The organism is Paenibacillus sp. J31R34, assembly GCF_059383715.1.
Genome location: NZ_JBXENU010000007.1, coordinates 288,357 through 403,699, shown reverse-complemented (window position 1 = coordinate 403,699; position 115,343 = coordinate 288,357). Strand labels below are relative to the sequence as shown.

Annotated in this window: 113 protein-coding genes and 1 pseudogene (1 of these 114 only partly in view); 85 read left to right on the top strand and 29 right to left on the bottom strand. The window is 49.0% G+C overall.

The window, feature by feature from the left end:
• The first annotated feature begins 154 nt into the window (after positions 1-154).
• A complete protein-coding gene (locus AC50YG_RS21165) occupies positions 155-577 on the top strand; it encodes a pyridoxamine 5'-phosphate oxidase family protein (protein WP_046228838.1) in 423 nt (140 codons plus the stop codon).
• 175 nt (positions 578-752) lie between these two features.
• On the opposite strand, the gene AC50YG_RS21160 is transcribed toward AC50YG_RS21165, so the two are convergent.
• The 4 genes and pseudogenes from AC50YG_RS21160 to AC50YG_RS21145 form a co-directional block, all read right to left on the bottom strand.
• Positions 753-1,307, bottom strand: coding sequence for a YecA family protein (locus tag AC50YG_RS21160; protein WP_494829317.1), 555 nt, complete (start codon positions 1,305-1,307; stop codon positions 753-755).
• Between the two features lie 137 nt (positions 1,308-1,444).
• Complete coding sequence (locus tag AC50YG_RS21155) at positions 1,445-2,737, bottom strand: right-handed parallel beta-helix repeat-containing protein (RefSeq protein WP_494829392.1); 1,293 nt, start codon at positions 2,735-2,737, stop codon at positions 1,445-1,447.
• Positions 2,738-3,262: pseudogene (locus AC50YG_RS21150) on the bottom strand (LamG-like jellyroll fold domain-containing protein); the annotation flags it as partial.
• A gap of 201 nt (positions 3,263-3,463) precedes the next feature.
• Positions 3,464-4,366, bottom strand: coding sequence for an AraC family transcriptional regulator (locus AC50YG_RS21145; protein ID WP_494829315.1), 903 nt, complete (start codon positions 4,364-4,366; stop codon positions 3,464-3,466).
• A 180-nt stretch (positions 4,367-4,546) separates the two neighbouring features.
• Between AC50YG_RS21145 and AC50YG_RS21140 the strand changes: the two genes are divergently transcribed.
• The 22 genes from AC50YG_RS21140 (at position 4,547) to AC50YG_RS21035 (ending at position 27,527) form a co-directional block, all read left to right on the top strand.
• Positions 4,547-5,629, top strand: a complete 1,083-nt coding sequence (locus AC50YG_RS21140) for an AI-2E family transporter (protein ID WP_494829314.1) — start codon at positions 4,547-4,549, stop codon at positions 5,627-5,629.
• A 73-nt stretch (positions 5,630-5,702) separates the two neighbouring features.
• Positions 5,703-6,737, top strand: coding sequence for an FtsH protease activity modulator HflK (gene hflK / locus AC50YG_RS21135; protein WP_473762348.1), 1,035 nt, complete (start codon positions 5,703-5,705; stop codon positions 6,735-6,737).
• Positions 6,734-7,600, top strand: a complete 867-nt coding sequence (gene hflC, locus AC50YG_RS21130; RefSeq protein ID WP_473762346.1) for a protease modulator HflC — start codon at positions 6,734-6,736, stop codon at positions 7,598-7,600. Before hflK ends, hflC begins: the two co-directional genes overlap by 4 nt.
• Before the next feature lie 166 nt (positions 7,601-7,766).
• The gene (locus AC50YG_RS21125) at positions 7,767-8,531 is read left to right on the top strand and encodes a peptidoglycan recognition protein family protein (RefSeq protein WP_494829305.1); all 765 of its coding nucleotides are present in this window, start codon (positions 7,767-7,769) and stop codon (positions 8,529-8,531) included.
• A gap of 149 nt (positions 8,532-8,680) precedes the next feature.
• Positions 8,681-10,426, top strand: coding sequence for an ABC transporter ATP-binding protein (locus tag AC50YG_RS21120; protein WP_494829303.1), 1,746 nt, complete (start codon positions 8,681-8,683; stop codon positions 10,424-10,426).
• Positions 10,419-12,248 carry an ABC transporter ATP-binding protein gene (locus AC50YG_RS21115; RefSeq protein WP_494829301.1) on the top strand — a complete coding sequence of 610 codons (1,830 nt, stop codon included), beginning with the start codon at positions 10,419-10,421 and terminating at the stop codon, positions 12,246-12,248. Before AC50YG_RS21120 ends, AC50YG_RS21115 begins: the two co-directional genes overlap by 8 nt.
• 148 nt (positions 12,249-12,396) lie before the next feature.
• Positions 12,397-13,164 carry a VWA domain-containing protein gene (locus AC50YG_RS21110; RefSeq protein ID WP_341281459.1) on the top strand — a complete coding sequence of 256 codons (768 nt, stop codon included), beginning with the start codon at positions 12,397-12,399 and terminating at the stop codon, positions 13,162-13,164.
• Between the two features lie 171 nt (positions 13,165-13,335).
• Positions 13,336-13,938, top strand: a complete 603-nt coding sequence (locus tag AC50YG_RS21105; protein ID WP_341281460.1) for a TerD family protein — start codon at positions 13,336-13,338, stop codon at positions 13,936-13,938.
• 36 nt (positions 13,939-13,974) lie between these two features.
• Complete coding sequence (locus AC50YG_RS21100) at positions 13,975-14,550, top strand: TerD family protein (protein WP_341281461.1); 576 nt, start codon at positions 13,975-13,977, stop codon at positions 14,548-14,550.
• Between the two features lie 139 nt (positions 14,551-14,689).
• Positions 14,690-15,268, top strand: coding sequence for a TerD family protein (locus tag AC50YG_RS21095; RefSeq protein ID WP_046228830.1), 579 nt, complete (start codon positions 14,690-14,692; stop codon positions 15,266-15,268).
• On the top strand, positions 15,265-16,635 hold the full coding sequence (locus AC50YG_RS21090) for a TerD family protein (RefSeq protein ID WP_494829298.1): 1,371 nt from the start codon (positions 15,265-15,267) through the stop codon (positions 16,633-16,635). The genes AC50YG_RS21095 and AC50YG_RS21090 overlap by 4 nt, the downstream gene beginning before the upstream one ends.
• 18 nt (positions 16,636-16,653) lie before the next feature.
• Positions 16,654-17,394 carry a TerC family protein gene (locus AC50YG_RS21085; protein WP_473762339.1) on the top strand — a complete coding sequence of 247 codons (741 nt, stop codon included), beginning with the start codon at positions 16,654-16,656 and terminating at the stop codon, positions 17,392-17,394.
• Positions 17,395-17,551: 157 nt separating this feature from the next.
• On the top strand, positions 17,552-18,757 hold the full coding sequence (locus AC50YG_RS21080) for an HpcH/HpaI aldolase/citrate lyase family protein (RefSeq protein ID WP_494829296.1): 1,206 nt from the start codon (positions 17,552-17,554) through the stop codon (positions 18,755-18,757).
• Positions 18,702-20,135: a phosphoribosyltransferase family protein gene (locus tag AC50YG_RS21075; protein ID WP_494829294.1), complete on the top strand. Its 1,434-nt coding sequence runs from the start codon at positions 18,702-18,704 to the stop codon at positions 20,133-20,135. Before AC50YG_RS21080 ends, AC50YG_RS21075 begins: the two co-directional genes overlap by 56 nt.
• Positions 20,132-21,313, top strand: coding sequence for a cysteine protease StiP family protein (locus AC50YG_RS21070; protein WP_494829292.1), 1,182 nt, complete (start codon positions 20,132-20,134; stop codon positions 21,311-21,313). The genes AC50YG_RS21075 and AC50YG_RS21070 overlap by 4 nt, the downstream gene beginning before the upstream one ends.
• Positions 21,310-22,161 (top strand): HAD family hydrolase, encoded by an 852-nt coding sequence (locus AC50YG_RS21065; RefSeq protein WP_494829290.1) that lies wholly within the window; start codon positions 21,310-21,312, stop codon positions 22,159-22,161. The genes AC50YG_RS21070 and AC50YG_RS21065 overlap by 4 nt, the downstream gene beginning before the upstream one ends.
• The gene (locus AC50YG_RS21060; RefSeq protein ID WP_494829288.1) at positions 22,158-23,189 is read left to right on the top strand and encodes an ATP-grasp domain-containing protein; all 1,032 of its coding nucleotides are present in this window, start codon (positions 22,158-22,160) and stop codon (positions 23,187-23,189) included. Before AC50YG_RS21065 ends, AC50YG_RS21060 begins: the two co-directional genes overlap by 4 nt.
• 37 nt (positions 23,190-23,226) lie before the next feature.
• Positions 23,227-23,898: a hypothetical protein gene (locus AC50YG_RS21055; RefSeq protein WP_494829390.1), complete on the top strand. Its 672-nt coding sequence runs from the start codon at positions 23,227-23,229 to the stop codon at positions 23,896-23,898.
• A gap of 39 nt (positions 23,899-23,937) precedes the next feature.
• On the top strand, positions 23,938-25,044 hold the full coding sequence (locus AC50YG_RS21050) for a toxic anion resistance protein (RefSeq protein WP_494829286.1): 1,107 nt from the start codon (positions 23,938-23,940) through the stop codon (positions 25,042-25,044).
• A 511-nt stretch (positions 25,045-25,555) separates the two neighbouring features.
• The gene (locus AC50YG_RS21045) at positions 25,556-26,116 is read left to right on the top strand and encodes a hypothetical protein (protein ID WP_341281472.1); all 561 of its coding nucleotides are present in this window, start codon (positions 25,556-25,558) and stop codon (positions 26,114-26,116) included.
• 46 nt (positions 26,117-26,162) lie between these two features.
• Entirely contained in the window at positions 26,163-26,789 is a 627-nt protein-coding gene (locus AC50YG_RS21040; RefSeq protein ID WP_473762330.1) for an RNA polymerase sigma factor, read from the top strand.
• A 63-nt stretch (positions 26,790-26,852) separates the two neighbouring features.
• Entirely contained in the window at positions 26,853-27,527 is a 675-nt protein-coding gene (locus AC50YG_RS21035; RefSeq protein WP_099516712.1) for a TIGR00266 family protein, read from the top strand.
• Between the two features lie 97 nt (positions 27,528-27,624).
• On the opposite strand, the gene AC50YG_RS21030 is transcribed toward AC50YG_RS21035, so the two are convergent.
• Positions 27,625-28,170, bottom strand: a complete 546-nt coding sequence (locus AC50YG_RS21030) for a glutathione peroxidase (RefSeq protein ID WP_473762329.1) — start codon at positions 28,168-28,170, stop codon at positions 27,625-27,627.
• A gap of 102 nt (positions 28,171-28,272) precedes the next feature.
• Positions 28,273-30,549 (bottom strand): helix-turn-helix domain-containing protein, encoded by a 2,277-nt coding sequence (locus AC50YG_RS21025; protein WP_494829283.1) that lies wholly within the window; start codon positions 30,547-30,549, stop codon positions 28,273-28,275.
• 328 nt (positions 30,550-30,877) lie between these two features.
• Here AC50YG_RS21025 and AC50YG_RS21020 point away from each other — a divergent pair, with 328 nt between their 5' ends.
• The 15 genes from AC50YG_RS21020 (at position 30,878) to AC50YG_RS20950 (ending at position 47,843) form a co-directional block, all read left to right on the top strand.
• Positions 30,878-32,899, top strand: coding sequence for a beta-galactosidase (locus AC50YG_RS21020; RefSeq protein ID WP_494829281.1), 2,022 nt, complete (start codon positions 30,878-30,880; stop codon positions 32,897-32,899).
• Positions 32,900-33,246: 347 nt separating this feature from the next.
• Complete coding sequence (locus AC50YG_RS21015; protein ID WP_338554937.1) at positions 33,247-34,170, top strand: ABC transporter permease; 924 nt, start codon at positions 33,247-33,249, stop codon at positions 34,168-34,170.
• A gap of 673 nt (positions 34,171-34,843) precedes the next feature.
• Positions 34,844-35,737, top strand: a complete 894-nt coding sequence (locus tag AC50YG_RS21010; protein ID WP_341281477.1) for a carbohydrate ABC transporter permease — start codon at positions 34,844-34,846, stop codon at positions 35,735-35,737.
• An 84-nt stretch (positions 35,738-35,821) separates the two neighbouring features.
• Positions 35,822-37,417 (top strand): extracellular solute-binding protein, encoded by a 1,596-nt coding sequence (locus AC50YG_RS21005; RefSeq protein WP_473762325.1) that lies wholly within the window; start codon positions 35,822-35,824, stop codon positions 37,415-37,417.
• Between the two features lie 274 nt (positions 37,418-37,691).
• A complete protein-coding gene (locus AC50YG_RS21000) occupies positions 37,692-38,852 on the top strand; it encodes a Gfo/Idh/MocA family protein (protein ID WP_473762323.1) in 1,161 nt (386 codons plus the stop codon).
• Between the two features lie 35 nt (positions 38,853-38,887).
• Positions 38,888-39,958, top strand: coding sequence for a Gfo/Idh/MocA family protein (locus tag AC50YG_RS20995; RefSeq protein ID WP_473762322.1), 1,071 nt, complete (start codon positions 38,888-38,890; stop codon positions 39,956-39,958).
• A 62-nt stretch (positions 39,959-40,020) separates the two neighbouring features.
• The gene (locus tag AC50YG_RS20990) at positions 40,021-40,884 is read left to right on the top strand and encodes a sugar phosphate isomerase/epimerase family protein (RefSeq protein WP_494829388.1); all 864 of its coding nucleotides are present in this window, start codon (positions 40,021-40,023) and stop codon (positions 40,882-40,884) included.
• Between the two features lies 1 nt (position 40,885).
• On the top strand, positions 40,886-41,704 hold the full coding sequence (locus AC50YG_RS20985) for an AraC family transcriptional regulator (protein ID WP_494829277.1): 819 nt from the start codon (positions 40,886-40,888) through the stop codon (positions 41,702-41,704).
• 26 nt (positions 41,705-41,730) lie between these two features.
• On the top strand, positions 41,731-42,387 hold the full coding sequence (locus AC50YG_RS20980) for an SGNH/GDSL hydrolase family protein (protein WP_494829275.1): 657 nt from the start codon (positions 41,731-41,733) through the stop codon (positions 42,385-42,387).
• Between the two features lie 209 nt (positions 42,388-42,596).
• Entirely contained in the window at positions 42,597-43,319 is a 723-nt protein-coding gene (locus AC50YG_RS20975; protein WP_494829273.1) for an MBL fold metallo-hydrolase, read from the top strand.
• A gap of 58 nt (positions 43,320-43,377) precedes the next feature.
• On the top strand, positions 43,378-43,953 hold the full coding sequence (locus tag AC50YG_RS20970; protein WP_473762315.1) for a TetR/AcrR family transcriptional regulator: 576 nt from the start codon (positions 43,378-43,380) through the stop codon (positions 43,951-43,953).
• Between the two features lie 123 nt (positions 43,954-44,076).
• Positions 44,077-44,376, top strand: coding sequence for a hypothetical protein (locus AC50YG_RS20965; protein WP_494829270.1), 300 nt, complete (start codon positions 44,077-44,079; stop codon positions 44,374-44,376).
• Positions 44,377-44,537: 161 nt separating this feature from the next.
• Entirely contained in the window at positions 44,538-45,794 is a 1,257-nt protein-coding gene (locus tag AC50YG_RS20960; RefSeq protein ID WP_473762312.1) for an MFS transporter, read from the top strand.
• 98 nt (positions 45,795-45,892) lie between these two features.
• Positions 45,893-46,999, top strand: coding sequence for a rhamnogalacturonan acetylesterase (locus AC50YG_RS20955; RefSeq protein WP_494829268.1), 1,107 nt, complete (start codon positions 45,893-45,895; stop codon positions 46,997-46,999).
• A gap of 130 nt (positions 47,000-47,129) precedes the next feature.
• Positions 47,130-47,843 carry a hypothetical protein gene (locus AC50YG_RS20950; protein WP_494829266.1) on the top strand — a complete coding sequence of 238 codons (714 nt, stop codon included), beginning with the start codon at positions 47,130-47,132 and terminating at the stop codon, positions 47,841-47,843.
• 436 nt (positions 47,844-48,279) lie between these two features.
• Here AC50YG_RS20950 and cobA read toward each other — a convergent pair whose 3' ends face one another.
• The 4 genes from cobA to nirB form a co-directional block, all read right to left on the bottom strand.
• A complete protein-coding gene (gene cobA, locus AC50YG_RS20945; RefSeq protein WP_341282886.1) occupies positions 48,280-49,065 on the bottom strand; it encodes a uroporphyrinogen-III C-methyltransferase in 786 nt (261 codons plus the stop codon).
• Positions 49,065-49,934: a formate/nitrite transporter family protein gene (locus AC50YG_RS20940; RefSeq protein WP_494829264.1), complete on the bottom strand. Its 870-nt coding sequence runs from the start codon at positions 49,932-49,934 to the stop codon at positions 49,065-49,067. The genes cobA and AC50YG_RS20940 overlap by 1 nt, the downstream gene beginning before the upstream one ends.
• 100 nt (positions 49,935-50,034) lie before the next feature.
• Complete coding sequence (gene nirD, locus AC50YG_RS20935; protein ID WP_473762304.1) at positions 50,035-50,346, bottom strand: nitrite reductase small subunit NirD; 312 nt, start codon at positions 50,344-50,346, stop codon at positions 50,035-50,037.
• Positions 50,347-50,364: 18 nt separating this feature from the next.
• Positions 50,365-52,800, bottom strand: coding sequence for a nitrite reductase large subunit NirB (nirB, locus tag AC50YG_RS20930; protein ID WP_341281497.1), 2,436 nt, complete (start codon positions 52,798-52,800; stop codon positions 50,365-50,367).
• A gap of 303 nt (positions 52,801-53,103) precedes the next feature.
• Between nirB and AC50YG_RS20925 the strand changes: the two genes are divergently transcribed.
• Together AC50YG_RS20925 and AC50YG_RS20920 are read left to right on the top strand one after the other, a co-directional pair.
• Positions 53,104-53,724, top strand: a complete 621-nt coding sequence (locus tag AC50YG_RS20925; protein ID WP_473762298.1) for an ANTAR domain-containing response regulator — start codon at positions 53,104-53,106, stop codon at positions 53,722-53,724.
• A 12-nt stretch (positions 53,725-53,736) separates the two neighbouring features.
• A complete protein-coding gene (locus tag AC50YG_RS20920) occupies positions 53,737-54,804 on the top strand; it encodes an anthranilate phosphoribosyltransferase (protein WP_494829261.1) in 1,068 nt (355 codons plus the stop codon).
• A gap of 99 nt (positions 54,805-54,903) precedes the next feature.
• Here the strand turns inward: AC50YG_RS20920 and AC50YG_RS20915 are convergent, their stop codons facing one another.
• The 3 genes from AC50YG_RS20915 to AC50YG_RS20905 all read right to left on the bottom strand — a co-directional run bounded on the left by AC50YG_RS20915 (position 54,904) and on the right by AC50YG_RS20905 (position 56,962).
• The gene (locus AC50YG_RS20915) at positions 54,904-55,314 is read right to left on the bottom strand and encodes a hypothetical protein (RefSeq protein WP_494829259.1); all 411 of its coding nucleotides are present in this window, start codon (positions 55,312-55,314) and stop codon (positions 54,904-54,906) included.
• Positions 55,315-55,513: 199 nt separating this feature from the next.
• The gene (locus AC50YG_RS20910) at positions 55,514-55,741 is read right to left on the bottom strand and encodes a hypothetical protein (protein WP_046228538.1); all 228 of its coding nucleotides are present in this window, start codon (positions 55,739-55,741) and stop codon (positions 55,514-55,516) included.
• 237 nt (positions 55,742-55,978) lie between these two features.
• Complete coding sequence (locus tag AC50YG_RS20905) at positions 55,979-56,962, bottom strand: helix-turn-helix domain-containing protein (protein WP_473762292.1); 984 nt, start codon at positions 56,960-56,962, stop codon at positions 55,979-55,981.
• Positions 56,963-57,112: 150 nt separating this feature from the next.
• On the opposite strand from AC50YG_RS20905, the gene yicI reads away from it, so the two are divergent.
• The 8 genes from yicI to AC50YG_RS20865 all read left to right on the top strand — a co-directional run bounded on the left by yicI (position 57,113) and on the right by AC50YG_RS20865 (position 65,799).
• Positions 57,113-59,434: an alpha-xylosidase gene (gene yicI / locus AC50YG_RS20900; RefSeq protein WP_494829256.1), complete on the top strand. Its 2,322-nt coding sequence runs from the start codon at positions 57,113-57,115 to the stop codon at positions 59,432-59,434.
• Between the two features lie 254 nt (positions 59,435-59,688).
• On the top strand, positions 59,689-60,459 hold the full coding sequence (locus AC50YG_RS20895) for a sugar phosphate isomerase/epimerase family protein (protein WP_494829252.1): 771 nt from the start codon (positions 59,689-59,691) through the stop codon (positions 60,457-60,459).
• Positions 60,460-60,516: 57 nt separating this feature from the next.
• On the top strand, positions 60,517-61,536 hold the full coding sequence (locus AC50YG_RS20890) for a Gfo/Idh/MocA family protein (RefSeq protein WP_494829247.1): 1,020 nt from the start codon (positions 60,517-60,519) through the stop codon (positions 61,534-61,536).
• Positions 61,537-62,009: 473 nt separating this feature from the next.
• On the top strand, positions 62,010-62,330 hold the full coding sequence (locus AC50YG_RS20885) for a PadR family transcriptional regulator (RefSeq protein WP_338554964.1): 321 nt from the start codon (positions 62,010-62,012) through the stop codon (positions 62,328-62,330).
• Entirely contained in the window at positions 62,330-62,887 is a 558-nt protein-coding gene (locus tag AC50YG_RS20880; RefSeq protein WP_494829244.1) for an HAAS signaling domain-containing protein, read from the top strand. The genes AC50YG_RS20885 and AC50YG_RS20880 overlap by 1 nt, the downstream gene beginning before the upstream one ends.
• Positions 62,884-63,831: a DUF4097 family beta strand repeat-containing protein gene (locus AC50YG_RS20875; RefSeq protein ID WP_494829242.1), complete on the top strand. Its 948-nt coding sequence runs from the start codon at positions 62,884-62,886 to the stop codon at positions 63,829-63,831. The genes AC50YG_RS20880 and AC50YG_RS20875 overlap by 4 nt, the downstream gene beginning before the upstream one ends.
• Before the next feature lie 366 nt (positions 63,832-64,197).
• Complete coding sequence (locus AC50YG_RS20870) at positions 64,198-64,995, top strand: CAP domain-containing protein (protein WP_494829240.1); 798 nt, start codon at positions 64,198-64,200, stop codon at positions 64,993-64,995.
• 108 nt (positions 64,996-65,103) lie between these two features.
• Positions 65,104-65,799 carry a 3D domain-containing protein gene (locus tag AC50YG_RS20865; protein WP_494829238.1) on the top strand — a complete coding sequence of 232 codons (696 nt, stop codon included), beginning with the start codon at positions 65,104-65,106 and terminating at the stop codon, positions 65,797-65,799.
• Positions 65,800-65,923: 124 nt separating this feature from the next.
• Here the strand turns inward: AC50YG_RS20865 and AC50YG_RS20860 are convergent, their stop codons facing one another.
• Entirely contained in the window at positions 65,924-66,775 is an 852-nt protein-coding gene (locus AC50YG_RS20860) for a polysaccharide deacetylase family protein (protein WP_494829236.1), read from the bottom strand.
• Positions 66,776-66,917: 142 nt separating this feature from the next.
• Here AC50YG_RS20860 and AC50YG_RS20855 point away from each other — a divergent pair, with 142 nt between their 5' ends.
• The 3 genes from AC50YG_RS20855 to AC50YG_RS20845 all read left to right on the top strand — a co-directional run bounded on the left by AC50YG_RS20855 (position 66,918) and on the right by AC50YG_RS20845 (position 69,444).
• Positions 66,918-67,892: an alpha/beta fold hydrolase gene (locus AC50YG_RS20855; RefSeq protein ID WP_494829234.1), complete on the top strand. Its 975-nt coding sequence runs from the start codon at positions 66,918-66,920 to the stop codon at positions 67,890-67,892.
• Positions 67,885-68,679 carry a (2Fe-2S)-binding protein gene (locus tag AC50YG_RS20850; protein ID WP_494829232.1) on the top strand — a complete coding sequence of 265 codons (795 nt, stop codon included), beginning with the start codon at positions 67,885-67,887 and terminating at the stop codon, positions 68,677-68,679. The genes AC50YG_RS20855 and AC50YG_RS20850 overlap by 8 nt, the downstream gene beginning before the upstream one ends.
• A 345-nt stretch (positions 68,680-69,024) precedes the next feature.
• On the top strand, positions 69,025-69,444 hold the full coding sequence (locus tag AC50YG_RS20845) for an O-methyltransferase (RefSeq protein ID WP_341281511.1): 420 nt from the start codon (positions 69,025-69,027) through the stop codon (positions 69,442-69,444).
• Between the two features lie 97 nt (positions 69,445-69,541).
• Here the strand turns inward: AC50YG_RS20845 and AC50YG_RS20840 are convergent, their stop codons facing one another.
• Positions 69,542-70,444 (bottom strand): TIGR03943 family putative permease subunit, encoded by a 903-nt coding sequence (locus tag AC50YG_RS20840; protein WP_494829230.1) that lies wholly within the window; start codon positions 70,442-70,444, stop codon positions 69,542-69,544.
• Positions 70,441-71,499 carry a permease gene (locus tag AC50YG_RS20835; RefSeq protein ID WP_473762265.1) on the bottom strand — a complete coding sequence of 353 codons (1,059 nt, stop codon included), beginning with the start codon at positions 71,497-71,499 and terminating at the stop codon, positions 70,441-70,443. The genes AC50YG_RS20840 and AC50YG_RS20835 overlap by 4 nt, the downstream gene beginning before the upstream one ends.
• A 446-nt stretch (positions 71,500-71,945) precedes the next feature.
• On the opposite strand from AC50YG_RS20835, the gene trpS reads away from it, so the two are divergent.
• On the top strand, positions 71,946-72,935 hold the full coding sequence (gene trpS, locus AC50YG_RS20830) for a tryptophan--tRNA ligase (protein ID WP_494829228.1): 990 nt from the start codon (positions 71,946-71,948) through the stop codon (positions 72,933-72,935).
• On the opposite strand, the gene AC50YG_RS20825 is transcribed toward trpS, so the two are convergent.
• Complete coding sequence (locus AC50YG_RS20825) at positions 72,932-73,114, bottom strand: DUF5325 family protein (RefSeq protein WP_046228554.1); 183 nt, start codon at positions 73,112-73,114, stop codon at positions 72,932-72,934. The two genes, trpS and AC50YG_RS20825, sit on opposite strands and share 4 nt — an antisense overlap.
• A gap of 137 nt (positions 73,115-73,251) precedes the next feature.
• On the opposite strand from AC50YG_RS20825, the gene AC50YG_RS20820 reads away from it, so the two are divergent.
• Positions 73,252-73,458, top strand: coding sequence for an alpha/beta-type small acid-soluble spore protein (locus AC50YG_RS20820; protein ID WP_473762263.1), 207 nt, complete (start codon positions 73,252-73,254; stop codon positions 73,456-73,458).
• A 160-nt stretch (positions 73,459-73,618) separates the two neighbouring features.
• Here AC50YG_RS20820 and AC50YG_RS20815 read toward each other — a convergent pair whose 3' ends face one another.
• Positions 73,619-74,605, bottom strand: coding sequence for a metal-dependent hydrolase (locus AC50YG_RS20815; protein WP_494829225.1), 987 nt, complete (start codon positions 74,603-74,605; stop codon positions 73,619-73,621).
• A 106-nt stretch (positions 74,606-74,711) separates the two neighbouring features.
• Here AC50YG_RS20815 and AC50YG_RS20810 point away from each other — a divergent pair, with 106 nt between their 5' ends.
• Entirely contained in the window at positions 74,712-74,999 is a 288-nt protein-coding gene (locus AC50YG_RS20810; RefSeq protein WP_494829223.1) for a hypothetical protein, read from the top strand.
• Positions 75,000-75,047: 48 nt separating this feature from the next.
• On the opposite strand, the gene gerQ is transcribed toward AC50YG_RS20810, so the two are convergent.
• Both gerQ and AC50YG_RS20800 read right to left on the bottom strand, forming a co-directional pair.
• Positions 75,048-75,599 (bottom strand): spore coat protein GerQ, encoded by a 552-nt coding sequence (gerQ, locus tag AC50YG_RS20805; RefSeq protein WP_494829221.1) that lies wholly within the window; start codon positions 75,597-75,599, stop codon positions 75,048-75,050.
• 53 nt (positions 75,600-75,652) lie between these two features.
• The gene (locus AC50YG_RS20800; RefSeq protein WP_473762254.1) at positions 75,653-76,075 is read right to left on the bottom strand and encodes a cell wall hydrolase; all 423 of its coding nucleotides are present in this window, start codon (positions 76,073-76,075) and stop codon (positions 75,653-75,655) included.
• A 313-nt stretch (positions 76,076-76,388) separates the two neighbouring features.
• Here AC50YG_RS20800 and cyoE point away from each other — a divergent pair, with 313 nt between their 5' ends.
• Genes cyoE through AC50YG_RS20785 form a run of 3 tightly spaced genes read left to right on the top strand, consistent with a single transcriptional unit; the run spans position 76,389 to position 78,894 of the window.
• Positions 76,389-77,288 carry a heme o synthase gene (gene cyoE / locus AC50YG_RS20795; RefSeq protein ID WP_473762388.1) on the top strand — a complete coding sequence of 300 codons (900 nt, stop codon included), beginning with the start codon at positions 76,389-76,391 and terminating at the stop codon, positions 77,286-77,288.
• Positions 77,289-77,329: 41 nt separating this feature from the next.
• The gene (locus AC50YG_RS20790) at positions 77,330-77,947 is read left to right on the top strand and encodes an SCO family protein (protein WP_494829218.1); all 618 of its coding nucleotides are present in this window, start codon (positions 77,330-77,332) and stop codon (positions 77,945-77,947) included.
• A gap of 2 nt (positions 77,948-77,949) precedes the next feature.
• Entirely contained in the window at positions 77,950-78,894 is a 945-nt protein-coding gene (locus AC50YG_RS20785) for an AEC family transporter (RefSeq protein WP_494829216.1), read from the top strand.
• Here the strand turns inward: AC50YG_RS20785 and AC50YG_RS20780 are convergent.
• Positions 78,891-79,247, bottom strand: coding sequence for a ribonuclease M5 (locus AC50YG_RS20780; RefSeq protein ID WP_494829385.1), 357 nt, complete (start codon positions 79,245-79,247; stop codon positions 78,891-78,893). The two genes, AC50YG_RS20785 and AC50YG_RS20780, sit on opposite strands and share 4 nt — an antisense overlap.
• A gap of 65 nt (positions 79,248-79,312) precedes the next feature.
• Entirely contained in the window at positions 79,313-80,479 is a 1,167-nt protein-coding gene (locus tag AC50YG_RS20775; protein ID WP_494829214.1) for an MFS transporter, read from the bottom strand.
• Between the two features lie 227 nt (positions 80,480-80,706).
• Between AC50YG_RS20775 and AC50YG_RS20770 the strand changes: the two genes are divergently transcribed.
• The 16 genes from AC50YG_RS20770 to AC50YG_RS20695 all read left to right on the top strand — a co-directional run bounded on the left by AC50YG_RS20770 (position 80,707) and on the right by AC50YG_RS20695 (position 97,268).
• A complete protein-coding gene (locus AC50YG_RS20770; protein ID WP_473762248.1) occupies positions 80,707-81,168 on the top strand; it encodes a hypothetical protein in 462 nt (153 codons plus the stop codon).
• 53 nt (positions 81,169-81,221) lie between these two features.
• Positions 81,222-82,400, top strand: coding sequence for a transglutaminase domain-containing protein (locus tag AC50YG_RS20765; RefSeq protein WP_494829211.1), 1,179 nt, complete (start codon positions 81,222-81,224; stop codon positions 82,398-82,400).
• Between the two features lie 132 nt (positions 82,401-82,532).
• Complete coding sequence (locus AC50YG_RS20760; RefSeq protein WP_494829209.1) at positions 82,533-84,593, top strand: peptidoglycan D,D-transpeptidase FtsI family protein; 2,061 nt, start codon at positions 82,533-82,535, stop codon at positions 84,591-84,593.
• 195 nt (positions 84,594-84,788) lie between these two features.
• A complete protein-coding gene (locus AC50YG_RS20755; RefSeq protein WP_494829207.1) occupies positions 84,789-85,757 on the top strand; it encodes a metal ABC transporter solute-binding protein, Zn/Mn family in 969 nt (322 codons plus the stop codon).
• A 28-nt stretch (positions 85,758-85,785) separates the two neighbouring features.
• A complete protein-coding gene (locus tag AC50YG_RS20750) occupies positions 85,786-86,565 on the top strand; it encodes a metal ABC transporter ATP-binding protein (protein WP_341281528.1) in 780 nt (259 codons plus the stop codon).
• Positions 86,566-86,572: 7 nt separating this feature from the next.
• Complete coding sequence (locus tag AC50YG_RS20745; RefSeq protein ID WP_341281529.1) at positions 86,573-87,511, top strand: metal ABC transporter permease; 939 nt, start codon at positions 86,573-86,575, stop codon at positions 87,509-87,511.
• Positions 87,508-88,380 (top strand): metal ABC transporter permease, encoded by an 873-nt coding sequence (locus AC50YG_RS20740; protein WP_494829205.1) that lies wholly within the window; start codon positions 87,508-87,510, stop codon positions 88,378-88,380. Before AC50YG_RS20745 ends, AC50YG_RS20740 begins: the two co-directional genes overlap by 4 nt.
• Before the next feature lie 188 nt (positions 88,381-88,568).
• Positions 88,569-89,321 (top strand): Cof-type HAD-IIB family hydrolase, encoded by a 753-nt coding sequence (locus tag AC50YG_RS20735; protein ID WP_341281531.1) that lies wholly within the window; start codon positions 88,569-88,571, stop codon positions 89,319-89,321.
• Between the two features lie 7 nt (positions 89,322-89,328).
• Entirely contained in the window at positions 89,329-89,811 is a 483-nt protein-coding gene (locus AC50YG_RS20730; protein ID WP_338554993.1) for a DUF456 domain-containing protein, read from the top strand.
• A 300-nt stretch (positions 89,812-90,111) separates the two neighbouring features.
• Positions 90,112-90,834: a ThuA domain-containing protein gene (locus tag AC50YG_RS20725; RefSeq protein ID WP_494829202.1), complete on the top strand. Its 723-nt coding sequence runs from the start codon at positions 90,112-90,114 to the stop codon at positions 90,832-90,834.
• 29 nt (positions 90,835-90,863) lie between these two features.
• Positions 90,864-92,525, top strand: coding sequence for a putative polysaccharide biosynthesis protein (locus AC50YG_RS20720; protein ID WP_494829200.1), 1,662 nt, complete (start codon positions 90,864-90,866; stop codon positions 92,523-92,525).
• 139 nt (positions 92,526-92,664) lie between these two features.
• Complete coding sequence (locus AC50YG_RS20715; protein ID WP_473762226.1) at positions 92,665-94,263, top strand: copper amine oxidase N-terminal domain-containing protein; 1,599 nt, start codon at positions 92,665-92,667, stop codon at positions 94,261-94,263.
• Positions 94,264-94,280: 17 nt separating this feature from the next.
• Positions 94,281-94,631 carry a thioredoxin family protein gene (locus AC50YG_RS20710; RefSeq protein WP_494829198.1) on the top strand — a complete coding sequence of 117 codons (351 nt, stop codon included), beginning with the start codon at positions 94,281-94,283 and terminating at the stop codon, positions 94,629-94,631.
• Positions 94,632-94,798: 167 nt separating this feature from the next.
• Complete coding sequence (locus tag AC50YG_RS20705) at positions 94,799-95,725, top strand: COX15/CtaA family protein (RefSeq protein ID WP_473762221.1); 927 nt, start codon at positions 94,799-94,801, stop codon at positions 95,723-95,725.
• A gap of 25 nt (positions 95,726-95,750) precedes the next feature.
• The gene (locus AC50YG_RS20700) at positions 95,751-96,458 is read left to right on the top strand and encodes a Cthe_2314 family HEPN domain-containing protein (protein WP_473762220.1); all 708 of its coding nucleotides are present in this window, start codon (positions 95,751-95,753) and stop codon (positions 96,456-96,458) included.
• Between the two features lie 36 nt (positions 96,459-96,494).
• The gene (locus AC50YG_RS20695) at positions 96,495-97,268 is read left to right on the top strand and encodes an SDR family oxidoreductase (protein ID WP_494829383.1); all 774 of its coding nucleotides are present in this window, start codon (positions 96,495-96,497) and stop codon (positions 97,266-97,268) included.
• A 111-nt stretch (positions 97,269-97,379) separates the two neighbouring features.
• Here AC50YG_RS20695 and AC50YG_RS20690 read toward each other — a convergent pair whose 3' ends face one another.
• Complete coding sequence (locus AC50YG_RS20690; RefSeq protein ID WP_338555000.1) at positions 97,380-97,625, bottom strand: NifU family protein; 246 nt, start codon at positions 97,623-97,625, stop codon at positions 97,380-97,382.
• An 85-nt stretch (positions 97,626-97,710) separates the two neighbouring features.
• Between AC50YG_RS20690 and AC50YG_RS20685 the strand changes: the two genes are divergently transcribed.
• Positions 97,711-97,983 carry a YuzB family protein gene (locus AC50YG_RS20685; protein WP_494829195.1) on the top strand — a complete coding sequence of 91 codons (273 nt, stop codon included), beginning with the start codon at positions 97,711-97,713 and terminating at the stop codon, positions 97,981-97,983.
• On the opposite strand, the gene AC50YG_RS20680 is transcribed toward AC50YG_RS20685, so the two are convergent.
• On the bottom strand, positions 97,980-99,047 hold the full coding sequence (locus tag AC50YG_RS20680; RefSeq protein WP_341281539.1) for an NAD(P)/FAD-dependent oxidoreductase: 1,068 nt from the start codon (positions 99,045-99,047) through the stop codon (positions 97,980-97,982). The two genes, AC50YG_RS20685 and AC50YG_RS20680, sit on opposite strands and share 4 nt — an antisense overlap.
• Before the next feature lie 131 nt (positions 99,048-99,178).
• Positions 99,179-100,282 (bottom strand): aminofutalosine synthase MqnE, encoded by a 1,104-nt coding sequence (mqnE, locus tag AC50YG_RS20675; protein ID WP_473762217.1) that lies wholly within the window; start codon positions 100,280-100,282, stop codon positions 99,179-99,181.
• Positions 100,283-100,628: 346 nt separating this feature from the next.
• On the opposite strand from mqnE, the gene AC50YG_RS20670 reads away from it, so the two are divergent.
• Positions 100,629-100,991, top strand: coding sequence for a HesB/IscA family protein (locus AC50YG_RS20670; RefSeq protein WP_341282890.1), 363 nt, complete (start codon positions 100,629-100,631; stop codon positions 100,989-100,991).
• Positions 100,992-101,118: 127 nt separating this feature from the next.
• Here the strand turns inward: AC50YG_RS20670 and AC50YG_RS20665 are convergent, their stop codons facing one another.
• A complete protein-coding gene (locus AC50YG_RS20665) occupies positions 101,119-101,745 on the bottom strand; it encodes a hypothetical protein (RefSeq protein ID WP_494829193.1) in 627 nt (208 codons plus the stop codon).
• Positions 101,746-101,967: 222 nt separating this feature from the next.
• Between AC50YG_RS20665 and AC50YG_RS20660 the strand changes: the two genes are divergently transcribed.
• The 3 genes from AC50YG_RS20660 (at position 101,968) to AC50YG_RS20650 (ending at position 104,403) form a co-directional block, all read left to right on the top strand.
• Positions 101,968-102,882, top strand: coding sequence for a serine/threonine protein kinase (locus AC50YG_RS20660; RefSeq protein ID WP_494829191.1), 915 nt, complete (start codon positions 101,968-101,970; stop codon positions 102,880-102,882).
• A 218-nt stretch (positions 102,883-103,100) separates the two neighbouring features.
• Positions 103,101-103,424, top strand: coding sequence for a hypothetical protein (locus tag AC50YG_RS20655; protein ID WP_494829189.1), 324 nt, complete (start codon positions 103,101-103,103; stop codon positions 103,422-103,424).
• A 490-nt stretch (positions 103,425-103,914) separates the two neighbouring features.
• The gene (locus AC50YG_RS20650) at positions 103,915-104,403 is read left to right on the top strand and encodes a hypothetical protein (protein ID WP_494829187.1); all 489 of its coding nucleotides are present in this window, start codon (positions 103,915-103,917) and stop codon (positions 104,401-104,403) included.
• 42 nt (positions 104,404-104,445) lie between these two features.
• Here AC50YG_RS20650 and AC50YG_RS20645 read toward each other — a convergent pair whose 3' ends face one another.
• Positions 104,446-105,513 (bottom strand): outer membrane protein assembly factor BamB family protein, encoded by a 1,068-nt coding sequence (locus tag AC50YG_RS20645; protein ID WP_494829185.1) that lies wholly within the window; start codon positions 105,511-105,513, stop codon positions 104,446-104,448.
• Between the two features lie 51 nt (positions 105,514-105,564).
• Positions 105,565-106,416: a helix-turn-helix transcriptional regulator gene (locus AC50YG_RS20640; RefSeq protein ID WP_494829183.1), complete on the bottom strand. Its 852-nt coding sequence runs from the start codon at positions 106,414-106,416 to the stop codon at positions 105,565-105,567.
• A 149-nt stretch (positions 106,417-106,565) separates the two neighbouring features.
• Here AC50YG_RS20640 and fabF point away from each other — a divergent pair, with 149 nt between their 5' ends.
• Positions 106,566-107,810 (top strand): beta-ketoacyl-ACP synthase II, encoded by a 1,245-nt coding sequence (gene fabF, locus AC50YG_RS20635; protein WP_494829381.1) that lies wholly within the window; start codon positions 106,566-106,568, stop codon positions 107,808-107,810.
• A gap of 137 nt (positions 107,811-107,947) precedes the next feature.
• Here fabF and AC50YG_RS20630 read toward each other — a convergent pair whose 3' ends face one another.
• Complete coding sequence (locus AC50YG_RS20630; protein WP_473762206.1) at positions 107,948-108,838, bottom strand: LysR family transcriptional regulator; 891 nt, start codon at positions 108,836-108,838, stop codon at positions 107,948-107,950.
• Positions 108,839-109,058: 220 nt separating this feature from the next.
• Between AC50YG_RS20630 and AC50YG_RS20625 the strand changes: the two genes are divergently transcribed.
• The 6 genes from AC50YG_RS20625 to AC50YG_RS20600 form a co-directional block, all read left to right on the top strand.
• Positions 109,059-110,279, top strand: a complete 1,221-nt coding sequence (locus AC50YG_RS20625) for an aminotransferase-like domain-containing protein (RefSeq protein WP_494829181.1) — start codon at positions 109,059-109,061, stop codon at positions 110,277-110,279.
• A gap of 57 nt (positions 110,280-110,336) precedes the next feature.
• Complete coding sequence (locus AC50YG_RS20620) at positions 110,337-111,446, top strand: aliphatic sulfonate ABC transporter substrate-binding protein (protein ID WP_494829178.1); 1,110 nt, start codon at positions 110,337-110,339, stop codon at positions 111,444-111,446.
• A gap of 23 nt (positions 111,447-111,469) precedes the next feature.
• The gene (locus tag AC50YG_RS20615; protein ID WP_494829175.1) at positions 111,470-112,825 is read left to right on the top strand and encodes an LLM class flavin-dependent oxidoreductase; all 1,356 of its coding nucleotides are present in this window, start codon (positions 111,470-111,472) and stop codon (positions 112,823-112,825) included.
• A gap of 6 nt (positions 112,826-112,831) precedes the next feature.
• Complete coding sequence (locus AC50YG_RS20610) at positions 112,832-114,181, top strand: LLM class flavin-dependent oxidoreductase (protein WP_494829171.1); 1,350 nt, start codon at positions 112,832-112,834, stop codon at positions 114,179-114,181.
• A complete protein-coding gene (locus AC50YG_RS20605) occupies positions 114,178-114,948 on the top strand; it encodes an ABC transporter ATP-binding protein (RefSeq protein WP_473762196.1) in 771 nt (256 codons plus the stop codon). The genes AC50YG_RS20610 and AC50YG_RS20605 overlap by 4 nt, the downstream gene beginning before the upstream one ends.
• A 248-nt stretch (positions 114,949-115,196) precedes the next feature.
• Positions 115,197-115,343 carry the start of an ABC transporter permease gene (locus tag AC50YG_RS20600; RefSeq protein ID WP_046228617.1) on the top strand. It continues 618 nt past the right edge of the window, so the window shows 147 of its 765 coding nt (coding positions 1-147); it begins with the start codon at positions 115,197-115,199; the stop codon falls past the right edge of the window.

The window sequence follows — 115,343 nt, the reverse complement described above, 5'->3', positions numbered from 1 at the left end:
TCATGCTTTTCTAACGGTGCCTGGCTGTCTATTACATAATAGAAACAAACATCAAAACCATGCTCCGATTAAAAAAACGGCAAAAGGGGTAATCTATGGCAGGCGCGATGCTGGGAAGACTGGCAAAAAGATGAACCTTTAAGGAGAGATACCGATGCCGAATACAACAAAACAATTGGAGCAGGAAATTATTGATGTGCTGCAAGCAAACCATGTATGCTCGTTTGCTACCGTAAATGGCGATAAGCCGATGGTGCGTTATATGGCGCTCTTCCATGATGGGCTTAACTTATATTTAGCGACAAATCGCGATACGAGCAAGGTTGATGAGCTGAGGGCTAACCCGAATGTTCATATTCTCGTTGGTTACGATGGCAAGCCGTCTTCCGATATTGTCCAAATTCAGGCACGTGCGGAATTGTGCGCGGACGACAAGCTGCGTGAGAAGCTGTGGAATGAAAATTTCAAGCAGTGGTTTGAAGGACCTCATGATCCGGAATACATTATTATAGAAGCGGTACCGGAGTATATTGAATATTCCAGCGACGGTGGAGAAACCAAGGTGTGGCTGCAATAACCACCCAGTAGCACTAGCGGTTAACTAGAGTTTTCCATAAAAACAACCGAAAAGAGCCCGCTGCTTTCACGTTCATGTGAAGGCGCCGGGCTCTTTTGCTGCTATTGGCAACCATGTAATTGTAATAGATTGAAGTGAAAAAGCTTGCTGCTTCAGCCCGAAGACCAGCTCTAGCTTACACCTTCACAAGCTCCTCTTGCTGGAGCTGCTCCGCATTCTCAGCATCGCCAGTGACTGCGGCCTCGGGCTGCTCCGCTTGAAGCTCTGCATATTGCTCCATAAAGAAGCTGGTCAGCTCGGTGCATTTTTTCGATAGAGTAGATACGGATACGCTGTACTTCTCGGCAAGCTCGGCTTTCGAGCTTGGAATGCTCTGAATTTCGCAGATCAAATATTCCAAAGCCGCGCAGTAGACGCCGGATTTACGGAAAGAAGGTTTATTCGCATCTGTATACTCCTTCCACATAAACAGGGCAAGGCTAATTTGGGCAGGCGTGTAGCCCTCCTTCATTTGCTTGGCCAGTTCACGGGCCAGCTCACCATAGGATGGAGCTTCCCAGACAAGCTCATGATCCAGCAGGCGTTCGATATCCGCGTAAGACTGCAGTCCGCCGGAAGCTTGGGCCGCTGCCAAACGGCGCTCTTCCTCACGGTCCAGCTCGATACAGCATTTTTTATATTTACGGCCGCTGCCGCAGTGGCATACATCATTTCTTCCTAGCTTTAACATGTTAAGTCTCCTTAGGCAAAAAAGTTAATCGCACATAAGGAGCTGCTAAGCAGATTTCCTTTATGCACCCTTACCATGGTAGCGGTTTTGACGCATTCAGGCAAGGGGCGGCCGCAAATTCCTATTCTTATTTGAGCCTAGCGTGCGCCAACATTCGTGCCAGATGGCGTGCCGGAGCCGATTAAATCGCTGCCAGTCGCCAGCTTAAGGAAATTGCCAAGATTCGGCGAGCCGTCTGCATTGCGGGTAACGGAAGGAGTCAAGCTCACGAAATCAGCCGAGCTTGCAAGCAAGCCTTTGCCGTTTACGCTGGCATTGCTTTTCCACCAAACATTGGTATTTGAAACATCGGTGCCGCTTGTTTTGTCACTGGAGCCGCCGCTGAGGCTCAGGTTATTGGTGAATATATGTGTGCCTAAATCAAAAGCGAAGTTGCTTTGTCCATTGCTCCACGAGGTATTGTTTTTCATAGAAATGGAGCCTGGGTTGCTGTTATAAGTGAAGCCATGCTTTTTGTTTTGGAAAGCGATGCTGTTCTCGACAATATGATTTACGGCAATTTTTTCGCCGCCCAGCTTGAAGCCATTGCCATCGCTATCGGTTGTCGTTGTACCGTCGGACGTATGGCCATTTTGATAGGCGATGCTGTTGCGAATCGTTACAATTCCAATAGCTCCCGTATCGGTTTTTGAATACAGATCCCAGCCGTCATCTACGTTATACGCCGCAATACAGCCGTCGAAAACATTGCCTGGGCCAACCGTCAGCTTCGCCGCAAAGCCGTCTGCATCCTCCCCATTATCCGGATCGTAGTTGTCGTGGGAATAAGAATTAATAATTTCATTGTAAGCTGGCCACTCGCTGTAGCCGGCAGTGGATACATAACGTCCAAGCTGCAGGCCGGTGTCGCGGTTATGATGCGTTTCAACATTTTCAATCCGGTTGTAATTTCCGCCGATGAAGATGCCGTTATCTCCAGCACCCTTCACTTCAAGACCTTTCACAAACCAGTAGTGGCCGTTAATTTGCAGACCTCGGTTTGTGGAGGCAAAAGCTTGTGCGGAGAAATCCAGCACAGGCTTCTCGCTGCCATAGGCGACAAGTCCTTTGCGTGCACTAACCGAGCTTCCGCTGTTCGTCCGTTCAATCGTTACCGTTTCAGAAAAAGCATAGGTGCCGCCGCGCAAATAGATCGTTTTGCCCGGTTGAATTTGCGTCAGTGCTGCTGCAAGTGTAAGCGGGCTGCTGATAGTGCCGCTGTTGCTCGCAGAACCATTGGCTGCTACGAACAGATCGCCTGTAGCTGGTGTTGGTGTAGCGGTGGGTGCTGGTGTAGCTGTAGGAGCCGGAGTTGCTGTCGCTGTCGGTGCTGGAGTTGCTGTTGCCGAAGGCGTTGGCGTTGGAGTCGATGCCGAATCCGACACGATCACATTGTCATATTTAGCGGCCGTCTTAAAGCTTACGAGACCAACTGCGCCTGAAGTGAGGCTGGAGTCCGTAGCCGTCAGCACCTGCGTGCCATTCAAATGCATAGAAATTGCAGAGCCAGACATCGTGAGCTTTACCGTGTACCAAGTACCGGCAGCAACAGGGTAGTCAACGGTTGCCAGAGTAGTAGTGGAACCGCTTACTTTTTTGCGTATTTCAAGCTTGCCGCTGCCGCTGTTATAAAGCGACGCTGCATAAAAATTATTGCCATCCTGGTAGCGTCCGGCTACATAAGTCCGGTTCGTTCCATTGAAATTATCAATTTTCACCTTGGCTTCAACGCTGTAATTCGTCCAAGCCTGATTGCCTGCGGAGGTGCGGCCTTCTGAGGAGCTAGTCTGGGTATATACATTTGAGCCGCTATCCTGTACGACTGACCAGATGCCGCTTGTGGCGGTCCAGCCCGAAGCGCCGCCACTTTCAAAATCGGCGCTGTAGAGCGTAGCCGCCTGAACTTTTCCGAGCATAGATGTAAAAGGAAGGGCTAGACAAAAGCAGAGCAGGAAGGCGAGCGGTTTAATCCCCTTTTTCTTAAATAACATGGTGGACATTACGTTTATTTCCTCCTTTGTAATCGCTTTAATTGTATTTTATTCCAGTTAACCTCCTTGGACACATCGTAAGGAATGAAAGCGATTCCAGCAATAATCATTACCTCACATGTTCATTTACCCGCGAAAAATGGGGCTTTTTCGATAGGCTGTTGCTGTCAGGCCATATTGTTTTTTGAAAATCGTACAGAAATACTCCAGCGTAGCAAACCCGGTCTGTTCGGCAATGGCTGCGATCGGCAGCGTCGTAGATTTGAGCAAGCGTGCTGCGACACTCATGCGCGCCTGATTTTTTTTATTCGTGAACGACATGCCGTACAACTGCCGAATCGAGCGCTCCGTTTGACGGACGCTTAAGCCGAGCTTCCCAGCGAGCTCCTGAATCGTTAGATCGATGGGGCTGGATAGAAATTGCTGCTCTATAATGGCGATACGGCTGTCATCAAGCGTTTTGGTCGGGGCGCTTAGGCGCGAGGGCTCGCCCTGCTTATAGTTGCGGATCAGCCTAATGAGTATTTGCTCCATAATGCTGTGAATAGCTGCATAGTAGCCAACCGACTGCTGCTCAGCCTCTTCGAACAATTGCTGGAACAGGGGCAGCATTTGCTGGGTGTCCTCGCCGAACCAGAACGATTTTTCCAAAAAAGCTTCCGCAATACCGGTCAAATCCTCCTCGCGGCCGCTTGCGGGAGCGGTGTTTTTGCCCGCTGCTGGCGGCTGCTCCTCAAAGCAGATGCAAAATTCAGCCATCGGGTCAAGCAGATCGGTAATTTGCTCATGGGCGATATCCGGGCCGGTCATAAACAGACAGCCAGGCTTAATCTCGTATTGCTGTCCTTCGGCAATCAATGTCCCTTTGCCCGTAGGAATATAATGAAGCTCATAGCTGCGGTTGCTATGGCGATGCTCAATGATCGATTCGTAGAAATAGCCGCAATTGACGTATTGGACGCTAAGCATTTTATGGCCTAACGCCAGCTTGATATTTAAATGATTGAAGCGCACTGTTGGATAAAACATCTTTTTCCCTGTCCCCTTATCGTTATATAACGATAGGATACCATAAATAATGCCAAGCTAACGCTTGGACAAGAAACGTTCATCCGAAATGTTGAGTATCCGGGCTTTGGTTTCAGGAGCAGGGCAATGGGTAAGCATAGATGATAGGCATGACTAAGGAACAGAGGGGGAAGCTTCAGTATGCGTTTAACCCGATTGAATCAAATTTTTGTCAGCATCGTATTGGTGCTGCTTATCTTGTATTTGTTTGCGCGCAACTCCGCGTTTTTTGACCCGATTATGCTCGCGCTGAAAATCATCTTTGTACCGATTGTGCTGTCGGTATTTTTGTATTATTTGCTCCGCCCATTGGTCGCACGCCTGCATCGCTTGAAGCTGCCGAAGCCGCTCTGCATTCTGCTCATTTATGTGCTTGCGGCTGCGCTCATTATGCTGCTCGGCATCGTCGTATGGCCGATATTGCAGCGCCAGCTGACGGGTTTGCTGGAGCAGCTTCCGAAGCTGGCGGATGACTTTCGAAGGCAGCTGGAGCAGCTGCAGAAAAATCAAATTTTGTTTGGTGTCGATCTGTCGAAATTCGATTTTGCAGGCTTTAATTTAATGGATAAAGCGGAGCCCTATTTGACGAAAAGCATTGCATCGGCAACCGACTATGTGAAAAATGCCTTTTCCGTGCTCTCCAATTTTATAATCGTCGTTTCTACGGCGCCGCTGCTGCTTTATTACATGCTGATGGATGACCGAGCTGCGGTCCGCAAGCTGCTGGAGCGGGTTCCCGGGCGTTACAAAAGCGGTTTAAAAGAAACGCTGCAGGAGATGGACAAAGCGCTAAGCGGCTTTATTGTCGGACGGGTTACCCTTTGCCTGCTGCTGGGCGGGATGGTGCTCATCGGCTTTCTTCTCATTGGCTTGCCGTATCCGCTGGTGCTGGCTCTCGTCATTGCTTTCATGAATATGATCCCGTATATTGGTCAAATTTTGGGGCTCATTCCTTGTGTGATCGTGGCGTTTATCGATGAGCCTACGTCCGTCATCTGGGTTGTGGTCATCATTATGCTGGCTCAGCAGATTGAAGGAAATATTTTATCCCCGTATATTTATGGGCGAAAGCTGGACGTTCATCCCATTACAACGCTGCTGCTTATTCTCGTTTCTGGGGCGCTGGGCGGCATTGTTGGCATCATGGTTGCGATCCCGGTTTATCTGCTTTTGAAGATCATTATCGTGCGGATTTATAATCGCTGGGAAAAAACTGTCACCTAATAGGCTCCCTTTACGTATGAACAGATTAGGTTTGTTCTCATTTTGTTCATATAAATAGAAGGGAGAGGTTTAATTGAACACGGAAATAAACAGACCGCAAGGAAGCCAGCAGCCGCTTAATCCAAAAACGGTAAAAAAGGCGATCATCGGGGCAGCCATCGGCATCGTAGCCGTTACGCTCGGATTTTCATCTTTTTATACGGTACAGGAGCAGGAGCGCGCGGCGATTTTGACATTTGGAAAGTATACGGGGGAAGCGACGGCTGGGCTGCATTTTAAGTTTCCATATCCGATTCAGCAGGTGGTTACGGTGCCGGCTGAGCTTGTGCAGCGCATTCATATCGGGTACCGCCAGAATGGGGACAGCGTCACACCCGTTGACGACGAAGCGCTCATGATTACCGGGGATGAAAATATTGTATCGGCTGACGCCGTCGTCCAGTGGAAAATAAGCAATTTGCATGATTACTTGTACAACATTGATGATCCGGAGCGCTTCCTGCGCAATGCGGCAAGCTCTTCCATCCGTTCGGTTATTGGTTCAGAGAAGCTCGATTATGCGATTACGGACGGAAAAACCGTTATTCAGGATAAGGTGCGGGAGAAGCTGCTGGAGCTGCAAACAAAATACAAAACCGGCATTCAAATTATGGACATTAAGTTCCAGGATATTGAGCCGCCAAGCGGCCAGGTAGAGGAAGCGTTCCGCGAAGTCACGAATGCCCGCGAGGAGAAAAACACAAAGATCAACAACGCGGCAAAATATGAAAACGACCGCATTCCGAAGGCGCGCGGTGAAGCACAGGCGCTGCTTGAAAATGCCGAAGCGGAGAAAAAGTCACGGATATTGAACGCCGAGGGCGACGTCGCGAAGTTTAATGCGATTTTTGCCGAATATAAAAATAATCCGGATGTTACGCAAAGCCGTCTTATCCTCGAGACGCTGGAAAAAATAATGCCGAATGCGCAAATTTTCATTACAAATAGCAATGGTGATACGGTGAATTACTTGCCGCTGAATGAGCTGCTGCGCAGCAAAAGTGGTTCGAGCAGTTCGAGCAATTCACAAACCCCTGCTCCGCAGGCGGAAGGGGGAGCAACACCATGAAGAAAAACCAATTGATTTTGCTAGTCAGCCTTGTGGTCGTCGTCATCCTTGGCGCAGGCTCGATGTACATCGTAAAGGAAGGCGAATACAAGGTCGTGCTGAAGTTTGGTGAAGCGGTACGGGTTGCCGAAACGCCGGGTCTCAAGCTGAAAATTCCATTTATCGAAAGTGTATCGCCATTGCCGAAATATCAAATGACGTATGAGAGCAATCCAACGTCGATTTTGACGAAGGATAAGAAGCCGATTATCGTGGACAATTACACCGTTTGGCGTATTACGAAGCCGGAGCAATTTTTGAAAACGGCACAGACGGTAAGCGCGGGTGTCCAGCGTATTGATGAAGCGGTATACAATTCGGTCAGGCGCAAGCTGTCTGAAGTGAATTACGATAATATTATTAGCGAGCAGACGGAGCGCGGCAATATAAATGATGAAATTACGCGCGATGTAGCCGAGGCGCTAAAGCGTGATGATTATGGCGTTGAGGTAATCGATGTGCGCATTAAGCGGACGGATTTGCCTGAAGGCAATAAGCAAAGCGTGTACAATCGGATGATTTCCGACCGTCAATCCATCGCGGCGCGTTACTTGTCCGAGGGTGATGAGGAATCGCGCAAAATTACGTCGAAGGCTGACCGTACTGCAAGCGAGCTGATGTCGCAGGCACAGGCTGACGCGAAAAAAATCGTAGCCGAGGGCGAGCAGCAGGCAGCGAAAATCTACAATAAAGCATACGGGCAGGACCCGGCGTTCTATAACTTCTATCGGACGCTGGACAGCTATGTGACGACGCTCAAAAATGAGCCGGTCATCATGCTGCCAATCGACTCGCCATATGCGAAAATATTGCTTGGAAAATAAAGGGCCAGCTTTTGGTTGAAGGACAGGGCGGGGAAAAGAGTGGAGCAGCACTCTTTTCCCCGCCTTTTTTGTCGCCCTCAGGCAGGTGTACAAACCAATTGTGCCGCTGGCGCACTTCCTAATAGAAGCGAGCGAAGCATGCTCGCGCTGGAAGGGAGGGTGAACGATGGCTGATAGGATACAGGATTTTATTCCGGCAGGCAGGAGCAATCGTCCCGGCACGGCCATTCAAGGGCCGAAATATGTGACGGTACATGATACAGCGAACAGCTCGAAGGGGGCGGATGCGCTTTCTCATGCCAAATATTTAAAAGGAGGTGCCGCCGCAGCACTGCCCGTCTCCTGGCATTTTACCGTGGATGATACGAGGGTGGTGCAGCATTTGCCTGTGAACGAGCATGGCTGGCATGCAGGCGATGGCAATGGGCCGGGTAACCGCAGCTCAATCGGAATCGAAATTTGTGAAAATGGCGATGGCATCCGCAGCAAGGCGGAGGCGAATGCAGCGGCGCTCATTGCCGAGCTGCTGCGCAAGCTTGGGCTGCCGATTACAGCAGTCGTCCAGCATAACCGCTGGAGCGGCAAAAACTGTCCGCATACGTTTCGGAGCCGGCCGGGCGGCTGGGAGAGCTTTTTGCAGCAAATCAAAGTGATGCTGGGCAATCTCGTGGAACCAGAACCAGAACCAGAACCGGAACTGGAAAAGCCGGAAGAGGAGGGGGAGCCAATGACAGAAGCGGAGCGCCTGCAGTTTGATGCGCTGGTGAAGCGGGTAACGGAGTTAGAAGCCAAGCACAGTATGGCGGTGCCAGCATGGGCGAAAGCAGCAGTTGCGGCTGCGGTAGCTGCTGGCGTCATCGACACGCCGGAAGGTGGGTCGCTGGACTTTTATCGTTTGCTGACGGTGCTTTATCGCAAAGGACTGCTGTAGACAGCACACAAAGCAGGCAAAGGCCAAACGCAGGGCGGAGGCGGCTCAAGCGAGCCGTCTTTCGTCATTTTCGACCCAAACGGCGAATAAACTGTTACAATGAATACTATAGTGGTAAATAGTTAGTCGGCAAAGGAGTGATGTGCAGAATGAAAAAAGGGCGGATTTTAGTCGATTTTCTAAAGCAAAGCTGGCCTTTATATGCGGTTGCCGTTCTGCTGCATGTCGCATCCAGCATCATTCAGGTGTTCTTCCCGCAGGTGCTGGGAAGGTTTACGGATGCGCTGCAAAATAACGGTTTATCAAGCGGGCTTATTCAAAAATACAGCCTGCTGCTGCTCGCCATTGGCGCGAGCTACGTTGTGCTGGCTTGCGCTGCGCAATTTCTCATCATGTACATTGGCAGACGCTTTGAGCGATTGACGCGCGGCAAGCTGTTTATGCATTTTACAGGACTCAGTGAACGTTTTTATTCGAAAAATGGCGTCGGCAAGCTGCTGAGCTATGTCGTCAATGACGTCACTGGAGTGAGGGAGTCGATCTCGATGGGCGTCAATCAGACGGCCAGTGCGGTGACGCTGTTTTTCGCCGTCGTGACGATGATGCTTTACAGCGGCATCCCGCTGTTTTTGCTAGCCTCGTCCATTGTGCCGCTGCTGCTGATCCCGTTCATTGTAACGAGATTCGGTCCTGTCATTATGCAGCGCTCCAAAAAGGTGCAGGCCTCGCTCGCCACGATGACGGAATCAGCGGAGGAGCAGTTCGGGGGCATACGCGTCACCAAGAAGTTTGCTGTTGAATCGGTCATGAATGAGCGTTTTTTCACAACGGTGGATCAAATCAAGGACAACCAGCTTCGTCTGGTCCGGGTATCATCGATTTTTCAGGCAATCATTCCATTTCTCGGCGCGTTATCTTTAATTATAGCAATTTCGTTAGGCGGCTACTTAACGGTGAACGGCGAGCTGTCGCTGGGGCATTTTGTGGCATTGACGCTTTACATACGGATGCTCATGAACCCGCTTCAGCAGATTGGCACCGTTATTAATACGATGCAGCGTTCCCGCGCTTCACTGGAGAGGCTGAACGAGCTGCTGTCAGAGACGCCGGACATTCAGGAAAGCAAGGCTGCCGCTTCGCTTGATTTGCAGGGCAAGAGCATTCATGTTGAGGGACTGTCTTTTACTTATCCGGGGGCTCGCGGAGCTGCGCTGCGGGATATTCGGCTGGATATTCGTCCGGGTATGACGATTGGCATCGTAGGGGCGACAGGCAGCGGCAAGACAACGCTGATGAAGCTGCTCCTGCGCACCTATGAGGCGCCGAGAGGCACCATTCGTTTTGCTGAGACGGATATTCGCGACATTACGCTGGAGAGCCTGCGCAGCCAAATTGGCTATGTGCCGCAGGATGGTTTTCTATTCAGCACCTCTATTCGCGATAATATTGCTTTTTCGGATCGGGGGCGAGAAATGGACGCTGTTGAGGAATCAGCAAAGCAGGCTCAAATTTTTGAAAATATAATGGCGTTTCCCGAGCAGTTCGAGACGAAGCTCGGAGAACGGGGCGTGACGCTGTCAGGCGGACAGCGCCAGCGAACGAGTCTTGCGAGAGGCTTCATTAAGCAGGCTCCGCTTATGATTTTGGATGACAGTGTAAGCGCAGTCGATGCTGTAACCGAGACGGAAATTATGAATACGGTACGCAGGATGCGCAAAGGAAAAACGACGATTATTGTGGCCCATCGCATTAGTGCGATCAAGCATGCCGATCAAATAATCGTCATGAAGGGCGGGACGATAGCGCAGCAGGGAACCCATGCCGAGCTGTCGGCGAAGCCGGGCTTATACGCATCGCTGTGTGCGATTCAGGAAGAGGGGGAAGCAGATGGCTAATTCCATTCGCAATTGGGAGGCTGACCAGAGGGCTGAGCGGCAAACGGGCGAAAACCAGCCGAAGCCGGATATAAAATATGTGTCGGCATTCCGGGCGCTGTCTTCCTTTGCTAAACCCCATAAATGGAGCTTTGCGCTGATCTTCTTCTGTACGCTGCTGGCTATAGCTGCAGAGTTGCTCCAACCTTATCTGGTGAAAGTGATAATTGATGATCATCTGATGGCGGGCAAGGGAGAGTATCGTGCCATTATCGGCATAGGAGCTTTGTATCTGGGCTTAGCAGCAATGAGCCTGCTGTTCACTTATTTGCAGAACAATATGCTGCAATACACAGGGCAAAGCATTGTGGCGAAAGTCCGCAAGCAGCTGTTCGAGCATATTTCCAAGCTGTCGATGTCGTATTTTGACCGCACCTCAAGCGGGAGCTTGATTACCCACGTATCCAGCGATACAGAATCGCTGAATCAGCTGTTCAGCCAAGTGCTTATGAGTGTGCTGCGCGATGGCATGACGCTGGTGTTCATTATATTTTTGATGTTCCAGCTGGATGCACAGCTTGCGCTTTACTGCTTGCTTCTGCTGCCGATTATCGCGGGCATCGCCATTGGTTTTCGTTCTTATATGCGCCGGACCTATCAGCGTGCGCGCACGCAGCTCTCCCGGCTCATAGCTTTTACTGCTGAAAATTTAGCAGGCATGAATCTGATTCAGGTTTTTCATCAGGAGAAGGAGCAGCAGCGGGAGTTTACGGCGCGCAATGAAGACTATTTTCGGGCTAATATGAAGGAAGTGAAGACGCAGGTATGGTTTCGCTGCTCCTTTGATATATTAAGCAATCTGTCAATTGCTTTCGTTACGTGGCTTGGCGGCATGGCGGTGCTGAACAAGCAAATGGATTTCGGCGTGCTTTACGCGTTTATTACGTATATCCGTCTGTTTTTCCAGCCGCTTAATACGATTACGCAGCAGTGGAACACGCTGCAATCGGCGACGGTTGCGGTTACCCGCATCTGGGGCATATTTGCGCTTAAGCCGGAGGTGGAGAACCAGGCGAAGCCGCATGCGCTTGCGAAAGCGCACGTACGTGGCGATATCGAATTTGACCATGTTGTATTTGGTTATGGGCAGCGGCCTCCTGTCATTCAGGGCTTATCGCTGCGTATCCGGGCAGGGGAGCGAATTGGCATCGTCGGCACGACTGGTGCAGGTAAAAGCTCGCTGATCAGCCTGCTCTGCCGTTTCTATGATGTTCGCTCTGGCGGCGTGCGAATCGACGGCACGGACGTACGCGATATGGAGCAAGCGCAGCTGCACCGCATCGTTGGCCTCGTGCAGCAGGAGCCGTATCTTTATTCGGGCAGTGTGCTGGATAATGTGCGGCTGTTCGATACAGATATTGATGAGGATACGGTTATCGAAGCATGCCGCCTGGTTGGAGCGGATGCAATTATTCAGCGCATGAGCGATGGCTATAATACGCGGCTGTCCGAGCGGGGAAGCGGCTTGTCCGCCGGTGAGCGGCAGTTGATTTCTTTTGCCCGAATTATCGTATTTCAGCCCAAAATTCTCATTCTCGACGAAGCGACGGCGAATCTTGATTCGTACAGCGAGCAGCTGCTGGAGCAGGCGCTTGCGATCGTATCGAAGGGGCGGACGACGATTATTATCGCCCACCGCCTTTCTACAGTAATGAAGGCCGATCGCATTATTGTCATGCGCAAGGGCGAAATTGCCGAGCAGGGCACGCATGCAGAGCTGGTGAGACGGCATGGCTATTATGAAGAGCTGTATCGCCATTCGCGGGGAAAAGTATTCGCTTGAGCTGATTAAATCGTTCGGAAAATGGGTATGAATAGCAGGTATGTGTTTTGTGCGGAAAAAGTAAAAAACTAGCAATGGACTATGGGATTTTTGTCATTTTATATTAGATTTGATATAGTTAATAGTATCAAGCTAAGGAGGGATCTCTTTGAGTATTGATCTAAGGAAGCAAGCGGAAGACCATTTAATTGATTTGAAGAAGAAAGCAACGATTTCCTTAACTAAGCGGGGGCTGAATGGGCAGGTTGCCCGAGTAGCAGCCGTGTTCGATATTTCCGGCTCAATGACTAATTTGTACAGAAGCGGCATTATTCAAAAAACGGCGGAGCGCGCGCTTGCGCTTGCGATGAATTTTGATGATAACGGTGCGGCGGATGTATTCGCATTCGGACTGAGCAACCATGAAATTGGGGAAATATATCAAGCGAATTTTTATCAATTTGTAGAGCGGGAAATTACGAGCAAGCACAAGCTTGAGATGGGCACGCAATATGCGGGCGTCATGAAGCAGATCGCGGACTTTTATTATCCAGGGGCGCTGAAGCTTACTCGCAAGGGTGGTTTTCTCGGCTTGGGCAGCCGGACGGAATATGAAATAGATGCATCCAAAGTTAAAAATGATCCGCCCGTGTATGTCCTGTTTTTCACAGATGGGGACAACTCTGACAAAGAGGAGACGCGCGAGCTGATTCGCGGCTTGTCACGCCTGGGGATCTTCTTCCAGTTTGTCGGCATTGGCAATGAGCGCTTCTATTTCCTAGACGAGCTGGACAACCTGGATGGCCGTTATATCGACAACGCGAATTTCCTCAAGGTGAAAAACCTCGATAAAATTTCCGACGACGATTTGTATGACAGCCTGCTTGTTGAATTCCCAACATGGCTTAAGGAAGCCAAAGCCAAACAATTATTCTAAATAAATGACAGGTTAATCCAGCCTATTCTTCCCTTAATAAAATCTTTATACGATTCGCTAAAATTCTCTGAAACTTGTTGGGCACTACATCCGTAGAAAAGGTAGAATGAAAACGAAAGCCACAGATGACGAAGCTGCTTCGCCTGATGTGGGAAGGAGGTGACCTCGAACATGAGTATTAATCTGGTTAAGGGACAGAAGATCGATTTGACCAAAGGAACCTCCGGTCTTACCAAGCTTATGGTTGGTCTTGGCTGGGACCCAGCGGTGGAAGAGAAGAAAAGCTTTTTCGGAATGGGACGGAAGCAGGCGGCTAACATTGACTGTGATGCTTCGGCACTGATGCTGAATGCTAATGGAAAGCTGGCAAGCCGCGAAAGCCTCATCTGCTTCTATAATAAGCAAAGTGCCTGCAACTCGGTCATTCACTCGGGTGATAATATCACGGGTGAAGGCGATGGTGATGACGAGCAAATCGGCATCGATTTGGCGAAAGTGCCAGCCGATGTGGAGAAAATTCTAGTCGTTGTCAACATTTATGAAGCTGAAGCAAGAAAGCAGGATTTCGGCATGATCCGCTCGGCTTATATCCGGGTCTTAAATGCAAATAATATGCAAGAGCTGGTAAAGTTTAATTTGACGGATAATTATTCCGGCATGACCGCTCTGATTACAGGTGAGCTTTACCGTCACAATGGCGAATGGAAATTCAATGCCATCGGTGAAGGAGCTCAAGCGCCACATATTGATATTTTGGCGGCGCGATACAAGTAATACCCATCCCATATAAATGAAAAGAGGTCTTTGACAATGGCAATTAACTTATCCAAAGGTCAAAAAGTAGACTTGACGAAAACAAACCCAGGACTTTCCAAAATTTTGGTAGGCCTAGGCTGGGATACAAACAAATATGACGGTGGAGGCCAATTTGACCTCGACGTATCGGTATTCCTCTTGGCAGCTTCGGGTAAAGTAGAAGGCGAGAAAAACTTCGTATTCTACAACAATACATCCAATGAGAACGGTTCCGTCGTACATACAGGCGACAATCGTACCGGCGAAGGCGACGGAGACGATGAGCAAATCAAAGTCGAACTGGCAGCTGTGCCTGCAAATGTAGAAAAAATAGCTTTCGCTATTACGATCTACGATGCAGAGACGCGCAACCAGAACTTTGGTCAAGTTTCCAATGCGTACATCCGCATTGTGAACGAAGCTAGCAGTGAAGAACTGATCAAATTCGATTTGGGTGAAGATTTCTCCATCGAAACGGGCGTTGTTGTAGGCGAACTGTATCGTCACAGCGGCGAATGGAAATTCAGCGCAGTCGGCAGCGGCTATAAAGACGGCTTGGGCGGTCTGGCTCGCGACTTCGGCTTGAACTAACCTTTAAGAGCATACAAGCAGGGGCAGGTCCTCTTTTCTCGCGTGCAATGTGGCGGGAGGGGAGGGCAAGCCCCTTTACAGCTTTTTTCTAACGTTCCAACCTCTATCACTTAACTCTTCTAGAAAGCGGGGAAATCATATGTCTATTAACTTGTCTAAAGGCCAACGTATTGATCTCACAAAAACAAATCCAGGATTGACCAAAGTAGTTGTCGGTCTGGGCTGGGATACGAATAAATATGCAGGCGGCAGCGAATTTGACCTTGACGCTTCTGCATTTTTGCTCCATGCTGATGGAAAGGCCAAGGGAGCCGAAGATTTTATTTTCTACAATAATAGAGAAACATACGGCGGGGCTGTGCTGCATACTGGCGACAACCGTACTGGCGAAGGTGAAGGGGACGATGAGCAAGTCGTTATCGACTTCAGCAAAGTTCCAGCACATATCGTGCGTATCGGCATTACAGTTACGATTCATGATGCTCCTGTGCGCCAACAAAACTTCGGTCAAGTGAGCAGCGCTTTCGTACGAGTAGTTAATGAGGCGAATAACAATGAAGTGCTTCGTTTTGACCTTGGTGAAGAATTTTCGACGGAAACGGCAGTTGTATTCTGCGAATTTTACCGCCATGAGAACGATTGGAAATTCCAGGCGATTGGAAGTGGCTTCGCTGGCGGTCTAGCCGATCTTTGCCGTAATTACGGCCTAGAGGTATGACGGTAGCGCTCGTAAAGGGGCAGAAAGCTGATGTAACCAAGTCTAATCCGGGTTTGACCCGGATTACGGCTGCCCTGGGATGGTCAGCCCCTTCCTCCTTCGAAATCGATACTTCCGCGTTTTTGCTAGCTGCAGGCGGAAAGGTGCGAAGCGACAATGATTTGCTGTTTTACGGCAATCCATCAAATGCTTTTTTATCGTATGTCGAATCGCCGGGTGGCAATGACCGCAAGCAGTTCAAGATCGATCTTTCCCGTACCGATGCTGCGATTGAGAAAATTGCAATTACGTTGACGATTTACGATGGCGATAAACGGAATCAGCAGTTTAGCGGAGTAGCCGGCCTATACATACGCTTCCTGAATGAAAGTACGGGCCAGGAGATTATTCGTTATGACCTGCGTGAGCCGTTTTCGGTGGAAAATGCAATTGTCATCGGTGAGCTATACAGGTACAATCAGGAGTGGAAATTTAATGCGATAGGGGCCGGATATTCCGGCGGACTGAAAGACTTATGCGGAAGCTATGGCATTGAGGTAAAGGAAGAGCCCAAAGCTCCTGCTGCGCCAACTCCTCCTCCTGCGCCGCCAGTACCACCTGCACCGCAGACGTCTTCTGCACCACGAAATCCGCTTATTCCGCCAGCGCCTCCTAAGCCACAGGAGACGCAAGGCTCGCGTATCGTTATTCCACCAAGGCCTGGCTCTACGCCTGCCCCTGCACCATCTGCTCCTGCTGCTTCGCAGCAGCCGACTTCAGAAGCGACGAAAATCAATTTTTCTAAAATTGAGCTGAAAAAGAAGGGCGACGTCATTAATCTGACGAAGCAAAGCGGCGGTTTGGGTGAAATTTTGGTAAACCTCAATTGGAACCAAAAGGCCGGCAGCGGATTGTTCAAACGTACGGGCATTGATCTTGACCTCGCTTGCATGTATGAGTTGAAAGATGGCAGCAAGGGCGTGATTCAGGCGCTTGGCAACAGCTTCGGTTCCCTGAACAGAGCGCCATACGTCATGCTGGATGGCGATGATCGGACAGGCTCAGTAACGACGGGTGAAAATATCCGGATTAACGGAGAGAAAATTAAGGAAATCAAACGCTTGCTCATTTTCACCTTTATTTACAAAGGGGTGACGCGCTGGTCTGAGGCTGACGGAGTCGTCACGCTTAGCCAGCAAGGCGGCCCGGATATTATCGTTAAGCTGGATGAATACGATAATGGACAGGCGATGTGTGCCATTGCGATGATTACGAATGTGAACAATGAAACGTTCAGCATTGAGCGGATTGTTCGGTATTTTGAAGGACATCGGAAGCTTGATAGTGCTTTCGATTGGGGTCTCAGCTGGGTTGCAGGAAGCAAATAAAATGGAGGTTAGAATGAAGTGGACTGGCTATCGAATTTTTTCAAAAGCATAGTGGAGAACTACGGGCATTTCTTTGATTGGAATGCAGTAGTAACTACCCTCTCCGACCCTGTCAGCTGGGGAATTATTGGAACACTGATTATATTGGAAGGACTTTTGTCCGCCGATAATGCGCTCGTGCTTGCGGTTATGGTTAAGCATTTACCGAAGGAACAGCAGAAGAGAGCTTTGTTTTACGGTATTTTGGGCGCTTATATTTTCAGGTTTCTGGCGATTGGCTTTGGTACGTATTTGGTTACGTTCACAGCCGTCAAATTCCTAGGCGCAGCTTATCTCTTGTACATCGCTTATAAAGGATTGTTCAAGGGCGGCGGCGAAGACAGTGTTGAAAACAAAGGGCAATCGTTCTGGAGAACGGTTATCGCTGTAGAATTAATGGATATTGCATTCAGTATCGATAGCGTTATCGCGGCATTTGGCGTCAGCAAGGAAGTATGGGTATTGTTCCTTGGCGGTATTCTTGGCGTTCTGATGATGCGCGGCGTGGCCCAAGTATTCCTCAAGCTGATTGAGAAAATTCCTGAGCTGGAAAAAACGGCATTTTTCCTCATTGCGTTAATCGCAGTTAAGATGATTTTGGGGGCCTTCCATATCGAAATCCCTCATCTCTACTTCTTCGCCCTAATTGGTATTCTGTTTGGGGGTACAATCGTACTAAGCCTGATGAGACAAAAGAAGGGTACTTCAAACAGCAACTAGACCATGTTTAAATAGCGGTTTATGCGGGTAATGATCCCTTAATCCCTCCTGGTTAAAGGGGGGATTATTTTTTTTATGAGTAGATCGCGTATTTGGCGATCGGGGCCGAGTAATTGGAACAGTGTCGATTACTGGAATGAATCAGGAGGAAACCGGAATGCGATACTTTGATTATTTTACCTGGGAGGAAGAAGAAGCGGTTTTCTTCTCGGCACCTACCCCATTCGATCATACGACGGAGCGGGAGCTTCTCGCTTATGCCGTCGGAGCTGCTTTGTATTGTCCGGCTACCCGCCAAACGATTTCCGAAGATATTTTAAACCGCAAGCATGAAGGTTTGACGACGATGGTCATTGACCTGGAGGATGCGGTTGGCGACCATTTGGTGGAAATGGCAGAGGAATCTCTGCTGCAGCAGATTTTCCGGTTATCCTCATTTTTGAAAATAGGCTCGTTATCGCGTGATCATCTTCCTCTCCTGTTCATTCGCATTCGCAGCGCGCAGCAGCTTGCCCGCATTATCGAGCGGCTGGAAGAAAAGATTAGCCTGATTACCGGCTTTATTTTTCCTAAATTTACGGCAGCAAACGGTGAAGCTTATTTTAGTCAAATTGCGGATTTTAACTCTCAGCAGAGCGAGGGGGCACCCGTGCTTTATGGGCTGCCTATACTAGAGACGCCTGCTATTATTTATCGAGAGTCTCGCATGGAGGAATTGCTGGCGATTAAGCAGCTTCTGGATCGTTATCAGCGTTATGTACTCAACGTCCGTATTGGAGCAACAGACTTCTCCAGCTTGTTTGGGCTGCGTCGCAGCAAAACGATGACGATATACGATATTTTGCCTGTTCGCGATTGTATGGCGGATATTATCAATATATTTGGACGAATGGATTCCTCTTATGTTATCTCGGGACCGGTATGGGAATATTTCTCAAGCAGCAAGCAGGCGCCTGTTCCTTCGCTGTTTCCTTTGCAGCCGGAGCAGCTGTCTGGAAGAGGCGAGCGTTGGCCTTTACGGCATTCGGCGGCACCGGAAACGGATGGTTTGCTGCGTGAGGTCATGATGGACAAGGAAAACGGCATTATTGGCAAAACCATTATTCACCCGTCGCATATTCGGCCGGTGCAATCCCTCTATGCAGTTACGTATGAGGAATATATTGATGCGCAAAGCATTATTGCTAGCCATAATGGCTATATCGGCGTACTCAAGAGCGATTATGCCAATAAAATGAATGAAGTGAAACCCCATATGAATTGGGCTAATCGAGTCATTGCAAGATCAAAAATATACGGGGTGCTGCATGAAGAACAACATTTTATCGCCTTACTCGCAAGCCAGGAGCAAGCATACGTATAACATTGTAGATGATCTTAAGGTTACGGTAACGGTGACAGCAAACCCATTCGGATTATCGCCGGATACGCTGTTTGCTATGGCAGCGCGGATGAACAAGAAGCGGGCCTTTCTGTTTGTCAGCAAAGTGCTGGGCAAGCATCTGCCTGTTAATCCTTATACTTCGCTGCTAAGCGGCGCGGCTTTGTCTCTGCTGCTTTATAAAAGGTACGCCCAGGATGAGCAGCAGCATATTTTGGCTAATGAACTGCTTGATGCTGCCATCGAAGGTTTGACTAGACCGGAGCGGTCTGAGCAGGTTTATCATCAAGTGATTGACGCAAAGCTTAAGCTGCCTGAACAGGCGCTGTTCATCGGTTTTGCTGAAACAGCAACTGCGCTTGGTCACAGCATGTTTCGCGTGTTCGGTGCGGATTGTACTTATCTTCACACGACCAGGGAGCAGATTCCGGCGATGGAATCGCTCATTAGCTTTGAAGAGGAGCATTCCCACGCGGTGGCACATCGCTGCTACGCCTTGGATGCTGCCTTTTTTAACGGTAACGAGCCGATCGTTCTCGTCGATGATGAGCTCACGACTGGTAAAACAGCCTTGAATATAATACGGGATATCCAAAGGCAATTTCCCCGTCAACAATATATAGTAGCGTCACTGCTCGATTGGAGAACAGAAGCGGATGAGCAGCGTTTTGTGGAAGCCGCACAGGAGCTTGGCGTATCGATTGAAGTATTGTCGCTAATGAAGGGCGCTATCGAGGCGAAAGGAAGCTCACCCGAGCAGGTAGCGGCCAGTGCGCAGACGCAGGCTGAGACGCCAGCAAGCGGTCGCCTGAATAAAGTGTATTTGGACGAGCTGTTCGAGCTTGCGTCCTACAGCTCGGTTGATTCAGCGGGAGTGGTGAATGCCTCGCCTTATGTGGCAGGAACGGGACGCTTCGGCATTCAGTCTAGCGATAATGGAACGCTTGATGCAAGCATTGCAGAGACTGGGGCTCAGCTAAGAAGCATGCGGGTGGGCGAGCGCACATTATGTCTGGGTACGGGCGAGTTTATGTATATACCGATGCGAATAGCGGCGGAGCTGGGGCAAGGTGTATTTTTCCATTCAACGACGAGAAGCCCGGTTCATCCGATTGACAAGCCTGATTATGCGATTAAGTCGGGACAAGCGTTTCCATCACCGGAAGATGAGCAGGTGCGGAACTTTTTTTATAATGTCGGTGTCTCGCAATACGACGATTGTTTTATTTTTGCAGAGCGCGATTGGTCAGAGGAACGTTTTGCTCCTTTACTGTCGGCGCTGCATACATGCGGATTTGGGCAAATCAACGTCATTATTTGCGGTCCATCAAAGGGCAGTCACAAGGAGGAAATGGCATGAGCAGAAGCTTGCTTGAACAACGGTTGCAAAAACCGATTGGAGCTCCGAAGCCACTTGGCAGTTATAAGCCTTCTGACGTCGTTTTTCTATTGAAGGATTTGAGCGATGTGCAGCTGGAGCGGGGTACGGAGGATCGTGAGGAAGCGATCCAATCCGGCGTGCATTATTCGGAAATGCTGCCCGTCGAATATCAGCCAACACCGGAATACATTCGGTTGTTTCACCAGACATTGACGGAGTCTGCGCAGCGGGTAGCACTTGCTGCTGGCATCGTTGCCGAACAGGTAGTAGCGCGCAGCGGCAAGCACACGGTACTTGTTTCTTTAGCGAGAGCGGGCACGCCAATTGGCATTCTTATGAAGCGCTACATAGCAGAGACGTGCGGGCTCGATGTGCCGCATTACAGCATCTCTATTATCCGTGGCAAGGGCATTGATGAAAATGCGCTGCTCTACATTTTGCAGCAGCATGGGCCCGAAGCGAAGCTTCAATTCGTCGACGGCTGGACGGGTAAAGGAGCGATTACACAGGTGCTGATTGAAGCCTGCCGAACCTTTAAACAGAAGTATGGGATCGAGCTGGATGCGGAGCTGGCAGTACTTGCCGATCCTGCCTGCAGCTCAAGTATATTCGGTACCCGCGAGGATTTCCTCATTCCGAGTGCTTGCCTTAATTCTACCGTGTCTGGGCTGATGAGCCGCACGGTATTGCGGGGCGATATTATTGGGCCGGATGATTTTCACGGAGCGAAGTTTTATAAGGAATGGATGAAGGATGACCTATCGAATCATTTTATCGATACGGTATCCGCCTATTTCAGCCAAATATCGCAGCAGGCAAAGCAGGAAGCTGTAAAGCTGATGGATGAGAAGGCAGTGGCAACCTGGCAGGGACTGAAAGATATTAAGGCTATTCAGAAGCTTTACGGCATCGAGGATATTAATTTAGTCAAGCCGGGCGTGGGGGAGACGACACGGGTGCTGCTGCGCCGGGTGCCTTGGAAAATTCTCGTTGATCGTCTGGACAACCCGGGGCTCCAGCATATTTTGCTGCTGGCAAGCGATCGCGGTGTTCCGGTAGAAGTATTTCCCGAATTGACTTATTCCTGCTGCGGCATTATTAAACCGAAAAATAAAAAGGCGGATATTGCTGCTTCCGCCGAGGAGGAAGCTGTATGATTTTCGCCAGTGATCTTGATCAGACGCTCATTTATTCCACGAGATCGATGGGGCTGGATGGTGCGGAGGGCTCAGGGCTTGTGATGCCCGCAGAAACGAAAGATGGTCAAGTGCTGTCGTATTTTTTGACGGAAATGCTTCCGCTGCTGCAAGCTATTGCGAGGGAGGTTCATTTTATACCGGTGACGACCCGGACGATGGAGCAGTACAACCGGATTGAGCTGTTCCGCGAGCATATAGCGCCAACGTATGCGGTCACAAGCAATGGCGGCAATATTTTGGTAAATGGGGTGCGTGACGAAGCATGGAGCATGCATATCCAAAAGCTTATTGCGGCTAGCGCGGCTCCAGCCGCGGAAATTCAAGCGATTTTCGATGAGGTGGCCAGTAGCGACTGGATTCACGGCGCGCGTTATTGCGACGAGCTTTTTTACGCCTACGTCATTGATCGGGAGCGGATGCCAGTAGAGCAGGTTAGCCTTGCTGTGGAACGAATTACGGCGCTAGGCTGGAAAGTATCGGTTCAAGGACGCAAAATTTATCTCGTGCCAAATGAGGTGAGCAAAAGCGCGGCGCTCTTGCATTTGAAGCAGCAGCTTGGCGCGACGGTCGTTGCTGCCTCCGGTGATTCCTTGCTCGACCAGTGTCTGCTTGATGCGGCAAGTCATGCCATTGCTCCAAGACACGGCGAGCTGTTTCGCCAAGAGCAGCGTGAGCCGGGAAACATGGCTTACACCTTTACAACGAATTCGGGCATTATGGCTTCGCAGCAAATTTTGGACTTTGTATCGACCGTCATGGCTGAGTTTAAGACAGCAGCGGCATTTGAAAGGAAGGCAAACGTATGAGCAACGTAACAAAAGTATGGTTCAACCGCTGGTTTTCAGTCGCTTATCATTATATGAATGCGATTCGCAATAATAGTGATGGTGCAGCCTTTGAGCTGTACGGCACGCATGCCGATCCGAAGCATATGTCGCTGCAAGCTTGCGATGTGGCGGAGGTTGAGCCTTCTGTCAAAGGCGAGGCTTACGTTGATTTTTGCATTGAATTCTGTTTGAGGCACAAAATAGATGTGTTCGTTCCAAGGCTGAATATGCTGGATATTGTGAAGAGCATCAAGCGTTTTGATGAAATAGGCGTTAAAGTTGTCGTTTGTCAAGATGAGGAGCTGCTCGGCAAGCTGATGGTCAAGGATCAGTTTTATGAATCGGTGAGCGAAAGCGGCATTATGGTCATTCCCGATTATCATGTCGTTTCAACGGCAGAGCAGTTTAAGACAGCCTACGACGATTTGGCTTCAAAAGGGCATCGCGTTTGCTTTAAGCCAACGGATGGCGAAGGCGGACAAGGCTTTCGCATCATTGACAATGAGCGCGACAAGCTGGCGGATTTGTTCGGCTCGGTTTCACGCGCGCTGTCGTTTGAAGAGGTGTACCACACCTTATCGACTGTTCCGCAGTTTGGCGATTTAATGGTAATGGAGCTGCTTGACGGGTTTGAATACAGTATTGATTGCCTAGCTGCGCCAAATGGCGAGCTGCTTGCTGCAGTTCCGCGCCGTAAAGCGGGCGGACGTCTGCGCCTGCTGGATCATGTGCCGGAATTAATGGAAATTGCCCAGAGGGTTTCAGAAACGTACAAAATCCCTTACAATTATAATATACAGATGAAATACAAAAATGGAGTGCCCAAGCTTCTGGAGATTAATCCGCGGATGTCTGGCGGTCTCCATGTTTCCTGTCTGAGCGGCATCAACTTTCCTTATTTGGCGGTCAAGCTGGCGCTAGGTGGAACGGTGGGCAAGCTGACGCCTGAGTATGGCGTGCTTGCCAGCCATGTTGAGCAGCCGATGCGAATGACAGCATTCGAATAGAAGCGAGTGGCACAGCAGGTTGGAGGGTGAGAGAGTGATTCAAAAACGCTCGATTATCGGAGCGGCAATCGGACTTATCATTGCCGCTGCAACAAGCTGGCTGCTGCCAGAATTTATAACGGTGCTTATCCCAGTCGCAGCTACGCTCGCGGGTGTGGTGCTCGATGAGAAGCGGCTGCTGCGCAAAACCAATATTATCGATGCGATTCCGTCTCCGGGCCGTGCTCCTTCCGAGCCTGGGCAGCTGCCAGAAGCAGCCGTGCAGCCCTCTGCCTCTAGCGGAGGCGGGGCAGCTTCACAAGCGATTAGTCCCATATTTGAGCCGGTGCTGGAGTATTTGGAAGTGCTGGAGGATATGGTGATCTCCGAAGGGCAGAAAAATACGCTGGACAATGAAATTGTAGAGAAATCCTGCTCGCTTTTTCTGCGTTTGCATCGGGTATTGCCGCTACTGTCTGAACTGAATAATGATGAAATTAATCATACGGTCAGACGGCTTGTGCTCAAGGAGCTAAACAGCGTCATTAATCCTTTCTTAAGGCTGAGCGGCGACGCCAAGACGAAGAACCGCAGAATTTTGTTAAATGGTTTGCGGGATATTAATACAAAAATTTCGGAAATTGTTGCAACGATTGAACACAAGGATTTGATGGAGCTGCAAACCAAGGCGGAGGTCATTCACAAACGCTATAACTACTCGGAGTTTTAATGGCGTGTCAGATTGAAAATCCGTGGGGAGGGAACTTAAGTGTCCATACAAACGATTCAATTGAAAAAAGAAGACGAGCAGAAGGCCGTCCAGGAAGCGGCCGTTATTATTCAGAAGGTAGCACAGGCCGATACGCTGTCGCTAGATGGCTTGATGGACGAGATGGGTAAGCTGGGCGCCAAGACGCAGGAACGCGCAGGAGCAACGCTGAAGCAGCTGGAGCGTCCGGTTGCCACCCTTATGTCGGGCGGGTCAAGCCAAGTATCGAATCTGATTTTGTCGCTGCGTAATGAATGCGAATCTTTGCAGCAAAGTAAAAACGTTGGCTTCATTGGCAAGCTGATACGCAAGTCGCCTGTGAAAAATTACGTTTATAAATATCAGTCCGTAAGGACGAATATTGATGCCATTGTGCAAGGGCTGCGTGACGGCAAGGATGGCCTTGAAGAGAGCATTGTAAATATGCGCACGCTCAAGCGCAGCTCGCTTGAGGAAATTTATTCGCTGCAAGAGAAGATCGCCATGGGCAACAAGCTCAAGGAGTTATTCGAAACAGAAATTGCCAAGCTGGAAAATGAGCAGCGCAAAACGTATCTGGAGCGCGGATTGCGTAAAGTCGTCACCCGCATCCAGTCGATGACCGAGGATATATTGCTGTTCAATCAGGCGGTTGCCGCGACGGATATCGTCAATGACAACAGCGACAAGCTCATTGATGCGGTCAACAACAGCATTTATAAAGCGTCTAATCTAATTACGGTGTCGGCGATGATTACGCTCGCTATCGAGGATCAGTTAAAAATCGCCAATGCAGTAGAGAGTGTAAACAGCACGATTGAAGACCAGTTCAAGCGCAATGCAGAGCTGCTCAAAACGTCAACGGAAAAGTCAGCGGAGCTGCTCAAAAAGCCAGCGATGTCGCTCGAGGCTGTCAATACGGCGATTGCCGATCTGATTACAGCGCTCGATACATCGGAGAAATCCAACCGCGACATTATCGCGACCTGCAAAACGCATACGGAGAAGCTGGCGCAAATTAACCAGAATATGTCGAAGCGTTTAGGCTTGGAGACTGGTGGACAACCGCAATCGGCCATTACCAGTGGAGCTGCTGGTGGAAACGAAATAGACAGGCTGCTCAGCTAATAATAGCAGGAGGCTCGTTCTATTTTAAAATATAGGAAAGCATAGGCAACAATACTCATAGATGGCGCCACTCATTCATAGGCTTAACAAAAGCGATGGAATGAGAGGATGGTTGTCTTTGATTGCAGTAGGCACGCTCGGCTTATTGATTGTAACGTTGATTATCGTTGCTAGCAGCGAACGGGTAGAGGCAATTATTGAGCAGCATAACCAATTATAAGCGTGGGCAGGGCCGTATTTTCTGTAATTTAAGAAGATGCGGCCATTGTTATATTTGCGAAATATAAGGATGGTTATGTTTAAAATATAGGAAAGCATATGATTTCGCCATCCTTTCTCTATATTTCTCGGACTGAAACGTGCCGCGCCGCCAAAGGACGGCGACAGCCGTTTCACCTTGGCTAAGAGAATAGAGTCGAAATTTATATAATATTAGCGTATTGGCGGATCATTTGGTAAAATTGACTTATCGGAAGATTTCGGGCCTGCTGCTCGTATGGAGGGAACGATAATGTTGGATTTTTCATTTGAGATGCTGGATGAACATACAATAAACGTAGAATACGTTTTTGGCAGCGAGAAATTTATATTTAATTTATTTTATTCGAATGATAATTGGACCATTCATCCCTTCGATGGCATCTTACTAAAAAATCGTGATTTATGTCGCAGCGTCATGAGTGATTTGTTTCAAAACAAATCGTTCCAAATTATGCTGGCGAAAGAAAATATTATTTTATCATCGATACGTTCCTCCGTTAATCTGAATTCTTACGAGGAAGAGGAGCCTATGCCGGAGCCAGAGAGGCTGAGGGGCGAGCGTTATGGCGGTGATGGGGGCGGCGGCCGCGCCGAGCGGAGCGAGCTGGATGATTTCATCAATAGCCACACGCTGGATGAAATTTTAGAGCTGGAGCGCAGCTTCATTGAGGAGCGGACAACCCTTTTCAAATCGGTGCTTCAGAAAATGTTTATGGATGGCCTTGGGCCAGGCGACAGTGAATTTAATCAAATTCAGGAGCTTGTGAAGGCGTATAAGAGGGCGAGCGAGGACATCGCCAAAATTCGGTAATGCCAATATTAAAGTCTATTATCCTATTTAAGTTTGGAGAGAAATTATGGATGCTTCCCAGTTAGCGGTTCGGATCAAAGAGAAGGACCCGTTGGTTTTCGCGGAAATTACAAAGGTCTATTATGATAGGCTGTTTTCAACTGCTTATAGGATGCTTGGCAGCCGTCAGGAAAGCGAAGATGTCCTGCAAGAGACGTTTATTCGCCTGCTGACGAATATCGATAAGTTTGACCCTTCCAAAAACTTCACGACCTGGATTTTTCAAATTACGATTAACTTATGCATTGATACGCTTAGAAAACGCAAAACGCGCCGCAGCGTTTCTTTGGATGCGGAGCCGGATTATTTTATGTCGCAATGGCCGCTCAAGGAAACGCTGCCGAGCCTGGATAAAGGGCCGGAGCATGTGTATTTAGAGCAGGAGCTGTCTGAAGAGCTGTCCGAGGTGATGAAGGGCTTGTCCGATAAGGATCGCGAGTTGGTCGTGAAGCGATATTTTTACGATATGTCGCTGGACGAAATTAGCCAGGAAACACAGGTTCCTGTCGGCACCATAAAATCACGGTTATTTCGCGTGCGTCAGCTATTGAAGAAAAAATGGAGCATACTAAACTTACGCGGTGCTTCCTTGAATTTTCTTAGCAGTATGATGATGGGCGGGCCACTTTTCTAAAAGCGTGGTGGCAACGCCGCCTACGCCCAGAGGCAGTACGAATGATCGGAGGAGTAAATTGAAATGAGACATGAAATTTTATACCGCGGCGCTTTTCCATTATTGAAGGTGCAGTTGGAGCGCGGCGAGACGATTAAAGCAGAGTCGGGTGCAATGGTATCGATGTCGCCAAACCTTGAGCTGAAGGGTACGCTGGATGGCGGCATTATGCGCGGCCTTGGCCGAATGCTGAGCGGCGAGAAATTTTTCTTTCAAGAGCTGTCTGCCACGCGCGGGCCAGGTGAAGCGCTGCTTGCTTCCGCAGCGATTGGCGATATTGAATCGATTGAGCTTGATGGATCGTACAAGCTGTATGTGCAGAAGGACGGTTTCTTGGCTGGAACGCCTGGCATTGAGGTTAACACGAAGATGCAAAACCTGGCGAAAGGCTTCTTGTCGGGCGAAGGCTTCTTTATTGTTGAAATTAGCGGTAAAGGAACGGTGTTTCTTTCCTCCTACGGAACGATTCATGCGGTGCAGCTGGCCGCGGGCGAGGAAGTTATCATCGATAACGGACATCTGGTTGCATGGCCTGATTACATGGATTACCGGATCGAGAAGGCTGCTAATGGCTGGTTGTCCAGCATTACAAGTGGCGAAGGCGTTGTCTGCCGATTCCGCGGCGAAGGTGTCGTCTTGATTCAAACGAGAAATCCGAAAAGCTTTGGCGGCTGGATTAATCAGTTTATTCCAAAGTAATAAAACGAAGGTACATAGACGGATAGGCCTGAACGGGTTAAGAAAAAGCAAGGCGTTTAGCTCGGGTGGACGAGCTAGGCGCCTTGCTTTTTCTTTTTTAAAGCAGTGCTCGTATCGCTGCTTCAAGCTCCAGTGGCTGCACAGTCGGTTCAAAACGGCCAGACACTTGGCCGCTGCGATCAAGGAGAAACTTGGAAAAATTCCACTTGATTCCGTCTCCAGCGTGGAGCTCAGGGTATTTTTCACTTAAAAATTGATCCAGCCACTTGCCGTTTGGGGTTAGCGTATCGAAACCGCGAAATGGAGCTTCGCTCACCAAATAGTGAAACAAAGGATGAGCGGTTTCTCCGCGAACATCCAACTTGCTGAGCAGAGGGAAAGTGACGCCAAAGCTTTGTTCGCAATAGGCTTTTACTTCAGCGTCGCTGCCTGGTTCTTTGTCGTTAAATTGATTGCAGGGGAAAGCCAATATCTCAAATCCCTGGTGGTGATGAGTTTCGTAAAGCTGCTGCAGCGCGGCAAATTGGCTGGAATAACCGCATTGACTAGCCGTATTAACAATTAGCACAACCTTTCCCTGATAGGCTGACCAATCCAGCCATTCGCCGGTCATCGTTTTTACTTGAAAGTCATAGATGGACAAGTTGCTCGCTCCCTTCGGCGCTATACAACCCATCATAGGACAATTTTAATTATTGGTCTAATATATAATGGAGATAAAGGTTATAGTTTTCACCTATGTTGATCAGCCATGCTGGGCGAGTCTTGATTTGCGATAGTCGGCGGGGGTGACGCCGAAGCTCTTCTTGAACATGCGATGGAAATAGGAGCTGCTCGTATAGCCGCTCTTGTCTGCAATATCGACGACGGACCAATCTGTATTTTCCAAATAATCCTTAGCATGCTCGAGCCGCACCTGATTAATGACGTCGACGACAGCGGTCAGCGTCTGCTGCTTGTAAACCCGGCTAATGTAGATGGAGGACATATCTAGCTCCTCGGCGATCCAATTCAAGCATAGATTGGAGCTCGCGAAGTCGCGCTCAATCAGCTCATTGATTTTACGAATGAGATCGCTTTGCTTGAGCGTGCGCTTCTCCATCAGCCTTGCTTGAATATCATCAAATAAAGCGAAAAATAAGGCGTTCATTTCCTCCACCGTCTCGAATTTATCGAGGGAAGGCGTATTCGTATTCAGCCCAGTTTCGACCTCGAGGCTGTTATTTTTATGAATCGTGTACAAAATCGTATTGACCGTCATCGTTAAATGCGAGATGGCGAGCTGCACGACGTGAATCGGATATTCAGCCGTTTCCTCTACAATAGAGGCGAAAATCTGCTTCGCATCGACATTTTTGGAAGCCATCAATGCATCGGTCAGCTTCTTCTCCTTATCTACGGGGAATTTATATTCCTTCGCTTTGAGCTCCATAATATTTTGCGAATAGATTAAGCAGCCCTGCCCATAAAATAAGCGGTGAAGCGAAGCCTCCTTCACCTGTTTATAGAGAGAGGCAAGCTGCTGAGGCTGGTGCGCCTCCGGGCTGTACGTCATAGAAATGCCAATTCGCAAATATTCCAGGCTGGATTGCTGAATTTGCAGCAGCATCGTCCGCAGCAGCTCATCATCAGGCTGTTCCGTCGATTCGAGGCGGCCCAGCATCAGCACAACGCTGTCTTCGTTCATATCCACCGTTTCGACGCGGTAATGCTTCAGCCCAATTTCCCAGCTAATGTTCATAATCGCGAATTTATAAGCGAGCAAATCATTGCCTCGCGTTTCCCTGAGCGCTTCCAAATCATCAATTTTAATTAATACAACGCGGTAATGGTTCGTAAAATCAAACGTAATGCCGCTTTGCTCCAGCTTGTCGAGCTGGGTCTTGGTCTGCAATTGCTGCGCGCCTTCCAGCAGATTGCGTAAAATATTTTGTCTAACCGTATAGGAGCTGTTGCGCCGTTCGGTCTCAAGCATATTCATTTTGTCCATAATATGATGAATCGGACGGTAGAGCAAACGTGACAGCAGCCAGGAAATAAGCAGGCCGATGGCGAGAATGGCGGCCGCAATGGCAAGCGTCGTATTGCGAATGGCACTTACTTTTCCGGTGATTTCGCCATAAGGCGTGACACGAACATATTGCCATTCGAGCGCATCCGAGGATGTATAGGAAATGAGCGATTTTTGACCGTCAAATCGCGCCACAACATAGCCCGGCTGCTGCTGTCCATAAATTTGTGATGAAAGCATGTCATTATCCTGCTTGCTCAGCGATTTAGGGGCAAGCGTATCACGCGAAAGCATGCGCTGGCGATCATCGATAATAAAGGATTTACCGAGTGATTCGCTTGCCACGGTTCCAATATCTTTATTGATCCAAGACGATGAAATATTGACGATGACCGCCGAGTTTATCGTTTGGCTTTTGCCGACCGCATCGTAGCCTAAATAAGTATATACATGATGTACGGGAGAAGGCTGGCCAGGCAATAATGGGCTGTCCGTATCCTCCGGAATATAGGAACGGGGAATCGGAGTAAATGGCTTATACGTCTGGTAATCGTCTAACGTCTGCAAAATGCCCTTATCGGAAATTTCCTCCTTGGTAAAAATCCCGCTTTGCCCGGAACGATTGGCAATGTAAAATTGATTGTTTGCTGAATTGTATACATAAATCGACTCAATAAACGGCATGGAGCTCAAGTAGTTGGTCAAATCATTCATGGCTGCCGTCACATCATAAATATTAGGCTTCGTATAAAAAAGCAGCTTGGAAATCGTAAACGTCCGATACAGCTGGAAGGTGAGCGACTGGGCGCTCTCCGTCATGCTGTTCACTTCCTGGCTGGTCTGGGTCAGACTGCTGACATCAGATAAATAGGCTTGCTTCAGATCCAGCCGTGTATAAGCAAGATAATAGAAGAAGGACGAGATGAGCAGTGTCAATACGATACATAATGTAATGCTGAGCAGAAACCTGCTGTAGAGCTTCCCGTTATTTTTCCATGCGGTGACTTTCATAGCTGTCCCTCCTCTTTTTAGTAAGCGCTTACGTTTTTTTAGTTTCTAAGTGATTTGGCTAACGTTTGCTTGTATATGCGTATATGTCAGTTTGTTCACCTGAGCTCTGGCACATCTTATGTTCATATTATAAACTTCACTCTGCCAACCGTACAATGTATTCTATGCATAAAATTGAACGCTCTTGCTTTGAACGCTGTGAACAAACCGAACTGGAGTGAACTTTTTGGCAAAACCAATACGTTCAGATGACAAACCTATTGCTTTCCTTTAGACTTTTCCTCGAATTCGCAGTGCAATATGGATAAGTCGAAGGGAAAGTGAAAAAATGATTCATTCCAAGCTTCCAAAAATATGGTATGGCGGTGACTATAATCCTGATCAATGGCCGGAGGAGATTTGGCAGGAGGATATGCGTTTATTTAAGGAGGCGGGCATTAATGTCGTAACGCTTCCGGTATTTAGCTGGGCGAAGCTGCAGCCTTCCGAGGACGTATATCACTTTGAATGGCTGGATAAGCTGCTGGATCTCATTGCTGAAAATGGGATTTACGCCTGCCTTGCCACCTCGACGGCTGCTCAGCCTGCTTGGATGTCGCGCAAGTATGAGGATATTTTGCCTGTTGATGTAGATGGACGGAAGCGGACGCATGGCTCACGTACTAATTTTTGTCCGAACAGCAAAACGTACCGCCGTTTCTCCCGTGCTCTTGCGGCGAAGCTAGCCGAGCGCTATAAAGAGCATCCCGCGCTGCTCATTTGGCATATTAACAATGAGTATGGCACACATTGCTATTGCAATCATTGCGCGGAAGCTTTCCGTGTCTGGCTGCAGGCGAAGTTCGGGACAATTGAACGCTTGAACGCAGAGTGGAACATGAGCTTCTGGGGCCATACGGTGTATGACTGGGAAGATATTGTGCCGCCGAACAATCTAAACGGCGACAACCGCAATTTTCAGCCGATGGCGCTCGATTATAAACGTTTTATGTCCGATTCCATGCTTGACTGCTACAAAGGGGAGTATGAAGAACTGAGGAGAATTACCCCGGATTTGCCGATTACGACGAATATTTGGGGGCTGTTTAACGGCCTTGATTTGCAAAAATGGGGCGATGCGATGGATGTCGTGTCCTGGGACAGCTATCCGCAAATGAATGAGCCGATGGGCAATGTGGCGATGCGCCATGATTATATGCGGGGCCTGAAGCAGGGCAAGCCGTTCATGCTGATGGAGCAGACGCCAAGCCAGCAAAACTGGCAGCCTTACAACAGCCTCAAGCGTCCAGGTGTCATGCGGCTGTGGAGCTATCAGGCGGTGGCGCATGGCGCCGACACGGTGATGTTCTTCCAGCTGCGCCGTTCGATCGGCGCTTGCGAGAAATATCATGGCGCGCTAATCGAGCATGTCGGACATGAGCATACGCGCGTATTCCGTGAGTGCGCGCAGCTTGGGCGCGAGCTTGAGGCGCTGGGCGACAAGCTGCTGGATGCAACGGTACATGCGGAAGCCGCGCTGCTGTTTGATATTGACAACTGGAATGCGGTTGAGATCACGAGCGGTCCAAGCGTGGACTTGAACTATTTGGATCAGGCGCAGCGCTATTATAAAGCTTTCTATGACCAAAACATTCAAATGGACGTCATCAGCCCGGTCAGCGACTTCTCCAAGTACAAGATCGTCGTCGCTCCCGTCATGTATATGCTGAAGCCAGGCGTAGCCGAGCGCATCGAAGCGTTCGTGCAGGCCGGCGGCACGTTTATAACGACCTTTTTCAGCGGTATCGTCAATGAAAATGATCTGGTCACGCTGGGCGGCTATCCGGGCGCCTTAAGAAAGCTGCTTGGCGTATGGGTCGAAGAAATCGACAGCTTGACGCCAGACATGCGCAATACTGTCGAAGTGGGCGAGCGTTTTGGACATATAGCAGGGGGCTCCTATGAGTGTGAGCTGCTATGCGATTTGCTTCATTTAGAAGGTGCCGAGGCGATAGGCAGCTATGGCTCTGATTTTTATGCAGGAATGCCAGCGCTAACCGTCAATCGCTATGGGAAAGGCGAAGCCTATTATGTGGCGACGGTTCCTGACCAGAAGCTGCTCAGTGGGCTGGTGCAGACGCTATGCGAGAAGCTGGGCATCAAAGCGCCGCTTCTCGCATCCTCTGGAGTCGAGCTTGCGCAGCGTCATAAAGGGGAAGAAGCTTACACCTTCGTGCTGAATCATAATCCTTTTGAATCCAAGCTTGAGCTGGGAGAAGGGGGATACACCGATTTGCTGACCAGTGAACGCTTATCTGGAGCAGTAACGATCGAACCATATGGCGTCAAGATTCTTCAAATCTCGACATAGGCCAAGTTATTATAAAAAAGCCGTTTTCCTGTTCACACCGGGAAAAGCGGCTTTTTCTCTATGTTTTTTTCACTTTGCAGCGTTAGTAGACAGCCTGTGAAAAGCTGAAAAATGCATAGAGGTGCAATTCGTTCACCTGTGTTTTCGCAGCTTTTTTCACTAATTGCCGGATGTTGCTCTAGCTGAGCGTTTTGAGCCTGCTATACACTTAGGGCACAACGAACGACGCAGCATCAGCAGTTGCCAAGAAGTTAAGCAAGTGAGCATGAGGGCAATTGCAGCTAGCGCCGTACAAATGAAAATAAGAAAAAGCAAAGCTGAAAGCTGAAAGGGGAGACATAGCCTGCATGAATACCAGAAGAGGTTTTTTTCACGAGCTGATCACCAACCGCATTTTATTTCTCATGCTGCTGCCGACGATTTTATTTTTCATCATCAATTCATACTTACCGATGGTCGGCATCTATTACGCTTTCACGAGGTTCGATTATAATACGAGCTTATTCAATAGTGAATTCGTTGGGCTGGAGAACTTCAAGTTTTTATGGCAATCCGGCATTTTAACTAAACTGACCTTAAATACGATTGGCTACAATATAGCCTTCATCGGGCTTGGCAATGTGCTTGCCATCGCGCTGGCTATTCTGCTGAGCGAGCTAAAAACAAAATGGTTCAAGAAGCTGACCCAATCGGTTATGTTTTTGCCTTATTTCGTATCGTTCGTTATCCTGAGCGTTATCGTGTACAATTTGTTCAACTATGAAAGCGGATTCTTGAACACGCTGCTCAAGCAGCTCAGCATCGAGCCGGTGGATGTATACAATACACCTTGGGTGTGGGTGCCGCTCATTATATTGTTCTATCTATGGAAAAACCTCGGTTACAGCATGGTTATCTATCTAGCTGCTATTACAGGCATCAGCGATGAATATTATGAAGCGGCCAAAATTGACGGCGCGAACATTTTTCAACGGATCTGGTACATTACGGTTCCCATGCTGAAAACGACATTCGTCGTCCTGCTGCTGTTCGCTCTCGGCAGCATAATGAAAGGACAGTTCGACTTGTTCTACCAATTAATCGGCAACAACGGCGTGCTGTATGATGCGACGGACATTCTCGATACTTATGTGTATCGCTCGCTGAAAGTTACGTTTGATATTGGGATGTCGACTGCTGCGGGTCTTTACCAATCGTTGTTCGGCTTCATTCTGATTATGACGGTCAACTATATTATTCGCAAAATCAACGACGAATACGCATTGTTCTAGGTGGGTGATGAAAAAGAGGCTGTGTTGCATGAAAAGCTTGGTTTCCGATCGCCATTACCCTTGAATTTCTTCGAATACCCCCATAAGGGGGAAATTCAAGGGTAAAAGCGAGCGCTACGCTTCTCCAACTCAACCTTTTCATTCCACTTCGCCTTTTTCATCGCCCTCCTAGGGGGAGGCAAAAGCAGCTTAGCCGCTTTGCGCTTGCGCCGTACCCTTAGTTCAAAACCAAGAACCAAGAGCCAAGAGTAAGACCAGTAACAAATACTTCACCCTTTACCGTATTTGCGTTATACGTTCGAGAGCCAGGGCAAGTGCATTTGTTTTACGCTTAAGCGAGTGCATAAGCTTGGGAGCGAAGAGATATTAAACACAAAGATGTAGACAGTTATAAGGGTCGAATCAATTGTTTTCTGCTGTATGAATTCGATCTTTGTGGTTCGTGTTTTAGAAGGAGGGTGTTGGTGAAGGGGGGGTGAGCGGAGTAAAAGGTTTGAGCTGGAGAAGCGAATGCGTTCGCTTTTGTCCGTGGAAATTTACCGCTGGCGGTATAGTTGAAAATTTCCATGGGCAATGGCGATCGTAAGCCAAACCTTTTGCGCAGCGACGAACCTACCCTCACCAAGCGCACTTATTCTAATCACCGACACAAAGAGAACATGGAGGTTACTTTATGAAAATCAAAGACGACAGCTATATGCTGCTGTTCCGCATTATTGCTTTCACAGTTATTTTGCTCACGTCAATCGCTTGCCTGTTTCCGTTTCTGCTCATTGTCTCAGCTTCGTTCACCCAGAACGAATCGATTCTCCGCGACGGGTATCATTTGATCCCGCAGGTGTTTTCACTCGAAGGCTACAAAACGGTACTGCGATTCCCGCAGCAGGTCATCAATGCCTACACCGTAACGATCATAACGACAGTTGTCGGTACATTTCTCGGTCTGTTTTTCATTACGATGGCCGGTTACGTTCTGCAGCGCAGAGATTTTAAATATCGGAATTTTTTCTCCTTCTTTATTTATTTCACGACGCTGTTCGGGGGCGGCCTTGTGCCGTGGTACATTATGCTGACGAAATATTTGCAGCTCACCGATACGTATGCGGTGCTCATTCTTCCAGGACTTATGACGCCGTTTCTCATTATATTGATGAAAAATTTCATCCGCTCCGCTGTTCCCGATGAGGTAACGGAATCGGCTAAAATCGATGGCGCGAATGATTTTACGATCTACGCTCGCATCGTGCTGCAATTATCGATGCCAGGCATCGCAACCGTCGGCCTGTTTCTGGCGCTGGCTTACTGGAATGACTGGTTTACATCCTCACTGTTCATTAATGACACGACGATGTACCAGCTTCAATATTATCTCTACAATATCATCAATGCGATGAGCTTCCTGTCACAGATGGGAGCGGGCACAGGCGTTTCGCTTGGTGGCGACATGCCGATGGAATCGACCAAGATGGCAATGGCGATTATTGTAACCGGCCCGATTTTGTTCCTCTACCCTTTCGTTCAGCGTTATTTTGTAAAAGGCTTGACGATTGGGGCTGTAAAAGGTTAGAACTGTACCAGAGTGCATAGCGACAAGCTTGCTACTAGGGTCAGCTAACATATATAGGTTCAACTTATAAAAGGGAGGATTCACATGATGAAGAAAAAGAGCAAAGGTTTAGTCATGCTTCTCACCGTAATGCTGCTTATGAGCATGATCGCAGCTTGCAGCGGCAATGGTGGCGGAAATACGGCAGCATCCAGCAGTCCAGCAGATAGCGCAGGAGCTACCGCATCTCCGGACAATGCGCAAGCAGGCGAGAAAACGGGTATCGATACTTCCAAAAAAGTAGAATTGCAATTTTATATGCTAGGCGATGCGCCGAAGGATTTGGCTGCCATTCAAGACAAAATCAACGAAATGGCGCTTCAGGATTTGAATGCAACCGTCAAATTCAACTACACGTCATGGACCGATTGGGAGCAAAAATATAAATTGCTGCTTGGCTCCGGCCAACAGGTCGATCTGATCTTTACAGCAGAATGGACGCAATACCAGTCCTATGCGAAAAAAGGCGCGTTCCAGCCGCTCGACAAGCTGCTTCCTGTAGCTGCGCCGAAGCTGAATGAATTTGTGTCGAAAGATATGTGGGAAGCGGTTAAAATCGACAACCAAATCTTTACCGTTCCGGCAACTTACAAAGAGTATGTAACGAATGGCTTCGTATGGCGGGAGGATCTTCGTAAAAAATACAACCTTCCTGAGCCAAAGGACTTGAAAACGTATGAAGAGTATTTGGCTGGCATTAAAGCCAATGAGCCGAGCATGCGTCCAATCGCACTTGGCGCAGACGTTCGCGGCAGCCTTGTGAACCAAATTCGCGATATCGAGCATAAAGCAATTGGCGCGCTGCCTTATGGTCTTGGCGTGAACTACTTTGAGCCAGGCAACATTTATACGTACTGGGGCTCGGATGAGCAAAAAGCGGATTTGGAGCTGATTCAACGCTGGCAGAAAAACGGCTACATCCCGAAAAACGTGCTCAACATCAACGACGTTATTCAGGAGCAGCTGACAAGCGGCAAAGCAGCAACGATTTTCGGGGACAACCCAACTCGTTTTAATGATTCGGTTATTAAAGTGCAAGCGGCTCACCCGGATTGGGAGCTAAAATACTACCCATTCCCGCTTACAACAGGCATTGCAACACCAGTACATGCCATTCACAACGGCTATGCGATTCCAACAAGCAGCAAAAACGCAGAGCGTGCACTGGCATTCTATGAAAAAATGGTTACGGATAAGCGTTACAACCTGTTGACTCAATACGGTGTTGAAGGCAAAAACTATGAAGTGAAAGATGGTTACTACCAAATGATCGGCGATGCAAGCTCCAACGGCTTTGCTCGTGAAGGAATGAACGGCTGGGCATGGAGAAATCCAGAATTCATGCTGTTTGACAAAAACTATGACGGCGTAAAAGCGATCTTCGACGAGCTGGACAAAATCCAAGTTCCAGACAAATTTAACGGTTTTGCTGAAGATTACAGCACTTACCAAGCCGAGAGAGCAGCACTTGAGCAAGTGGAGAAGCAATATCTGTTCCCGCTGCAAGCTGGTCTCGTAGACAATATCGAAGAAGGCTTGAAAACATTCATGGACAAAGCGAAGCAAGCGGGACTTGAGAAAATTCAAGCTGAATACACGAAACAATGGCAAGCTTATGTAACAGAGAAAAATATTAAATAAGCGGCAAACCCGTGCCAGAGGCAGCTCTCGGTATAGGTGGAAAAGCGGCGGTGTGTCCCTGAGGGACATAACCGCCGCTTTTATTATGCAATAAGAGAGGAGATTAGGTGCGGGCACTTGTCGATGCCGCGAGGGATATGAATCAAACTGTACAATGACAGTTAAATGATGAACGGATATTCGGCCTTTTGAATCAAACGCTTACATAACGATCTATGCTACAATATATCTATAGTGATCCTTCTTATAACAGGTTTAGAGAGGATGTTAATCATTGGATAAAGTCAGAATTGGCATATTAGGCCTTGGGAATATGGGAACGGGACATGCCCGTTATTTGATTGAAGGAAGAGTAGAGGGCGCTGTGCTTGCTGCGGTGTCGGATGTGCGTTCGGAACGTTTGGAGCTGGCCGCGCAGGAGTGGGGGACAGAACTAAAGCTGTATTCGACGGCAGAGGAATTGTTCAGCTCTGGCGAGGTGGACGCGGTGCTCATTTGCACGCCGCATTATGACCATCCGCAGCAGGCGGCGGCAGCGCTGGAGTCGGGGCTGCACGTATTGATTGAGAAGCCAGCGGGCGTTTATACGAAGCAGGTTCGCGAGATGAATGAAGCGGCAGCGCGCAGTAATAAAGTATTCGGCATTATGTACAATCAACGCACGAATCCGCTGTATGCGAAGCTTCGCGATTTGATTACATCCGGGGAGCTTGGGGAAGTTCGCCGCACGAACTGGATTATTACGAACTGGTACCGCTCGCAGAGCTATTATGATTCCGGCGGCTGGCGTGCAACTTGGGCTGGCGAAGGTGGCGGCGTACTGCTGAACCAGGACCCGCATCAGCTTGATTTGTGGCAGTGGACGACAGGAATGATGCCGAAGCGCGTACGTGCTTTTTGCTCCTTTGGAAAACATCGGAACATTGAAGTAGAGAACGATGTGACGGCTTACGTGGAATATGAAAATGGAGCAACGGGTGTGTTTGTCACCTCGACCTTTGAATCACCGGGCACAAATCGTTTTGAAATTTCCGGTGAACGCGGCAAAATTGTCATTGAAAATGACAAAATGACGTTCTGGCGGCTGCGCGTGTCTGAAACCGAATTTAATGCTAACTTTAAAGGCGGCTTCGGCCAGCCGGAATGCTGGAAATTTGAAATTCCGGTCAGCGATGGCGGCAATCACATGGGCATTACTCAGGATTGGGTAAATGCGATCTTGCATGGCACGCCACTGCTTGCTCCTGGCGAAGAGGGAATTAAGGGACTGGAGCTGTCCAATGCGATGCTGCTCTCCACTTGGACGGATGGATGGGTCGATCTTCCGATTAACGAGGATTTATTTTATGAGAAGCTTCAGGAGAGAATACGCAGCTCGGATAAGAACAAAGATGTGAACAGTTATGAGACGTTGGATGTTAAAGGTACCCACTAAATACTAACGAGCAAGCGAGAGGGAGGCAATATTTTATGTCAACAGCAAATGGAATGAATTATGCCCCGAAAGGCAAGCCAAAGCCAGTAGTTAAAGAGGGAGAATTTGTATTCGCTGCTTTGTCGCTCGATCATGGACATATTTATGGCATGTGTAATGGTCTTCGGGAAGCGGGCGGCACGCTCAAGTGGGTTTATGATCCAGACCCGAAGAAGGTAGAAGCGTTTGTACGTACCTATCCTGAGGTTCGCCCGGCGGAATCGAAGCAGCAAATTTTGCAGGATGCGGAAGTGGTGCTCGTTGCAGCAGCGGCGATTACGAATTTGCGCGGCCCGCTTGGCGTCGAGGTTATGAAGCATGGCAAGCATTATTTTACCGACAAAGCGCCGTTTACGACGCTTGAGCAGCTGGCTGAGGCGCGTAAAGTAACGGCAGCTACAGGCAAAATTTATGCAGTCTATTACAGCGAGCGCCTTCATGTGGAATCCGCAGAGTTCGCTGGGCAGCTCGTGAAGGACGGAGCTGTTGGCCGCGTGCTGAATGTATTGGGGTTGGGACCGCATCGTTTGAATGCAGCGGCTAGGCCTGACTGGTTCTTCAATAAGGAGCAGTACGGCGGCATTATTTGTGATCTTGCCAGCCATCAAATTGAGCAGTTTCTGTATTTCGCCGGCTGCAAGGATGCAACGGTGCAATCCAGCAAAATAGCTAATTACAATAACAAGCAATACCCAGAGCTTGAGGACTTTGGTGACGTTACAATGATTGGCGACAACGGGGCAACGCATTATTCTCGCGTGGACTGGTTTACACCGGATGGCTTGTCTACTTGGGGAGATGGGCGGACGATTATTCTCGGCACAGAAGGCTATATCGAGCTGCGCAAGTATGTCGATTTGACGAGAGGTGGCAGCGACCATCTGTTCCTCGTGAATGGAGGCGGCGAGCAAAAAATTGATGTGAAGGACAAGGTAGGATTCCCTTATTTTGGAGCGCTTATTCTTGATTGCTTGAATGGCACGGAGCTTGCGATGACGCAGGCGCATACGTTTAAAGCGGCAGAGCTGAGCTTGCAGGCGCAATTGCAGGCTGTCCGGGTAGAGTAGGAAAGAGCAGAGGTAGCAAGGCATACAATACGGTTCGAGGAAGGGAGAAGGGTGAATCGATGATGAAATTGTCTGTATTTACGGTAGCAACACCGGAGCTGGGGCCCGAGGAGCTGGCAGCCGCGGCGCAAGAGGCAGGAATTCATGCTGTAGAATGGCGTTACAAGGAAGCTCCCGATGCGGCTGTGGCGAGCCAGGAGCCTTCTTTCTGGGGCAACAACCGCTGTACGATTTTCCCCTCAGGCGGAGATGACATGCTGGATCGCTTTGGAAAGGCTGCGGCTGATCATGGACTGACAACGCTCAGCCTGACCCCATATCTTACCGCTGGCGATTTGGAGGCTACCGAACAGGTGCTGAAAGCGGCGAAGCGGGTAGGGGCTTCCTTTATCCGGGTTGGTGTTCCGAGTTATGACCGCACAAGGCCATTCGGCGAGCTGTTCACGCTGGCACGGACGTATTTGCAGCAAACTCAGGAGCTGTGCCGGAAGTATGGCGTTAAAGGCTTAGTCGAGACCCATCATCAGACGATTGCGGCAAGCGCTTCCGCGGCTTATCGGCTATGCGAAGGGCTGGACCCGGATTGTATTGGCGTACTTTACGATCCCGGCAACATGGTTTACGAAGGCTTTGAAAACTACCGGATGGGACTAGAGCTGCTAGGTCCGTATTTGGCACATGTGCATGTGAAAAATGCGAGCTGGCAGGCTGGCCCAGAGGAAACAGATGGCAGCATAAGCTGGAAGGCAGACTGGACGGGACTAGCTAAAGGGGCAGTGCCGTGGAAGCAAATCATTGAGGATTTGCAGGCTGTCGGCTACGACGGCTATCTCGGCATTGAAGATTTTAGCAAAGAATTTGCGGAGTCTCCAGACATGCTGCGTCATTTTGTCCGCTATATTAACGGACTGCAGTCGCAAGGTTAAAATGATCGATTTCAGCTACCAAATCCAAACACCGCTTGAACCTATTTTTCACTCGCATACCTATTATGAGGTTTATTATTTTCATGAAGGAAAATGCAACTATTTGATAGGCGATCAAATTTATCATATGCAGCCGGGCGATTTGATGATTTTGTTCGGCATGACCCTGCATTGCGCCAAAATCGACCCTTCGGTTCCTTATGTGCGATCGATTGTCCATTTCGAGCCTTCGCTGCTGCGCCCGCTGCTGGAGCTGCCGCAGGCGCTTAATGTCATGGAGCCGTTTGAGGAGCTGCGCAACCACCGCCTGCGGCTCAGAGGCGAGCATAAGGAAGAGGCTGAGCGGCTTCTGGCTCAAATGCATGTGCATCAGCAGCGGGGCGATGCGATAGGCAGCAACCGCCTGCTGCTTGCCTTTGTTGATCTATTGTATTTTATTTTTGGTTTATGCGAGCAGCCGCTGAGGGAACGGCAAGAGTTTTCTACGGATAAGGAGCAGACGGTGCAGCGTATCATTTCCTTGCTGGAGCACAGCTATACAGACGATTTGCATATGGAGCAGCTGGAAGAAAGGCTTCATCTAAGCAAGTCATATATCGCTAGGCTGTTTAAGGATGTGACGGGTGTAACGGTGTTTCACTATGTGTATCGAAGGCGGATCAATGAGGCGAAAATCATCTTTTTGATGGAGCCGTCCGTCACGGTTACAGAAGCTTGCTATCGCCTTGGTTTTAAGCATTTAGCTCATTTCAGCAGAATGTTCAAGCAGTTCGTCGGTGTATCGCCAGAGCAGTTCAAGCGGCGCGAGACGCAAGGCTAATCGTGAAAATAAGGGGAATGATTAGGGTGAAGCTGGAACGTGGGCAGAAGCTGTTGTTCATTGGGGACTCGATTACAGATTGCGATCGGAACAAGCAGGATGGCGAGGGACTGTTCGGCGCCCTTGGCAGAGGTTACGTAGCTCAGGTGGATGCGCTGCTGCAAGCGGTATATCCAGAGCTCGGCATTCGCGTAGTAAACGTGGGAACGGGCGGCCATACGGTCCGTGATTTGAAAGCGAGATGGCAGGAGGATGTGACGGATAAAAAACCGGACGTTCTTTCGATCATGATCGGCATCAATGACGTTTGGCGCCAATATGATACGCCGTTCATTAGGGAATGGCATGTATATATTGAGGAGTACGAGCAAACGCTGCGCGAGCTCGTAGCGCAGGCGAAGCCAGTTGCCAGCAGCGGTATCGTGCTGATGACTCCTTTCTTTCTGGAAAGCAATGAGCAGGATGCGATGCGCCGCACGATGGACGAATATGGTGCTGTTGTGCGCCGAATTGCAGATGAAACGGGCTGTCTGTTCATTGATACACAGGCGGCATTTAATAAAGTGCTGGCCCATCTGTATTCCGCTACCTTGGCGTGGGATCGCATACATCCGACGGCAGCAGGCCATGCGGTGCTGGCGAGAGCTTTTTTGCAGGCAATGGATTTCGATTGGACGAAATAAAATGGGCTGAAGCCTAGAAGCTTATCCGCTGCGGATAAGCTTCTTTTGATTTTAATGCTGCATAAGTCGTCCATGCGAGAGTTTTAAAAAAAGTAGTCGATGGAAGTAAAGCAATAAACATATTGCCAAAACTAATACCATTAGTTATTATAAAACTAACGACATTAGTTTTGGCGCAGCCAGCGCAAAATACCGAGGAGTGATGCATTGTGAGAATGACTAGACACCAGCATATCTATCAGTTGACCTACTTGCCCCATGTATTTCCTGTAAATTGCTATTTGATCGAAGAAGAGGACGGCTTGACGCTGATTGATGCAGCACTGCCGAATAATGCCGAAGCGATTATGCAGGCAGCACACAAGCTCGGCAAGCCGATTGTGCGAATCGTACTGACGCATGCGCATGATGATCATATCGGCGCGTTGGATAAGCTCAAAGCACAGCTGCCAGAGGCAATTGTAGCGATATCGGTGAGAGATGCGCGATTGCTGCGTGGAGACCGTTCATTGGAGCCAGGTGAGCCGATTACCCCAATTAAAGGTGGTGTGCCGAAAAATGTAGCAACGAAGCCGGATCTGCTTCTGCAAGGCGGTGATCGTATCGGCTCACTGCTGGCGGTTGCAGCACCGGGACATACGCCGGGCTCCATGGCCTTCCTCGATACTAGGGGTGGAGAGCTGATTGCTGGCGATGCTTTTCAACGGCGTGGCGGCCTTGCGGTCAGCGGACAAGTTCGGCCGTTGTTTCCATTTCCGGCATGGGCAACCTGGAATAAGCAGCAGTCGCTGCTTAGCGCTCAGCGCTTGCTTGCGCTGAAACCGTCTTTGCTGGCAGTTGGACATGGCAACCTGCTTGTTGATCCGGTGGCCGCAATGGAGCAGGCCATCAATGTGGCTGAACGCAAGCTCGCTGCGTCTATGGTACATTAGAGCAAATCGCACACGGATATAATGGATACTGATTTCACAACAGCAAGGAGAAGATGATATGTCGCCAAGAATAGGCTTGGATTTACCGACGATTGTTCGGACAGCCGCAGAAATTGCCAATACGCAAGGGCTCGAAGCCGTGACGATGGCATCGCTTTCGCAGAAGCTGGGCATTCGCTCTCCCTCCTTATACAACCATATAGACGGTTTGAGTGGCGTGAGGCTGGCCCTCGCGATTTATGGTTTGCGCGAAATGAACGAGCAGATGACTAAAGCGGTAGAAGGTCTGACGGGGGAAGACGCCGTTTATGAGGCGAGTAAAGCCTATATTGCTTTTGCCCGCTCGAATCCGGGTGTTTACGAGGCGACAGTTCCGTCTCAATCGCAGGATAATGCTGAATTTAAAGCAATTAGCGAGCAGCTGATCGGTCTCATTATTAATCTGCTTGACCGCTATAACTTAAAGCATGAGACGGCGATTCATATCGTCCGCGGCTGGCGCAGCCTGCTGCATGGATTTAGCTCTATCGAGCAGAAAGGAGGCTTCGGCTTGCCCTATCAATTGGATGAATCCCTGCAGCTTGTGCTGCAAACGTATTTGTCGGGTATTCGAAGCTTAAGCAAAGAAGATTAAACGTTGTCTGGGCATAAAATAGGCCGCTTCGTACGTATGATGAAAGGGAAGTATGTATGAACTATTTTTCCAGAAGGGAGAGGGCTGTCCATTACGAAGCAACAGCTGCCGCGAAGCTCGCTATTGTCTATTGGAGGAATGCTGCTTCCCCTTGTCATTCACGGCATTCATTTGCTGCTGCCACTGCTGTTGACTGGAAGTATAGCAATGGAAAGCAGCATGCATAGGCATCACGGTGAGGTGGCCAGCTCGGGAGCAGATTGGGTGGGCTTGCTGCTAAGCGGGATTACGGCTATTTCTGTCATCGTCACGATCATTTATTTGTACCGCATCTGGACCAGCAAAACCTGCAGCAAAACGAACGCATGGCTGTACACGGGCATTTCCGTTGTGTGCTTCGTGCTCATCGCCGCAACATTATAAGGCAATAGGGAAAGCTCGAAGCCAACTAGCGGCTGGAGCTTTCTCTTTTTTTGCAAAAATCTTCTGTTGCGCTTCTGGTTGAATTTTGCTCTAATGAAAGTAACGTAAATGAATGAACACTCTTCGGGAAAAGGAAGAGATTCGAAAGGAAGCAGCAGAAGATGGAAACGAAAGCCCGATTGCATAAATTTGGCATGCAAATGACTCCCCGTGTATGGTACAACGCCAAAATTGATGTGGGCGCATCCCTATTATTCAGCTTGTTTAATGTCGTGCTTAACCAGTTTTACATGCCGTTTGCGATACAGCAGGGGGCGACGAACTTTCAAGTAGGGCTATTGTCGGCTGCTCCGGCAATCGGCCTTATTTTCTCGCCGTTGTGGGCGAACTGGATCGAGAAGAGCAACAATCCGAAGCCATTTGTAATTATTCCTAATTTAATTGGCAGGCTGCTTCTGCTGCTCCCGGCGTTGTTTGCTCAACCTTCGGTGTTTGTGGCAACGGCGCTCGTTTTTCAAATTTTGATGGGCATCCAGGCTCCGGCTTATGCAGCACTAGTATCCCGCATGTATCCGCCTGATGTAAGAGGCAGGCTGATGGGCTATGTGCGAGTGGCCATGGGAGCCATTATGATTCCACTAGCCTATTTGGTTGGAAAATGGGCGGATGCGTCCGGTACGTCGTGGCCGCTCGTCTGCGCAGCAGCGGCAGGCACATTGTCTATATTGCTGTTCCAGACGCTGCGGCTGCCGAAAATTCCATTGAAAAAGTTGGTGGCTCCCGGCGCATCCGTCACCCGCTTCTCGCTGCGCGACCAGTGGAAGCTCGTATCGGGCAATAAGAAGCTGGCAGTGCTGCTGGCGGCAACGTCACTTGCCGGCTTCGGTAATATGCTGTCCATCCCGCTTTACCAAATTATTCAGGTACAGGTGCTGGAACTAAGCAATGTGCAGATTGGATATGCGCGGGTCGCTTATTTTATCGGACTGCTGGTCACGTATTTTATTGCGGGCTGGATGATTGACCGCTTTGATATCCGCTATACGATATTGGGCGGCATTGCAGCCTATGCCATCGTTCCGATGCTCTATGGATTTATAGGTACCTACCCTGCTGTCATTCTCGGCAACGGCATTCAGGGAATTGGGGAAGCGATTTGGGATATTGGCATTTTGGCTTATATTTTCAGGCTTGCTCCCGGCCGGGAGGCGGTTGTGTTCGGCATCCATCTGATGCTGTTCGGCGTGAGAGGCACGCTTGGGCCATTGCTGAGCGCCGGTTTGTCGGACAGTGTGCCGCTCAGTACACTGCTTATCGGGGCTGCTATTTTTGGCTGCGTCGGGACACTGCTCTTCATAATCGGCAACCGCAAGCGGGCAGGAACGCCGCTAGCAAACGGTACTACGCTAGGAGAGTAAAAAACAGATGGCAGGACGGTTGTCCTGCGTACAACTTAGAGAACGCTTACAACCAGAGTAGGAAACGGCTGATCATCATTTATAGGAGGAAAACAATAATGACAGATGTTTTTCGATTTGATTTTGGTATTGGAGCTGCGAGGGACGAGCATGTGAAGGTAACGGACTCTACGTTGTACGAGCCAGACAGAGGCTATGGATTCAGCTCGGTGACGAAGGTGACGGCGAAGCGCCGAGCGGAAGCAGAGGGCATGGGCAGCGACTTCTGCATCCCTTTGGAAACTTCTTTTTTGCTTGATGTTGAAAATGGTATCTACACCGTGAATCTGTTAATCGGCGACGCCATAACCGTTACAGAGACGACGATTAAAGCGGGCTGCGGTAGGCTCGTTGCCCAGCGCTTAAGGACGGTAGCAGGCGAGTTTATTCGCTACAGCTTCGCCTTGTCGGTAAGGGATGGTCAAATCCGCCTGGCCTTTACGGGATTAGCGCCGCGCATTAATGCACTTGAGGTGCTGTCTTCTAACCAAACGCCGACCATTTTTCTTGCTGGGGATTCAACGGTTACAGATCAGCCGGAGGATGGCTATCCCTATGCAGGCTGGGGACAAATGCTGCCCAAATGGTTCAAGCAGGACGTAGCCATTGAGAACAGGGCGGTTTCCGGGCGCAGCTCCAAAAGCTTCATCGGAGAAGGCCGACTCGATGAAATCTTTCAATGGATGAAGCCGCGGGACGTGCTGCTGATCCAGTTTGGCCATAATGACCAGAAGCCGGATGAGGAGCGGCGCACGGAGCCTTTTACCACTTATAAGGAATATTTAAAGCGATACATAGATGGGGCTCGGCAGCGCGAGGCGCTTCCTGTGCTGGTGACATCCGTACAGCGGCGATTTTATGAAGCAGATGGTAGTCTCGTCGATACGCATGGCGAATATTTGATTGCGATGAGGGAGCTTGCCGAGGAGGAGAACGTACCGTTAATCGACTTGGCGGAGGAAAGCCGCAAGCTGTTTGAGGAGCTTGGTCCAGAAGCGACGAAATCGGTATTTATGTGGGCGGCGCCAGGCGAGTTTATAAATTTCCCCAATGGCGTAGAGGACAATACGCATTTTCAGGAGCGCGGTGCGCTGCAAGTTGCCGGCCTAGTTGTGGAGCAGCTGAAGCAATTGAGGCTGGGGGCTATTCAGGTCGCGTTCCGCTAAGCGTTATTGTCGCAATGTGAGATCTGCACATTCAGCGGACGTTCAGGGGGCATTCATACGGTGTTCATAATGGTTTGATAAGCTGAGCTTGTACATTCAAGCAAGGCTTATTGAAAGGAAGCGAACCTTTATGAAAAATTGGAAAATACTACTAAGTACGATTCTCATAATGGCCACCTTGGCTGCATGCAGTGCCAATCAGACAGCGACGAATACGACTGCTGCAGGCACGGAAGCGGCCGCTGCGCAGAGTGGTACACAAGCGGATGCTGGTGCTGGTGCTGGCCAAGCGCAGGGCGGTCCGGGCCAAGGCGGCATGATGATGGGAGGCACAATGGGCAAGATCAAATCCATTGATGGGCAGACCATTACGTTGTACAAATCTTCCTTTACGCCAGGTGACCGCCAAGGAGGCGGCGAGCCTCCAGCGCAAGGAGATGCACAGCAAGGTGAAGCAGGAGCGGCGCCAGATGGAACACAGCCGGAGCCGCCAGCACAGGATGGTGGACAGACTGCCCAAGGTCAGGGCGGTGGGCGGATGAATATGGAAAACATGTTCACCGAGGAAACGGTGGAAGTGACGGTAACTGATGCGACAACGATTACAGCTATCTCCTTCGAAAACGACCAGCGCGTGGAAACAACCAAGTCGCTTGCTGACCTCAATGCCGATGACATTGTTACCTACACGGTAACCGATGGCACCCAGGATGCGGCGACGATTCAAATCGGCGGCATGATGGGTGGAGGAATGGGCGGAGGTCGTCCAGGCGGCCAAGGCGGTGGAGCAGCGGGCCAAGGCTCTGATGCTGCGGCAGAAGCATCTCCTACAGCAACTTCATAAGGACATTGCAACCGAATAAAGGAAAGAGCGGCCCTAATTAATGGATGCTCTTTCCATTTAGGGTTTGTATGAAAACCCAATAATACGATTATTTTTTGTACCGCGATGGCAGGGGATCATTTCCTTTCTTGAAGGACAGAGGTTCCGCTATTTTAGCTTTTTATACAAATTCAGCCCGTAAGTGGACAGCAAATCAGCTATTGTCCTCATGATTACGTCAAAATGACGATTGGTGCAGCATTAGCGGCTCCTGAGTCCGCAGGATTCTTCCTAACCGATATTCTGTTGAAATAGCGGATTCTGTGTCCACCAAGCTTCTGATACTCTCATTATCATCTGCGTACACAACCTATTAAGTGGCAGCAAGCGCTGCTTCAAATACAAGAGACCCTGGGGAGCTTAGCTCCCCAGGGTCTCTTGCATTTGAAAATTTCTGTCAGCCAATTAATTGCCCGGCCTGTTGCTCCGCTTGCTGCTCTGCCAAGAGCAGCTGCTCCCGCACTTTGACAACCTCGCCGATAATAATTAATGCCGGGTTGCTGAGCTGTACGGATGCGGCCAGATTATGAATATGCTCAAGTGTCCCTGTAAAGGTACGCTGCCTCGAGGTGGTGCCTCGTTCAATAAGTGCAACGGGCGTCGTAGCGGCTTTCCCATGCTTCAGCAGCTCTTCGCGAATGGCGCCAAGCTGGCTGACCCCCATATAAATCGCTAAAGTATCTACGCTGTGTGCAAGCAGATCCCAGCGTACAGGAGCTTTATCCCCATGGCAGCGGGTGCCTGTGACGCAGGCGAAGGATGAAGCATGCTCTCGGTGTGTAAGCGGAATATTCGCGGCTGCTGCTGCTCCAATGGCGGACGTAATACCGGGAATTACCTCATAAGGAATGCCATGCTTGGCAAGCTCCAGCGTTTCCTCGCCGCCACGTCCGAAGACGAAGGGGTCGCCGCCCTTCAGCCGAACGACATTTTTTCCTTGGCTAGCATATTGTACAAGCAGTTGATTAATTTGATCCTGTGGTATAGCATGGGCGTTCGGTGCTTTGCCGCAATAGATGAGCTCGACGTTTTTGCTGGCATAATCGAGCAGCTCAGTTGTAGCGAGCCTGTCATACAAAATAATGTCAGCCGACTGGATGCGCCGCATGGCTTTTACAGTAATGAGCTCGGGATCGCCTGGACCTGCTCCGACAATATAAACCGTACCTGGTGCTTGCTTCATCATAGACCACTTCCTTTGGCGACAATCGCTCCAACTGCTGCTGGCTCGGATTTTATCTGTGCTTTAACGCCTACAGCTTGGTTTTTCGGCGAAGGATGGGACAAATACAGCATCATCCCTGTGAACACTGCACCGCCAATAAAGTTGCCAACGAGTACGGGGATTTGATTCCATACCCACCAATCAGAAAAGCTGACGTGAGCGCCAAACAGCATGCCTGCGGGAATGACGAACATATTAACGACAGCATGTTCAAAGCCTTGGGCGAAGAAAATGACGATTGGCAGCCACATCGCAATGATTTTGCCGCCCGTTGATTTGGATGTCATCGCCATTACAACGCCGAGTGTTACCATCCAATTGCACAAAATGGCTTTAATAACAACAAGCATCATGCCCTCAGACCCCATATGCTTGTAGCCAATTGTTTTCGTTTCGCTAAGCTGTATAATCATTTGAATGAGCGGATTGCTCATATCGGTGAACATTTTCGTAATGACTAAACTATACAACAGCGCATAGGCAGCGCAGCCAATGAGATGTCCGGCGATCACCCAAATATAATTGGACAGCATTCGGGATACGCTCGTCCTGCGGGCAAGAACAGCTAGCGGAAGGAGTGCAAAGCTGCCAGTAACAAGCTCCAATCCAAGGAGAACAATGATGACGAACCCGGCTGGAAATACTAGAGCACCTGCAAGACCAAGTGAGGTTTGGCTCGTTGCTGTAAAAGCAAGCGTTGTGGCAAAAGCCAAAATCGCTCCCCCGAGAAACCCGCGAACGAGCATTTGCAGCGTGCCAGCATTTGCTTTTGCAGCCCCGGTATCGATCATAGCGTCTATTACTTCTGCGGGTTTGATGTAGGACATAATGGTTTCTCCTTAAGATTAGCAATGGCATAACATGCTCTCTATTATAAAAGTAAAAAGACGATATTAGGAAATAAGTAATATTTATAAAATGTATAAATTAAAGCGTTACATAGATAGCGCCGTCCTCTGGATCAATTTCAGTATCAAAAGTCATTACACAGCCGTCATCCGGATCCTTGACCAATCCGCTTTGGAGGTCAACCTTCCAATCATGCAGCGGACAATGGACAACTGTACCGCATACCATGCCTTCGGATAATAGTCCGCCCTTATGCGGACAACGATTTTCAATAGCCAGCACACTGCCGTCCTCAAGACGGAATAATGCAATTTCCGTCTCCTTCACACGAACGGTGCGTGAGCCGCGAATATCAATATCAGATAATTTGCCAATCAGCAGTTTGCTCATATTTAATCCCTCCTGATGTTAGACCGGCAGCGGGCCGGCAATCGGTTCGAAGTTTTTACGCAATTCATCGTTATCAACAATTTCTTTCCAAGGATCTGTAGTCACGCTGAGTGCTTTCTGTACACGTTCCATGAGCGCGAGACGGTCTTCCTGCTTCTCCAACGCTTTCTTCACTGTATCAAGACCAACACGGTCGATCCAGTGTGCTGTGCGCTCATTCCATTGCCCTGTTTCGCGGTAGTATTGCAAGTAAGCACTCGTCCATTCCATAACCTCTTCTTCTGTTTTTACCGTAGTCAGCAGATCGCAGGCTCTTACCTTTACGCCGGCATTGCCGCCAACATGAATTTCCCACGCCCCATCAATAGCTACGACGCCCAAATCTTTAATCGTTGCTTCCGCACAGTTGCGGGGACATCCGGATACCGCCAGCTTGAACTTCGCTGGAGCGTTCAGTCGCTCAAAAGCTTTTTCCATCTTAATGCCCATAGCCATGGCATCCTGTGTGCCGAAGCGGCAGAATGTATTGCCGACGCATGTTTTTACGGTACGGAGCGTTTTGCCGTAGGCGTGGCCCGAAGCCATCTCCAGCTCCTCCCACATTTTTGGCAAATCTTCTTTCTTTACACCGAACAAGTCAAGGCGCTGACCGCCTGTAAATTTCACCAGTGGCACATTGAATTTCTCTGCTACCGAAGCGATTTTAATCAAGTCGGCTGGAGTCGTCACTCCGCCATAAATACGTGGAACAACGGAATAGGTACCGTCCTTCTGAATGTTGGCGTGGTAACGTTCATTCGTGAAGCGGGATTCCTTCTCATCGACATATTCCTCTGGGAACAGCATGCCGAGATAGTAGTTGAGGGAAGGGCGGCACTTCGAGCAGCCTTCTTTGTTATTCCAGTCGAGCACATGCATTACTTCTTTGACAGTCATCAGACGCATGCTTTGGATTTGTTCGACGATTTCATCACGGCCAAGCGATGTGCAGCCACAAATACCTTCCTTCGCCGATTCGCCGACCTTATCACCTGCGTAAAAATGCAGCAGTCCTTCAATGTCGGCCTTGCAGCCGCCGCAAGATGCGGATGCCTTCGTGCAGGCTTTTAGTTCACCAAATGTATGGCAGCCTTTGTTAAGGACTGCATCGCCAATCGCGCCTTTAGTAACGCCGTTGCAGCCGCAGACGATTTCATCGTCGGGCATATTTTCCAGACGGCTTGCACCGCCACCTGATTTGCCAAGCAGATCGCTCGAAATGCCGAGCAGCAGTTCTTTCTCGCGGCCTTCAATCGATTCTCCGCTTTTAATGGAAGCAAACAACGAAGCACCATCTGCTGTATCACCGAATAATACTGCACCAACCAGCTTGCCGTTCCGTATAACGATCTTTTTATAAGTGCCGGCCACATCATCTTGAATCCGCATTGCGCGTGAGCCCTCTGTCTCAACAAAGCGCCCCGCCGAAAAAACATCGACGCCAGAAACCTTTAGCTTGGTGGAAGTTACCGATCCGGCATAACCAGCCGTTTCCACGCCAGCGAGACGTTTAGCGAGCACCGCGCCTTGCTCATACAATGGAGCCACAAGGCCGTAAGCAACGCCTCTATGCTCGACACATTCTCCAAGTGCTGATACATGAGGGATATTCGTATTCATAAAATCATCGACGAGTATGCCGTTGTTATAGTCAATACCGGAGCTTTTCGCCAAATCGACATTCGGACGAATGCCGACCGCCATTACAATCAGATCAGTAGCCAAGTGGCTTCCATCGGTAAATTGCAGCTCCTTGACTCTGCCGCGGCCTGTAATAGAAGCGGAATGCTTGCTGAGCAGAAATTTCATGCCTTGCGTTTCAAGTTCTTTTCTCAGCATGAGCGAGGCCGCTTCATCCAGCTGGCGTTCCATAATATAAGGATGTTTATGAATGACCGTGACTTCCATACCGAGGTTGAGCAAGCCGCGGGCAGCTTCTAAGCCGAGAAGGCCAGCGCCGATAACGGCTGCTTTTTTGTATGATTTTGCTGCGCTGAACATTTTTTCGCAATCTTGAATATCGCGGAAGGCAATGACACCTTCTTTATCTGCGCCGGGAATAGGGAGCATAAAGGCTTTGGAGCCTGTTGCGATAACCACTTCATCATAAGGGGCTTCAATGCCGCTTTCGGAAATAACAACTTTGCGCTGCGTATCGATTTTCTTGATCGATTGATTCGTATGAAGCGTAATGTTGTTTTCCTTGTACCAATCCCAATCATTAATAATGATATCTTTAAGCTCGGTGCTGCCCGCTAGGACGGTGGACAACATAATACGATTATAGTTAGGGTGCGGCTCCGCACCGAAAATCGTGATTTCGTAAGTATCTGGGGCGAGCTTGAGCAAATGCTCGATTGCACGGACACCTGCCATGCCGTTGCCGATAAGTACTAATTTTTTAGGGACTGTCATAATGGTTCTCTCCTCTCAAATAGGGCAGCTCTGTCTAGGTAAATATAAAAAGCCTGATTTCGCTGCCAAGGACACAGTTGTGCTTTCCTTGGTAGAACGAAACCAGGCTCCGTTGCCGGTTCAATCGAATACGCCATTGTACTCGTGAAAAAACGTTATAGTTGATAGTGCTACTATACACTGGATTTTTATATCATGTCAATATACCTCACGTAAATTGTTGTATAATTTGAGGTGTCGACAAATTAAAGGTTTTTGTGTTATAAATATTCACAACAGTTAAATAGGAGGGGGCGCTCCTGAATGCGTTCTTTATTACTAATTGAACATAAAGCAGTCGAGCGGGAGTCTGAACAACAGAAAAACCAGGCAGACCGTGATTTAAGTAGGCTTTTTCCTGAAGTTATATTGGAATCCAGCGGTTATTTTGTTTTACATGGCAGCAGCGAGGAGCTTGCGCGCAAGCATATCGCTCAATCGGATGCGGTAGTATTAAATCTCCCATTAAACGAAGTAAAGTATTGGGGCACTAAGCTGCTGGGTTGGAAAAAGATTCCGATGCTTTGGTGGTGCAGTGCCGAAACCGCAACGCTTTCGAATGCTTTTTGCGAGGATGATCTTCCGGTGGATGGCATCATTACGCCGGTTATGAGCGAGCAGGAGCTGCATTGGGCATTCCATTTTGGCGCAAAGCAATGCAGTGAGCGTCAGCAATGGCATATGGAGCGCCAGCAGCTCGAAGGCCGCCTGGAAGAACGGAAATGGATCGACATGGCGAAGGGTATTTTATGCGACATTAAAAAAGTTTCCGAAGCGGAGGCTTATGACTTGCTGCGCAAGCAGGCGATGAATGAACGCAAACGTCTCGTGGATGTAGCGACATCCATTGTGAAGGTATATCAGCTGCTGCAGGAGCAAAAATAAGGGGGAGTACCAATGATTACCAATCTACTGAAGGAAGTCGGGCGCGGCAAAAGGGGTGCGCGTGATTTGACCTATGATGAAGCGGTGCAAGCAGCCGAATGGATTGTGAATCTGGAGGCGACTCAGGCTCAGATTGGCGCTTTTTTTATGGCGGAGCGAATTAAAATGGAAAGCGTTGAGGAGCTCGAAGCTTTCGTCAACGTGTGCCGGAGCCAGGCACGCCGCGAGCATGTGCAGGAGGGAATTGATTGTGCAGGACCATACGACGGCAGGAAAAAATCATTTTACGCCACATTCGCGACCTCCTTCGTCTTAGCGGCAGCTGGATTGCCGGTTACGCTGCACGGCACAGCTTCGCTTCCTCCCAAATGGGGCATTACGCTGCAGGATCTGCTGCTTGAGCTGGGTATAGATCCGAAGCAGCTCTCACAGGAGGCATCACTTGAAGCTGCTAGGGAGACGGGCATTCTGTTCGTTCCAGCAGAAGAGTGGTGTCCGCCGCTTAAGCGGCTGCATGGACTGCGTGAGGAAATGGGCATGCGAACGGTGCTGAACACAGCTGAGAAGCTTGTCGATTATGGACATTCGCCTTATATCATATTCGGCGTTTATCACAATACGGTGTTTGACCGCATGTCAAAGCTAATGATGAATTTGAACTATAAGAAGGCGCTCATTGTCCAAGGAACGGAGGGCTCGGAGGATTTGTTCATCGAGCGGCCAACCAGGACGTTTCAGGTGGAAAACGGTGAAGCCAGCCTGCAAATCATCGATCCAGACGCGTATGGACTGGAGCTGACGCCTCCCGAGGTGGACTGGACGCCTGCCGAGCAAATTGCTGTGACGGAAGCTGTGCTTAACGGAGGCGGCCACCTTGCTTTTATGAACCAGGTGCTGCTTAATGCAGCGGTCCGGCTTCATTTGGCAGAGCGCGTCGATTCCATTGAAGAAGGCTTGTATACGTGCAAGGATTTGATCGACAATGGGACGGCATGGGAGCTCTATGTGAAGTGGAAGGTTAGCTTGCTTGTCTCGGAGCAGCAGCGGCCGCTTCATAAGGCGACGGTTACGACACCTTAGTCGTAACCGTGTATAGATATCCTATCATTTACATGAAAAAAGCAGTCTTCAAGCTCGCGTCGCGGGCAATTTGAAGGCTGCTTTTTGGTATGGAATGGGTTAGTGATCTTCGAGCACATTTTTATATTGATTGGAAAATAGCGGTTGTTTATGTTTTAAACGTTCAATTTCCAGCTTAATAATGGACTGCTCCTTAACGATGTATTCCACATCTTGTTTAAGGCTCGTAACATTCTGATTCAAATGCGAAACTTTGTCATGCGTATGACGAAGTATGCTAATGACATCGTCATTTTGCGAATCTTCCATGCGCTCCAGTTGGATTTGAATTTGATCAAGCCGCGTATCCATTTGGTCAAGGCGAGTGTCTACTTGGTCAAAACGCTTGTCCATTTGGTCAAGCCGAGTATCTACTTGATCAAAACGCTTGTCCATCTGATCAAGCCGTTCGTTCGTTTGCTGTGCAAATTGGATCAATAACTGTTCAATTCGGTTCATTTGTTCGCTCATTTAACAGCCTCCAATAATCATTGAATCTAGTATACCATGTATTAAAATTTGAGCAATGGCCCAGTGATGCTGGTGGCCTAAACGAAGCAAAGCAGGCGATGCCAGATCGCCTGCTTGAACGAACAAAATCATAACTTAAAATCACAGCTTGTCCAATTGCCAGAATAGCAAGAGCTCAGCTTGCAGAAGCATACTTAGCTTAATAAAGGGAAATGGTTAACGTATCCTTCTCATGATACGAATGCAGCGTAGCTTCGCTGCCGACAATTTCGACGCTGATCAGCGACTTGATACAGAGCTTGAGCGCATTTTTTCCAGTGTTCAGCTTGCGGTTCAGTACATCGGTCAGCTTCTCGACAGCTTTTTTATTCGTATCCGTTATATAGACGGGAATCGTTTTATTTTGAAACAACAGCATTGTTTTCATAAAGGATTTCCTCCGCTCATTGGCTAATTTTAATTTAACTTTACTTGATGAATCTTAAGCGAATCTTAAAAAAAAGTTATGAAAAGGTTACAAAATCGTAATTTTTTCTAAAATTCTAAGCATTTATAAGATTCATCCTTATATCCGCTTAGAATTCTAGGGCAAAGCTCTTCCCACGTCCTAGAAGGACGACGAAGTCGTTTTTGCTTGAAATATAAGAATTTATAAGTTTTGCACTTATAAATTGGGCTTATATTTCTCGGACTGAAACGCGCTGTGCCGCCAGAGGACGGGGAAAGCCGTTTCACCTTGTAATGCGCCATTTTGGACCGGATTCCGCTTTTGCTTGCGAAAATCGGAGGGGGTACAGTTCAACGTCTTGCGAAACACTTTAACAAAATAGCTGATATGGTCGAAGCCGACCTCCAGCGCAATGTCTGAAATTTTACGTTCCGTGTGCAGCAGCAGCTCGGCCGCCTGATTCACCCGATAGGCGTTCAAATATTCAACCGGCGTCTGCCTCGTCATTGATTTGAAAAAACGGAAAAACTGTCCTTCGCTCATCGGAATTTGCTCCGCCAGCTCGCCAATGCGTATTGGTCTGCGATAATGCAGCTGGATATAGAGGATGCTTTTCTTAAGCCGCTCTATTCGAGTTCTGTCATCCGATCTTGCCTCGCTGCGATTGCACGCCCGGTTCTCAATGGCGATCTCATGCAGCATTAAGTAAAAATACCCTTTCACCGCAGCTTCGAATCCAGCATAAGGAGCTCTGCAGCAGTTGATCATCGATCGGAGCAAGAAGAGCAGCTGCCGCTTCCAACCGTTGTCCGGTGATATATGCCTCGGGAACGTCTTTTTCTTCTCCTGGAACGGACGAACGCAGGTTTCTTGTACAGCATCGTAGCTTGTGCTATCCAGCCAGCGAACGTCAAAAACGATGGCGCAATAGGTGCAGGAGGAGCCATTTAAAGAGTGCCCCGCATGGATATCTCCGCTGTCGATGAAGACGGCTTCGCCTGCGCGAACGGGAAAATACTCCGTGTCAATCTGGAAGAGCATCTCGCCCTCTAATACAACTAGAAACTCAGCCTCGTCATGCCAGTGGCAATCTACATTTACCTCACCAGGTGCATATTCCATCCAGTAAGCAGCAAGAGGAAAGGTAACATCGCCATGCATGCGGTCTTCCCTGAGCGAATGACGCAGCGTCAAATCCATTGCAGTCAACCTCCGGTGATGAAGAAATCAGAATGGTGTTATAAACGGGCATAATTCTGTTAGTTTGTTGCTTTGCTTATCAGTATAATGCAAAATAGAACGATTTTAAAGTCAAATAACCTATATAAAAGCAGAAAGGTCGGTTCTATTATGAAATTTACTGACGGCAACTGGATGCTGCGCAAACAGTATGACCTTTTGGGCGCAGTACAAGCCCATGATTTCGAGCAAAAGGATGGCGTGCTTACGGCTTATGCGTCTCCGCGTCCTATATTGTCACGTTCCAATATGTTAGATACGATGCTGCTTACGGTTCGGTTTCATTCTCCGATGCCAGGCGTTGTCGGCGTTAAGCTGATTCATCACATGGGCGTGCGTGAGCGTGGTCCTGTATTCGAGCTGACGAAGGAAACCGGCAATTTTGTTACTATAGAAGAAACAGAAGAAGCGGCGATCCTCACAAGCGGCAGCCTCAGCGTTCATATTCGCAAGGGCCCGGAGTGGTCAGTGGATTTCTACCGCGGCTCCGAGCGCATTACCGGAAGCCGGCAGAAATCGATGGCGTATATTACGGAAGGCAAAGAGAAAGCCTATATGCGTGAAGAGCTGGATCTTGGTGTGGGCGAATGGGTGTATGGTCTCGGCGAGCGTTTTACACCTTTCGTGCGCAACGGCCAGGTCGTCGATATTTGGAATCAGGATGGCGGCACAAGCTCCGAGCAAGCGTACAAAAATATTCCTTTCTATGTAACGAATAAAGGCTACGGCGTATTCGTCAACCAACCGGATCTTGTTTCCTTTGAGATTGCTTCGGAGAAAGTGAAAAAGGTTCAATTCCATGTGACTGGCGAATCCCTTGAATATTTCGTTATTGATGGCCCGACGATTAAAGAGGTGCTTGGCAAATATACCGAGCTGACAGGCAAGCCTTCTTTGCCGCCAGCATGGACGTTCGGCCTGTGGCTGTCGACCTCTTTTACAACAAATTATGATGAAGCAACGGTTAACTCCTTCGTCGATGGCATGGAAGAGCGCGGTTTGCCGCTGCATGTATTCCACTTCGACTGTTTCTGGATGCGCGATTTCCACTGGACGGATTTCAAATGGGACGAGCGGATATTCCCGGACCCTGTCGGCATGCTGAAACGCCTGAAAGAGAAGGGGCTCAAAATCTGCGTATGGATTAACCCTTACATTGCGCAGCGCTCCCGTCTGTTTGAAGAGGGCAGAGACAATGGCTATTTGATCAAAAAGCCAAATGGCGACGTATGGCAATGGGATATGTGGCAGCCTGGCATGGGTATCGTGGACTTCACGAATCCTGCGGCATGCGAATGGTACAAAGGCTATCTGCGTGAGCTTGTAGATATGGGTGTCGACAGCTTTAAAACCGACTTCGGCGAGCGGATTCCGACCGATGTGGTGTACCATGACGGCTCTGACCCTGAAAAAATGCATAATTTCTACACATACCAATACAACAAGGTTGTATTTGAGGTATTGGAAGAGAAGCTGGGCAAAAATGAAGCTGCGCTGTTCGCGCGTTCCGCTACCGTTGGCGGTCAGAAATTCCCGGTCCACTGGGGCGGCGACTGCTACGCGGATTATGAGTCAATGGCAGAATCGCTGCGTGGCGGCCTGTCGCTGGGCTTGTCCGGCTTTGGCTTCTGGAGCCATGATATCGGCGGCTTTGAGAGCACAGCTCCAGCCCATGTCTTCAAACGCTGGCTTGCGTTTGGCTTGCTTTCCAGCCACAGCCGTCTGCATGGCAGCAGATCGTACCGGGTGCCTTGGGCGTATGACACGGAGGCGGTTGATGTTACCCGCTTCTTCACGAAGCTCAAATGCAGCCTGATGCCTTACCTGTTTAATACAGCTGCGCAAGCGGTGGAGCAAGGTTTGCCGTCGATGCGTGCAATGGTGCTGGAATTCCCGGAAGATCCAACTTCCGAGTTCCTTGATCGCCAGTATATGCTGGGTGATTCCATTATGGTTGCTCCTGTATTCGACGAAAATGGCTTTGTACAATATTATTTGCCGGAAGGCAGCTGGACGCATCTTCTGACTGGCGAAATCGTAGAAGGTGGAAAATGGTTCAAGGAAACGCATGACTTCCTCTCGCTTCCATTATTCGTTCGTCCAAATTCGATCATCGCAATCGGTGCGAATGATACGAAACCGGATTATGACTATGCTGACGGCGTGAAGCTGACGGCTTACAGCCTTGCTGATGGAGCATCGGCATCGACCACGGTTCGCGACATTAAAGGCGCTGCCGAGCTGCTCGTTACTGTAAAACGCGAAGGCAATGAAGTCGCAGTTAAAGTACAGGGCAGCGGCAAAGCGCTCAGCCTGGCACTTCATGGCATTGGCGATATTGCTAAAGTGGATGGCGCTGCTTCGCTGGAAGACGGCATTGTATTGATTGCTGCTGGCGCGAAAGAAACGGCTTTGACAATTACGTTGAAGTAAACGAAATAATTATTGAAATAAACAAACGGCATAATGCTGGATGTTTATCTAAAACAGACCAACGCCTTGTGACGACCGGACCAACAGTCGTCGCAGGGCGTTTTTTTCCTGGAGTAAAAGTCAGCATTCAACAAAATAACATATAAAAAGACTAACATGACAGCTGTTTTTTGCAGCGCTCCTTCTATATAATTTGAAAGGTAAGGTACAAGACTTGAGAAACTAAATTCACAATATAAAGGAGTGCGGCCAAAGTGGGACAAATCGGAATTGGTTTACAATTGTATACGCTCCGTGACGCAACAGCGGAAGACTTCGAAGGTACGCTGCGCAAGGTTGCGGCAATGGGCTATGAAGGCGTGGAGTTTGCAGGTTATGGCGGTATTGAAGCGGAGAAAATGCGTGATTTGCTCCAGGAGCTAGGACTGAAAGCAATCGGAAGCCATATCGGCCTGCATTTGTTAGAAAGCCAGCTGGATGAAGAAATCGCTTACTTAAAAACGATCGGCGCAAAATATGCGATCTGTCCTTATTTGCTGGATGATCAGCGCAGCGCTGAAGCTTGGGCGAAGCATTTTGTAGCTTTTGAGGAGTATGGTAAACGTTTCCGTGAAGCTGGTATTGATTTCGCCTACCATAATCATGATTTTGAATTCAAAGTGGAAATCGACGGCAAGGAAGTGTTTGATGCGCTGTATGAGCGAATCAGCCCTGAGCTTCTGAAAGTGGAAATGGATATCGGTTGGGTGCAATTTTCCGGCAAAGACCCGCTCGCTTACATTGCGAAATATGCAGGACGTTTGCCTTTGCTTCATTTGAAGGACTATCGCGACAACAATGGCCAATTGCCAATTGATACGGTAGAGCTGGGCCGTGGCGATCTACCGCTGCTTCCTATCATTAATAGTGCGGTTGAAGCCGGTGCAGAATGGTTGATCGTTGAGCAGGACACTTGCGCGAATCCACCGCTTGAAGCAGTAGCGGAAAGCATGGACTGGCTGAAAAAGAATTTTCTGAACGTTTAATATACGAATTTGGCTTGACCCTCTACATTAATTATTGAAAAGGCAGGGATACATTTAATGAGCAAAATCAGAGTAGCAGTAGTAGGTTGCGGTTCCATCTCCAAATATCGTCACATTCCGGAGTATGCAGACAATGCGAATGTAGAATTAGTCGCATTCGTTGATCCGGTAATTGAGCGTGCAGAAGGTTATGCGGAGAAGCATGGCGGCAAAGCTTTTGCAGACTATGAGACGATGCTGGCTGAAATCAAGCCGGATGCGGTTAGCGTATGTACACCGAACGCGCTTCATGCACCAGTAGCCATTGCAGCAGCAAACGCTGGCGCACATGTATTGGTTGAGAAGCCAATGGCAGCTACGGATGAAGAAGCGGCATCGATGATTGAAGCGGCAGCGAAAAATGGCGTTAAGCTGATGGTTGGACATAACCAACGCTTCATGCCGCCGCATGTAAAAGCGAAGGAATTGCTGAAAACGGGCATTATCGGCAAAGTATTGACATTCCGTACGTCGTTTGGCCACCCAGGGCCGGATGCATGGAGCATTGACGGCGCGGAAAGCTGGTTCTTCCGCAAGCCGGAAGCGATCATGGGCGCAATGGGCGATCTTGGCGTGCATAAATCCGACCTGATCCGTTGGCTGCTGGACGATGAAGTGGCTCAAATTGCTGGCTTCGTTGGCACAGTAGACAAAGACAGTGATGTAGACGACAATGCAAACTGCATACTTCGCATGAAGAGCGGCGCAATGGGTTCGCTAGTAGCTAGCTGGACTTATTATAAAGGTGAGGACAACAGCACGATTTTGTGGGGCTCCAAAGGCGTTATGAAAATCGGTACGCACCCGGAAGATCAAGTAATCATTGAGCTGCGCGACGGTACAGTGGAGCGCTACAAAACAGGTGAAATCTCCACAAATGAGAAGCAGCTGTCGAGTTTCGTGATCGATAAATTCATTGATTCTATTGTCAATGACACAACTCCTGCTGTAACGGGCGAAGAGGGCCGCAAATCGTTGAAAGTTATTTTGAGCGCCTTCGAATCCCAAGCAACAGGCAAATTCATCGACATCAACTAATTATTATTCATTGATCTATTCACACTCTCTATATGGTAGGGATAACAAGCTAAGCGGGTTATCCCTACAAAAAACTGCCTTCGCCGAGTTAAATGGTGAAGGCTTTTAAATTTGGTGGTGAAGAGTGGCAAGTGGTGGAGTGAAAGGTTTGAGCTGGAGAAGCGTGAGCGTTCGTTTTTGCCTTTGTATTTCAACCGCTGGGCGGTGTAATTCATGAAATGCAAAGGCAATGACGATCGTAGGCCAAACCTTTCGCGCAGCAGCTTGTGTCTATATTTCACCATCATTTTTAACGTCTCTCCGTCTCAAGGAGGAGAGACACTCGGGCGCGGGTATTGTTTTTTGCTTAGTATATAGCAATATAGAATAGCATGTGGTAAATTTAGCTTAACAGCAAAGAAGCATAATCCACTATTCGATAATATCGAATAGTGAAAGCAATAGCATTTTAAGGAAAGCAAGGAGCGTCGATTATGAATGTGCAGTTCAAGAAAGGTGTGCTGGAGCTATGCGTTCTCGTCTTGACGTCTGAGGGAGACCGATACGGATATGAACTGGCAGTGAAAATATCGTCCAAGTTCGAGGTAGCCGTCGGGAGTGTCTATCCGCTACTCAATCGTCTAACGCAGGAAGGCTACTTCTCGACTTATCTCAAGGAATCGAATGAAGGGCCGCCACGCAAATATTATCAGCTGACGGAGGCCGGCTGGCTCCATATGAGAGCGCTCATTGTGGAATGGTCGAGCTTCTCTACAGCTGTAAACGAAATTATTGAGGAAGGGATTCGACCATAATGATGACGAAACAAAATTATATGAGCGAGCTGGAGAGATTGCTAGCCAAAGTGCCGGAGCAGCAGCGTCGCGAGTGGCTGTTCGATTATTATAGTCATTTTCAGCAGGCAGAGGAGCATGGGCAGAGCGAGCATGAGGCGGCCTTGGAATTGGGTGATCCAAGACAGATTGCGAGCGAGCTGCTGCTTGGTTATAAAGTACAACGGGCTGAAGCGAAGAAAAGCTTCGGCAACACGTCTAAGGCGGTGCTTGCAACGGTGAGCTTGGGATTTTTCAATATCGTATTTGTGCTGGGGCCTTATGTTGCTGCAGTTGGCGTGCTTATTGCTCTATGGGCGACTGCCCTAGCGCTTGGATTGGCAGGCGTCACAACGGTGCTGGAGAGCATGTGGAGCGGCATGTTTACACTAGCCCAAGCAGCCTCTATTGGGCTCGTCTGCATTGGACTCGGCATTTTGCTGGGTGTAGGCGTTAATGCACTGACAAAAGGTTTTTTCGCTGCAACGATTAAATATTTGAAGTTCAATACGAAAATCATCAGGGGGAAAAAACAATGAGAAAGGCAATTGCAGTTGCGCTTATATTACTTGGAATCGGCTTGGCTGGAGCGATATATTCATTTAGCTGGGATGAGCTGCTGTCCTTCGGTACGAAGCCTGTATCGCAGGAGAAAACAGTTGATGCGGCTGGCGTAAGCAGCTTGACGGTAGATGCTGGTTCGATGGATATAGAAGTGGTGCCAGGGAGCTCGGATAAGATTGTTGTTCACTTAGAAGGTCGGGCAAGCTCGAAATATTTAAACAAGCTTAAGCTTGAGACGGAGCAGGCTGGCGACAAGTTAGTCATTAAAAGCAGCTTTAATACGGGTTTTACCATCGGTATCAACTATTCTTCATTTAAGCTGACCGTAGAGCTGCCGGAGCGCAAATGGGATGAGGTGACGCTGAAGGCGCAAAGTGGCAACGTCAGCGCATCCGATATGAACAGCCGCACCTTGGCGATGCTAACCTCATCAGGTCGTGTGAAGGGGGAGGATTTGTCTGCGGATGAGCTGGATTTTGAATCGACCAGCGGAACAATTGAGCTGCTTGGCGTTACAGGCGAGAGGCTGAAGCTGGATGTCAGCTCCGGCAGCATCAAGATAGAAGACTATAAGGCAGAAACGGTCGAGTTCAACGCGACAAGCGGCGATGCAAGCTTTATTAATGGTACGGGAGAGCTGAACGGCCAAGCAAGCAGTGGGAAAATTCGAGTTGAATTGGATGCCATTACTCACAGCATGAAGCTTGACGTTACCTCTGGCGATATCGTCGTTGAAGCTAAGCAGCCGCCACAGTCTGCCGAAATTAAGCTGAAAACAACATCCGGCAGCCGGAAGGTCGAATGGGACAATGTTCAAACGGTAAAAGAGGATGATCGTTCCTTTGCTGGCACAATTGGGGATGGTTCGGACATCTCAATTGATTTGAAAACCAGCTCGGGCAATATTACGCTTAAATAGCGTGTGTAAAATAGGCAGCAAGCTGAAAGTCCCGCGAAGCCAAGCGCAGCGGGGCTTTTTTCTATTTTATATACGTTATTTGATTGGAAAATGAGGGGTTTATGAGCGGATTCTAATATGGCGGATGCTTCAAATGAAGGACATGCAGACATGGGGTGAAAAAAGGCAGGCGCCACGATTCTTTCAGCCGTCTTTACAAAGTGAGCAGTTTCTCATAAACGCCTGAAAACGGTCTAAAACGCGAGAAAATCGCTTGTTTTACCATTTTTTGAGCCGTGTAACCGCCCAAATGCCATGTTACGATAGTTTGCGTCGGGATGACCGGCACACACAAATTACACACAACTTCGAGGAGGAGATTTCATAATGAAGAAGCAACCATTTAAAGTAGGTGTCGCTGCCGTAGCCGCAGCCGCATTAATCGGTGCAGGCGTAGCAGTACCATCGACGGTGGGAGCAGCACCAGCAGTGAAGGCGAACTCCAAGATTACTGCTTATAGCATTGACCAAGACTTGTTGAAGCAAATTGCGGAGCAATACGGAATAGATTTGAGCAAGATTAACTTTAACGGTATTACAATCAGCTTCCCTAACGGAACAACAACGAATACAGGAACAAGCAAGCCGAGCACAGGAACAAGCAAGCCAAGCACAGGAACGACGAAGCCAAGCACGGGCTCTGGTTCCACTGGCAGCACGAAACCAAGCACAGGCTCTGGTACAACGGGAACAACGAAGCCAACGACAGGAACAGGCTCTGGATCTTCGAATTCGGGCAGCGGTACAACTGTCGATCAAAGCGCTTATCAAAGCGAAGTTGTCAAAATCGTAAACCAAGAGCGTGCAAGCGCTGGTCTTCCAGCTTTGACGGTCGATGCGCTGCTGACAAAAGTTGCGGTAGCAAAGGCGAAGGATATGTCGGACAATAAATATTTCAGCCATACATCCCCAACTTACGGATCGCCGTTTGATATGATGAAGAGCTTCGGTGTCAGCTATTCTTATGCTGGCGAGAACATTGCCGCAGGACAACGCAATCCGTCTGAGGTTATGACAGCATGGATGAACAGCGCAGGCCACAAAGCAAATATTTTGAGCAAAAACTTCGGCAAAATCGGTGTTGGCTATTACAACGGCCAATGGGTACAAGAATTTACGAACTAGAAGTGAACAGAAACAGGCGATCATAAGCTAAATCTTTCACGCCGCGCAGCTCCTTGCCCGCGCGGCTAAGTAAACGATGGACTTAATCGATTTTGGAGGATATTTGCGATGAAAAAGCTTAGTATTTCGGCTGCTGCTCTCGTGCTTACGTGCGCGCTGGCAGCAGCCCCCGCTAACGCGGCGGTTCAAACACATAAAGCGGCAGATGGCGATACGTTCTGGAAGCTGTCCCAGCAGTATAAGGTTGATTTAGACAAACTGCTAGCAGCTAATCCAAAAATTAACCCGCTGAACATAATGGTAGGCATGAAATTGAATGTTCCGGTTGCAACTGCAGCGGTGAAAGCAAATGCCAAAGCAGCGGCAAATGCAGATAGTACGGCGAAAGTGAGCGCTCAGGCACAACCAAAAGCAGCAGCAACAATTAAAGCGGAAAGCTTGTCTGCAAAAAGCATTATTGCAAGCAACGGCAATAGCTATACGTTCAGCAAGCAGCTGAATGTAAAAGCGACCGCTTACACAGCGGCAGCCTCGGAAAATGGAAAATGGGGCGCCGTCGATTATTTTGGCAATCCGCTTAAAGTAGGAACAGTGGCGGTAGATTCCTCTGTTATTCCGCTTGGAACGAAGCTTTATGTGACAGGCTACGATTATAATGGTTTGCCGGGTGGCGGCATGATTGCAGTAGCGAATGATATGGGTGGAGCGATTAAAGGAAATCGCATCGATATTTTTGTACCTGGAAGCACAGCTACTGCTAAAAGCTTTGGCATTCAAGACGTTAAAGTATATTTGGTGAATTAGAGCATCGCGTCAAAATAGGTCTGCTGCGTTATCAAATTTAACGCTGTTTCCAATAACCCTATGTACAAGCCTAGCGTTCCTCGCCACCGAGGAGCGCTGGGCTTGTTTGTATATCAGCAAGGGGCTAACGGATGCGCCTTTCCGCACTTTGTCCGAGCAGCTCTGGCAGTGTGACAATGCGATAGCCCTTCTGCTGGAGTGAGGCAATGAGCTGCGGCAGCGCCTCGATTGTACCAGAGAGGCTTTGCGTAACGCCGCCACCGGCATGCTGCAGGATGATGGAGCCTGGACGAAGCGTCTTATGCATATTGCTTAAAATGACCTTGCTCGAAGGGTTATTTTTCCAATCCGCCGAATCAACATCCCAATTCACAACGATATAGCCGTTGTTTTGGGCCCAAGCGACTTGATTAGGCAGCATTTCGCCATAGGGTGGCCGAAAAAAGTGCGGATGATACGGAATAATTCGACTAATGATCGCATCGGTATGCCACACTTGACGGTGAAAAGCATTCGGTGACAGCTTCGACATCACCTCATGATTGTAAGAATGATTGCCGATGATGTGGCCTTCGCGATGAATTCTTTTTACGATTTCGGGATACTTATTGGCTCGCGTGCCAACAAGAAAGAAAGTTGCCTGAACACGATGCTTCGCCAATATATCCAGGATTGCAGGCGTAAAGCGTGGATCAGGAGCATCATCGAATGTTAGCGCGGCCTCTTTTTTTAGGCGTGGTCCGTTAAGAAAATAGGCGCCGGGATAGCGCTGCTGCAGCTTAACCCATGACATGCTGTCGGTGCGGCGTTTTTTTTCTGATTTAGCTTTATCCGCCTGACTTAGGCTGCCGCTGCTGTCTGCTATGGCCGCCAGCTCGGCGCTTGCCTTGGAGCTTGCACTCAGCGCTTCCGCGGAAGTTAGGAAGGTGGCGATAATGAGCAGCAAAATCATCAATTTGTTCAGGCGCTGGAGCATTTCATGATGTCCTCCATTCGGGTCGGGCATACTGCCGTAATAAACGTTATTTTTCCCTAAATAACGCCTTTCATCCGCTTTACAAGTCAAAGGCACAGGCTTAAAATTAATGGGATTAGAACATAAGATGGAGGTTTGAACAATGCCGTTATTAGATATGCCTGTTCATGAATTATATAAATATCAAGGCAGCAGTCCAAAGCCCGCAGATTTCGATGCTTATTGGGAACGGGCCCTCGCTGAGCTTGAAGCAACAGAGGCGAATGTCGAATTGGTGGCAAGCGCTTTCCAAACAGCTTCCGCGGATTGCTATGACCTGTATTTTACAGGGGTGCGCGGCGCGAGAATTCATGCCAAATACCTTCGCCCTAGACAAAGCGGTCAGCAGCCTCACCCGGCAGTTGTTATGTTCCACGGCTATTCGGGTTCTTCCGGGGACTGGGCGGATAAGCTGAGCTTTGTATCGCTTGGCTACTCGGTGCTGGCACTGGACGTTCGTGGACAAGGTGGCTATTCTGAGGATAGCGGCAGCGTCAAAGGAACGACGCTAAATGGGCATTTTGTTCGCGGCCTTGATGGCGATGCAGATAATATGCTGTTCCGTCACATTTTCCTTGATACGGCGCAGCTCGCTCGTATTGCAATGGAATTGCCTGAGGTGGACGCAAATGAGGTATATGCAACGGGCTGGTCACAAGGCGGTGCTCTTACGATTGCATGCGCAGCACTAGAGCCGCGCGTGAAGAAGCTGGCGCCGGTTTATCCATTCCTCAGCGACTATCGCCGCGTGTATGAGATGGATTTGGCGAAGGATGCATACGCTGAATTGCGTACGTATTTCCGCCATTTCGATCCGCAGCATAAGCGTGAGGAGGAAATTTTTACAAAGCTCGGTTATATTGATATTCAATTTCTGGCGGAGCGTATTCGCGGAGAGGTGCTGCTTGGCGTAGGCCTCAGTGACTCTATCTGCCCGCCTTCGACCCAGTTTGCCGCCTACAATAAAATTCAGTCGCCGAAGCGGGTGGAAATTTATCCGGATTTTGGCCATGAAGGTTTGCCAGGGCTGCATGATCAAATTATGAATTTCTTCGTTCCAGGTAGAGCAAATGGCTGAAGATATGTATCGGCTGTTAAAGGAGCGGTTTAATCTGATTGTAGATGAGCCTGCTGAAGTGGTCTACAAAAGTGCTGCTGCTGCCTTGCTTGAACAGCCTGTGATGGAGGAGCTGCTTGAATTATACCAGCCGCTTGTGAATGGAATGGAGCAAATTGTTGCTGAAGTTTATGCGGCCTCTTGGTTTCGCAGGCCGATGCTGGCTCTCGTTTATTTGCTGGCGAAATATCGCATAGCACCAAATTTGTCGCTGGATAATTTGACGCTGTATGTGTGCAAAGCAGACGGATATTATCATGTGTATTTCAGGTTAAACAATGCTGAGCTGCTTGAATCACCAGCTACGGAGAAGGAGGCAGGCGAATGGGCACGCGCACGGCTTGAAGTATTTTTTCACGAGACGATTGCTCCGTTTTTTCATAGCATAGAGCGTGCTGGAACGGCGAAAGCCAGCCTGCTGTGGGGGCAGCTGCCCACGTCGCTTGCGTATGAGTATGGCGTCATGATGGCTTCCTCGGAAAACGAAGCGGTGAAGGAATCCGTTGATATGCTGTATAAGACGATGAAGACGCTTGATCCTGCGATTTTTTATCGCAAAAGGAACCCTTTGGATGTTAAGTTTCAATATACGGAAGCCATTGATGACCCGGAAAAACAGATGCGTATTAAATATGCTTGCTGCCACTATTATAAAGTCGAAGGCGGCCGTTACTGTTATACCTGCCCGCGTATTAGCAATACGGAACGGGACCAGCGTCGCAGCGAGCACCGCGCGAAGCTGAAATAGAGCTTGCCAAAATACAGAATCATTGTCGCTTATGCATGCAGGGTGGCAATGATCTTTTTGGCAAAAATAAATATAAAGATTTTTTTTCGCTCCATCGACTTTTTGTATGCGATGTAAGCACTTGCCATCATAAAGAGTTCTTTAGAATCGGTTTAAACATAATGGGGAGCCATCTTTCCCATTAGAGATATAACTAACAATTTTGAATTAACTGAAAATTGCGAATTTTCTTATTGTAACTTCATGATAATTGAACTATAATGAGTCCCAAGAACTATACATATAGAGATAATTAGGGAAACGCTTATATATAATGACTATTCTACAACTAGGAGGAATGTGGGTATGGAATTGGAATCAATGTCGCTGGCAAGACAAGTTGATTTTGTGTTTCGGCAATTGGAAGAGGAATTAATGAATGCGATTGCAGGAACGGTATGTATACATATCCGCAACAATGCGGTTGGTAAATTTGGGATGAGGCATAATCCTTTAGAGACGAGAAATGGCCAGTTTGAAAAGCTGAACTCAGGCATGACCGCTAAGCAGGTGCAGGATTTTCGCAAGATGGCGATAGAAGGTCTTAAATATAGACGCAATTGGACGCACGGCGAGATTATGTACGATTTTGCCGTAAAGAATGGGGCGGGATCATGGTCGGCGAGCGTCTGTTATGAGTCAAATTACAATACGTCGAACTGGAGCTACCGCTACAAGCAGCCGCGCCAATCGAATTTGCGCGAGCTGTACCCTGGTGCTGAATAAAGCAGGGAATATAGCAGGTAGAAGAAGCCTCCGGAACCGCTGTACGTCAAGCGGAATGAACCGGAGGCTTCTTTTGTCCAATTCTCAGGCTACAAGGCTAAAAATCAAAATTCGCATATACATAAGGAGACTCGGGCGCCTGAATCCGTTTAATCGTGTTTAGCTTTAACGTCAAAATTTCGTTGCCATTATACATGGAGGTCATCAGCTTGCCCGATACATTTACCCAATCATCTGCGGCAAATTCCTTATAATCGTCTGCATGGCTTACTTGAACCATCAAACCATACGGAATGGCATCCGCCGAGCAGCAGGTCATGGCGAAGCGGCTAACGGCAAAACGCTGCTCGCCCATGTCATCTTCTTTGTAAATAAAACCGCTGATGTCGATCGTTTTGTCCATAAAATTATCGCGGAACAAATCGATTGTTGTTAACGTCTCGATATAAGTCGCTTCCGGTACGGCGATTTCCGGCTTCTGATACAGCTTCATGCCATATTCGGCATGGGCCTTCGTGTATTCATCATACGGGAAACGCTCTGCCAATGTCAGCGGCTTTGGCGCAATGGAAGCGGATGGCTCAGGCAAGGAAGCGGCAAGCTGGCCAGGCTCGGAACCGAGTGGCTGGACAGTGGTAGAAGCCGTGAAGCTTACGCCTTTCTTCGCTGCGGCCGTACTCCCCAGAACACCGGCAGGGGAGAGGAAGCCGAGCGCTAGCGGGAAAATAAAAAGGCTGTAAATGACCGTGTTTTTGAACACGGATGGCGATGGGGCATGCTCACAGCCGCATTCAGCCGAATGCTTATGCTGCTGGCGCCGCTCTTTCAAAGCGAGAAACAGCTGATGAATGGCTGCGGCATACAATCCAAGAGCAGACAGCTTCACATAGAGCTCCATCCTTGGCGCAATATAAAGGGAGAGCTGATTGGAGCGGGATAAATAAACGATAAGCAAGGCGAATGCAGTTAATATGAGAGCTCTAAACAGGTGATGCTTCATAACCATACCTCCATAAACCATGAGCCGAGCCCAACCAATATGAAGCAGAGAAGGGCGAGCGCCAGTACAATTTTGAGCCGAAAGGCGGACAGCAGCATGAGCATGTTTTTAAAATCAATCATTGGGCCAAACACGAGAAAGGCGAGCAGCGGGCCGCCTGTAAACACATTGCCGAAGGAAGCGGCGATAAAGGCATCCGATGTTGAGCAAATCGATAAAATAAAGGCGAAAGCCATCATCGCCATATAAGATAGCAGCGGCTGATCGGCTACAGTTGCAAGCACGCTCCGGTCCATAATAGTCTGAATTGCAGCTGTTAGCATGGCGCCGAAAATTAAATATTTTCCCATCTCAAAAAATTCATCCGAAGCATGACCAAGCATAGCAGAAAATCGGCTGCCGAGACTGCCCCGAGGCTCCGCGTGATGATGCTCGTGAGAGTGGCTGTGATCATGCTTATGTGTATGATGGTCTTCCTGATTGGAATGGACAGCGGGCTGGGAATCGCCCTCGCCGCGAAGCGGACTTTTGCGCATAAACATATGCATGATCAGTCCGATAATAACAGCGACCGCAAACGCAAGAATAAGGCGGGCATAGGCCATTTCTGGAGCTGAGCGAAAAGCGGCGAAGGTGGCTGTGAACACGATTGGGTTGACGACGGGCCCGGCAAGCAAATAAACAATGCCGATATAAGCGGGCATGCCTTTGCGGATAAGCCGCCTGACGACGGGAATCATGCCGCATTCGCAAAGCGGAAAAGCTAGTCCAAGCAAGCCGCCGAACAGGACCCCGGCAATTGGATTTTTAGGCGTAAACCTGCGAATCATCTCATCCGTGACGAATACTTGAAGCAGGCCGGAGAACAGCACGCCAAGCAGGATAAACGGTATTGCCTCTAAAATAATGCTCAAAAATGTAATTTTGAAGGACTGGGCGTGTGAATAGTCCAGGAAGGCGAAAGGCGAAGGCCGATTCAAAGCAATAGCGATAATAATTCCGGCACAGCCAAGCGCTAGCAGAAAGCTTATGTAGCGAAACCTGAAAATCGGCATATAAAAACCACACCCGCTTTTCTTATAGTAATAATTACGATTATATCACAGTTTATGCAGCCGGAAAGCAAAATAGGACAACTTTATGAGCAGAAAGCGGCTGCTCTGCTGCTTGACATTGGCTGTTAGCGCTGTATAATCATTGTAAATGCAATGACGGGAACAAGTAAGCGAAGGCAAATTGCGACCAGAGAGCCGGTGGGTGGTGTGAACCGGTGCAAGCCTGAAGCCGAATGGGCCCCCGAGCCGAAAGCGAAACGCAGCGATTCGCGCTGCCAATGCTTCTCCGGAAATTCCCCGTTATGGAATATTGAAGGCTGTTCCGATTGTTAAGTCGCCCCATAATGGCGGCTGCGGATAGCGAATTAGGGTGGCACCACGGTCCCTCGTCCCTTGCGGCGGGGGATTTTTTGCGTTGATTTTTAAATTGGAGAGGAAGATTGAAGATGAAAAAAGTATTATCAGGCATTCAGCCAAGCGGTCAGCTCACACTCGGCAATTACATTGGTGCAATGAAAAACTTCGTCAAATTGCAGCATACCGAGCAATGTTTTTTTATGATTGTTGACCTGCATGCTGCGACGCAGCTGCCAGACCCAGCCGCTCTGCGCGAGCAGACGGAAGCGGTAGCAGCTTGTTATATTGCAGCTGGTATTGACCCGGCGAAAGCAAGCATTTTCGTCCAGTCGCATGTGGGGTCCCATGCTGAGCTGGGATGGATTTTTACAACGCTGTCTTATATGGGCGAGCTGGAGCGTATGACGCAGTTTAAGGACAAGTCACAAGGCAAGGACTCGATTCCAGCAGGGCTGTTCGTTTATCCATCCTTAATGGCTGCTGATATTTTGCTTTATAACGCTGATCTGGTTCCGGTAGGGGACGATCAAAAGCAGCATTTGGAGCTGACGCGTGATCTTGCGGGCAGATTTAATAATCGTTTTGGCGAATATTTCACCATACCAGAGCCTTATATGCCGAAGCATGGATCACGCATTATGTCTCTCGATGATGGCAGCAAAAAAATGAGCAAGAGCAATCCGAATGCCGGAAGCTTCATTGCTCTGCTTGATCCGCCAGATGTCGTTCGTAAAAAAATTAGCCGTGCGACAACGGATTCTGGCCGAGAAGTGAAATATGATGTAGCGGGCAAGCCTGAAATCAGCAATCTCATGAGCATCTATGCCAACTGTGCAGGCTTGACGATCGAAGAGGTTGAAGCCCGTTACGAAGGGCAAGGTTATGGACCGTTCAAAAAAGCGTTGGCTGAGCAGGTCGTCTCCGTGCTGGAGCCGCTGCAAACGAGATACCAGGAAATTCGCGCATCAGGCGAAATCCACGATATTTTGAAGCAGGGTGCTGAGCGTGCTGCGGAAATAGCTGATCGTACGCTAGCGGGCGCAAAAGAGAGAATGGGCTTCCTAGCGCCGAAACGCTAATTGTTTTGCTGTTTGAGCCGTCTAAGTCTCGCTTTCACAATGAAGCCTGCGCCGATTGAAAATAACGTAAGGACAGCAAATAGCAGGGCGAGCCATGCGTTATAGCTCATGGAAATGGCGGTAGCGCTCATCAAAAGTACAGCAACGACGGCGAAAAGCAGCGATAATGGCTTGGACATAATGAGGTTCTCCTCTGGGGCAGTAACCGCCCGATAATATTTTTTTGAATATCCGAATAGTTTCTTGACTCGTGCACATAATAAGCTTGCAAGCTTGCAACATATCACAGTGCCCATACTGAAAGGAGAAATTCCTCATGTCAAGTAACACATTGGTGGTACCACAAGCATCGCAAGCTCTGAATCAATTGAAGCTCGAAGCAGCTCAAGAGCTTGGTGTTCAAATTCCGGCAGATGGTTATTACGGCAATATTTCTACTCGCGATGCAGGTTCGCTGGGTGGTTATATTACGAAAAAACTAGTTCAAATTGCCGAACAACAATTGTCTGGCGGTTACCGTTAATCGTTTTTTCTATACAAAAGGCAAAACAAGGGAGAAGCTCAGGGGAAACCCTGGGCTTCTTCTTTTTTCTTTTGACACGATGGCATAAAATAAAGAAAAGCTCTTTCCTTCTATTGTGAAGGAAGGAGCTTTCCGCCGTCAACCCATAAAGACTGGGCTGTTAATAAGTATTCATTCGCAGTCGCTTCATTAGGCGTTCGTCGCTCAGCCAGCCAACGTAAGAGCCTAAAGTTTTATATTCCTTGTCCATTAACAGGACACCGAGAAAAGGGTATTGCTTGCGATGTCGGTAGCGAACATCGGACCAACGCACCTCATAGCCCCATTCATGCTCTGTGACATCGGCGCAGGCAAATTTGGTTAGGTAGAGGAAGGAGCGAATCGCGGGATCGCTTTTGGATCTGGCAGCCGCGGGATGATCGGAGCATTTTACCCTGTCGACCCAGCGGAGCGAGCCATTTCGCAAATCGCCAACGGCGAAGCTGCCATCCTTCATATGCTTGACCACATTCCATATGCTGAGCGATACGGTCGGAATGAGCAGATATCCGTCTGCCGAAAGATTTTCTTTATCCAAGGCAGGCAGCTTCCGCATAATCGTTCGCTGGGCTATCGTTCGCCATACAAAATAAGCGGCTGTAAACAAATAAAGAATCGGAAAAATGATCGTTGGGCTTATCGCCCCGATTGCCCACAGTAAAATAGCAATAATGTGGGTAATGAAGATCACCGGATCAAAAATGTGTATAATGTTCCATGAAATCCATTTTTCCGTGAAAGGTCGCATCGCTTGTGTGCCATAGGCATTAAATAGATCGCTCAGCACATGGACGCAAACGGCGAGCAGTACCCAGCCTCCTACACGGAGCCATGGCAGGCTGCCATGGTAAAACAGTTCCAGCAAGCCGGTAATAATGACAGTCCAAATGGCTATTGCAGGAATCGAGTGTGAAAGCCCGCGATGATTGCGGATATAGCTGGCATTGCCCTTCAGGCGCAGCAGTGTATCGGCGTCCGGAGCTTGCGAGCCAACAACCGTTCCAATTAAGACTGCCGTATGCAGCGTTTGATTAGCTGCAATAACGGGGTCAATGGTGGCAAGGCCTGCAAGGCCGATGCCTATAACTAAATGTGTTCCTGTATCCACGGTAGCAACCTCCAGTATCTTCATTCAATCTTCCGTATACGGTAGTATCGACGGCTGAAAGCTGATTTATGAAGGAGAGTAAAGGAAATGAAAAGGGGATGTATTGATGTATATTTGCTTTGCGGAATATCGCATTAAAACAGAAAATAAAAACGAGTATTTACATTATGTAGAGCAAATGAAAGCAGCTCATTCCGCACTCCATGTTTATGAAGGAACAGATCAGCCGGATTTATTCGTTGAGGTGTGGCAGGCAGAAAGCTTGGAGGAGGCGGAGGAAATAAAAAAAGAACGCCTGAATGAGCGTTCTTCTTGGCGCCAGATGGCCGATTGGGTGCCGGGCGGCGCGGCAAAGGTACATGTGTGGACGTTTAAGCCAATTACCGCTCCATAATAAAAGAAGGGCAAGAATAGTAAATGCTATTAGCGGCGGCTATTTAAACTAGTCGCGGCTTGTGCTTAGCGGTGTACTGTTTGTAATCATGCCGCCTTGAAATGGATACTCATAATTGATTGGACCATCAAAGGTGACATAATCCAGATTAATGGAAAGGAGCAGGTAGCGCATACCTGTTGTTGGATCGCTAATAATAATGTGGTCGCGTCCTGCAGCCTCTATAATGCCGCGGAATGTTTTGGCGTTCCACTCACGGTTGTTCTCATATGTCATGTAGAAGGTAGCCATTTTGCCACGGTTAAGCCGTAAAATATTTTCTACGTATGATTCCTCTACGATTGGAACAGTAACCACATTGCCGCCTGATGGGGTTACGAAGGAGCCGCTAGGGACGTTAACCGGCATCGGCTGCATCGTTTGCATGCCTGCTACCTGCTGCATGCCAGGCATTTGGCCCCCCATCATCGGCTGCATCATTGCCGGCATCGGCATCGGCATCGGCGTTGGCATTGGCTGCCCGCCCATCGGATGAGGATAGCCATAGCCCCCTGTATTTGCTGGACTAACCGCTGTTTTGTAACCATAACCATTCGTCATTTGAAATTCCTCGCTTTCCAAATAAAAAATCATTTGTTACATTTTCTTTGATGCTAATAAACACTTGGACAATTAGCCTGGGTAGGAACGAAGAAGCAGTGGGCTTTGAAGCGGCCGCTGTTCGACTGATTGTACCAGGTGCCAGGACAGCCAGCAGCGGGGCGGAAAAACCAAAGCGCATTCGACGCTGGATGCTGCCGTTCGCCTTTAATGACGCGCTCGGCGAGTCGGATGTCGCGATCGCGCGCTTTTTGATAGAAATAGCCTTTCTGGGTCGCCTCAAAGCCGCCGGGGCTTTGAAACACCATCTGCGGAATGGAGCGAATATTCCTAAAGTCGAGGCAATTGCCTAGTACGCGGTTGACACCAACATTGCCAACCATCAACATGCCGAGCTCACCATCCCCCTCCGCTTCTGCGCGCATCAGTCTTGCCAGCATTTTCGTATCCTCTGCACTTGTCTTGATGACTGCCACAGGCAGGCTCCTTTCAACCCTCAATGATGCTCCACCAAATAATAGGCGAATGATCATGGGCGTTAAACTACATACTTAGTGTATTGTGAGCCCAGAGAAAGGTTCCAAAATTATTTTCGCTTTTTGAAATATAAGCATTTATAAGTTTTACACCTATAAATACGCTTATATTTCTCGGACTGAAACGCGCTGCGCCGCCAAAGGACGGTTTCAGCCGTTTACGCTTGAGTGGCAAATTGATGAACAATAAGCTTGAGCGTTGTCATAACGTGGTTTTTTCTGTATGATTAAGAACGATTGACCAATGAAATGTATGGGCGCTACCTGCGCCTTGTCACATACTCGGGAGGCTCGCTTCGTGTTTAAGGACTTGATAGCATTGACAAAACCAGGTTTGCTCCGGCTCAATATGTTTGCAGCCGTTGGCGGCTTTTGGGTAGCTTCCAAATGGCAAATTGCTTGGTTTGATCTGATCTGGATGCTGATTGGCTCCACGCTCACGATGGCGTCTGCTTGCGTCATTAATAATTATTGGGATCGTGAGCTGGATCAGAAGATGGAGAGAACGAAAGGGCGAGCTTTGCCGACAGGCCGAATGAAGCCGCTGTTTGTGCTTGGGTACGGGCTTGTGCTCGGCATTATTGGGGAATTGGTGCTGTTTATAGCCGTTAATCCGCTTACGGGCTGGTTAGGGCTTTTAGGCTGGTTCGTATATATCGTTATTTATACGATTTGGTTGAAGCGCAGTTCCACTTGGAGTACGTCGGTGGGTGGAATTTCAGGAGCGATGCCTCCGGTAATCGGTTATTGCGCAGTAACGAATGAAGTGGATGCAGGAGCTTGGCTCATGTTCGCTCTGTTATTTTTATGGCAGCCGGCTCATTTCTGGTCGCTTGGCATTAGACGCGTGGAGGAATATCGCACGGCTGGCTTCCCTCTGCTGCCTGTTGTCAAAGGGATTAGACGGACCAAGCTGCAGATGATTCCTTATGTAGCTCTGCTTATACCTACTTGTTTTCTCATGTTTTATTATGGCTACACGGGGTATGTTTTTCTAGTGTTGTCCGTTGCAGGAAGTGTATTGTGGGCGGTTCACACGATTCGCGGCCTGAAGGCGAAGGATACGGAAAAATGGGCAAAAACGAATTTTCTTATCTCAGTCAATTATTTAATGGTTGTATTCATTGTAATGATCGTTAATACGGTGAAATAACGCGTCATTTTGGGACAAGTTTCATGGGGGGAATGGGGAAAATGGATTTTTTGAAAAAGCATAGCTTCAAAATTGCTGTGCTGGCACTTTGCCTGGGGATGGGCATTTATTTATTAATGACCAATGTTTTCAAACCGGAAACGCCAATGCCGGTTCTGCAAGAAGCGCCAGCCTTCGAGCTGACGGATTTGGACGGCAATAAAGTGACGAAGGAGTCGACGAACGGCAAAGCAAGATTAGTGTATTTTTATTTTGCCAATTGCCCGGACGTGTGTCCGCCGACGACATTCCTATTGTCTCAGGTACAGGAAGGCTTGGAGAAAGAGGGCATACTGGGAACAGATGCCGAAATGATCTCAATTACGTTCGATCCTGAGCGTGATACAACGGAGGTTATTAAGGCGTTCGCGGAGCGCAATTATGCCAAGCTGGATCAGGGCTGGCTGTTTTTGCGGGGGAATGATCCAGAGGGAGCCATCAAGCTGTCTCAGGATTTTGGAGCGAGCGTCATTAAGGATAAAGAAGGAACCGGCTTTACACATATGAATGTGATTACTCTAGTCGACAAAACAGGCCAAATTCGCAAGTGGATTTCTGTTGATGAGGAATTGACGCCGGAAAGCATCGTTGCTGATATGAAGCGGCTTGCCAAGGAATAGCGATGGCTATCTTTTATCATATTTTATGGAGTAACGTTGCGCCGCTTACATTGATGATAGCTATTGGCTTCTCAATGCAGCGGCTTTTTTCTTTGGATATCAAAACCTTGTCTAAGCTGAATTTTTATGTTTTTTCGCCGGCTGTCATTTTTCAACTGCTGCGTACGACAGAGCTTGAAATGAGCCTCATTTGGAAGGTGCTGCTGTTTGTCGTTATCTTCATGCTGCTGCAGGCTATAGCAGTAGAAATCGTTGTGAAAATGCGAGGGCTGCAGGGAGGCATGCGCGGCTCCATGCGCAACAGCGTGCTGTTCTATAATAGTGCCAATTATGGCATACCGCTCAATCAGCTGGCGTTTGCTGGGAATCCCATGACGCTGGCGGTGCAAATATTGGTCATGACGACGCAGTCCTTTTTGCCGAATACGTACGGCATCTACAGCGTGAACGCCCATAAGCTGTCATGGCGCGATACGCTGAAGACGATTTTTTCTATGCCGATCATTTATGTCATTCCGCTTGCATTTCTACTAAAAGGTCTGGACGTAGATTTGCCGCAGCCGCTGCAGACGCCAATTGAATATTTGGCAAACGGATTTATTGGGACAGCGCTTATTACGCTCGGTGTCCAGCTCGGCAGCATGAAGTGGCAGTTTAACAAGCGTCTGCTGGGCAATGTGCTGCTGTCGAATGGGCTTCGGCTAATAGGGGGCCCGCTGCTGGCAGCTCTTGCTATTTGGATGATCAGCGCAACAGGGCTGTTCGTATTCGATAAGCTGACGACTGCGGCGCTAATCGTGTCGGCCTCGGTGCCTACCTCGCTGAGCAGCGTGCTGCTGGCTGTGGAATTCGACAATGAGCCGGAGTTTGCTTCTCAGGCGGTGTTTTTGTCAACGGTATTCAGTATTGTGACGGTATCGTTCGTTATTTTTATACTTCATATTTAATCTTGCGGGGTAGGAGCGGGAGGAGGATACAGAATATGTTCCTCTAATCCCGCTTTTTCCAATTGGGCGATGACGTATTCCTCAGGGGTATGCTCTACGCCTGAATACCCGCGCCTCGTATAAATATGCTCGGCATCAGGGAACACATCGCGCAGCATGCCCCGAATACGTTTGCCAGACGAATCATTGTCTGTGAAAATATAAACGTTACGCTCGGCGATTTGCTTGCGCAGCTTCTCAAGCTGCTCGGTTCCGGGAGTGCCGTATGTACAATAGATCGGAATGCTTTCGTCCAGCACGCGCCTGACGCGGCTTTTATCATTTTTTCCTTCTACAATAATCGCAATGTCTATCATGCTGATCACCTTGTTTTTTTTCATTGATTGTATCAAATTACAAGGGGAAAAGCTTGCGGACGTCATGATGAGAAATGGGTTCGCGTGACGAGCGGGCTGCGGCGGTGGAAAGGGAGAATCGACACAGCGAGCATCAAAGCGAGAAAGGCGATATAATACGGCGACATATAGTCGCGCAGTTGACCGGCAAGCATTGGCCCGAGGAAGGCGCCAATCGAATAGGCAATGGATAGAGCGGAAAAGGTGCGGCCATAGCGTGCGCCTCCACTTAGCTCAATAAGCAAGATTGAAATCGCGGGAATGACGATGCCTTTTGCCATGCCTACCATCAGCAGCATAACGGCGAAGGGCAGCGGCGAATCAGCGGCAATGCTGAAATAAATCAAAGCCAGCGCGAGCGCTCCCCATAAAGTACGGCGATAGGCGGAGAAGCGGTTGAGAAACAGCATGCTGAGCGTAATTAGGGCGCCGATGCTGACAACTGAAAAAAGCAAGCCCGTCGTCATCATGCCAGCGGTCGTTGTCGCCATGAGCGGCAGCTCGAAGGATAATATGCCCTGCGCGCAGCTGATGCCGACCGGCAATACATAAATGAGCCAGGATACGGACTTCGAATCGGCAGGCGCCGGAGAAGCCAGCTTTTTGGGCTGTATTCCGGCAGGAGTAACAGGGACGGCTGCTGCCGGGATATCGCGAATGAAAAACAGCGCGCATATCGCAGTAACGATTAAAATCCAGCCCAGCATATAAAACGCGGTGGTGAAGCCGATTTTGGCCACCATATAAGCGCCGGCTGCTGGTGAAATGACGGTTGCCAGCGTATGAACGAGCCCGTTGCCGGCCATAAGCTTGCCCTGCTCGGTACGGTTGCTCGTCATACGGGCAAGCAAGGCCAGGCATGCCGGCGAGAGAAATGCGAGCACGAAGCCGCTAATAGAGCGAAGGACGAGCAGCTGCCAAGGATTCGTCACTTGGGCTTGAAACAAGAGGATGACCCCTGCTCCAAGTAAGCTGAAGACGATAAACAGCCTGCTGCCAAAGCGGTCAACGCCATAGCCGGCAATGAGGTTGCCAGGCAGATGCGTAATGGAGTACATGCCCATCATCAGCCCGATGAACGAGGGCGCTGCGCCAAGCGAGATGGCGAAAGGCGTCAAAATAGGATATTGCGCATGCAAATCAAAAAAGGCGACGAACAGAAAAAAATAGAGCCAGATGGCGGTTTTCATCAGGCTTCACCTCCAAATTGTTATCAGCCTAACAGGGAGCGTATAAATGGCGGCAGCGCCAAATCCATTCATAGGCCATGCCCCTGAGCCATATAATTTACTTGTACGCCAAGGTCGGACAGGATATGTCTGTATAAAGCAAGGTGCCTAGCGTTTACGCTGGATTACAGCTGGGGTATAATGTTTGATAATAGCAGTGTCCGCACGTTATAATAGGAGGGGTCAGGTTGGAGTTTCTGGATTTTACAAGTTATGATTGGAATACTTGGAGCGATTTTCTGAAGGAGCATTGGTTTGTGCTCGCGATTGCTCTTGTTGTGCTGCTGCTTATTATCCGTATCGTCAAAACCGTTGTGAAATGGGCTTTGGTCGCCGTTATCGTGTTTGGCGTTATCGTCTACAGCGGGTATACGATGGAGGATTTGAAGGCATTTGGCACGAAGCTGGAGGAAACAACCGGAAGCCTTAAGCAGGAAGCCATTTCGGCTATGATCGGCGAAGCGAAGAACGCCAAGTTTACGACGAATGAAGACGGCTCCTATACCGTCGCGACAGATAGCGTAGCGCTGACTGGGGTGCCGGGAACGAATGAGGTTTCCGTATCTTATCGTGGAAATGATTTATTCAAATTGCAAATTGACGAGACGATTCAATCCATTATTGATCAAGCCAAACAAAACAAACAATAAGCACTTTTACTATAAATAATGTTTTTGAGCAATGAATGAGGGGGATAACGGGAATGACGGAATGGATTCAGACAGGCAGCCAAAGTATGATGGAGCCTGTCACAGCTGCCGTTCTCCTGGTGCTCCTTGTCTCGCTCATTCAGGGTTTGATTAGGGGCGCATCGGGATCGGCGAGGCGCCTTTTCTTTTTTGTGTGGGAAAGTATCGTCATCGTGGCTTGTCTTGTCCTCGCTTCGCATTGGGCGGGCAAGCTTTCGCCTGTTGCAGCGGATATGCTGAGGAAGCATGTTATCGTCCCTAGCAGAGCGCTGGGATCGATTGAGCAGGCGTGGTACACATTGATAACGAGTATAAGGGATTTTGCACTGCTGCGTTATGTGCTGCTGTTTCTGCTCATTTATATGCTGCTGCGCGTTGCTGCCTCTGGGCTTAACCCATTGTTTGAGCTCATATTTAGGCGAAAGGTTCACGTAGACGGGGATGGTCGCCAGCAGGAGCGGCGGATGGCTCTCCCAAGGCAGCGGGCGGCAAGCCGCGCTTTTGGGGCATTGTTAGGCGGTATCCATGGAGCAGGCCGAGCTTTCATATTCATTGCTGTTCTGTTCGTGTATGTGTCCTTGCTGCCGAATGGCGTTGGAGCACAGATGATTAAGCAATCGCCGCTGTATACGCAGGCTGCTGTACTGCTGGAACCGGTGGCGGGCGATATGCTCGCTGGACGCGGGCCTGTATTGGCCGAGGCGATGCAGGCGGAATTCCAAAATATTTTGCAGCGAAAATATGAAGTGATTGATTATGCCATTCCAGCAGATATTGAGCAGGCGGCGGTGCAGGTCGTCAAGGATGCAGTGACGGATGAGGCGAAAGCAAGGGCGCTGTATGCGTGGCTAGGTACGCGAATTGCCTATGATTGGGACAAGGCCCGCAATTACGAGGAGCAGGGCATTTGGCAGGAGCAATCTCCGCAAAACACATTTGATACGCGAAAAGGTGTTTGCATCGATGTTGCGAGATTGTATGACATGATGGCGCGAGCTGTAGACATCGAGGTGCGGGTCGTAACGGGGCTTGGCGCAGATGGGAAGGGCGGCTTTGGCCCCCATGCGTGGAATGAAGTGCGTATAGAGGGAAAATGGCTGCCGCTGGATGCAACTTGGGCTTCATCGGGCGATTGGTTTAATTCGCCTGACTTTGAGCAGACGCATATTCGGGATAAGCAGCTAAGCATGTAATTTAAAATATATGCATTTATAAGTTTTACACCTATAAATACGCTTATATTTCTCGGACTGAAACGAGCTGCACCGCCAGAGGACAAGGGCAGCCGTTTCACCTTGTATATTTAATTTATAATTGAGGTGAGCATGTTGACGGATGATCCACAGAAAAGGGAAATTAATAATAAACGCCATTTCTCCTTTCGCCTGAACTTATTTTTCTTTATCGTCTTCGGTTTGTTTAGCGTACTGATTATTCAATTGGCTATTTTGCAGTTTGTAGAAGGGCCGACGCTTAGTGCGGCGGGCAGCAAGAAAAGCACGCGGAATGTGAAAATCGCGCCGATTCGCGGCAATATTTACGACTCTGAAGGGAAAGCGATTGCCTATTCCACTTCGATGCAGTCGCTTTATTTCAGCATTCCACCGAATTATAAAACGGAAGAACTGAAAAAGCTTGCTACCGAGGAAGCTACCAGGCTCGTAGAGGTGTTTGATGAATACGGAGACCCAGCTTTGAAAATGACGGTGGAAGATGTCATTATGCAGATGGATTTAGGGTTTAGGCTCAATACCATTTCAACACCGAGACGTATTAAAACGGGGCTGACGAATGAGGAAATTGCTTATTTTCTCGGCAATAAAAGCAGCTTTGTCGGTCTAGATATTATGGAGGAAAGCGTGCGTCACTATAGTCAGGATACGACGGCGGTTCAACTGGTCGGGTACTTGAAGAAATTTAAGGGTGTACGCGAAAACTTGGATTTTTATGGGGAAAAGGCACAGGAAAAAGACCCGCAGCTCCAATATTTGGAGGATGAAGAGGTTGGGTTTGACGGACTTGAGCTATTGTACCAGGATATATTGCGTGGCAAAAACGGGCTGAAGAGCTATCCGGTCAACAATCAGGAGGTTATCGTCGGCCCTGTGCAAATTACGAATCCAGAAAAAGGCGATGACCTTTACCTGACGATTAATCGGGGCGTGCAGCAAACATCAGAGCAGGCCATTATGGATCAGATTAGAAAAATCAGCACTTCATCCATATCTGCTGAACGTGCGCCTTATGCAAAAATCGGCTTTGCAGTTGCGATGGAAGTGGAGACAGGCAAAGTAGTCGCAATGGCTAGTATGCCGGATTATGATCCGAACATTTGGGCTGGCGGCAGCATTAGCCAGAAGGATTATGACAACATTGAGAATGTTGTTAATAATGGAACGATTACGGAGATCTATCCGAAATACGATTCAGATGAGGAGCGTAAAAGCCATCCATCTTCACTCGTTCCACCAGGATCGACGCTCAAGCCGCTTTCCGTTTTAATTGGTCTAAATGAAGGCTTGTTTACAACAGAATCTACTTACAACGATACAGGCGTATTCAGATTTGGTAAAGCTGGTCATGAGGTTCCGATTGGAAATGCTGGCGGTCACGTCTATGGAACGCTTGATCCTGCTAAAGCTATTGAGAAATCCTCCAACCCCTTTATGGCGGCAATGATTGGTAGCAGGCTGAACCAGAAATATCCGGGCCTCGAGGGAATCGATGTCTGGGACAAATATATGAAGGAGTTTGGACTAGGCGTTTCTACCGAAAGCGGACTTCGCATGGAGAAAAAGGGAAGCGTCGATTATTACCATGAGTTTGAGACGGCAAGTGCGCAATCGGCACTCATTCGTGCCTCGTTCGGCCAACAGGCTCGTTATACCGCCTTGCAGTTGGTACAGTACGTAACGATGCTTGCTAATCATGGCAAGCGGATGAAGCCGCAATTTGTCAATGAGATTAAAGATTCCGAAGGCAAGGTTGTGCAAGCCTTTGAGCCAGTGGTGCTCAATACGGTCGATCTCCCTGATGCTTACTGGAAAGAAATTGAGACAGGAATGGGAAAAGTAAAAGTGCAAGGTTTCGATGGCGTAAGTTATACCTTTAATCGTAAAACAGGGACAGCGCAATCGTCCGTTAAAGGCAGAACGGCGGATAACGGTGTATTTATCGCTTATGCCCCTGCTGAAAATCCCAAGCTCGCAGTTGCTGTCATTATGCCGGACGGCGGTTTTGGCGGCTGGGCGGCAGCGCCGGTTGCCCGTAAAATTTTTGATGCCTATGATTATGAAGTTGGCCTAAACGGCGTTCCAGGAAAGGCAAAGGATGTCGCGGCTACGACGGATACAGAAGCTGAAGGTACGGAAACAACGGTGCAATAACCTAGTTAAATAGCTTATTCTATAAGGCCTTTTCAACAGCGCTGCTGATTGGAGAGGTCTTTTTTTAAAAAAAATGTTGCACTAGAGAAACTTTTTTGTATAATATAAACAAAGAGGCGCTTAGCTAACTTACATTCGCATAGGCAAAATAAATCAAAGCAATGAAAACAAATAGATGGGCAGGGGATTGGACTAATGAAGAAGAAGCGTAAAATGAATTCGGCGTTGAAGAGGTTAATTATGACGTTAATGTTTTTGGCTTTATCCGCAATTGTATTGGCAGGCTGTACAAGCGGCAGTGGCAGCGAGACAGCAAACGGAGATGGAAAATTAAAAATCACGGCGACGACCGGAATGATCGCTAATGTAGCGTCAGAGGTTGGTGGAGACGATGTTGCAGTAACAGGACTTATGGGGTCGGGTATCGACCCCCATTTATACAAAGCATCTCAGGGTGATGTAAAGAAGCTGGATCAGGCTGATATTATTTTTTATAACGGCTTGCATCTGGAAGGAAAAATGGGGGAGATGTTCGAGAAGCTCGAGAAGCAAAAGCCAACAGTGGCAGTCTCCTCGCAAATTCCAGAATCGGAGCTGCATGGTAATCCAAGCGGAGACTCCACTACCCATGATCCGCATATCTGGTTCAATGTTAAGCTGTGGATGTCTGCAACTGAGGTTATACGCGATACGCTAGTGGAGAAAGACCCAGCGAACGAGGCGGGCTACAAGGAACGGGCTGAGGCTTACCTAGCGAAGCTTGAGGAGCTTGATCAATATGCAAGAGAGCAAATCGCAACGATTCCTGAAAAAGGCAGAATTCTCGTAACGGCGCATGACGCCTTCGGATATTTTGGCGCAGCTTATGGCCTAGAGGTCACAGGCTTGCAGGGGATGAATACGATGTCTGAGTATGGGTCGAAGGATGTAAGCGAGCTGAGAGATTTTCTCGTTGAAAAACAAATCAAAGCGGTGTTCATCGAATCCAGCGTGCCGCGCAAATCCATCGATTCCGTTATCGAGGGTGCTCGCCAATTGGGGCATGAAGTGACAATCGGCGGCGAATTGTTTTCTGACGCGATGGGCGATCCCGGAACGGTAGAAGGTACTTATATCGGTATGGTTAAACATAACGTAGATACAATTGTAAATGCACTCAAATAACAAGACGCAGTGAGAGGCGATGGCTACTATGAAAAATCATTTAAAAACGGCAGCTCCTTTGACAATTGAAGGCTTAAGCGTAGCTTACCAGAAAAAACCGGTGCTGCGCAGCGTATCTTTCTCCGTAGCAGAAGGGGAGCTGATCGGCGTAATCGGGCCCAATGGAGCGGGCAAGTCTACGCTGATGAAAGCGGCGCTCGGCCTCATTCCTCGCCTCAGCGGGGAAGTGCTCATCTATGGCAAGCCGTACCGCCAGCAGCGCAGGCTGATCGGATATGTGCCGCAGCGCGAGTCGGTCGATTGGGATTTCCCAACGAATGCGCTGGATGTGGTCATGATGGGCCGTTACGGCCATCTGGGCCTGTTCGGCCGCCCGGGAGCAAAGGAACGCAGGCTTGCGATGGAATGCTTGGCGAAGGTCGGCATGGCGGATTTCGCCACAAGGCAAATTAGTCAGCTGTCTGGCGGCCAGCAGCAGCGGGTATTTCTGGCTCGTGCGCTCGTGCAGGACGCTCAGCTGTATTTCATGGATGAGCCGTTCGCAGGTGTCGATGCTGCAACCGAGAAGGCGATTATTACGCTGCTGCAAGAGCTGAAGCGGCAGGGCAAAACGGTTATCGTCGTCCATCATGATTTGGCGACGGTCGAGGAATATTTTGATTCTGTTCTGCTGCTCAATGTGGAGCTTCAGGCATATGGCAAAACCGAGCAAGTATTTACACAGCAAATGCTCCAGCAAACCTATGGCGGGCGGCTTGCCTTTCTAGAGCGTGGCGGAAATGCCCGGCTTGCTGTAACGAAAGGGTGAGGCTGAGATGGAAACGTTGTGGAGACTGCTTCAAGATCCGAACATGCAATGGATTTTTCTAAGCTGCACGCTGCTTGGCTTAAGCAGTGGAGTCATCGGCAGCTTCTCCTATTTGCGCAAGCAAAGCTTGATGGGCGATACGCTGGCTCATGCGGCGCTGCCTGGGATTTGTATTGCTTTTATGCTGACGGGCACAAAATCGCTGCTGTTTTTTCTGCTTGGAGCAGGGGCAGCTGGCCTTGTCGCTACGTTCGGCATCGGCTGGATTACGCGAAATTCGCGGATTAAGCATGATGCGGCAATGGGGATTGTGTTATCCAGCTTTTTCGGCTTCGGCATCGTATTATTAACGATTATCCAGCATGGCGAATACGGCAATCAATCGGGACTGGATAAGTTTTTATTCGGTCAGGCGGCCGCAATGGTTGGCTCCGATGTACTTACGATGTCGATTGTGAGTTTATCGCTCATCGCGATCTGTACGTTATTTTTTAAGCAATTCAAGCTTGTATCCTTCGATCCCGGCTTTGCGCGCGGACTTGGCTATCCGGTGGCTCTAATTGAGCAACTGCTTATGTTTTTGATGGTAGTAGCTGTAGTCGTGGGCATTCAAGCGGTCGGTGTTGTGCTGGTGGCCGCGCTGATTATTACGCCGGCGGTGTCGGCTCGTTATTGGACGGATAAGCTTGGTTTTATGGTTGTTATCTCTGGCTTGTTCGGCGCTTTGAGCGGCGGAATCGGCACGATTATTAGCTCGCTTGGCTCGAATTTGCCAACGGGTCCGCTGACTGTGCTTGCGGCAACGGCATTATTTTTAATTTCGATATTGTTTGGTCCTCGTAGAGGTCTGCTCGCAAAACGGCTGCTGCGGCTCAAAGTGGCACGGAGCTTCCATGAGGAGCAGGGTCATAAGGAACGGCAGCTAAAGGGGGAAGCGACGCTATGAGCGATTTTTGGATATTGCTGACAGGCTCGCTTGTCGCCAGCTGCTGCGGCATACTGGGAGCTTTTCTCGTTTTGCGAAAAATGGCGATGATCGGAGATGCGATTAGCCACTCGGTTATGCCGGGTATCGTTATTGCTTTTCTGATCAGCGGTTCGCGTGATTCACTCGTTATGATGCTAGCGGCTATGGCTTGTGGTTTGCTTGCTGTATTCCTTATCCAGCTGTTTCAGCAAAGCGGCATTCAATCGGATGCGTCCATTGGCGTTGTTTTTACTGCGATGTTTGCTACTGGGGTGCTGCTGGTGAGCCTGTATGCCCGCCAGGTGCATCTCGATCAGGATGCGATTTTATATGGAGAAATTGCCTATGTGCACTGGAATACGTGGACGCTGAACGGCGTCAGTATGGGACCGATAGCGGTATGGCTGCTTGGCATTACGTTAACGGTCATTTTAGTCGTCATTGGGCTGTTCTATAAGCAGTTCAAGCTATGCGCCTTTGATCCAGCGCTTGCGGCTGCCTGTGGCATTCCCGTTGCCTTGTTCCATTATTTATTGATGGGGCTCGTGTCGATGGCGACGGTCAGCTCCTTCGAGAGCGTAGGGGCGATCCTCGTCGTCGGGCTGCTGGTTATTCCTGCTGCGACCGCCTATTTATTAACGGAGCGGCTGAGCGTCATGATCGCTTTGAGCGCAGGTGTGGGCATTGCCAGCACATTCATTGGTTATGGCGTGGCGACTGTGCTAGATGCCTCGATTGCAGGCTGTATCGTTAGTGCTGCTGGCGTGCTGTTCATCATGGCCCTGCTGTTCTCGCCTAGCCATGGCGTCATCTGGAAAAAATGGCGTTTGCGCCGTTTAGCCCAATAATACGCGATATGCGAACTTTTCTTAGGCTGCGTTTCATCGCGCAGCAGTAATGAAGGCCAACCGGAAATTTGCGGTTGGTCTTTATTTTTTTGAAGTGGAGCAGGATCGTTTGGCTTACGCCCAAAATATGATAAAATGGCTGTATTGCATCAAGATATGATGTTATGCAGCAAATGCAGGAGGTAACGATGGCAGATTATAAATTAGTAGCACTCGATATGGATGGGACGCTGCTGAATGAACTGAGTGAAATTAGCGATGAAAATGCGTTGTGGATTAGAAAGGCGCTTGATGCCGGTGTAACGGTCAGTTTTTCGACGGGACGCGGCTTCCGCAGCGCCTTGCCGTTTGCCGAGCAATTGCAGCTTGAAACGCCGATGATTACGGTAAATGGTGGCGAGATCTGGAAGAAGCCTCATGTGCTGCACCGCAGAGCGCTGCTTGATCCGGTATATGTAGAGCGGCTGCATAAAATTGCGCAGAAGCACGCAGGCACCTGGTTTTGGGCATACAGCACGAAGGACATTTACAATTTGGAAAAATGGATTGCGCCAGCGGATGATTATGAAGCCCATCATTGGCTGAAGTTCGGTTACTACACCGAAGATGATGTCGTACTTAAGAAGATTTATGAGGAAGTCAGCGAGTGGGATGCGCTAGAAATTACGAATTCCTCGACGAGCAACTGGGAGATGAATCCAAAAGGCGTTACCAAAGCATCCGCGCTGAGCGAGCTTTGTGAAGTCATGGGTATTGACATGTCGCAGGTCGTTGCAGTTGGAGACAGCTTGAACGACATAGCCGCTATTCGCGATGCAGGACTTGGCGTTGCTATGGGCAATGCCCAAGATGCTGTGAAGGAAGCGGCTGACGTTATTACACTGTCGAATAATGAGCATGGCGTTGCCGAAATTATTAAGAAATATGTACTGAAGGGATGAAAACGGCTTGGACATCTTAGGCTGGTCTCTCGTTATCATTTTATTTATTGTCGGCATGGCGGGTACGGTGTATCCGATATTGCCGGGGGCGCTTGCCATTTACGCCGCGTTTTTTGCTTATGGCCTGTGTATTACCTTTGAGCCGTTCGGCTGGGTCTTTTGGACATTGCAAACGCTCATCGTCGTTGTCTTGTTCGTAGCGGATTATGCGGTCAGCGCCTGGGGCGTCAAGCGATTTGGCGGCTCTAAGGCCTCTATAATCGGCAGTACCATCGGCCTTATATTGGGACCATTCGTTATTCCAGCTTTCGGTCTCATTATCGGCCCATTCGTGGGCGCGGTCATCGGCGAGTTTTTCGTCGTTCAGGAGTGGAAGCATGCTGCGAAGGTAGGTATCGGCTCGCTTGTCGGGCTGCTGACTAGTGTGGTGGTGAAGGTTGTTTTGCAGTCCATCATGATTGTGCTCTTTATTGTTTGGCTTGTTGTGTAAAAGCTCAGATTGATGAAAATAGCGCTGCGCTGCGTAAAAGGTTTGGTTTTCGATCGTTGTTGCTCTGAATTTATTTGAATATACCGCATTAGCGGTGTAAATTCAGAGCAAAGACGAACGCTCCGCTTCTCAAATCCAAACCTTTTACTCCGCTCCGCCTCTTTCATCAACAACCTTCTACACAAAAAAGCTCGGACAATACTTCGCTTTTTACAGGGAAAACCTGAAAACCTGAGAGCAGACAACATGGTCAACAACGTTTTGAAATCGTTTTATTATATTTGGGGGAGCTGAGAATCGATGATTAAAGTGACGGTCTGGAATGAGTTTTTGCATGAGAAGGTGCACGAAGAGGTGCTGCGCGTTTATCCGGATGGCATACATAACGCTCTGGCAGCAGGCATCGCCACCGATTCATTTGAAATTGCTACAGCTACGCTTGATCAGCCAGAGCATGGGCTGACCGAAGAACGCCTGAACAACACAGATGTCCTGATCTGGTGGGGACATATGGGCCATGATCAAGTCGAGGATGCGATTGTCGAACGTGTGCATGGGCGCGTCATGCAAGGCATGGGACTCATTGTATTGCATTCCGGTCATTTTTCGAAAATTTTCAAAAAACTAATGGGCACTGGCTGCGATCTGAAATGGCGCGAAGCAGGCGAGAAGGAACGTATCTGGACCGTGAATCCGGCCCATCCAATTGCTGCAGGCTTGCCAGAGTACATTACAATTGAGCATGAGGAAATGTACGGCGAGCATTTCGATATTCCCGCACCGGATGAGCTCATCTTCTTAAGCTGGTTCGAGGGCGGCGAGGTGTTCCGCAGCGGCTGCACCTTCTACCGCGGCCAAGGGAAGATTTTTTACTTCCGACCAGGTCACGAAACATATCCAACCTATTACAATGAACAAGTGCTGCAAGTAATTAAAAATGCGGTTCATTGGGCAAAGCCTTCGGGTGCTGGAGTACCCGTCCGCGGCAATCACCAGCCGCTTGAGCCACTCGTTAAACCATAATCCTGCATTCGAAAGAGAGAATACCCGCTATGAAGAAGGATTCACTTATTAAAGGAACTTTGATTTTAGCCATGGCCGCACTGGTCGCCCGCATGCTTGGGATTTTCCAACGGGTGCCGCTGGAGCATATGCTGAGCAAAGAAGGCTTGGCGAGTTTTACCGTCTCTAATAATCTATATTTAACCTTACTTATTGTAGCAACAGGGGGCATCCCGAGTGCCATTAGCAAAATGGTGTCCGAGCGTTATGCGCTTGGCCGCCAGCAGGAAGCGCAGCGCATTTATAAGGCGGCGCTTTTGTTCGGTCTGGTAACAGGACTAATCTTGTCTACTTTGTTGTATGTTTTTGCACCACAGCTGGCAGCATCTCAAGATTTGCCTGACGCAGTATTCGCCATTCGGGCGATAGCGCCAACGCTGCTCTTGTTTCCACTAATCGCCATGATGCGCGGTTATTTTCAAGGGCGCCAGCTGATGATGGCGGGCGGGCTCTCGCAAATTATGGAGCAAATTATGCGCGTTATTGTCGGTGTCGGCTTGGCGATTCTTGTACTCGCCTGGGGCTGGGGTGACCAGATGGGAGCAGCGGCAGCGTCCTTCGGTAACTTTTTCGGAGCGATAGGCGCTATTGCGGTGATGGTGTGGTACGCAGTCAAGCTGCGCCGGACGGACAAGCTCGAACTGGACAAAATGCCAGCAGGCAGCGAAGCTGCTCAAACGGTTGCTTTACAAAAAGCCGAGGCCTCACGTATTCCGTATCGCGCTATTTACCGGGAAATATTTTCGATTTCCATCCCGATTGTCGTTACGGCTATAACGGTTCAACTCATATATATGGTTGATAATTACTTGCTTATGAAATTGCGGGCGGGCGTTTACAGCTATAATCAGGCAGTCGAGGTATTGGCTGATTTTGGGGGGAAGGCGCAATCCATTGCCGGTATTCCACCGATTTTGGCAATAGCGCTAAGTACTTCAATTATTCCGGTCATATCTTCTGCTTTTTCCGTGCGGAATATGTCAGAGGTTAATCGCCAAACGTCGCTCGTTATGCGTATTGTACTGTTTACAGGCATTCCAGCGGCACTGACGCTTGCTGTTTTAGCCTATTCGGTTACAGGACTGCTGTTCACAGGACCGCAAGGCAGCGGCATTGTGGCGGCTTTGACAGCAGGTACGATTTTTCAAGCGACGATGATGATCAGCAATTCGGTATTATTCGGGCTTGGCAGACCGCGGTTAGCGATGTACAACACATTAATTGGTATTGGGCTAAAGCTGCTGGGCAGCTTCGTATTAGCTCCGATATTCGGTATTTATGGGCTTATTGCCGCATCCACGCTTTGTTTTATTTTTATTACTTGGTTTAATTTGCAATCCATTCGCAGCTATGTGCAATTCAACGTGCTTGGCCGTCGCTGGGTGCCTTATTTTGCAGCGGTACTCATTTCGATGGCAGCAGGCTGGGGAGTGGACAAAGGCCTCAGATGGCTGCTTGAAGGCTTTGCATTGCCGGATAGGCTGGCCTATCTGATTTCTCTCATTGCTGCTGGCGTCGTTATTGGCGGTTTGTATTTGGGTCTGCTCATCTTGCTGCGCGTCGTGACAGCGGAGGATGTCAAAACATTCCCTGGACCGCTTCGCAAGCTGTTTGCCAAGCTGTTCAGGCTGACTGGCCGTGCTGCGGTGTAAGCTTCATTTAAAATATAGGAAAGGATATGATTATTTCATCCTTTCTCTTATTTCCATACATTTACACCGATCTTAGGCTCATGTACAATGAAGAGGATTTTATTCATTTTTAATTTGTTGGCGAGAGGGGTTACGTACATTGAAAAAGCTGGGGAGCATAAAAAAAGGGGTCGCCTTGCTGCTGGCCTTGGTGCTTGTGTTTGTTGCGGGCTGTCAGGCTATTAGCGGTGTCGATCTGAATAAGGCGATTACGAACTCGCTTAAGGTTACTTCTTATGAGGGCGAGCAAACGTTGTCGCTGCAATTAAATTTGAGTGAAGAAGATCTTGAATATATGGACGAAGATGAACTCGCGATTATGAAATTGATCAACAGTGCAAAGCTTGAGCTGACAAATATCAAGGTACAGGATGACACACATGTATCTTACAGCGGCAAGCTTCTGCTGGCTGACACGATTTCCATTGGCTTTTCACTCAAAATGTCCGATACAACGGCGGTCGTAGAAATTGAAGGGGCGAAGCAGCCCTTTGCTCTGGACATGAGCGAAGCGGGCTTGCCTTCCTTAATGGGCGTTTCTGGCGCGATTGGACAGTCCGTAACGGGTGGTCCGGCAGACGCCTCGCTCGTTGAGCTGGGCAAAGAAATTATCGATGTCATAAGCGGCTATTTTATTAATAATCTGCCTAATCCCGATCAAATTTCAGTAAATGCGGTGCAGGAAACGATTAATGGCCAATCGGTATCCTTGATGAAAGTTCATACGGAGCTGGATGGTCCGGCTATTTGGACATGGATTAAAAAATATGTCGATGTTCTTGTAAGCGACCGTGCTGGTCTGGACAATATGGTTAAAGGGTTTGTTGAAGTGCTTTCCAGCCATCCAGAAGTATGGGAAGCAATTGGTGAAGTAAATCCTTTTGACCAACCGGTTGTGCTGGATGGGCCTACACAAGAGGATACGATTAAAGAAATGGCAGACAGCCTTGCAGAAGAGCTTGCATACTTGCAGGAGGAAATGCTAGCAATGGAGCAAGAGGAGGACGGCCTTCTCCTCGATTCTGTATTTAATAAGGCTACGACGCTGAAAACAGACGTTTATGTGGACAGCAAGTTGGACATACGCAAGCAAGTAGTAGAGGCAAGCATTACGCTTGGCGATACCGAGCCTGAGACGCAAATGAGCATCGTTATTCGCTCCGAGAGCCAAAAATGGAATGTGAATGAAGCGGTGAAGGCAGATGCTCCAGTCGTAAGCGAGAATGCCATTAATCTGGATGATATGTACGGCCTAAACGGCTACGAAACGCTGCAATGGTTTGACAAAAGCTCCTATGCTTATGATCTGTTAAAAAATACGTTTCATGTGGGCGTTCAGACGGTAGAGCTTTATACACAGGATTATGGCAATCCGCCAATTATAACTCCTTCGAATATTACGCTTGTGCCTTTGCGTGATGTGGCGGAGCAGCTTGGCGCTACGATTTCCTATAATAAGAAAACGAAGCAGCTGACGTTATTCGATAAGGCGACTGATACAACGATTATGGTGAAAAGCGGCAGCGATACCGCCATCGTAAACGGCAAGTCGGTGAAATGGTCTTATCCGGCAACGACTGTAAGCGGAACGGTTTATGTTTCAGCCCGCAATCTTGCGAAGTCGCTTGGCGCATCTTTGAAATGGGAATCTTATTACGACTCAGAGAAATATTTAGTCATTGAACGTGAAGTTGGATAAGAAGGAGGAATGAGCAAATGCTTAAATTAACGACAGATGCTTCCTTTCGGGAAGCTGTGCAGGCCGATGAACTGACGGTTATCGTATTCAAAACAACGTGGTGCAAGGATTGCCATTACATTGAGCCATTTATGCCGGAGCTTGAGCAGCAGTATGCGGGCAAAGCGGTTTTTTACGAAATAGACCGCGATGATTTGCCAGATTTGTCATCCGAGCTGAACATTCTCGGCATTCCAAGCTTCCTTGCTTTTCGCAAAGGCCAGGAAGTTGTGCGGTTCGTTAATAAGCTTCGGAAGTCGCGTGAGGAGATCGAACAGTTTGTGGATCGCGCCTTGCAAGTATCCGATGCTTTGGCGGAAAACCAATAAGCACAATTTGCAAAGTCCGTGCGGCGCCGTCGCACGGATTTTTTTATGGTCACAGAAGCATCATAATTAGAACCTTGATGGACAAGTGTCACATTTTCAACATGGCTTTTGGCATATTTTATGGCTATAATGAGTGGTAATTCAAACGAAAAAAGGTGATTGTACGAATGGTTTCAAGCCGTTTTCGCAAATTTTCAGTTGCAACATCTCTAGGCATGCTTATCATACTGCTGAACGGTGCATTGGTCACGAACATGGATGCTGGCAGAGGCTGTGGAGATGACTGGCCATTATGCCATGGAAAATTTATACCAGCCTATACATTAGAATCGCTTATCGAATACACGCATAGGCTTACAACGGGTATTGAAGGACTTTTGGTCGTAGGGATGTTTATTGCGTCAATTATTTTGTTTAGACGAGACAAAATCGTCTATAAACAGCCGCTTGTATTCGCAAGCAGCTCCTTGTTTTTCACAATTGTACAAGCACTGATGGGTGCTGCTGCTGTAAAATGGCCGCAATCTCCATGGGTGATGGCGATTCATTTTGGCATATCGCTTATGGCATTTGCTTCTACCCTGCTGCTCGTTTTATGGGCATATCGCAATCGGGATGGGCAAGCGGTCGAATTTTCAGTGCCAAGATCTGTTTTTCCACGTCTTTTGGGGCTGGCGGTATATATTTACGTTGTTATATATTTAGGCGCTTATATTCGTCATACCGATTCCGGCGGCGGCTGTCTGGATTGGCCGTTATGCAACGGGAAAGTCATTCCTGATTTTGAAGGAGCCGAGACGATTGTATTCATTCACCGTATAGGTGCCGTTATATTGTCTCTTGCGATTGCTGGCGTATACTTGCATATTCGCAGGAAAAGTGGCGCAAATGGGGGACTGGCTCCCATGGCTAAGCTCGCGCTTATTCTCGTGCTGACGCAAGTGTTAAGTGGAGCTTTGCTGACATTGACGATTACAAATTCAAATTGGTTTGTTTTTACAAATTTATTGCATAATCTCATTGTTAGTGCACTATTCGGCGTTATAATGGATATGTTGGTGCGTTCTTGGAGGCTGCGGGAAGGCGCTAGATAGCCTAGAGGGGACGGAGGCACACAAGATGTTGCGATTTCTGTTTGACGAGCCAGAACGGGCATTAGAGGGACGACACGGTGAAACGGTGCGTTTAATGGAGCAGTTTATATCGCAGCTTCATAGCAAGGTGGAGGCGGGCAAGGATGTAGATCATAAGCTTCGTACGTATGAGATCTGGACACGCGGTTTAATTTCTTCCTTGAATGAGCTGGAGCAGAGCCATTATGCAACGCTTCGCTTCAAGCAGAAAATTAAATCCAGCTCGGTCAGCCAAATGCAATCCGATGAGTATCTTATGTACCAGCGTTATGTTTATTTTGACAAGAATGCGTTCATTCGCGTTTTCGCTTTGCTTGATAAAATAGGCATTTTGCTGAACGATTTGCTCGCCATGAAGACAGAGCGGATTAAACCGCATTTTTCCTATTTTACGGTGCTGCGGAATATGCGCGAGCGCGGTGTTCATCGGCCGCTGACAGGCGGCCTTGATGAGGTCAAAAGCTTAACGCAGGAGCCGATGGCACGCCTGCGGAAACGGCGCAATGCAGAAATCCATTATATGAATTCCGAAATGCTTGATGATCTTGTGCAAAGCCATAAAGGCTATGGACTTGAAGTAAAGCTAGAAAACATCATGGCGCAGTCACAAGACCTGGCGGCTGGAGTAGCAATGGTGACCGACACTTTATACCTTACGTTCCAGTACGCTTGCGGTTATATACGAAAAAGATAATTGATTCGTAATCGCAGGGAGGAAGCACTGTTGGAGTTGAACGGAAAAACGGCGCTTGTTACAGGGAGCGCCAAAGGTCTTGGCAAAAGAACGGCAATCGAGCTTGCTAAGCAGGGCAGTCATATCGTCATTAATTATTTTAAGAGCGAGCAGGAAGCTCAGCAAACGAAAAAAGAAATCGAACAACTCGGAGTAAGCGCTACCATTGTGCAGGCTGATCTTTCAACGATGGAGGGCGCGACGAAGCTGGCTGATGAAGCGGCAAGCTGGAGGGGCGGCATCGACATTTTGGTCAACAATACGGGACCGTTTGTTAGGGAGCGGCGGCTGTTTGCCGACTATGATTTTGCCGACATATCGGACATGCTTAACAGCAATTTGCTCAGCGTCATGCTGCTGGACCACAAGCTGCTCTCAGGCATGCGCAGCCGTGGCTGGGGCAGAATTATTCATTTTGGGTTTGGCCACGCGGGAGAAGCGCGGGCTTGGCCCCACCGAGCCGTATATGCGGCTGCCAAAACCGGTCTCGTTTCCTTTACGAAATCGCTTGCCGTTGAAGAAGCCGCTTATGGCATTACTGTGAATATGATTGGTCCTGGCGACATTCGAGGGGCGAACAAGGAGCGGACGATTGCCGAGGTGGAAGGCCAGGAGGATGCGGAATCACCGCTTGGCCGGCCCGGAACAGGTGAAGATGTTGCACGGGTAATCACCTTTCTATGTGAACGGCGGTCGGATTTTTTAACGGGGAATATTATTAATGTCACGGGCGGATTTGATCCGATTCGTCCTAATATTAAAGGTTTGTGAACCGAGCATATACAAGTGCCTGCCCGCAGCTGAATAGAACATGCAAATAGCGAAAGCCCGGTAATCCTCAGAGGACACCGGGCTTTCGCTATAGCTTGCTTTAGCGTACGCTTAGAATACTTGAACGACTTCGACTACGCCTTCAACCTCTTCAAGCAGTGCGCGCTCAATACCAGCTTTAAGCGTGATTGTGGAGCTCGGGCAGCTGCCGCATGCTCCCATCAGGCGAAGCTTAATGATACCGCCCTCAACGTCTACGAGCTCGACGTCTCCTCCGTCGCGCTGCAGGAACGGACGCAATTTATCCAGTACGTCCAATACTTCATCGTACATTGTGCTTTGTGCTTGTTCACTCATTGCAATCATCTCCTTTCTGTCTTATTATAGTACAAAGTCGTGCAATTGAAAATGGATACCTACAGCAAGGTAAGGTGTAAAGCTTATGTTTAAGACAATGATTGAATATTGTACAAGCAATGCCCACCATGGAACCGTGGACATTATGCAGAAATTCGAGCAAGAGGATCTCTACGAAATCACAGAATATGGCTGTCTAGGCAACTGCGGCGAATGCTACTTAAAGCCGTTTGCCCTCGTCGAGGGGGAAATTGTCGCCGCCGATACCATTGATGAATTATATGGCAGAATTCATGAAGCTATTATTCGCCAAGAGACCGATCGTGACGCACTTGACAAGCTGCTGGACGATCTTTAACCGAAGTGGCGCTTGGACCGCCATAAAATGCCGCTTTTTACGAGGCGGGGTACACGGCCCATAAGCGGTGTGCCGCCCATAATGCCAAAGCCGCTCTTTTTGCCGAGCGAACCGAGAACGCCCTTGAGCTTGATTTTGCCAAGCCGGGGCGTTTTGTCATGCCAAATGGCCTGCATGACTTCAGCGATTTGCTTGCCTTGCGCGCCAGCCGCCTGTCCGCTTGGGGAGAAGGGCAGTGAAGCACAATCTCCGACGATGAACACGCCGCTGTGGGAAGGAAGCTGATGGTGCTCATCAATAATCAGCCTACCTTGATTATCCTTCGGCAAGTCCAGACGCTGTACGATTGGCACCGGCTGAATGCCTGCCGTCCATACCGTTACATCGCTCAGCAGCGACTTGCTGGAATTGTGATCGTGCAGGACGCCCTGTTCAAGCTTGCAAAGGGAAACATTGCCGAGCATTTCAACTTGGTGGCCTTTAAACCATTCTGCGACAAACAATTGCAGCTTGCCTGGGAAAGCAGACATGACGCCTGCACCGCGGTCAATAATGCGAATGTTTAAATCCGGACGGCTTTCACGCAGCTCGGCAGCTACTTCAACGCCGCTAAGACCGCCGCCTACGATTGAGACCTGTCCATAAGGCTTGACGTCATTAAGCTGTTGATACGTTTTACGTGCGGCAGAAAACGTTTGAATGCTCGTAGAGAACGCCTCTGCCCCTTCAATGCCATGGTATTTATCCGTACAGCCAAGACCGATAACGAGCCAGTCGTAGGAGATCGGGTCTTGCTGCTCCAGATAGACCAGCTTATTATCGAGATCAAGATTGTCAACCTCGCCATAAACCGTGCTCACGCGCGAGTCTGTCGGGAACTTGACGCGCAGCTCCAGGTCGGACACGGTTCCGGCAGCGAGAGCATAATATTCTGTCTTCAGGCCTTGGAACGGCATGCGGTCAATTAGAACGATGGATACATCAAGTGGAATATGCTTCTCAATCAGTTCTTCAACAATCGCCAGGCCGCCATAGCCGCCACCTAAAATTACTAATTTTCTCATTTACGCCTCAACCCCGCATTATTATTAATCTGATCAGTCATGGATGCTGCAAGGGTGTGCATGTGCATGTAAACCGGAAGCAAATCCTGCGCTATGCATACACGCCTTAATATATGTGATTGGTCAGATGATTACTCATAGATCTTAACTTCGTTGTAGAAGGTGTCACGTTCAACTGGCACGCGTCCTGCACCTTTAATAAGCCAAATCAAATCCTCACGGGTAATGCCTTCTGGCGTAAGGGCGCCTGCGGCGTGGCTAATGCGTTCCTTCACAATTGTGCCGTGAGCATCGGAAGCTCCCATCGTCAGGGCGACCTGAGTCAGCTGTGTGCCAATATTAATGAAATAAGCTTTAATATGCTGGAAGTTATCGAGCATGAGGCGGCTGATCGCGATCGTTTTCAAATCCTCGAAAGCGGAGTTGCGGCGTCTAATGCCCGCTTTAGGATTTATCGGCTGCATCGACAAAGGAATGAAGACCAAGAAGCCATTTGTTTCATCCTGCAGCTCACGAATTTGAATCATATGTCTTACGCGATCCTCTTTGCTCTCAATGGAGCCGTACAGCATCGTTGTATGTGTTTTTAGGCCAAGGTTATGCGCCGTGCGGTGAACATCAAGATATTGCGACACATCGGCTTTCGTTACGCGCATTTTTTTGCGGTATTGGTCCGACAAAATTTCGGCGCCGCCGCCGGTAAGTGATTTCAGCCCTGCATTCATCAGTTCCTGCAGCACTTCTTTGTACGTCAAACCACTAATCCGCGAGAAAAAATCAATTTCTGCTGCTGTATAAGCCTTCAGCGTGACATCTGGATATTGCTTATGCAAAGCTTTCAGGGAATCGACATAATATTGAAAAGGCACATGCTGGTTGTGGCCGCCAACAATATGGAATTCGCGTACGCCCGGATGAATATGCTGTTCGACGTATTCGATCATTTGCTCCCCAGTCAGCGTGTAGGAGCCAGGCTCGCCTTCATCTTTCCGGAAGTTGCAAAATGCGCAGTGCGCTTCACATACGTTCGTGAAATAAAGGCTCATATTTTCGATAAAATAAACCTTATTGCCATTTTTACGCAAGTTCGCTTCGTTCGCGAGTTGGCCAATCGTCAGCAAATCGTCTGACTCATACAGAAATACGCCATCCTCGAGCGTCAGCCGTTGCCCGTTTCGAACCTTCTCAATAATTTCCTGCATACGCTTCTGTTCTGTAGGTACCGCGATAAACATATCGGCATCCTCCTTCAATTTTTCCGAGTGGTGTTGCTATTAAAAAGACATAAAGGCCGGCGAATGCAATCGTCAGCTCAATCGGGTCAACCTCAGATAAGGACATCACTGTCGGTACTGATTGGGCTAATTGTGAAAAAAGTAACTTGCTGATCCGATTTGGTTTGAAATATAAGATCTTGAGATGACATTATTATAAACCTCTATGGTTGCAGCGGCAACTATTAAGTCATAGCTTTGCCATAAATGGAAGCGGGCAAAGCACTCTTGAGCTGTTTCATAAAGAGGAGTATACTATATGTATAAGCATGCATTAGAATCGTATTTTGCAGGGAGGTAATGAATGATGATTACAATCAGTGAATCGGCAACTGATAAAATAAAAGAAATGCTGGAAGCGGAGGGAACTCCGGAAATGTTCCTGCGCATCGGTGTGAAGGAAGGCGGCTGCAGCGGCTTTTCCTACAGTATGGGTTTTGATGATGAGCAGTCCGTGAATGATCAGGAAATGGATATGACGGGTCTGAGAGTCGTCGTTGATCAAAGCAGCCTGCGCTATCTGAATGGCCTGGAGATCGATTGGAAGGAATCCGCTATGGGCGGAGGGTTTACGATCGAGAATCCGAATGCGAGCGCTACATGCGGCTGTGGAAGCAGCTTCCGCACAGCGACAGACGCGGGCAAGCCTGCTGAAGCTGGCGAGTGCTAAGCCATTTTTGAACAGCTTGATTAAAGCTTCATTAATAATGAAGTAAACCATCTTATTGAGCCATAAACAGGGAGCAGCTAATCGGCTGCTCTTTTTTTTGCTATAAACGATTTTGGACTCGAATTTGTTATAAATCCATTAACTCGTTTGCGTATGCAGCCCAATCCTTATTATCAGTATTTATTTCTATAGTTGGTAGGATAGATAAAGATGATTGTTTACGAAGTTCTGATTGGGTGTGTAAAAATTCATCGGCTGATTTTCTGATTTCTTCTTTTGTTTTGTTCTTCCATTCGTGAGGTGTTCGACTTTGCATTCTTTGTTCTATGTTCTCAGATGAAACGGTTAGTAATACACATTTAGCCCCAAGAAGGAACAATTCATTTTCAATTTTTTCAATTTCATATAAAGAGTCTATGGGGAATGCTACCCTGTGATTCAAATGAAATCTTTCCAATATGAAAAATATTCCTCTAGATGCCTGAGATGCATCTGGACCTAAATATGTTGCCCATTCATTTAGTTGTCTTAACATGTTAACCCGTTCCTTCAATACATTAAGATGTTCATCACGATTTAAACATTTAAATTCTCCATGCACATTATTTAATATTTGGGAGTAATGTTCGCTAAGAACAATAATACTACGCTCTGATGATTCACCTTGCGCTTGAAGTAGCTTCAGAGCTTTTAAAACAGATGTCTTTCCTGCATGTGAATAACCCTCTAAGATAATTCCTCTAATATGGCTCATTAAAGACCTCCAACTAACAATATTTGAAAAAAAATTATACCAAAGATTATTGCTTATGAGTTCAATCTCAAATGGTAATTAAGATTAGCCCTTCTAAAGCAATAATCTTTTAGAATAAAGCCTTAATAAAAAATTTGCTCTTCGTTGTGACAATATCTGTATGTGCAGCCGATAACATATATAAGAAATGGAATAAAACTTTTGTAAGATGGGGACGAGGTTATGGAGCAGGAAAAAACGACGGAAGCGTTAGTTCGCAATACGCGAATTGGCGACGTTTATCAGGTGAAGCAGGTGATTCATCAAAGCGAGCTTTCCATTGTCTATAAAGCGCGGCAGACGGAGACGGGCGAGCTGAAGCTCATTAAGGAGTTTTTCCCCCAGCAGCTGGCGCGGCGCAAAGCGGATCATTTAACGGTAGGCTGCGGCCCTGCCTTTGCCGAGAAATTTCGCGAGCTGCTTTGCGTATTTGCGCAGGAAGCGATTATTTTGAAGCAGCTGAGGCACCCGCAAATTGTAGCCTACACGGATTATGTAGAAGCAAATGGCACGGCGTATTTAGTTACCGAGTTTTGCCGCGGCCTCACGCTGGAGCATTATTTGCAGCAGGAGGACGTCACCCGATCGCAGCCAGAGCTGCTGTCGATTGCTGGCGGTGTAGTCGGCGCGCTGAAATATGTGCATGATCAGGGCATTATCCACCGTGATGTGAAGCCGGGCAATATTATGATTGACGAAGGTGGCGGAGTGAAGCTGATTGATTTTGGTTCGGCGATTCCTTATGGAAATCTTGGGAAACAGCTTATTTTTACTTCAAGCGGCTATTCGCCGTTGGAGTTTTATTCGGAAACGTCGCGGCAGGAGCCCGTATCTGATATTTATAGTCTAGCGGCTACACTCTATTATATTTTTGCGGGGAAAGCGCCGCTTGATGTACGGCAGCGTCTGTTTGAAGATAATCTCGCCGCGGTAAGATCGTATAACCATCGCCGCATTAGCGCCCCTTTCGATAAGCTCATCCACTGGGGACTTGCGATATCGCCAGAGAAAAGATGCCGTTCTCTCGGCTGGTTCGCCATGGCGCTCCGCTGGGAGAGCTTAATTACAGCTGGCAAGAAGCGGGATAGGCAGCTTTAGCTGGCAAAAAAAGCATCGTTTCTTCTATTATAAGTAGCAAGTTCTGCCACGGCAGTTGTGAACATTTTTGTACAGATCGGAGCGAGTCATTTACCAAATAAGGACAATAAAGTATGATTGTCCATGCTGATATCCTTTTCAATGGATTTATGGACAGGTCTACCTCTCCGATCTATTGTAAAGGATTTTTTTATGCACAAAAGTAGTCTTGATAGAAAATGAGGAGGATTCAGAGAACATTAATTATCGTTCAGATGCAGTTTGAATATTTATACAACTTGTATCAAAATATTGATGTTTCAATTGATAAGTTAATTCGTGGTATCTATGATCTTGGTATCAGCCATGTGTATACTGAAATTGAAGGCTATGGTGAAAGTAGTCTGAATTCATTGGAGAGACTTGTGAATTTGATGCTGATTAATCGTTTCCCATTACCAAGCATTGAACCATTTTTAAAATATTCTATAAAGGAAAACAGAGGATGGGGTAATAAATTCGATAGTAGACATTTATCTAAAAATATACTTGATAGTAATTAAGGTTCAGCCTTGATCTGGTTTGATATAAAAAGGAATAGCGGATGTTCCTGATATGAACAGAGAAAATGTAAATATTACATAAAAAATTTGGCGGACACAGCAGCAGCTATTTTTACAGAATCAAGGGTTTTCGCACAGTCTTCGGACTCAGGAGTCGCTATTACGCTGCCAAAAGCCATTTTGAAGGGATATTGAGGGCAATAACGGATTTCCTGTCCGCGCGCTGTCTGAAATCACATCAAAAGCCAGAATAGCGGAACCTCAGTCCTCCAAAAAAGCAGGAAGCCTCCCTCCCGAACTGCGTGGTCCTAGCTCTAGCCCCAGCTACCGCACCTTCGATCTCAGCAACAAATGCAAGCTGCTGCGGTTCCTTTAGCCATGAATCGTCAGATGAGATTGGCCTCGAATAAGTGCTAAGCAACCAGCAGCAGACCGTCTCCGATTTGCATACACACCCTAAAACAATAAAATAGAAATCAAAGGAGCATTTATGAAAGCACTAAAAGAGTTCTACGATGAACAAATTGCTGAAATAGCTTGGTTTAGCAAGTGTGGGGAAGAGACGGAGCTTACCCTCCATTATGATTTTTCTTTTGTGAATAACTGGAGAGAGGCAGAGAAGAGCCTCAATGCCAGATGGGATAACTTTAAATTAGAAATTAGAAACGGTCTAACCGTATCTCTGCATAAGAAATATCTTGAAGCCTATAGACAGTGGAATCCCATAACGATTGAAGCAAAAAAGCTTTTGAAAAATGGAGTCTTGAAGGATATCTCATTGTTCGCAAAAAATAATCATCTAAACGAATCGGTATATGAAAATGTGGAGTGGGACCTGCTGACGGCTATGATGGAACATGCCTATAGCCCTTATATCGAACCTGGATTTTATACGGAACTGCTAAAAGTATATCAATCTGGACATATCCCATGCGGCTGGAAAGGAAAATGGCCAGAAGGCCAGTTATTCGTATATTAGTATTTTGGCATTTTATTATTTTATTGGATTATAGCAAGCATGCTATATATTGATAACAATGAGCTCATTCGGTTTAAAATTCGTAACGATGCAGCGTTCGTCCTCATAAATGGCAACCCCGCTCCAGAGATCATACGGGTACAGCCTCCAGTCGCCCTCTCCAAACGAGGTGACGTAGCAGATAAGCTCGCCGGTGAGCATGTCGAAGCGTCCTAGGTTAAAGGTTTGATCAGCCGTTTGGCATACAGCTAGGAATTCAGCTTCGCTGCGAATATGGCAAGCCTGCATGCGGGTCAGCTGTCTGGACCAAAGCTTTTTCTTTGGAGCAAGCTCCACCAGCTGGAGCTTATGATCCGTATTTCCGTCATAGAACAATGCTAGTCCTCCGAAAAAAGCTTGCTGCGGCCGCGAACCGGCCTTTTTCTTCATTTTCCATTCGGGCTCATTGCTGGCCAAATTGAAGGCGATGATCTCGCCAGCATAGCTGCTGGAAACCATCAGCTGCCCGTGAAAATGCGGAGTCGCAGCGATCGCCCAGCCGCCCGCATATTTAAACTCATGAGCGATGTCCCATTTGTTTGGGACAATCTCAATAATTTTAGAGCTTCCGGTAGCTGCGAAGTATCTGCCTTGATGCTTTTGAATAGCAGAGTCCAGCCACTTAACCCGATGTTTTCGTTTAGACAGCGTTTTGCCAGTCAAGGGGTCAATCGTTTGGATCTCCGTACCGCGGCAGCAGAAAAGCGTTCCATCAATCAAAGACAGGTTATTGCTGCTAAGATCTTTAAAAGCTTTGGACCAACGAACAGCACCGGTTTCCCGATCAAGCGAGCTCCAGCTGTAGCGGGAAGCGATAATGATGCTATTTTCAAACAGAAGCGGGGTTGCGTTGATTTCGTCACATAATGCCGCATGATTAGGCAGCGTATAACGCCAGACGATTTCACCAGTCAGCCTATTTACCGCGACAAGCTCGCCAGCAAGCACTTGTGGTGTTTGCGGCTTATTTTTGTTCAATGCGACATAAACGATGTCTCCCTCTACCGTAAAATAAGACGGCTCACAAAAGGCATCTTTATCTTCGCCTAGCGAAATCTGAAGTACATTCATGCTCCGCGATCAGTCCTTTCCTGTCCTGTCCCCATGGAATAGAAGGTGATATTATGAAGTACCCAATAATCGCCGCAGCTTCTCCTCCGTCCCGGATTCCTCCACTGGGGTATAGACGGTGCAACGCAGGTCTACGGTGCCGAGCACTTGAAAGGAGGTCAGCGCGAACAGCATTTTGCTTGTTTTGGAGTGGCGAAATTCGATCGTGACCTCCGGTGAGCGGCTGACCTGGCTGCGCTGCCATAATGCTTCAAATTCGGGATGCAGCCGCGACATTTCCTCAATAAAATGGTCATACCATTCATCGCCCATATATTGGCCGTAATAGGTGCGGAAGATTGCAAGGTAGCCTTCTACGAACGTTTCCCAATTGACAGCAAGACTGCGCAGCTCCTTGCGGGTAAACAGGAGGCGAATCAGGTTTCGCTCGGCATAGGGAATGGCTTTGAAATCGACGAATACATGCGCAGCAGCCTCGTTCCAGCCAACGATATGACAATGCCGGTCGGAAATAATGGTCGGGCAATAGCGCAGCTCCGTTAAGATCCGCTGCAAGGAAGGGCTAAGCTTAAGCTCCTCCTCTTCCAGCTTCAAGCCGCCTCCACCCGTCCCCGCATGATGGCCAAACGCCAGTCCAAAAATATAGTCGCGTTCATCCGCTGTCAGCAGCAGCGCGCCTGCAATCGACTCCAGCACTTGGGTCGACACATGAATGTCCCGTCCCTGCTCCAGCCACGTATACCAGGTTGCGCTGACGTTCGCCAGCTGCGCTACCTCCTCCCTGCGGAGTCCCGGCGTACGCCGCCGAATGCCGGCCGGCAAGCCTACCGCCTGCGGCTTAATTCCAGCACGCTTCGCCTTCAGAAAAGACGCTAGCGCTTCCAGCCGAATACGATCGGACAAAACTCTCAAACCCTTTCCATCACGCTGTTATTTATTATTGTAGTATAGCTAATACTAGGATAAACGACAACTTGTAATAGGATAATTCGTTTGCCATAATACAATTAATCGAGATAAGCAGTTTAATCCTGGAAAGCGGGGAACAAATGATGAACAGAGTTGTTGTGACGGGACTTGGTGTCGTATCGCCATTAGGAATAGGGGTAGAGACGTTTTGGGAAGGAATGCTTGGGGGCAAATCAGGAATTGGCTCTATAGATACATTTGATGCAGCGAACCATAAGACGCATTTCGCCGGTCTGGTGCGGGATTTTAAACCGGAGGAGCGGTTTGGGAAAAAAGAAGCCCGCAAAATGGACCGCTTCACCCAGTTCGGCCTCGCAGCAGCGGAAGAGGCGCTTGCCGATTCGGGCTTGCAGCTGGAGCAGCTGGACCGCGAGCGGCTGGCGGTATATGTCGGCTCTGGTATAGGCGGCCTACAGACGCTGCAGGATAACGAAGGGCAGCTGCGCCAGCGTGGGCCAGGCCGGGTGAGCCCGCTGCTCGTGCCCATGATGATTGCCAATATGGCAGCTGCGCAAATCAGCATTAGGCTCGGCTCTCTTGGGCCCACGCTTGCGCCCGTTACAGCCTGCTCGGTGGGCAATACCGCCATTGGCGAAGCGTTTCGCCTCATTCGCGGCGGCTGGGCGGACGTCGTGTTTGCCGGAGGCTCAGAGGCAGCCGTAACGGATATTGCGCTCGCAGGCTTTGGCAATGCGACCGCGATTTCCACCCGCAACGAGGAGCCGCAGCGGGCAAGCCGACCTTTTGACAGCGGCCGTGATGGCTTCGTCATGTCAGAGGGAGCGGGCATTATGGTGCTGGAGTCGCTTGAGCATGCGCAAAACAGAGGAGCGCGCATTTATGCGGAGGTCGTAGGCTATGGAGCGACCTCGGATGCGTACCATATCGTAGCGACGCCGCCGGATGGAGATGGCGCATACCGAGCGATGAAGCTTGCGCTGCAGGAAGCGGGACTAGCCCCTGCGGATGTGGATGTGATCAGCGCACATGCTACAAGCACTGAGGTTGGGGATCGCTCGGAGGCTTCGGCGATTCGCCGCTTGTTTGCAGCAGATGGCAAGCAGCCGCCAGCCGTCACGGCGACAAAGTCGATGCTGGGCCATATGCTCGGCGCATCGGGAGGGGCACAGGCGATTGCCCTCGCCAAAGGCTTGCAGGAAGGCGTCATTACGCCGACGATCAACTACGAGCAGCCGGACCCGGCTTGCGGAGATTTGGACATCGTAGCGAATAAAGCACGGCGCGCGAATATAAAGGTTGGCCTCACGAACTCCTTCGGCTTTGGCGGGCATAATGCGGTCATTGCGATGCGTAAATTTGAGGGGTAACCATAAACAATTAGGAAGAGGAATAATTAGAGTTATCAGCTGCAGAGATACGTCTATCCGAGCCCCAAAATGATATTTTTTGCCCCCAATAAGCAGCGGCTGAATCGCCTTCTGCTTATTGGGGGCTCTTTGTATCTTCAGGCATTCATCCGCAAAAATTGGGGGATAAGCACATTCAGCTCTTTAATAAAAGCTTCGCAAGCGAGCGATTGCTTCTTCTTGGCATGCAGCCAGTAAAAATCGACGGGATGCTCGACCTGAAGCGGGATCGGCACGATATGCCCGGTCATGACGTAGGGGTCATTTTTCAAGGAAATATCCAAATAAAAGCCGATGCCCAGTCCCTCGCTGATGACCCGTTTAGAAACCTCGGAATGCTTGGAATGAAAAATTTCCCGGCTCGTGCCATACGCCTGAAGCTCCTCCTTCATCCGCTCCGAGGTGCTAATAATCGAATGCTTCCCGATTTCCTCCATGGAAAGGCTCTCTTTGTAGGCCAAGGGCGACTTGCCCCCAACACATGCCATAATTTTGCAGGTTAAAAACTTCTCGGCGACCAGATTTTTAAAGGACATTTCCTCCGGCGTTCCAATAAGTCCCACATCCCAATCTCCGCTCAAAAGCCGCTCTTCTATTTCGCTCGGATGGCTTTCTGTAATTTCGAGCTCAACAAGCGGATATTTCTCCGAGTAATGGGTGAGCAGCTTGGGCAAAAAGCTGGTGCAAGCCCCGAAGGTCGCCCCGATGACAAGCCGTTCGTTAAGGAGCGAGCTGTTCAGCTTGGCTGTCTCTGTGAAGTTATCCCAGCGCAACAAAATATCCTCAGCCATCTGAATCAGGTTGTTTCCAACAGCAGTCGGCCGTGTTCCCGAGCGGGTGCGGGTAAAAATCGCCAGTCCGATCTCATTTTCCAAAGCGGCTATCGAGTTGCTGATGTTGGGCTGCGATAAGTGAAGCTTCTCCGCAGCCAGAGTGATGGAGCCGCTATGCGCTACCTCGACTAAATATCTCAATTGTTCAATACGCATATCAGATCACCTCTTCTGTCATAAGCTCGGGTTATGGATACATTGTTTTTATATATTTTACATTGTAATTTGGAATGTGTAACATTTCAATTAATAAATCCTTGCAATCCAATCGGAAATTACAAAATTACGATAAGGCTTAAAACTGTTAACAGGAAAACACAAGACTGGCAGCCATTCAACAGCATGACATTCATTAGAGAGGTTGTGAAAAATAGTTATGGGAGACAAACTCGCTCCTTTTCGTTTTGCCAAAAGAGTGCCACAGCAGTCGCCGATGGGGGCGGCACAAGCGTCCAATCGAACCGATGTCGTTCCGCTATCCTACGGCTCTCCGGCATCGGCATCATTTCCCTATAATGCGCTTCAGCAGGCGGCATCCGATGCCATTCTGACGCAAGGCCACGCAGCGCTGCAATATTCGGGTGCGGATGGTCCGGCTGTCGTTCGACAATGGATTGCCGAGCGCTCCGCCCTGCGGGGAATCCACGCCGCTCCGCAGGAGGTGCTCGTCACCTACGGGTCAGGGCAGGCAATCGATTTTGCTTGCCGCGCGATTCTGGAGCCGGGGGATCACGTCTGGGTAGAAGCCCCAACCTTCTTCGGCGCTCTGAATACATTTCGCACCAGCGAAGCGGTGCTCGCCTCGTTTCCTATAGATGAGCAGGGCCTCAGAGTCGATTTGGTGGAGGAAGCGCTTGAGCAGGCGGCTCGTGAAAATTTGCCGCTGCCGAAGCTGCTGTACTGCATTCCGAATTATCATAATCCGGGCGGAATCAGCTTATCCGTTGCCCGTCGCAAGCGGCTTGCCGAGCTGGCACTGGCCTATGATTTTTTCATTCTGGAGGATGATGCCTACTCGGAGCTGAATTTTGGAGCTGCCTATTTGCCTGCTATATATAGCTTTGCCCCGCAAAGAACGATTTACTTGGGTACGTTCTCTAAGACGATAGCTCCAAGCATTCGGTTGGGCTGGGCGATCGCGTCGCAGGACACCGCAGGCAAGCTGGGTTCCTTCTTTCACGGAAGCCGGGCCAGCGCATTTACCCAGCAGATTATCGGGAATTTATTAATCAGCTACTCGCTCGAAACGCATATCGGGCAGCTCATTAGCCGATACCGGGAGCAGCGTGACAGCATGCTGAGAGCACTGGACAAGCATTTAAAAGGAGCAGTGGAATATGCGATTCCCGAGGGCGGATTTTTCGTCTGGCTTTGCTTTAAGGAAGAGGTAGACACCGGGGAACTCGTAAAGTATGCCGCTGAGCGCGGAGTCAGCTTTATTGAGGGCCAGCAGTTTTATTTATCGCCGGAGGATGGGAAGCGTTACGCCAGATTATCCTTCAGCTACTGCGAGGCGGAGGAGCTTGAGCTCGGCATTATCCGGTTAGCCGAAGCGTATGAGGACTACCTAGTCGCTCAAACCACCCCATCCGTTTAAAAAGTTTGAAAATAACCAAAGCTGGCGTTTCCGCCACAAATTCAGGAGGAAATATAAATGAGAGCAAAATGGACAACTAGAATGAGCTATTTAATATTTGCAGCTATGGTGCTGCTGCTTGCGGCATGCGGCAGCCAGCAGCAGGAAGCGGCAGGGACGAATACGGCGGCAACCGCAGAGGCATCGGCAGCGCCTGCAAGTACGGAGCCAGCTTCATCATCTGCGGCGACGGAGCCGGATGCGGATAAATACAAAGGCGTAGTTGTCCACCTTGAGGGCAGCCAGGTCGGTCCTATGATTATAGGCAAGGAAAAAGGCTGGTTCGCGGAGGAGCTTGGCAAATACGGTGCAACCGTCGAATTCCAAACGCTGGCAAGCGCATCCCAATACAATGAGGCATTGGCGGCAGGCCGGCTGGATATTGTTCGTACAGGCTATATTGGTACGATTACTGCTCAAGCAGCCGACATTGCTTTCAAATCTCTTGCCGAAGGCAGCAGCGGGGCTCCTGATGCCATTCTCGTTCCGCAGGCAAGCGGCATTCAATCGATTAAAGATTTGAAGGGCAAAACGATTGCCGTAGCAAAAGGCAGCAGCTCCTGGGGCCTGCTCCAGCATGCGCTCAAGAAAGAAGGCATTTCGCAGGGCGATGTCAAGCTGGTTAACCTTCAGCCTGCTGATGCACAGGCGGCGTACCAAGGCGGGCAGGTTGACGCTTGGGTTATTTTTGAACCGTATCGCAGTCAAGAAACGAGCAGCGGCTCATCCCGAATCGTAGCCGAGTCGTCCACAATCGGCTTGTTTACCCCGGGCTATGTCATTTCCCGCACAGAATTCGCGGACCAATATCCTGAGCTTGTAGAGGCGTTTCTCAAAGCCTACCAAAAATCAATCGACTGGCAAAAAGCGAATTTGGACGAGGCGGTCGCCCTGAATGCCAAAATCAAAAATGTGAGCGAGGATACGATTCGGGCATCCATGGCGAACCCAAGCTCTGAGCCGACTAATCTTCCGATTTCGGAGGAAGCGACGAAATTTCAGCAGGAAACCGCCGACCTCATGTTCGAGCTGGGCGAAATCAAAACGAAGGTTGATGTATCCAAAGTCATTGATAACACCTTCATTACGAAAACATTGGCAGATATAAAAGCAGCAGCAAATAAATAATGCAGGATGGAAGTGGCAATGACATGTTGCAATTGAACGAACAATTGAACGAACAAATGAACCTGGGCGCCTTTGTATTTACTTTCGGCCATCACTTTGCGGCATGGCGCCATCCGGGTACGGATACGAACGAAATCATCAGTATGGATTTTTACAAGGAGTTGGCGGCAAGCGCGGAGCGGGGCAAGCTGGATATGCTGTTTTTGGCGGATTCAGGCTCAATCCCGCTGAGCGATGCGGAGTCGAGCGCCCGCTTCGTCTACCCGGAAGCGACTGCCGTGCTTGGTGCGCTCGCTGCGATCACGGATAAAATCGGCATCGCGGCAACGGTATCGACGACCTTCAATGATCCTTACAATGTCGCACGTCGGTTTTCGACGCTGGATCATCTCAGCAAAGGGCGCGCTGCCTGGAATGTGGTCACCTCGACCAAGGAGGGCGACGCGCTGAATTACAGCATGGAGAAGCTGCCGGAGCACGGCAGCAGGTATGAAAGAGCGCGGGAATTTCTAGATGTAACGAATGCGCTATGGGACAGCTGGGAGGATGACGCCCTCCTATGGGACAAGAAAGCAGGCTTGTTTGCAGACAAGGAGAAGGTGCATCTGCTAGAGCACCGCGGCGAGTCCTTCTCGGTGCTGGGGCCGCTTAATATTCCAAGGTCCCCGCAAGGGCGACCGGTCATTATTCAGGCAGGGACTTCTCCTGCAGGATCACGATTCGCAGCAAGCGGGGCGGATGTTATCTTTACAGCATGCGAGGATAAAGACGAAGCGATCCACTTTTATAAGCATGTGAAGGGGCTGCTCCCCGAATTCGGGAGAGAGGCTGGCGAGGTGAAAATATTACCCGGCCTGATGTATTTTGTAGGTGCGACTGAAGCGGAGGCAAAGGCGAAGGAAGAGGAATTTTACGAGCTGATATTGCCATCAGCAGGCGTGACGTATTTATCGCGGATGCTGAATGTGGACTTATCTGGTTATTCCATTGATGAGCAGCTGCCAGACATCCCGCTTGAGGGCAACACTAGCCGGGCGAAAATCATCGTGGAGACGGCGCGGAGAACGAAGCAGACGATTCGCGAGCTTGGCTTGCATTTTGCCGTAGCCCGTGGACATATGAAGGTGCGAGGCACGCCGGAGCAGATTGCCGATGTCATGGAGGATTGGTTCCGCAGTGCGGCCTGCGACGGCTTCAATATAATGCCGCCGCTGCTGCCGGGGGGCATGGGCGAATTTGTCGATCAGGTCGTTCCCGTCCTGCAGCGCAGAGGCTTGTTCCGCACGGAATACACGGGAAATACGCTGCGGGACCATCTGGGGCTCCGCCGTCCAATCAGCCAATTCGCAGCGGGCCTCGAGACGGTGAAGGAGGGATAGCTGAAAATGAGCGATACGCCAAAACAATTAAAGCTTGGCTTATTTATTCAAAGCACGGGGCATCACGCTGCCGCATGGAGGCACCCCGAGACAGCGACGCTCCAAAGCCACAGCGTTCGTTATTATCAACAGCTCGCCAAGACGGCAGAGCGAGGGAAGTTTGATCTGCTGTTTTTGGCCGATGATCTTGCCGTTCCGCTGCCCTACAAATCGGCCTTAACCGATCGCTACGGCAAGCTGGAGCCGCTGACGCTGCTGTCGAATCTGGCTGCCGTTACGGAGCATATCGGTCTGGCCGCTACCTTTTCGACTACCTTTAACGAGCCCTATCATGCTGCGCGCAAATTCGCCTCCCTTGATCATATTAGCGATGGCAGGGCAGCCTGGAACGTCGTAACGTCGGCGCTGAATGATGAGGCCCACAATTTCGGCCAGGATGAAATTCTAGATCATGAGCTTCGTTATGAGCGGGCGGATGAATTTTTTCAGGTGGCGTCCGGTTTATGGGATAGCTGGGATGAGGATGCGGTGCAGGCGGATAAGGAGAGCGGCGAATATTTCGATCTGGATAAAGTGCATGTGCTGAACCATCAAGGGACATTTTTCTCCGTGCAGGGACCACTGAATGTAGCCCGTCCCGTACAAGGTCGTCCAGTCATTATTCAGGCAGGATCATCCGGGACCGGACAGCAGTTCGCAGCGAAAAATGCCGATGTCGTATTCACTGTGCAGAATAATTTGGACAGCGCAAAGAAATTTTACAAGCAAGTAAAAGAACTAGCGGAAGAGCATGGCCGCTCCCGCGACGACATTAAAATATTGCCCGGCTTGTTCCCCATTATCGGGGACACGCAAGAGGAAGCCGAAGCGAACTACCAGCAGCTTCAACAGCTGGTAGACCGCAAAATCGGCACCGCTTTGCTAGGCGGCGTATTTGATAATATTGATCTTTCGGGCTATGCAGACGACGAGCCGTTTCCAGAGCTGCAGGAGGCTGGCGGCACTCGAAGCCGTTTTCAGCTGGTGATGGAGACGGCTAGAAGAGAAGGCTTGACGGTGAGGGAAGTCTATTTGCGGTTTGCTTCGGCAAGGGGCCATCTTACCGTGATTGGAACGGCCGAGCAAATTGCCGACAAGATGGAACTCTGGCTGCGCGAAGGGGCTGCTGACGGCTTTAACATTATGCCGCCTTACATGCCTGGCGGTCTGGACATTTTTGTGGAGAAGGTTATCCCGGTGCTTCAGCGGCGCGGCTTGTTCCGCAGCGAATATGAAGGTGGCACCTTGCGCGAAAACTTGGGACTGCCCCGTCCTGCCAGCCGCTATGCTCAGGAAGAAAGCGGCGTGAACGCATGAGCGGCAGCGGCAAGCTGGAATTGATTGCAGTGGACAAAAGCTTCAGGGCGGAAAAGCAGAATCATGTGCTTGCTGACATTCATTTGAGCCTGAGTCCCGGCGAATTTGTTACGATCATCGGGCCGAGCGGCTGCGGCAAAAGCACATTGCTCAAAATTATCGCCGGACTCGATGCCGACTACGAGGGCTCTGTGCTGCTGGGTGGGGTGGATGCAGGCAAGCCGAGCCGCGACAAAGGGTTTATTTTTCAAGAGCATCGCCTTTTTCCGTGGCTTACGGTTGAGCGGAATATTGCCGCTAATCAATCGTTAAGAAATAAAGAGGTTCGCGGGCAGGTGGATGCGATGATTAAGCTGGTGCGTTTAGAAGGTTTTGAGAAGGCGTATCCAAAGGAGTTGTCTGGCGGGATGTCCCAGCGGGTCGCTATTGCAAGGGCACTTATGCAAAGCCCGCAGGTGCTCCTGCTGGATGAGCCCTTCGGCGCGCTCGACGCCTTCACCCGCACGCATATGCAGGAAGCGCTGCTGGACATTTGGCGCAATAATCGGGCGACGATGCTGCTCGTCACTCATGATATCGACGAAGCGGTGTTTTTATCCGAAAGAATCGTCGTGATGGATGCTCGGCCAGGCCGAATCAAGCAGATTGTTCGCAATGATCTGCCCTATCCGCGCACGAGGCATAGCCCGGGCTTTCAAGAGCTGCGTTCCCAGGTCATGCGCGTGCTGGAGAAGCAGGAGGAGCCAGAGGAAAACTGGGTCATATAAAGCTATATAAATTGAACGAATGAAAGTGATGAGGCAAGGGAGCGGCGGAGAGAAAGGCTGGAACTGGAGAGAGCGATAGCGTCCGCCTTTGTTTTCTTATTTCAGCCTCAAAGAGGGATAATCAAAGAAATAAGAAAACAACAGCGGCTGGAAGTCCAGCCTTTCTCGCAGTGGCGACCACCGTCCTCATGCTTATTAATTGTTTAACTTATATAGAGGTATCGTGATACCAACATGAAGGAGATATTATGAAACAATTAGGAAAATGGTGGAAAGGGGCTGTTATCCCGGTCAGCGTGCTGCTTCTATGGCAGTGGGCATCCTGGTCAGGGGCGGCAGACCCTAAGCTTTTTCCGGCGCCAAGCTCAATCTTTGGGGATTTGTACACGATGCTC

What these genes read in the sequence shown, in the direction of transcription:
- AC50YG_RS20750 (WP_341281528.1), top strand. Translation starts at nt 85,786, where the DNA reads ATGAAAAATCATTTAAAAACGGCAGCTCCTTTGACAATTGAAGGCTTA.
- AC50YG_RS21160 (WP_494829317.1), bottom strand. Translation starts at nt 1,307, where the DNA reads ATGTTAAAGCTAGGAAGAAATGATGTATGCCACTGCGGCAGCGGCCGT.
- AC50YG_RS21025 (WP_494829283.1), bottom strand. Translation starts at nt 30,549, where the DNA reads ATGAAAGTCACCGCATGGAAAAATAACGGGAAGCTCTACAGCAGGTTT.
- AC50YG_RS20630 (WP_473762206.1), bottom strand. Translation starts at nt 108,838, where the DNA reads ATGCGTATTGAACAATTGAGATATTTAGTCGAGGTAGCGCATAGCGGC.
- AC50YG_RS21080 (WP_494829296.1), top strand. Translation starts at nt 17,552, where the DNA reads ATGCGATACTTTGATTATTTTACCTGGGAGGAAGAAGAAGCGGTTTTC.
- AC50YG_RS20995 (WP_473762322.1), top strand. Translation starts at nt 38,888, where the DNA reads ATGTCAACAGCAAATGGAATGAATTATGCCCCGAAAGGCAAGCCAAAG.
- cobA (WP_341282886.1), bottom strand. Translation starts at nt 49,065, where the DNA reads ATGAAGCAAGCACCAGGTACGGTTTATATTGTCGGAGCAGGTCCAGGC.
- AC50YG_RS20720 (WP_494829200.1), top strand. Translation starts at nt 90,864, where the DNA reads ATGAAGAAGGATTCACTTATTAAAGGAACTTTGATTTTAGCCATGGCC.
- AC50YG_RS20670 (WP_341282890.1), top strand. Translation starts at nt 100,629, where the DNA reads ATGATTACAATCAGTGAATCGGCAACTGATAAAATAAAAGAAATGCTG.
- AC50YG_RS20955 (WP_494829268.1), top strand. Translation starts at nt 45,893, where the DNA reads ATGACAGATGTTTTTCGATTTGATTTTGGTATTGGAGCTGCGAGGGAC.
- AC50YG_RS21045 (WP_341281472.1), top strand. Translation starts at nt 25,556, where the DNA reads ATGTTGGATTTTTCATTTGAGATGCTGGATGAACATACAATAAACGTA.
- AC50YG_RS21100 (WP_341281461.1), top strand. Translation starts at nt 13,975, where the DNA reads ATGGCAATTAACTTATCCAAAGGTCAAAAAGTAGACTTGACGAAAACA.
- AC50YG_RS20840 (WP_494829230.1), bottom strand. Translation starts at nt 70,444, where the DNA reads ATGAAGCATCACCTGTTTAGAGCTCTCATATTAACTGCATTCGCCTTG.
- AC50YG_RS20870 (WP_494829240.1), top strand. Translation starts at nt 64,198, where the DNA reads ATGAAGAAGCAACCATTTAAAGTAGGTGTCGCTGCCGTAGCCGCAGCC.
- AC50YG_RS20850 (WP_494829232.1), top strand. Translation starts at nt 67,885, where the DNA reads ATGGCTGAAGATATGTATCGGCTGTTAAAGGAGCGGTTTAATCTGATT.
- AC50YG_RS20625 (WP_494829181.1), top strand. Translation starts at nt 109,059, where the DNA reads ATGGGAGACAAACTCGCTCCTTTTCGTTTTGCCAAAAGAGTGCCACAG.
- AC50YG_RS20835 (WP_473762265.1), bottom strand. Translation starts at nt 71,499, where the DNA reads ATGCCGATTTTCAGGTTTCGCTACATAAGCTTTCTGCTAGCGCTTGGC.
- AC50YG_RS20855 (WP_494829234.1), top strand. Translation starts at nt 66,918, where the DNA reads ATGCCGTTATTAGATATGCCTGTTCATGAATTATATAAATATCAAGGC.
- AC50YG_RS21035 (WP_099516712.1), top strand. Translation starts at nt 26,853, where the DNA reads ATGAGACATGAAATTTTATACCGCGGCGCTTTTCCATTATTGAAGGTG.
- AC50YG_RS21105 (WP_341281460.1), top strand. Translation starts at nt 13,336, where the DNA reads ATGAGTATTAATCTGGTTAAGGGACAGAAGATCGATTTGACCAAAGGA.
- AC50YG_RS20885 (WP_338554964.1), top strand. Translation starts at nt 62,010, where the DNA reads ATGAATGTGCAGTTCAAGAAAGGTGTGCTGGAGCTATGCGTTCTCGTC.
- AC50YG_RS21145 (WP_494829315.1), bottom strand. Translation starts at nt 4,366, where the DNA reads ATGTTTTATCCAACAGTGCGCTTCAATCATTTAAATATCAAGCTGGCG.
- AC50YG_RS21125 (WP_494829305.1), top strand. Translation starts at nt 7,767, where the DNA reads ATGGCTGATAGGATACAGGATTTTATTCCGGCAGGCAGGAGCAATCGT.
- AC50YG_RS20685 (WP_494829195.1), top strand. Translation starts at nt 97,711, where the DNA reads ATGTTTAAGACAATGATTGAATATTGTACAAGCAATGCCCACCATGGA.
- AC50YG_RS21015 (WP_338554937.1), top strand. Translation starts at nt 33,247, where the DNA reads ATGAATACCAGAAGAGGTTTTTTTCACGAGCTGATCACCAACCGCATT.
- AC50YG_RS20760 (WP_494829209.1), top strand. Translation starts at nt 82,533, where the DNA reads ATGTTGACGGATGATCCACAGAAAAGGGAAATTAATAATAAACGCCAT.
- AC50YG_RS20860 (WP_494829236.1), bottom strand. Translation starts at nt 66,775, where the DNA reads ATGCTCCAGCGCCTGAACAAATTGATGATTTTGCTGCTCATTATCGCC.
- trpS (WP_494829228.1), top strand. Translation starts at nt 71,946, where the DNA reads ATGAAAAAAGTATTATCAGGCATTCAGCCAAGCGGTCAGCTCACACTC.
- AC50YG_RS20950 (WP_494829266.1), top strand. Translation starts at nt 47,130, where the DNA reads ATGAAAAATTGGAAAATACTACTAAGTACGATTCTCATAATGGCCACC.
- AC50YG_RS20775 (WP_494829214.1), bottom strand. Translation starts at nt 80,479, where the DNA reads ATGAAAACCGCCATCTGGCTCTATTTTTTTCTGTTCGTCGCCTTTTTT.
- AC50YG_RS20680 (WP_341281539.1), bottom strand. Translation starts at nt 99,047, where the DNA reads ATGAGAAAATTAGTAATTTTAGGTGGCGGCTATGGCGGCCTGGCGATT.
- AC50YG_RS21010 (WP_341281477.1), top strand. Translation starts at nt 34,844, where the DNA reads ATGAAAATCAAAGACGACAGCTATATGCTGCTGTTCCGCATTATTGCT.
- AC50YG_RS20825 (WP_046228554.1), bottom strand. Translation starts at nt 73,114, where the DNA reads ATGTCCAAGCCATTATCGCTGCTTTTCGCCGTCGTTGCTGTACTTTTG.
- AC50YG_RS20810 (WP_494829223.1), top strand. Translation starts at nt 74,712, where the DNA reads ATGTATATTTGCTTTGCGGAATATCGCATTAAAACAGAAAATAAAAAC.
- AC50YG_RS20725 (WP_494829202.1), top strand. Translation starts at nt 90,112, where the DNA reads ATGATTAAAGTGACGGTCTGGAATGAGTTTTTGCATGAGAAGGTGCAC.
- AC50YG_RS20970 (WP_473762315.1), top strand. Translation starts at nt 43,378, where the DNA reads ATGTCGCCAAGAATAGGCTTGGATTTACCGACGATTGTTCGGACAGCC.
- AC50YG_RS20655 (WP_494829189.1), top strand. Translation starts at nt 103,101, where the DNA reads ATGAGGAGGATTCAGAGAACATTAATTATCGTTCAGATGCAGTTTGAA.
- AC50YG_RS20890 (WP_494829247.1), top strand. Translation starts at nt 60,517, where the DNA reads ATGAGCAAAATCAGAGTAGCAGTAGTAGGTTGCGGTTCCATCTCCAAA.
- AC50YG_RS21070 (WP_494829292.1), top strand. Translation starts at nt 20,132, where the DNA reads ATGAGCAGAAGCTTGCTTGAACAACGGTTGCAAAAACCGATTGGAGCT.
- AC50YG_RS20865 (WP_494829238.1), top strand. Translation starts at nt 65,104, where the DNA reads ATGAAAAAGCTTAGTATTTCGGCTGCTGCTCTCGTGCTTACGTGCGCG.
- AC50YG_RS20880 (WP_494829244.1), top strand. Translation starts at nt 62,330, where the DNA reads ATGATGACGAAACAAAATTATATGAGCGAGCTGGAGAGATTGCTAGCC.
- AC50YG_RS21095 (WP_046228830.1), top strand. Translation starts at nt 14,690, where the DNA reads ATGTCTATTAACTTGTCTAAAGGCCAACGTATTGATCTCACAAAAACA.
- hflC (WP_473762346.1), top strand. Translation starts at nt 6,734, where the DNA reads ATGAAGAAAAACCAATTGATTTTGCTAGTCAGCCTTGTGGTCGTCGTC.
- AC50YG_RS20905 (WP_473762292.1), bottom strand. Translation starts at nt 56,962, where the DNA reads ATGGATTTGACGCTGCGTCATTCGCTCAGGGAAGACCGCATGCATGGC.
- AC50YG_RS21165 (WP_046228838.1), top strand. Translation starts at nt 155, where the DNA reads ATGCCGAATACAACAAAACAATTGGAGCAGGAAATTATTGATGTGCTG.
- AC50YG_RS20845 (WP_341281511.1), top strand. Translation starts at nt 69,025, where the DNA reads ATGGAATTGGAATCAATGTCGCTGGCAAGACAAGTTGATTTTGTGTTT.
- AC50YG_RS20665 (WP_494829193.1), bottom strand. Translation starts at nt 101,745, where the DNA reads ATGAGCCATATTAGAGGAATTATCTTAGAGGGTTATTCACATGCAGGA.
- AC50YG_RS20620 (WP_494829178.1), top strand. Translation starts at nt 110,337, where the DNA reads ATGAGAGCAAAATGGACAACTAGAATGAGCTATTTAATATTTGCAGCT.
- AC50YG_RS20745 (WP_341281529.1), top strand. Translation starts at nt 86,573, where the DNA reads ATGGAAACGTTGTGGAGACTGCTTCAAGATCCGAACATGCAATGGATT.
- gerQ (WP_494829221.1), bottom strand. Translation starts at nt 75,599, where the DNA reads ATGACGAATGGTTATGGTTACAAAACAGCGGTTAGTCCAGCAAATACA.
- AC50YG_RS21040 (WP_473762330.1), top strand. Translation starts at nt 26,163, where the DNA reads ATGGATGCTTCCCAGTTAGCGGTTCGGATCAAAGAGAAGGACCCGTTG.
- AC50YG_RS20875 (WP_494829242.1), top strand. Translation starts at nt 62,884, where the DNA reads ATGAGAAAGGCAATTGCAGTTGCGCTTATATTACTTGGAATCGGCTTG.
- AC50YG_RS21090 (WP_494829298.1), top strand. Translation starts at nt 15,265, where the DNA reads ATGACGGTAGCGCTCGTAAAGGGGCAGAAAGCTGATGTAACCAAGTCT.
- AC50YG_RS21020 (WP_494829281.1), top strand. Translation starts at nt 30,878, where the DNA reads ATGATTCATTCCAAGCTTCCAAAAATATGGTATGGCGGTGACTATAAT.
- AC50YG_RS21075 (WP_494829294.1), top strand. Translation starts at nt 18,702, where the DNA reads ATGAAGAACAACATTTTATCGCCTTACTCGCAAGCCAGGAGCAAGCAT.
- AC50YG_RS20650 (WP_494829187.1), top strand. Translation starts at nt 103,915, where the DNA reads ATGAAAGCACTAAAAGAGTTCTACGATGAACAAATTGCTGAAATAGCT.
- AC50YG_RS21005 (WP_473762325.1), top strand. Translation starts at nt 35,822, where the DNA reads ATGATGAAGAAAAAGAGCAAAGGTTTAGTCATGCTTCTCACCGTAATG.
- yicI (WP_494829256.1), top strand. Translation starts at nt 57,113, where the DNA reads ATGAAATTTACTGACGGCAACTGGATGCTGCGCAAACAGTATGACCTT.
- AC50YG_RS20740 (WP_494829205.1), top strand. Translation starts at nt 87,508, where the DNA reads ATGAGCGATTTTTGGATATTGCTGACAGGCTCGCTTGTCGCCAGCTGC.
- AC50YG_RS20645 (WP_494829185.1), bottom strand. Translation starts at nt 105,513, where the DNA reads ATGAATGTACTTCAGATTTCGCTAGGCGAAGATAAAGATGCCTTTTGT.
- AC50YG_RS20915 (WP_494829259.1), bottom strand. Translation starts at nt 55,314, where the DNA reads ATGAGCGAACAAATGAACCGAATTGAACAGTTATTGATCCAATTTGCA.
- AC50YG_RS20790 (WP_494829218.1), top strand. Translation starts at nt 77,330, where the DNA reads ATGGATTTTTTGAAAAAGCATAGCTTCAAAATTGCTGTGCTGGCACTT.
- AC50YG_RS20755 (WP_494829207.1), top strand. Translation starts at nt 84,789, where the DNA reads ATGAAGAAGAAGCGTAAAATGAATTCGGCGTTGAAGAGGTTAATTATG.
- AC50YG_RS21140 (WP_494829314.1), top strand. Translation starts at nt 4,547, where the DNA reads ATGCGTTTAACCCGATTGAATCAAATTTTTGTCAGCATCGTATTGGTG.
- AC50YG_RS21065 (WP_494829290.1), top strand. Translation starts at nt 21,310, where the DNA reads ATGATTTTCGCCAGTGATCTTGATCAGACGCTCATTTATTCCACGAGA.
- AC50YG_RS20610 (WP_494829171.1), top strand. Translation starts at nt 112,832, where the DNA reads ATGAGCGATACGCCAAAACAATTAAAGCTTGGCTTATTTATTCAAAGC.
- mqnE (WP_473762217.1), bottom strand. Translation starts at nt 100,282, where the DNA reads ATGTTTATCGCGGTACCTACAGAACAGAAGCGTATGCAGGAAATTATT.
- AC50YG_RS21115 (WP_494829301.1), top strand. Translation starts at nt 10,419, where the DNA reads ATGGCTAATTCCATTCGCAATTGGGAGGCTGACCAGAGGGCTGAGCGG.
- AC50YG_RS20735 (WP_341281531.1), top strand. Translation starts at nt 88,569, where the DNA reads ATGGCAGATTATAAATTAGTAGCACTCGATATGGATGGGACGCTGCTG.
- AC50YG_RS20710 (WP_494829198.1), top strand. Translation starts at nt 94,281, where the DNA reads ATGCTTAAATTAACGACAGATGCTTCCTTTCGGGAAGCTGTGCAGGCC.
- AC50YG_RS20615 (WP_494829175.1), top strand. Translation starts at nt 111,470, where the DNA reads ATGTTGCAATTGAACGAACAATTGAACGAACAAATGAACCTGGGCGCC.
- AC50YG_RS20785 (WP_494829216.1), top strand. Translation starts at nt 77,950, where the DNA reads ATGGCTATCTTTTATCATATTTTATGGAGTAACGTTGCGCCGCTTACA.
- cyoE (WP_473762388.1), top strand. Translation starts at nt 76,389, where the DNA reads ATGGGCGCTACCTGCGCCTTGTCACATACTCGGGAGGCTCGCTTCGTG.
- AC50YG_RS20910 (WP_046228538.1), bottom strand. Translation starts at nt 55,741, where the DNA reads ATGAAAACAATGCTGTTGTTTCAAAATAAAACGATTCCCGTCTATATA.
- nirD (WP_473762304.1), bottom strand. Translation starts at nt 50,346, where the DNA reads ATGAGCAAACTGCTGATTGGCAAATTATCTGATATTGATATTCGCGGC.
- AC50YG_RS20605 (WP_473762196.1), top strand. Translation starts at nt 114,178, where the DNA reads ATGAGCGGCAGCGGCAAGCTGGAATTGATTGCAGTGGACAAAAGCTTC.
- AC50YG_RS20940 (WP_494829264.1), bottom strand. Translation starts at nt 49,934, where the DNA reads ATGTCCTACATCAAACCCGCAGAAGTAATAGACGCTATGATCGATACC.
- AC50YG_RS20660 (WP_494829191.1), top strand. Translation starts at nt 101,968, where the DNA reads ATGGAGCAGGAAAAAACGACGGAAGCGTTAGTTCGCAATACGCGAATT.
- AC50YG_RS20960 (WP_473762312.1), top strand. Translation starts at nt 44,538, where the DNA reads ATGGAAACGAAAGCCCGATTGCATAAATTTGGCATGCAAATGACTCCC.
- AC50YG_RS20705 (WP_473762221.1), top strand. Translation starts at nt 94,799, where the DNA reads ATGGTTTCAAGCCGTTTTCGCAAATTTTCAGTTGCAACATCTCTAGGC.
- AC50YG_RS21120 (WP_494829303.1), top strand. Translation starts at nt 8,681, where the DNA reads ATGAAAAAAGGGCGGATTTTAGTCGATTTTCTAAAGCAAAGCTGGCCT.
- AC50YG_RS20985 (WP_494829277.1), top strand. Translation starts at nt 40,886, where the DNA reads ATGATCGATTTCAGCTACCAAATCCAAACACCGCTTGAACCTATTTTT.
- AC50YG_RS20765 (WP_494829211.1), top strand. Translation starts at nt 81,222, where the DNA reads ATGACGGAATGGATTCAGACAGGCAGCCAAAGTATGATGGAGCCTGTC.
- AC50YG_RS21060 (WP_494829288.1), top strand. Translation starts at nt 22,158, where the DNA reads ATGAGCAACGTAACAAAAGTATGGTTCAACCGCTGGTTTTCAGTCGCT.
- fabF (WP_494829381.1), top strand. Translation starts at nt 106,566, where the DNA reads ATGAACAGAGTTGTTGTGACGGGACTTGGTGTCGTATCGCCATTAGGA.
- AC50YG_RS20700 (WP_473762220.1), top strand. Translation starts at nt 95,751, where the DNA reads ATGTTGCGATTTCTGTTTGACGAGCCAGAACGGGCATTAGAGGGACGA.
- nirB (WP_341281497.1), bottom strand. Translation starts at nt 52,800, where the DNA reads ATGACAGTCCCTAAAAAATTAGTACTTATCGGCAACGGCATGGCAGGT.
- AC50YG_RS20925 (WP_473762298.1), top strand. Translation starts at nt 53,104, where the DNA reads ATGCGTTCTTTATTACTAATTGAACATAAAGCAGTCGAGCGGGAGTCT.
- AC50YG_RS20990 (WP_494829388.1), top strand. Translation starts at nt 40,021, where the DNA reads ATGAAATTGTCTGTATTTACGGTAGCAACACCGGAGCTGGGGCCCGAG.
- AC50YG_RS20920 (WP_494829261.1), top strand. Translation starts at nt 53,737, where the DNA reads ATGATTACCAATCTACTGAAGGAAGTCGGGCGCGGCAAAAGGGGTGCG.
- AC50YG_RS20690 (WP_338555000.1), bottom strand. Translation starts at nt 97,625, where the DNA reads ATGAGTGAACAAGCACAAAGCACAATGTACGATGAAGTATTGGACGTA.
- AC50YG_RS20820 (WP_473762263.1), top strand. Translation starts at nt 73,252, where the DNA reads ATGTCAAGTAACACATTGGTGGTACCACAAGCATCGCAAGCTCTGAAT.